This is a genomic window from Pedobacter polysacchareus (genome assembly GCF_019802255.1).
GTDB lineage: Bacteria > Bacteroidota > Bacteroidia > Sphingobacteriales > Sphingobacteriaceae > Pedobacter > Pedobacter polysacchareus.
In genome coordinates, this window is the sequence record NZ_JAHYSS010000001.1 from 519,333 (window position 1) to 634,675 (window position 115,343).

Below are 115,343 nucleotides of genomic sequence, written 5' to 3' on the forward strand. Positions count from 1 at the left end.
CACCATAACTCATACTGCTTAATAAAGAATAACCATAACAAGCCCGGCATTAACAATTGTCGGTTGCTCAAAAAAAGACCCCATATCCACCATAACTCATACTGCTTAATAAAGAATGACCATAACAAGCTCGGCATTAACAATTGTCGGTTGCTCAAAAAAAGGCTCCATATCCACCATAACTAATACTGCTTAATAAAGAATAACCATAACAAGCCCGGCATTAACAATTGTCGGTTGCTCAAAAAAAGGCTCCATATCCACCATAACTCATACTGCTTAATAAAGAATAACCATAACAAGCCCGGCATTAACAATTGTCGGTTGCTCAAAAAAAGACCCCATATCCACCATAACTCATACTGCTTAATAAAGAATGACCATAACAAGCTCGGCATTAACAATTGTCGGTTGCTCAAAAAAAGGCTCCATATCCACCATAACTAATACTGCTTAATAAAGAATAACCATAACAAGCCCGGCATTAACAATTGTCGGTTGCTCAAAAAAAGGCTCCATATCCACCATAACTCATACTGCTTAATAAAGAATAACCATAACAAGCCCGGCATTAACAATCGTCGGTTGCTCAAAAAAAGGCCCCATATCCACCATAACTAATGCTGCTTAATAAAGAATAACCATAACAAGCTCGGCATTAACAATCGTCGGTCGCTAAAAAAAAAGAGGATAGGCTAGGACAAGGCCTAGAAGGATTTCAATGCCTCCCCTCAAGGGAGCATTGGAATAATTCAGCCTTGGAGTAGTTCCTGCCTCTTTTTTCCCAATTCCTTCCCTTCCAAATACCTGTTTAAACACTCCAAACTTTCTTCAAAGCCCAACACATCCGTTTCTATGACCAACTCTGCTGCTCCTGGAACCTCAAACACATCATTCACACCGGTCAGGTTATAAATCTTATCCGGGTGTCCATCTGGTAAATGCGCTTTAAAGTACAGCCCTTTCGTATCCCTTTCTCTCAATGTCGATAGGCTACATTTAATCCACACCAGTTCCATCTCTTCTTTTGAAAACACCAGTTTCCTTCCTTCTTCAAATGGGTTGATAATGGAGAGCAGCACAAGGTCATACTCTGCGCTAATGCGCCTCGCTTCTTCCTTAATTCTGCGTACATTTTCCAGTCTGTCGGCTTTACTAAAACCCAGATCTTTACAGATCGACTGTCGGTAATCGTCGCCATCCATCACCATCACCTTCCGACCCTTATCACGCCATTTTTCTGCCAGCGCATTTGCCAATGTTGTTTTTCCGGCACCGGAGAGCCCACAAAACTGAATGAGGATTGCCATGTTACAACTTATTATAGCTGATATACTGTACAAATCTAGGGAGCTCAGAAAGGTTTGGACTTGCCGCATGCGGACAAGTATTACGCCACAGGATCAGATCACCTTTACCACCTGGCACTGTTACTGATTTTTCGGTAATTCGCAGAAAATCATGTGCTCTATCCAGGCTCGAAAAATCCTTGATCCATTCTTCGAAGCGTAGGTGAAATCCTGGAACTACCTGCAGCGGACCACGGTTTTCAGGCACCTCATTCAGATAAATCATGCCTTGAATATGAAATTCTATTGGGCGGTCGATATTCAGGTCCCAGTGTAATTTTGTCTGCGGCGGTGCCCAATTTTCATTTTGCGGCGGATTGTAACCCAATTTTTCCGGGATGGCTACCAGCTGATTGGTCTGGTAAAGCTCCGCAAAAATCTGTTTTATTGCTGGAGATTGTCTGGCGGCCTCAATATCTTCATTTTGATACATCTGCAGCATAATCCCTTGCCAGTCTGGATGTGCAATGTACCAGGTTTCCGGATAATCCATGTGCAGGTTGAGGTGTTTACAGATCCGTTGTTTCAGCTTGTCGCAATGTTCCGCTTCGAGTGCCTGAGGAATTCTGAGGTAGCCATTTTCCTCCCAGAAGCGGAGTTGTTCTGCTGTTAATACCTTCGGATGGTTTTCGGCTGGGCGATCAGTATCCTTATTTTCCTGCCATTGCTGAAAATCCTGACTGGCGCGATTTATAAAATCAGCGCCTTTCAATGCTGTTGCCCATTCGATAAAATGGTCATAATCCCGGCAATCACGGTATAGGAATGCATAAGTTTCATATTTACCAAGGCCATACATATTCATCCAGATCTCTTCTGTATGTTGATATACTGCATCACGGGGAATCCCCTTTCCTCTTTTTATTAGCTCATGGTTTTCGTAAAATTGGCTGCTGAAACTACAATCTTTCATTTGATTTTTTTAGTTGTTGATAAGCTTCCATACAGTCCGGATAATGGTATTTGGCTTCCGGTACACGGTCTTTCTGGAAAGCTGTTTTGGTTGATTTACTATGGTATTTTAAGCGATTGTTGATACGTTCGCGATCTTTAATCTGGATATTGGCGAAGTTGGAAAACCGATCAATCATTTCGGGGATACCATCTCCATAATCGGCGAAAGCATTTTTTGGATGCTGCAGCTGTTGAATCCGATAGGCCTGTTCATAAAAACCTTTTAAAACATCGGCTGTAAATTGTCTGAAATCGCCGCGATAATCCTTCATTGGATCTATTTTAAGGAGTTGTTTACTGACCATTCCCGGAACCGTATGTATCCCTGGCTGTTTTCCATGAGAGGCGAGTACTTCATCTGGTCTGCGCAGTAAAAAGAAAAAAGGCGTGTCTGGATACCAGCTGCGTAAGGTGTCATAAAAATGCAGGTGCCAGCTGTCGAGCTTAATGATCTGAGCGGTAGCAACACTATTTCTCTGTTGCCCTAACACCTTTACTGCGGCCATGAACCACTGCTTTCTTTCCGCCTCAGTGAGGTCTGTGGCGCTCAGGATCTGATCTAATAGCGGCGCTTCTGCGATGATGATATTTTCATCATCTTCGCCAAAAGCCTGACTCAGCAAAGTAGATCCGCAGCGCGAAACATGAAATACAAAAGCACTGAGGGAGGCATGTGTAATTCCTGCTGCGGCTTCCAGCAGAAATTCCGGAGAACTGACACTGGGCAATCGTTTTTTTTCTCTTCTTCTAAAGCGGCAGATTCCAATGGTATCATCAAAAAAAGGCTCCATCATCTTGCGATCTTCCAGGTCCATCCAATTCAATATCCATTGATCTTCTTCTTCAGAACGAAACAGCTGGTAGGGTACCCAATTTGTTAAAAATAAATCAGGCTTCATGTGCTCCACTATCTCTTAGTTTTTGGATCACACTTCTTGCGGTATCGGTATCAAGGCGCTCCAGTTCGGCGATGATCAGCAGTTTAGTCGCTTCATCATAAGAAGGGCCTTTAGAAACCTCATGGATAGGAAAACCATGATCTCTGAACAGCTCATCGGTCCAGGCATTCCTGATCCCATCCATAATCAGGTGAACCCTTGTTTCCTCCCCTTCATTGACAATGCTGTGCGACTCATTAAAATCCAGGTACCAGCATTCCCCTGCTTTCAATTGCAAGCGCTGGTCGTTGATCATAAAATGAACGCCGGGGTTGGTCACTACAGGAATATGAATCCTGAAACTCCCTTCCATATAACTGCAGCCAGGATCTTTGTGTGGTTTAATGATGCTTCCAGGGGCGAGGGCCAGCAATCGGATGGATTCCTTTTCACAGCGCCAGGAGTTCACAATGCTGTTGATGTAAGGCAATGCCTGCAGCAATGGAGTATCCTGATAACTGCCGCCATGGGCATAAATATCCTGACTTTTACCGGAAGCCGAACGGAGTGAAATACTTCGCCAGTCTCCATTAAAATCGTTCGTATTGAAATGCATTGGCCATTCCTGTTCCAAACAATAGTTCAATTCCTGCTGGAGCTGCAGCCGGTTGTAGTCGATGTTAAATTTGAGGTGCGTTAGCGGCATAGCTTCAAGATTAGTGGACGCAAAACAGGAGATTAAAAAATCTCCTGTTTGATTAAGTTTAAATGTACGTTTAATTCATGCTGAACAGCACAATATAGGCTTATTTACCAAGGTTCAGTCTGAGGTTGAGCTCAAAACTACCATTGGTATACTTGCTCAATGCCGAAGTCTGCGTGGTATAGTTCCCGGAGATCAGGTATTTCTTTCTAAAGTCCATTCCTAAGCCAAAAGTTGCATTTTCTGTGCTGTGGTAAAGTGCGGTCAGGAATACCTGTTTGTTCGCAATTTCCAGCTGTGCACCGGCATCCCAGATGTTATCATAACCTTGAACCCCTCTATAGGCTACTTTTGGCTCCAGGTCGAAACCATTTTCTCCTTCAGATAAATTCAGGCGGTAACTTGCAGCAGCATAAAAAGTAGAGACATCGGCCAGCTTAATCACATCCTTTTTTAACACACTTTTCAGATTGGGAATGGAAGCCTGAACCGTCAGTTTCTTGGTGGTGTAAGCCGCTCCAAAATCACCGTCCAGGTAAGTTTTTCGGTCGTTATACTGACCAACTCCTGGATCATTTGGATTGCCATAAATATCACTGTTTTCTAATCGCTGACTCATAAAACCGATCGACACCCCGAAATGAAGCTGATTGTCCTCGTTGTTCATTTTCAGGTGATAGGCATAAGTACCTACTACCCGCGTTTGTCTTTGCAGCCCCGCGCTTTCATTGTACACATTCAAGCCCAGACCCACTTTATTAAAACCGTAGTCGGCAGTAATATTCTGAGTCAGTGGAGATCCTGGTACATTGCTCCATAATTTACGATAAGCGGCATTAAATCTCAACCCTTGGTCAGCTCCGGCCATGGCTGGATTGATCAGGTACTGATTGGTATAATATTGTGCGGCTAAAGGATTCAGCTGTGCTTTGGCAGTGTTGCCGATGGTGAAAACCATCAGCAGACCTAAGCCATATTTATAAATTTTGTTCATCTTGAGGATGTTTGAGTCGGTGAAATTGAAAGTTAAAGCGTTCATTAGTTCTCTCTTACAATGGTGATAAATCCTTTGAATTTCGGTCTGTCTTTACCGAAGTCGATGACATAGTAATAGGTACCTTCAGCCAGCGGCATGCCATTCAGCATTCCGTCCCAGCTGTTGTCATAGCTCCGCTTACCATAGACCATTCTACCTGCTTTATCGAAGATTTTCACTTCATTATTAGGGTAGAAGTCAATGTTTTCAATGATCCATTTGTCGTTGTAACCATCACCGTTAGGCGTTAAAATATTGGTGGCTTTGATCTTCACCAAGTCGTCCAATACATTCACGGTAAAGCTTTTCTGCTCAGAACAGCCACTGGCATTGGTTACGGTAACCGTATAAGTAGTCGTTTCTCTAGGTCTAACCATAAGGTTAGCACTGGTCTGACCGCTAATAATGCTGTTGTGAACTGCCCAAACATAAGTGCTGCCTCCGCTGGCAGTCAAGACTACCGTTTCGCCTTTGCTCACATCTGTGCTGCTGTTATTGTTGTTGCTGCCAATGTTCGCGTTAATCGCAATTACAGGAAGCGGATTTACGGTCAATACAAACGTTCTGCTATAGGTATCTACACCACCATTGTCGGTTCCGCCATCGTCTTTTACGGTAACGGTGATCGTACTGGTGCCTGAAGCACCGGCTTTAACACGGTAGCTGAGGATAGCTTTGCCGCCAGAGCCAGGTGTTATTGTTAAGCTTTGTAACAATGCAGCGTTGCTGCCGGATGCGGTAACGGTAGTGTTTTGTCCGGATTCCGGACCAGCACTGATACCTGTCAAATCAATAGTCTGACCAGTTGTTGTATAGCAAATAGTTTTGCTGGCAATCGCATCCAATGTCGGGATTTCATTGACATCGCTCAGGTTAATGCTGAATGTTTTGTCAAGAGAGAAACCATGTTGGGTAGTACTTCTAACTTTTACACTGTATACTTTTTTGTTTTCATAATCCAGGCTTGCTGCGGTTAACAGCTGATCACCGGCAATGCGGAATACAGCATTATCAGTATCGCCGGTTCCGCTCACTAAACTATAAGTAAAGGTGGCATTTGGATCATCAGCAGTACTGCTTAAAGTACCGGCTTTAGCTCCTGCGGCTTGGTTTTCATAAAGCGTGGTTGCTGCCAGCAATACATTTGTTGGTGCTCCTGCTTTTACAGTCAGTACACCATTTACATTTGTAATCACGTAGTTCGAGCCTACTGCACCTGAAGGCACAATCGGGTAAGTTCCAATCGGACTGTTGATCGTAGCCACTGAAGTAAATGTTCCTTTGTTTGTCAGCGCCGACACATCATCTCCATTTACAAAACCAGTATAGGTTCCAGTAAACGTTGGATTTGCAGTACCCACAAATTTCGTTTGTGCATCTGCGGTAATGGTTAATGGAGCTGGGTTAATGGAGAAAACACCTTCATTATAAGTCGGAATATAATCTGTACTTAAAGCAAGGCTGCCTTTAGAAATCACATAATTTCCTTTGTTTTCCCCTGGAGCTCTGGTAGGTGTACCGGTAACTACATCACCACTTTCCAATGGCGGAGCAGTATAACTGAGCTGCGGATCTGAGGCGCCATAAGTTTTGCTATTCGAATTAATCTGAATGGCTATTGGTTTAGCTGTAATCGACAGATTTGCCGGGGTATAAGCAAGCGTGTAATTTGCATTAAGGCTCAGGTTTCCTTGTCCGATTTCATAGTTACCCACATGCGTTCCCGCGGTTCTGGATAATGCACCGCTGATGAGATCGCCAGTTTGCAATGCAGGAACTACATCGTAGTCGAATGCAGGATCTGCCTGACCATAAACTTTAGTTTTCGCCTGCGCGGTTACATTAATGGTTTTTTTGCCGATCGTTAAATTGGCAGGTGTATAATTCAGGATATAGTTTGAATTTAAAGCCAGGTTTCCTTTTCCGATGACGTAAGTGTTTACTGCTTCACCAGCTGCGCGGGATAGTGCGCCAGTGAAGGTATCACCAAGTCTTAACGCCGGACTAAAGTCGTAATCCAGTGCCGGATCTGATTCACCATAAACTTTGTTTTTCGCCTTCGCGGTAACATTAATAGTTTTCAGGCCAATGGTTAAATTAGCAGGGGTATAATTCAAGGTATAGTTTGCATTTAAAGCAAGATCTCCTTTTCCAATGACATAGGTATTTACATTTTCACCTGGGGCACGTGACAATGCGCCTGTAAAGGTATCACCAGATTTTAATGCCGGACTAAAGTCGTAATCCAAAGCTGGGTCTGCTTCGCCATACACTTTGCTTTTAGCTTTCGCCGTTACTTCGATGGTTTTCAAACCGATCGTTAAATTGGCAGGTGTATAGTTCAGGGTATAGTTTGAACTTAAAGCAAGATCTCCTTTTCCAATGACATAGGTGTTTACATTTTCACCTGGGGCACGGGATAGGGCGCCAGTAAAAGCATCACCAGATTCTAATGCCGGAGTAAATGAATATTCTAATGCTGGGTCAGCTTCGCCATACACTTTGTTTTTAGCAATAGCGGTTACATTGATGGTTTGCAAGCCAATATTGAAATTTGCAGGGGTATAATTCAGGTTATAGTTTGAACTTAAAGCAAGATTTCCTTTTCCAATCACATAGGTGTTTACATTTTCACCTGGGGCACGGGAAAGTGCACCCGTAAAAGTATCACCGCTAACCAATGCTGGATTGGAAGTATAAGTCAGCTCTGGATCGGTACCACCGTAAATCTTAGATTTCGCATCGGCAAGCACGTCGATGTCTTTTTTGTTGATCTGAAGCGTCGCACCAGGATTTAAGGTCAAGGTGTAATTGTTATTTACTGTCAGATCTCCCAGCGACAAAGCATAGCTGCCAACATTTTCTCCGGCAGCTCTGCCGAGTTTACCGCTATACGAGTTTCCGCTAACTAATGCCGAACTGCCAGTATATCCAAATATAGGATCAGCGTCACCATAAGTTTTAGTTCCGCTTACCGCAGTAATCGTAATTTCTTTCGGCGTAATGCTCAGGTTTGCCGGGACAAATGACAAGTCGTAATTAACAGTACTTAATGCCAGGTTTCCTAAATTAATCGGATAAGTTCCAACATCAGTTCCCGCTGTTCTATCCAATTTTCCGCTAAACACATCACCATTTGGTAGTGGAGCAGATAACGTATAAGGTAAAGACACTGGATCTGCATCACCGTAAACCTGGCTTACTGCTGTAGCAGTTACCTGGATCGCTTTCTTGGTAATGGCATAATTTTCAGTACCTAGCTGCAGGTTATAATTTTGTGGATTGCTGGTGGTCAGCGTTCCAAGTCCAATGAGATAATTGTTCACCGCTGTACCTGGAGCTCTGTTTAAAGCACCGCTAAAAGTATCACCATTTAATAAAGCCGGACTTGCCGTATAATTGATTGTGCCATCTGCATCTCCATATATTTTGCTCTGACCAGCAGTAGGGGTAATGCTGATGTCTTTCTTCAGTACCACAAAGTTTACTGGAGTCGGACTGAAATTCAGGGTGTAATTGTTACTTAGCGCCAGGGTACCTTGAGTGATCAGGTAATTGTTTGGCGTATTTCCAGCTACTCTGGCTAAGGCTCCAGTGAAAACATCCCCGGTTTTAAGTGCAGGGGTATGGTTGTAATTAATCACAGGTTCCGCATCGCCATATTGGATACTCGCGGTGATTGGTGTAACGGTAATCACCGACTTATTGATCGTAAATTGGGGAAGTGGACTTAATACCAGATTGTAATTGGCACCTGCACTAAGCGTTCCTAAATCGAAATTATAAGTACCCACATTTTCACCTGCTACTCTTGCCAAATCTCCTGTGATGACATCTGGGGATACCAATGGTGTAAAGTTGTAGGCAAATGATGGATCAGCCTGTCCATAGGTCTTAGCATAAGCAAGCTGCGGTGTGATGGTTACTGGTTTCTTGCTGATGGTAAAATCGGCAGGAGCATAGGTAATCGCATATTTATACTGATCTAAACTGAAGGTGTTTTGCTGGATTTCATAGTTTCCTGCATTCTCGCCAACTACTCTTTTTAGGGTTCCTGTACTGACATCAGTGCCTACAAGCGCTGGACTAATGATTGGGGCAGCTATGGCTGGGTCTAGATCGCCAAACACTTTTGTCTGTGCTGTAGCTGTTACCGTAACCGGTTTTGGTTTGATCTGCAATAATCGGATGACCGGTGGAGCATAAGAATAAGTCCCATTACCAGCTTGAGTGGCAATAATAGAAACCGATTGCAGGTTGTTTACACCTACAACGGTAACTGTATTGCCTGAAATTGTAGCAAGAGCAGGCTCATTGGAGGTAAAAGTAACAGGTAAACCTGAACTGCTGGTGGCATTGATGGTAAATGAACTGCCATATTCTGCGGCTGCCGGCTGATCAAAAGTAATGGTTTGTGCATTTAGTGGTGTTCCAGTCGCCGTATAACTGGTGTTTACATTCCCTGCAGCATCAGTTACCCGAAGCGCATAGTAATAAGTAGTTAAATTCGTCAGCCCAGTATGTGTGAAGCTCATTGGATTCGTGGCATTCGCCGCAAGAACGGTAGTCAGGACATTATTACCCAAAGCTAAAGGAGTTCCGCCAATCAATTCATACTTCGCATAGTCAGCATTTAAAAACCACAACACGTTGTTTTCTTTATCTCCAGGTGTTACCCCCAGAAAATTCGGCGCAACTGGAAGTGTTTTATCAAATGTAACCGTAGAAGCATCATTGGTTGTGCTCAAGCTAACACCTGCATTTCCAGCTAAATCTGTAAATCCGATACTAAAGCTCACTAACCCTTCTGTGTTCGCAGTGGTCAGGATTTTTGTGGCAGTATATACGTTCCCGACGTTTGATAGGCTGGTTGCGGCCAAACCATCAATCAGAACTCCAGCCTGAATGGCTTCGGAGGCGGTAAAAGTTAAAGTCACCTGGTCATTAGGTTTCGCCAATGCTGGATTTGGGTTGTTACTGCTGATGCTCACATTGCTAATGGTAGGAACAGTTTTATCCAGCGTCACCATTGATCCAGTGGTTACGGTAGTCACTGTGGTTCCCATATTTCCTACCTGATCTCTGAAATTGATGGTAAAAGGAATTTCTCCTTCCGGCAGACTGGAATCGATGGTATAAAAGGCCATGTAGCTGTTAGGCGACGCAGTTGGCAGCACTGTTAAAGTAGCGCCTGCTATAACTACAACTGGCGTTAAAACGGTCTCTGAAGCAGTAAATCTCAAGGTAACTACATCGCCAGGTTTTGCAATTGCAGGATTGGTAATATTATCGGATACAATAGTTACTGCGCTTAATGTTGGTGGAGTTTTGTCGTAAGTTACCGCAGAAGCATTGCTTGTTGTCGTTCTGGCTGTACCCGCATTTCCGGCAATATCAGAATAACTGATGTTGAAAGGAATTACACCATCATTGTCTGTAGATAGCATGGTATAAGTAGCTACCCAAGTATTTCCGGTTGTATTTTGAACCGTAGCAGAATTTCCACTGATGGTAACTACAGGAGTATTAATCACTTCAGAAGCGGTAAAGTTGAGCGTAATGATATCCCCAGGTTTGGCGAGAGCTCCACTGCCTGCATGATTGGACTGTATCGTTGCCGTATTAATAGTTGGTGATGTTCTGTCAATGGTATAGATTTGACTTGGTCCAAATCCTGTTAGAATGGGATTTGAAACCAAGTTGGCAATTCCAGTACCAGAATTTCTTAAATTAATAGCAAATGGACCATTATTTACGCCTGTGGTTAATGTAATGGTATAGGTTGCTCCTGATCCGACAACTGAGCTAATGGCAGTTCCTGCGGCGGAGCCGGGAACCATTTGAAAATCTGAGACATCTACTCCGGTTACGGACTCAGAAAAGGTGATCTCGTATTCTACTGAACTGGCATTGGTTGATTGCGTTGTTGGCGTTTTTCTATTGATGCTTAGTGCAGTTGGCGTTCGACCGTTGACAACAATGCTTCTGCCATTTGCCAAAGAGCCTACTCCTCCTGGAGCAGGAAGGGTAAGTGGAGCGGCAATGGCATTCTGATCACTAATTGTACCTCCATTTAAAGTTAATGCAGCGCTGCTGGAATAATCCAGCTGTGTACTGTTTTGACCGGAAGACACGGTATAACTGAAGCCTAGGGTAGTTGATCCGGTACCACCTATATAATTTGCAGAGCCACCTGAATTTAAGGCAAGAATTGGTGTACCTGTTACAGTTACAGGCTCTGAGAAAGTAACCGAGATGGGAAGGATTGCGCCAAGACCATGAGGTCCATCAGTTGCTGAACTACTTACTGAGGTAATCGTGGTTGGAATATTATCCACCACAACCTTACTGGAGTTAGTGGTTGTAGTAACTTGTGTACCTATATTTCCAGCCAGATCGCTAAAATTAACTGTAAATGTCATCTGGCCTTCCGGATCAGTAGCAGTTACGGTGTAGGTTGCGTTATAAATAGAACCAGATGGGTTAGTGACTGTCGCAGGGTTTCCGTTGATGGTCACTACTGGAAGGTTGAGTACTTCGGATGCAGTCAGGGAAAGTGTCACCACATCTCCTGTTTTTGCGATTTGAGTATTGCTATTGTTCGAAGCAATGGTACGCGTCGAAATTGTAGGAGTGGTCCTATCCACATTATAGGTTTCACCACTGGTATATCCGACTAAAATGGTATTGCCTGAAGCTCCAGTGATTCCAGTACCTGAACTACTTAAGTCCAGGCGTAGGGTGCCAGTTCCATTTGTAATTCCTGTGGTAACGGTTACGGTATAAGTAGTTCCTGATCCAGTAAGGCCCGATAGGCCAGGAGCGACTAAACTGCCTGTAGAAATTATGCCGAAATCTCCTAAATCCACACCAGTTACTGCTTCAGAAAAGGTAACCGTAAAATTCACTGTATTAGCCTTAGTAAGTGCTGCGGCTCCGCCTGTTCTAACAATGCTAGCTACCGTTGGGCGAGTCCCATTCACTACCAGGTTTGAATTTGCAGCCAGGGAGCCAGCGCTGCCAGGACTTGCTAATGTTAAAGTGGCATCATTTCCTGCGGCATCTTTAAGGGTTCCTCCATTTAAAGAAAGTGCCGTTGTGCCAGTATAGTCGAGATCAGCAGTGCTTTGACCTTCAGCGACCAGGTAATTAAAGGTTAGTGTTGATGTTCCGCTTCCGCTGGCATAAGTGGCATTCCCAGCAGGGAGGCCAACATTTAAAGCCAGTTGTGGCGTACCAGTAACAATTATGTTTTCTGTAAAAGCAATTTGTATTGGGATCGTTGATCCTATATTATAAGTCCCATTTGTACTGCTTACGCCAGTAACCGTTGGGATGGTTGTGTCTATGATAATGTTGGAATTAGCACCTAAAGATCCTGCTGCCCCTGGTGTAGCGAGGCTGAGTGTTGCATTATTACCTGCAGCGTCTTTGAGCGTTCCTCCTGCTAAAGCAAGCGAGCTTGTTGCGGCATAGTCTAGGTCGGCGCTATTCTGATTTGCCCCAACCGTATATCGGAATGTTAAGCTGGAAGTGCCAGTTCCAGAAATGTAGCTGGCTGTTCCTGCTGTTATCGTGTTGAGGGTAAGTGTTGGCGTACCTGTTACTGTGATGGCTTCAGAGAAATTTACATTGATGTCAATGGTTTGTCCGGCGCGATAACTGCCATTTGATGTTACTCCTGTTACGGAGGAAACAGTTGGAACAATTCCATCCACAATAATATTGGAACTTCCACCAAGCGAATTCGGAGAGGAGGTTGCGGGTAAGGTTAGTATGGCGTCAAAATTGGTTGCACTTTTTATGGTTCCGGCTTGCAGGCTTAGAGCATTGGGAGCTGCATAATTGAGATCCGGACTTGTTTGTCCAGTTCCCACGGTATAGTTAAATGTTAAGCTGCTGGTTGAGCTTCCTGAAACATAGTTAGCATAAGAAGTAGGAGTGGTATTGAGTGTTAATTGTGGTATTCCTCCCGTGGTGTTCACCGTAACATTTTCACTGAAATTGATGACGATAGGAATAATGTCTCCGATTTTCTTAATGCCGCTTGCAGTTGAAGTTACGCTGGCTACTGTTGGTCCTTCAGTAATGGTGTAAATCGGTTGTGAACCAGAAAATGCACCGCCAGAGGTTCCTGGGATAAGATCTTTTGCATTAGTCTGAGTATTCGTACTGGCCCAGTTTGCAGGTGTTTTTATGTTATTCAGCAGGTCATCTTTTGATCCTGTAAAAGTAAAATTATAAGAATTGAAATGTCTGCTTAAATCAGGCCCACCTGAATAAGTGACCAATGTGTTATAGGCTTTTGTTCCGATCAATTGTGTTGGAAGCACAGAAGATTGGTTTGATGGGGTATTCCCAGGTAATGTCCAGCCGGTTGAAGTATCAACGCCGGGTATGGCAGGTGATGTATAATTCGTATTTAAAAATCCATAAATGAAATTAAAGCTGTTGTCTGGATTTGTGGTATAAACTAACCAGCTATCTCCGCTGATGTCACTAATAGGTCGAATACCTGCATTTGTCCAACCAATTTTAGTTACTGTTCCGTATGTGGAAGGTTGAATTACTGGGGTGGCTACGCTATTGGTAAAGGAAATCGAAAAAACTGTGCCCTTCGGAACCATCTGACTGACGGTCCAGGTGAGGAGTCCATCTGAGCTGCTTGCTCCAAAGACAGTTCCGTTGTAGGTGTAATCGGTAATTTTGATGATGGTTCCGGAAGGAATATCCACCAGAGCAACCAAAGCGATTGTTCCTGTGAAAGGTGTTACAGGAGCTGGTCGGGTATCGCCGTTCACACCAACAATGGCGATATCGCCAGGTGTCAATTGTGCATGACTTGTTTTTGCTGAAAGGCAGCAAAAACAAATGATCATAAATATGAGCGCGTTAAGGAAATTTATTTTTTTCATAAGATTGAGAGCGTTAATTCAAAAAATTAGAATTTAGTTTCTGCTTGGGAAGCCACCTTCAGTACATATAACATAGTTGATCGCAAGTGTTGGCTGTGCAATTGATATGGGTACACTACCTCCGGTTAGTCCAACAGTTGTGGCTACAGTACCTCCGCCAAGAGGAATAGTTGGTACATTAGTCGTGTACCCTAAGATTGGCGTTGCATTTCCATCAATAATTGCGGCTAAAGCGTTACCCGCAGTTGGTACAGGCACATCTGCTTCTTGATCACTCACTTTCAAAGTTAGTGTTGAAGCAGCAAGATGGTTGTGTGAAGGCATGTTGTTGATGGTAATCGTAGCAGTCTCTGAACCTATCTTCTCCCCAAGTATGTGGTTAGTAGGTAAACCTGTCCCTTGACCTGTTCCAATCATCGCTCGGCCTCTAAGGTCTGGAAGACCAAAAGTATTTTGTCCGTCTCCACCATAAGTAGTGCCTAACAGCGCATAAAGGGCTGAGTTTTGTTGAATAGAGATCAATTGGCCATTGCAGCCCAGGTAACCTCTTGGTACAAAAGTCCCAGCAAAAGCTTTGATCATTCCTAGATATTCATCCATAATAAATTGTGTTTTATGTTAATAATTGTTTGATTTGAGCAGCGAAATTGTCTTCGAGGTTTGAGCCATAGCGATAATGGACGCCTGCGAAAGCATAATCAATAAATTTTAAACGAAGGTGTTGGGTGTTGTTGAACTCAGAAAAAACGAAATTAAAAATTTCATCTTTTACTAAGATACCTTTAATAGAAAGGAAAATGTCCATTGAACAATTAGGGTTGAGGCGTTAATTATCAATACTTTAAACAAAGCTATATAAAAAAAATCATGCTACGTTTAATTTTTTAAATTTATACGATTAGTTGTTGTGTTATAGCTATTTGTGATAAAAGAAGGTTATTTTATGATTTATTTTATAAATTATATAAAATTTTGATCATAATAATTCAATTCGATCTTTTTGGGAAAAATCGGTTGGAGACTAAAAAACGGATTTTTAAACGAAATTGGCTTCAATTCGCTGGCTTTCCCAGCCTGCTCGCTACCGCTTCGTTTTTACAGGGTTTGTGGAACCATATATAAATTGATGTATTGAATTTGTAGTTGTTTTTAAGTCGGTGGTTAAATACCAAATGTTATCAATTCTTTTTCCAACGCTTTCTTTGTCCAGTGGAAATCTGGCCTGTTCTATCGTTTTATTTTTAGAATTTAAAATACTTCCGGCAAAGCTGAAAAGTGTGAAATTGTTCATGCTTGTTTCCAGGTTAGGGAGCACATCTGTGGCAAAAACGGGAAAAATTTCCTTACCTTTTAATTTCAATTGATTGAAAATTGCGATGAGTACGCTTCGCTGACGCTCCGTTCTCTGGGCGTCACCATGGCCAACGGCCCTGATCCGGGTATAGGCAACGGCTTGTTTTCCGCTCAGTAATTGTAAGCCCGCCTGGGTCAATGGTATTGCTGGGATCTTATCATAAATTGATAACTCATTCAAGTAGTTATTCAGGTAAGGAAGCTCTTCGGTTTTCACTGGAATCTGCACCCCGCCTAAAGCATCTACAATCTTTGCGGCACCATAAAAATCAACATTAATATAGTCCCTGATATTCAGGTTGAAATTCTGATTGAGTGTTTTTATCGCCAGCTGCGGTCCACCAATGGCGAAGGCCGCATTCAGCTTATTCATGCCTGTACCCTCGATATTCACATAAGTATCCCTCATAATGGACAACATTTTGAGCTTTCCGCTGAGCTGGTCAATGCTGATCACCATCACCACATCAGAGTTTCCAGCCTCGGCTTCCGTCCGCCGGTCTACCGCAAATAAGGCAATATTGATGGGCGGATTCTGCTGGCTTTTCTGCTTGGCGATGGCCTTCGCAGAAATTCCCAATGCAGCATCAGAACGGTTCAGCTGCACTACTTTTTTTGCAGCCGGAGGAACCATAAAGTCGACCCGATTGGCCGTACTGTCTTGTGCTTTCAGCTGGAAAAATCCGAAGCCGATACACAGGATCGATAAGACGAATGTTTTCATTTTTCCTTTGATTGTCTTCATTACCGGTTACTAATAATTCAATAACCGTACCTACGAACAATTAAAATTCTTTCTACCTTTAAAACGTTCTTGAAATTTCGGTTACAAGAGCGGGAACCGGAGCTAAAGGAAAAGAAAAATGAATATGGACAAAGCGTATAAAATTGCAATTATAGGTTTAGGGTATGTGGGATTGCCGCTCGCTATTGAATTCGCAAAAAAGTATAAAGTACTCGGTTTCGATATTGACGAAGTCAGGATTCAAGAACTTTCTGCTGGGGAAGACCGCACCAGAGAGGCAGACCTGGAAGCGCTGAAGACCGTTCTCCATACCGATGACCGCCCAACTGGATTACAGTTTTCTGCAGCAACAGCAGATTTAGAGCAATGCCAGATTTATATTGTAACTGTTCCTACGCCCATTAACCGTTTTAAAGCGCCGGATTTACAGCCCTTGCTGAAAGCCTCTGCCATGATCGGCTCAGTTTTAAAAAATGGAGACATTGTAATTTATGAGTCTACCGTTTATCCCGGATGTACGGAAGAAGATTGTGTCCCTGTGCTGGAGCAATACTCCGGACTGACGTTCAATGAAGGCTTTTTCTGCGGCTACTCTCCGGAAAGGATCAATCCCGGCGACCGCATCAATACTTTAACCAAGATAAAAAAGGTGACTTCTGGATCTACACCAGAAATTGCCGAGCAAATAGATCAGTTATATGGGCAGATCATCACTGCCGGTACGCATAAAGCACCAAGTATAAAAGTTGCTGAAGCGTCAAAAGCCATAGAAAATGCACAGCGGGATGTCAACATTTCTTTTGTCAATGAACTGGCCTTGATTTTTGACCGTATCGGCATCGATACCACAGATGTGATCGAGGCTGCGGGTACAAAATGGAACTTCCTGAAGTATAAACCCGGATTGGTAGGTGGCCATTGTATTGGGGTAGATCCCTATTACCTGGCCCATAAAGCAGAATCATTAGGCTACCATCCGCAAGTCATCCTGTCGGGAAGAAGGGTAAACGACAATATGGGCATGTTTGTGGCCAATAAAGTAGTCAAACTGATGATCGCCAAAGGCTATCCGGTAAAAGGAGAAAAGGTATTGATCCTCGGTTTTGCATTTAAAGAGAATTGTCCGGATGTCAGAAATACAAGAGTCATAGATATTTACCAGGAATTGCAGCAGTTTGGAATGGAGATAAATGTATATGATCCATGGGCAGATCCTGAGCTGGTGAAACAGGAATATGGTTTTCAGCTCGATAGAACCTTAATAGATAAAAACTATAAGGCAATTATTGTGGCGGTTTCGCATCAGGAATTTTTGACTTTCGACTACGGAAAATACCAGGATGAAGGGGCAATTATTTTTGATACTAAATCATTTATTGACCGCAAATTTACTGATGCGCGACTTTAACAAAAAACAAAAGAACAATTCTTATATTGTGGCACGTTTTTAGTTAACTAGTAAAAAAATATAATATTCTTAGATGTTTTACGATGCGCTCTGCCCGTTTTTCTTTTCGAAAAGCGTTTCTTCAAGTTCATTAATCAGGGGATCCTACTCAGGTACTCAGGATAAAGAAATCAATTTTTTTACTATTGCTTATACTAAATATTGCTGTATTTTTATGGCTCAATTAAAATCCGTGGGGGAAAATTAATGAAAAAACACTTACTTATTTTAGTATTGTTGTTATCTGGAGGAACAGCGTTTTCTCAGATGAATGCAGACTACAACTACTCAATAACCTTGAGAGGTTACGGGGCAATGCAAATGCCGAAGCTCTTTAATGAGACTGATCCGGTTCAATTTATCAACTCTTATTTCTCGGGGATCATGGTTAAATTTAATGATAACCAGATCAATTACCGATTGGGTGGAAGTTACCTAAAACAGGGAAAAACCTTTTATAACAACTGTAACACTTGTGAGGTTGTAACCGGTGATGTGACGGATTATACCTTTAAAGTAGGTTTTGAAAAGAACATGAACTTCTCCAGAGTGCAACCTTATATTGGTGCAGATTTGGGATACAGAGCCAATCGATTTGTTGGAACTTCAGCGAATGCGAATCCTTTAAAAGCACAGGCCATTGCCGATGCAACCCTTTATCCTAATAAAATGGAAACCTCGAAAAATGGATTCCTGTTATCTCCGCTAGTAGGGATTAAGTTTCATCCGGCTCCGCAACTGACCCTATTTGTAGAAAGCAGTCTGGACTTCTTCTATTCTTATGAAAGACAGGAAGCCGTAACAGAAGATGCGAACAATGTCCGCTCTTTTACCAGAACTAATAAATCAGAGTTTTTACTGAATCCAGTTTCCGTTGGCCTAAGCTTTCATTTAGGAAGTAATAAATAAAATTAATTTTATACTTTTGCGCTTTATTTAGATTAATTTCAAATAGGGTGCCGGGGATGATAAAAAAAGTTTTACTATTGAGCCTGTTGGTTTTTCCAATCGGTGTTTTTGCACAAAGCGTGATTAAAGGACAAGTGACGGACCAGAAAGGGACGCCTGTGTCAAACCTAATTATAACCCTGCAAGGGAAAAATAAAACCAGTCAGACAAACCTGACTGGTTTTTATGCGTTTAAGGATTTAGACAGTGGAAAGTATCAATTAACTGCATCCGGTGTCGGCTATCAGCCAGTCTCTAAATCTGTAGTACTCAGTGGTAAGGACGAGCAGACGGTTAATTTTTCCATCTTAAGTGATGCCGGCGACCTGAACGAGGTGATCGTAACCGCCTCCAGAAATGCAGAAACTTTAAAAGATGTACCCTCTTCGGTAAAAATCTTAAACTCAAAGCAGATCGAGATGCAAAGAGGAATCTCTACCGATCTGAACCAGATTTTAACGTACAACATTCCCGCATTAACCTTAGGAACCAATACCGTGGTCAACAAAGGACAAACCCTTAGAGGTAGAAATGCCTTAGTCATGATCGATGGGATTCCGCAATCCACGCCGCTAAGAAATGGAGAGCGTGATTTCAGAAGTATAGATCCTTTTGTGATCGATAAGATAGAGGTAATTGAAGGTTCTACCGCCATTTATGGCAATGGTGCCGACGGTGGGATCATTAATTACATCACCAAAAAGGCCGATACCAGTAAAAAATTCAGCTCCCTTTCGGAACTTTCTTCTATGGGCTCCCTAGTGAGTCCGAGACATTCTATAGGCACGCGTTTCTCGCAATTGTTTACCGGGAAAGTGAACCAGCTAGACTATGTGCTGAGCGGTACTTATGAGCATACCGGAGTCAATAAAGACGCGGATGGAAAAGTGGTTTCTCCTTTTCAGTCGCTAAGTGAAACCAATAGCAAGAATATTTATGCCAAATTGGGCTATAACTTCAACCCGAAGAACCGCATTGAGGTGATGTATAATTACTACCATACGCTGCAAAATAGCAGTTATGTGGATTCTGCCGGAATTTACGGGCTACGCCCGATTACCGGTAAACCAGGTACACCAATCGGCGATAAACAAGGTACGCCTTACAACCACAATGCCTATATTCAGTACACCAATTCCGAAATTTTTAAGGGTACTTCCCTGAATGTGAACCTGTACCTGCAGGATTTCTACTCTATTTTTGAGTACTCCGACTTTTATAAGCCAGCAGGAAATTCGGCAATCGCCTCCAAGAAAAAAGGGGCGCGATTTAATTTTAATACCCAATACCATATTATAGATCAGGTAAAAGGAGACCTGACCTATGGTTTAGATGTGCTGAACGACATCACCAAGCAAAACCTGACCGATGGGAGGGAGTTTGTGCCGGAAATGAACATGAAAAATTATGCGCCTTATGCGCAGCTTCGTACTTTCTTGTTCGAATACCTTGTGCTTAAAGCCGGAGCACGTTATGAAAATATTCAACTCGGCGTACCGGATTATACCACCATTCCATTTGGAAATTATGCGGGTGGGGTAGCGGTTAAAGGAGCCGATTTAAGTTATCATACTTTAGTGTATAACGCTGGATTGAGGTATAGTAAATGGAATTTGTTTAATCCTTTTGTGAGCTTCTCTCAAAGTTTTTCTCTGTACGACCTGGGCAGAACACTTCGCCTGAGTGCAGTGGATGATGTGAGCAAAATTGAAACAAAAGCGATCATCACCAATAATTATGAAGTCGGTTTTAGCAGCAGCTGGAAGCAGTTAAATGTAACTGGTGCTTATTATGTGAGCACTTCCGCTTTAGGCTCCAGCTTAAAAGATGTGAATGGGGTGGCAGTTCCTGAAAGAGCGCCAGAACGGGTAACGGGCTTTGAAGCCACTGCAAACTATGCGTTCTTGCCGAACCTTTCTATGTCTGTGGGCTACGCTCATTTACAGGGTACGAAAGAGGTGAATGGCAAAAAACTGCCTTTGCCAACCACCAGAATTGGTCCGGATAAATTCACCAGCAGTGTCAGCTATTCGCCATTGAAAGCATGGGATTTGAGTGTGTTCTGGATCTACTCCGGTTCAAGAAAAGAGTTTTTGCCAGATGCCAAAGGAAATTATGCACTTGGCGAAGGGCCAGTAAATTCATTCAATTTCTTCAACTTATATACCGCTTATCATTTTACACCTAAAGCGACGCTGAAATTGGGAATTGATAATGTGTTGAACGCAGATTATTACCCGGTATTGTCGCAAGGAAAGGTGCGTACAGAATCTTATATCAAAGCGAACGGCGCACGCTATAACCTGACAATGGCTTATGCTTTTTAAACGTTTCGCCGCTTTTATACACCTTTGGGGCGGTTTGCTAATCGGTTCCCTGATTGTGGTGATTTCGATCACCGGCTGTATCACGGTGTTTAGTGAGGAGTTGTTTGATGTTTTTCACAAAGACCTGGTATCCGCCAAATCAGAAGGTAAGCCAGCTTTAAGTCTTTCTGTACTTGCAGAAAAAGCAGCCTCGGCGTTACCGGAAGGGAATAAGATCAGTAAAATCGAAATTCCAGGAGGAGAGAAAAGTTATGTGTTCATCGCCCAGGAAACTGAAAAAAGGGCAAAAGGCCTGACGTATTTTGACCAGGTCAAATTCTTTAAAAAAGTATTCGTAAATCCTTATACCGGTGCTGTGCTCGGACAGCTGGACATGAAGTATGAGTTCTTTAATGTAGTATTACAGTTGCACAGGTATCTGCTGTTGAAGAAAGATATCGGCAGCCTGATTACTGGAATTACTGTGCTGATATTTTTGCTGATGCTGATCAGCGGCCTGGTCATCTGGCTCCCTAAAAAGTTTAAAAATGCAAGTAAGAAGCTGAAAATTAACTTTAAGAGCAAGTTCAAAAAGCTGAACCATCAGCTGCATACAGTTTTAGGGATGTATGTACTGCCTGTGGCATTGGTCATTGTTTTTACCGGACTCAGCTGGTCATTTAAATGGTGGGAGTCTGGGATGCTGAAAGCGATGGGTGGCAACAAACGGGTACTCCTGGCCAATGTACAGCCTACACCAGCTGCGGTACCATTACATGGCGCAGCATTAGATCAGGCTTTTTCTGCTTTGCAGCAGCGCGCAAATGGGAATTATGAAATGATTGGTTTCACTATTCCTGCGGAAACAAAAAAATCTGCCTCCGGATATATTACGATGAACGATAGCGGAGATGCCTGGCTGGGCATGAGCTATTTCTCTATCGACCACAATTCCGGAGCAATCTTTGACGAGATCATCCATAAAGATAAAGGTACGGCCATGAAATGGCGGAACTCTAATGAAGCAATTCATACCGGGAAAATATATGGCTGGCCAACGCAAGCGCTTGCGTTTTTTGCCAGCCTGATCTGTGCGACTTTGCCGGTTAGCGGGTTTTTAATCTGGCTTCGGAAAAGGAAAAAACAAAAGGTTCGGTTAGCTTAAAGGGGTGTCTTATTCTTTCAGAGTTTGATGTTAAGGATTTCCTCGCGACTTAAGTCGGTTATTTTAGCTATTAAGGGAATTGTTAAACCTTCTTTCTTCATTTTACGAGCTATTGATAATTTGCTCCTTGTCCTTTCCTTCTCCAATTTACGGGCTATTGATAATTTGCTCCTTGTCCTTTCCTCCTCCAATTTACGAGCTATTGATAATTTGCTCCTTGTCCTTTCTAAGGTTACCCCTTCGTCTCTTCCAATAATGTAATAAGGGTCTCTCTCTTTTACATACCAACTTGATACTTCTTCCATAACTTCTTTTAATGTTTGTTCTAAATCCCTTAATTGGGCAAAGATTTTTAATTGGTTCATATACTTACCAAGCACAAGCTCTTCAGCTACGATTTCCGTAATTTCCAGGATCAGCTCCCTTAGTATCTCCTTTGGATCTACAGCCGATAAATCTGCCAGCACAGCCAGCAATTTCATCTCGATCACCTCATGGTATAAAAAGAGCCTGTAATCTATCGTACTGATCGCTCTAACTTCATATTTAAACTTAAAATTTGTACGCTCAATTTCTGTAGGCATATTTAACTTTTCCTGCCCGAGATAGATCATATACTGATTTACCGGAAGCCTATACTTCCTTTGCAGCATAATACTATACTCTGCCATACGGTAGGCCATGTTCTGGTCATTACTGCGCTGATATTCAATGTGTAAAATAAATACCTGACCATCTTCATCCCGCACCTTTTTCAGCAGATCCGGCTTTCGTTCCTTCGTATGCTGTAAATCATCAGGCAGTTCTTCGGTAATGAAAATCTTCATGCTCAATACCTGTTCAACAATTCCCTCCAGGTTGGCCTCCATATTTTCTTTAAATATCTTATCATACTCACTCCCTTGCCTTGGGTTTTTGAACTCCATATATTTTACAGCTTACCTATCGAATATCACTCAATAAATTAACTAAAACAATACTTGTTCGATTAAATATTTCTTTTAATGAATTTTACATTGAATTTATAGCATTTACGTAATTCCTTCAATTTGATCTTTTTTCTAGGATTGAATCATTTTTACCAAGTCTAACTACTGTAATTTAATCCAGAATAACCAATGCTCTTCCCGGAATTATTTTACCACTAATTAATAAATGATCCGCGTTCCATGCCCAATAGCAGCTTCTTTAGTATTTAACAAACAGTTGAATAGATTTTCAGACAGATGTGACGTATTTCTATAGACAGATATTTTTATTAGGAATTTGATAATTATAAGCGATTATTTGTATTGGCAATAATTTATTCATTAAGTTACTTAAATCATCATTATGATAAAGAATAATTTTCCGGACAGCTGGTCCTTGAGTTTGAAGTTGGGTCTTCATCCAATTGAGGAAAGCAGTTATGAGCAGCTGATCGACCTGATTGCTCAGGAACACGACAGGGAAAACTATCCGGATGATTTCATGATGCCCTCTGTGAGGAATTTATCTGTGTTTTTGGGCGTGAAGCGGAATTTTGTAGTGCAAGCCTATCGCCATTTGGTGGAAAAGAAGGAGATCCTTTATACCCAGCATCGGGTGGGCACGTTTATGTTTGAACCTTCGATCAGCTTTCATATTGCCGAGGTGGCTCGCCGTGCTCAGTTTTCCTTCAACACGAGGTCCGCTATTTCTGCAAAATCCGGGCAGCCTCAACTGATGAACATCCTTAGTCTGGGTAATACTTATCCTGTACAGCTGGTAGATGTGCTGGATTTAAGAGACAAAAATAGAGCTGGAAATGCGCTGGCAGCAGCACATACTGAGCATTGGAAGGCTAAAGATGTTTTAGGGGTGCTCAGGGCGAAAAAGCTGATCAACAATAAACAGCAGTTCTGCATGATTCCAGATGGGAAAGCCGTGTATAAAGTGTTGAAAACGATGACTTGTCCGAGGGATGTGCTGATCATCAGCTCCAGAAATGATACCGCCTTATTGGAAGCGGCTGCACAGCTTCGGCTAAACGTTGATTTCAGCGGAGCGGATAAACAGGGGATGTCGGCGGGAAAGCTGGAAGAAATCTGTATGCAGAAAAAGGTAAAGGTGGTATTTGTACGCTTGGAGCCAGATTTCCCCGTCCCACACCGCATGGAGGAAAAACGATGGACTCAACTGGTTCGTCTGTCAGAACGTTTTGGATTTTGCCTTATGGTATTGGATGATGACTATGAATTTTGCGGCAAAAAAAACGCCGGACCAGGGCTTTCGTTGAGTACAGGAAACGTGATCTACATCGCCCCATACAGCAAGGTATATTCTATTTTTCATAAAACCAGCATGGTGGCCGGCCCGGAAAATTTCATTGCAGCGCTGAAGAAACAGGTAAAAAAGATCGTCGTCCGCTGGAACCACTCGCCTGAAAAAGCATTAATGGCTGGTGTATCCGCCTCTGAATTGAGAAACCAGTTGAAAAGAAGCAATCAGTCCTGTAAGAAGGCCGCCTTTAATCTAAAGATGATGTTCAATAATTATCTGGTAGACCATGCTTATTTGATCTTACCAGCTACCGGGACTTTTGGTTTCCTGAAGTTTAAAAGTCCGCTTACTGGCTTGCCGATGGCTACATTTCTCCGTCATTCTTTATACCAGGAGCAAGAAAATTTCTCTTTTGATCCCAAAAAGCCGGTTGATGGTTTCAGAATCAGCCTCTTTATCACAGACTGGGCCTCCCTTGAAAATACCATGAAAATGATTTCAGAAATATTGAATCGAAAAAACTAGTATTTGGTCGGATACTGTTCGGACAGAGAAGGGCATTGGTATAGGGTCTGGAAGGGGCTCGTATAGGGTTGCCGTAGGGTTGATATAGTCTCTGCTATCCGAACCCTATGGCAACCCTAGGGTAACCCTATAGGAAAGCAGGTCTTTTCCCGAGCAGTTCCAGTAGCTTATCTTAAAAATTTCATTTACAAACAATTAATATTCAATTATGGCAACTTTTAAAGACGGCTTCAACTTCGGTAGGTTTAGAAGATCTACCACTTATTGGTTAAACGGAGTATTGGTCACAAGATCAATTGGGAAATCCGATAAGCCCTTCACTGAATCGCAGAAAGCAGTTCATCAAAGGACAAAATTAGTTTCAGCATTGCTGTTTCCTCTTAAGGAATTTATTGCGGTGGGTTATGAATGGGAAGCTCGGCGAAGAAAATTACAACCCCAAAATCCTGCCTTTTCCTATAACTGGCGACATGCGCTTACCGGAGAATATCCGAAGTTGAAAATAAATTTTGCGAAGGTGCTCCTTAGCTATGGCGATATGCCTCCACCGGTAAACCTGCAGGTCAGCTCATCAGACGCAGGATTTATCTTTAGCTGGGGCCCGCAGGAAGGAGTAGCCGGTACGCATTGGTCTGATCAGGTGATGCTAGTGGCCTATTTTCCGAAATTGAAAAAAGCCATTTTTATGACTGCTGGTGCTACTCGCTATCAAGGGAAAGATCTTCTGACGGTATTTGATATTGAACATGGTCATTTTGCAGAAACCTATATCGCCTTTGTTGCTAATGATAGAAAAAGTATCTCCAATAGTGTTTACGCTGGTAAAGTCCGCTGGTAATGAAAGAGGAGCTATTGATTTTAAAAATTCTGCGCCAGCTTTTGAAAGTGCAGACCGATCAATTGATTGCTTTATTGAAAATGATGCCTGTTGATCTTCCAGTAAAAGAAGAAGAAGACATATGGCTGCATACCAATGAGGTGATGCAGATCTTCCAGAAAACCCGGAAAACAATATACAACTGGCGGAAATCAGGACACCTGAGGTTTAGGGTCAATGGGGGAACCTGTTATTATTTGAAGAAGGATGTCTATTCGATACTTGGAAAGGGCCCTTGAGCAGGAATGTAATCCTGGGTAATCTGATCGTAAAGTTAGGTAAAGGTGGGTATGATCTGGCTGTTAATTAGTTGATTAGGTTTTGTGAGGTTACATTCGTTCAACAAATCCAAAGTACCGGTATACAGTTGATTTGAACTAACAGAATAATTAACCTTTTAAATTTTAAAATTATGGGAACGTATAAACCTGGTGTTTTTGGACCATTCAATGGAAGAGTTGGAGATGTGGTGGCTGCGAGATGGAAAGACATTAATGTCGTAAGAAATCGTCCGGCAAAATCGAGCAAACCAGCAACATTAGGACAGCTGGATCATCGTTCAAGATTTGGTCTGGTCACTGCTTTCGCAGGGAAAGTAGCCGACCAGATCGCCGTCGGATTTAGACAGATGACTGGAAATTACACGCCAACTAATATCATGACAAAGGCGATGATGAAAAATGCCATCACTGGAATCTATCCTGATTATAAGTTGGATTACGCCAATATCAGCATGAGTAAAGATGGGAGTCTTGACCTGGGTAAAAATTTGAGTGTTCAGTTACTTGCCGGACAAACCGTACAGGTGAGCTGGGTACTGGATACCATGCCAGGCAAAGTTCCGGGACTAACTGATAAAGTGTATATCATGCTTTACAATTCGGACAAACATAAGGTCATCAGATCCGCGGATGGCTTAGTGAGGGGGGATACTCCGATTACCATGTATGTGCCAAGTTCATTTGTTGGCGATGAGGTGCATTGCTGGGTGTTTTTTGCTTCGGTAGAAAACAAGGATGTCTCTCCTACGGCCTACCTGGGTGTAGGGACGGTTCTGGCCTAATATCAAATTCCCCGGCAGTGTTTATGAGGCCCTGCCGGGTTTGTTTCATCAATAAATCCAAAAACATAATGAATGCAAATAGAATAAAGCTGTCGGTATTCCGATGGGAAGAGCCTCTGCGGATTTTTGTGCTGCTATTGCTCTTATGGACTTTCGGTCCGATTGCGATCCGCTGGATGGATGATACTGCTGGAAGTGTGGATCAAAGCATTTGGTTACTGATTTTACTCAGTCTGATTAGTTTTCTCCTGGTCACTGCCTTGAGCTGGTGGATCTTAAAGCTGGCCTGGGCGAATATAGGGCTGCCTCCAATTTTAATCATGGTTTCACGATTTAACAACTTAGAAATATGGCATCAAGCACTCTTTTTTCTAGTCTCCTTTGGCTTGCTTTTATTGGCAGCTACTGGTTGCCTGATCGCGCTGTGTTAAAACCCCTTGGAAAGCAAGGGCTTAGTACAGCGCAAAATGACCGAAAATCCCGCCTCTTGCTGGTAAAAATTGCCCAAGGGGAATTGGGCTTAAGGGAAAAAACCGGTCGAAATGACGGGAAAAGAATTGGGGAGTTTCTAACTGTTGCAGGCTTGAGGAGGCCGGAGCCCTGGTGTGCGGCCTTTGTCAGCTGGGTGTTTGCCGAGGCAGGTTTTGAAAAACCAAGATCGGGATGGTCGCCGGATTTGTTCCCGGTTTCGCGATTGGCAAGGTCCGCATTGCCGGGGAATGTAATTGGGATTTATTTTCCGGAGAAAAAGCGGATCGCTCATGTCGGGCTGATCGAAAAGGAAGATGGAGACTGGCTGATTTCCTTGGAAGGCAATACCAATATCACAGGAAGCAGGGAGGGAGATGGTGTTTATCGGAAACGGAGACATCGGAAATCAATTTATAAGATTTCTGATTGGGTCAGTCAGGGGAGGAGGACGCTATGAGGAAATTTGGGTTCTTGTTTTTATTGACTTTCATCTGCTTGATCACTAGCTGCGCGCTTTTTAAAGACACCAAGAAAAGCTCAAATGAGGTGTATGCAGCTTCAAAAGTGATTCGCTTTTATAGTGATTCCAGCGGTTATGAAAAGGAAGTCCTGATCTGGCCGAAAGGGAATTTTAGTTATTCGCCAGGAACGGGTTTTTTTGGAGCGGCAGAAAAATTGGAGCTCAAAGAAAAAGGAGGGGCTAGCATTGGAAGCTTAGAAATGAAATCTAAACAGTATTCAGCGGAAGAGAAAACGGTAGTTAGAGAATCAACGCTGGATGGGCTGCTATGGATTTTGGTTGCTGGAGCAGGTGTTTATTTATCTTTTAAAATTTATAAAAAATGGCAATTCTGAAAAAAGGAATTTATAGCGAGATATCCGGAAAGCTTGGAGATTTTGTGTATTCTTCTCGAAATGGGAAGACAGTGGTTAGCGCTAAACCTGACCCTATGGCTCCAAAAAAGCCTGCTACAATAGCTCAGCAGGCTCAGCGGGAGAAATTTAAATTGATCACTAAGTTATTGAAACCTTTTGGACCTGTTCTGGACGTAGGATTCAAGCAGTATAAAGCTAAAATTGGCACAAAAGCCAAAGCATTTAAGCTGAACTACCCTACCGTACTCAGTGGTGTTTATCCAAACTTAAATATCAATTACAAGGATTTACGGTTAAGTGCAGGAAATGCTTCCAGTTTACATCATTTGAAAATGGAAGATCAGGGTGGAGGACTGTACGCGCTCAGCTGGAAGTGCTGCGCTTATGTAAAAGGTCTGGATGATCAGCTGGTACTGGTGCTTTATGAAGAAGGGCAGAATAGGGTTGCGTTTACGCTGAATCTGGCAAATGTTGGTCGGCAGCAGGCAGAATTTGAAGTCTGCGGGAGCCCTGGCTGTAGGGTTCATGTCTATGTTTTTACACTTGGACAAAGCAAAGGAGGTAATTCTGAAAGTCAGTATCTGGGGCTGGTAGCCTAAATTTTAATTTTTAAATCGTATAAAAATGATAGCATCAAAAAATACATTGGTCGGGAATAAGTTCATTTCTTATCCGCCGAAGAAAACGATGACAGCAAGGCAGATTGCACATAGGAATAAGTTGAGGGCCGCAACCGCATCATTAATAATTATTAAGCCAGGTCAGAAGAAAAAAATGGCGATTCAAGCGGAGGCTGTTGAAATTAATCCTCCCAGGTTCTTTTCTGACCTGGATCCGAATCGGAAGATAAATTTTGGGGATGTTCAGCTGGTGGATGGATGTTCAGCCAAACTGGAAAATCTGCGATTGGAAGACAAAGGAGCGGGGCTTTATGGTTTGAGCTGGGATGGATATAATGATCCATTGGGTAGGTGTCATAGTGTAGCACTGGTTTTGTTTGAGGAAGTCAGGCAGCAGTTCTTTTATGAACTTCATTTTTCTAACGTTTGGGATCGAAAGGCGGAGTTCAGATTAGATATGTTACCGGGTTCCAAGGTACATGTACATGTTTTTGCGATCAGATTAAAGTGGGGGCGCAAAACTTCGAATTCGCCAAGTCAGTATTTGGGGGTAATTGTTTGCTTGTAAAGGAGTGTTGCTTTGAATAGCAATAAGAGATGCGCTGGCAAATTCAGTTTAAAAAGAAACGCCTATCGGAATACTGAAATCCGATAGGCGTTTTAAATTTTCGAGGTTAATAGCCTGGATTTTGTACAATCAGATAATTATATTTTAATTCATCGAAGGGAAAAGGAAGTAACGTTTTATAGGCAGGGATGCCTAAAATTGTTTCTGCTTTTCCAAGGCGCTTCAATGCCGAAAAGTATACACCTTCCATGCCCAGGTCTTCTTTATATTCTTCTAACAAGAATTTGATCAGTTCTTCTTTGGTACTTTGGGCGATAGCAGATTTGCTGTTCCTTGCCCTCACTTTGTTCAGGTAGCTGGCTGCAGCTGTCAAATTACCCAATTGCATTTCTGCTTCTGCTTGCAGCAGTACGATTTCGGTGGCGCGCATAATGGATGGATATGTTCCTTTTTTTGCAATGGCTAGAAAGGCAGGGCTAGCGAAAGCAGGTCCTAAATTGGTGCCATAACCGGCAAGCGTTTCATTATCAGCAGAATTGACGAATTTATTTCCTGGCAGCGCTAGTTTAAAAAAGCCTGCATTCTCCAATTTGGCTAAATGCTGTTTGGCGGAAGCATACTGGCCAGTCAGCATTTCATACTTGACTAGCAGGCCGTATCCTAATGCAGTCATATTTCCTAAGGTATTGTTCAGCGGGGTAGAGAGATTTTCCGATGCCAGCAGCGTGTTCAGCTCAGCAATATTTTGAGTACGAGTCTCTTCTTTAGCTTGTGGTTTTGCGAGCGGCTCTAATATAAAGTCAAATTTTGGGACCGGTACGTTGCCCCAGGTATCAGTTAGTAAGTAATAAACATGCGCGCGCAAAATGACCATACTTTTTCTCAGCTCATTGATTTTAGCACTGCTGGGATTTTTGGTTTTCTTCATTACTTCGTTTACGGAAGCAAGTGTTTGATAAGCTTGTGCCCAAAGGTTGTATACCTCAAGGTTTTGCAGGCTAACACTGTGGTTATAGAATTGAGTAAAACTAGAGCTTAGGCTTGTATGGACTTTATTGGGCGCATATAAGGCGTCATAAATATCATATTTCTCTATAAACTGAGCATATCTGTTCAGGATTGCAGTTCCAAAAGTGATAATTTCTGTGTCACTTAGTTCTGGTACAATTATAATGTCTGGAACTTCAATTGCGCCAATAATGCTTTTCAGGTCGTCTAATACATTCACTTCCTTTCCTAAGGTTTTATAGCGCGCAATCAGGTTGGCCTTGATTCTTTCTGGATCAATGCGGGAAGCATAGGATTTGAAGGTGGTTTTGATGCTTTCGTCTAAAGTACCTGTGTTTTCCAGCTGTGTGCTGATTTTGCTCAGGAATTCTGAAAGACTCGCATCAGTATGAACTGGATTATTGAGCATCACTGCTGAGATAGTCATTAGTACTGCTGCATCTTTAGTTCCATCGGTCAGGCTCAGTTCGTCTGTTTCCTTAGTCAGGTTTTGCTTGATGTCTAATCCGGCCAATAATTCAGTACTTGCTTGTTTTTTCGCTGCAGCGAAATCTAACTTGTCAGTTTTAACAAGTTTCACAATCCTGTTGCTTTCCAGGTGTGTCAAGAGGTTGACGTTTACCTTTGCAATTTCGCCGATTTTGGCGATGGAAGTCAGGATAATTCTTGAAGTCGAAAGTGTATTTCTTACTTCATCAAAATAGAAACCGTCAATTGAAAACTTCGCATAAGCTGAACTGAGTACGATGTCTTTGAATTCGAAAGCCCCCATGTCGTTGGTAGTGGTGGTTTCGTAGGTTTTTCCGGTTGGAGCAAGGTTATTGTCTAATTCTATCAAAGTTACTTTTGAACCTTGTAGAAATGGTCCTTTTTCTACAAAACCAGTCACCTGATGTTTTTTTTGAGGAGTTGGCTCTGGGATGAGTTCTGTTTTGCTTTTGCTGCATCCTAAAATGAGGAGGGAGAGGATAATCAGTAAATATTTATTCATAATTTTAAAAATATTTGGCGTTTTTTCAAATTTGTACATTTTTTTTACGAGAACAAAATTCTGATAGCTAATGTACTGTACAGTAACCTGTGAGTTTCTCGCTTTCCAATGTCACGAAAGTCTAACAATTCAAATATATTCCTATATATTTGCTACTTACACCAAGACTATACGAATACTAAATGAAAGTTGCATTAATCACAGGCGTCACAGGACAAGATGGAGCATATCTTGCCGAGTTTTTATTGAAAAAAGGATACTTTGTCCATGGATTGAAAAGACGCTCTTCTTCTTTTAATACGGAACGTATAGACCATTTGTACCAGGATCAGCATGAGAAAAACCTGCACTTTAAATTGCATTACGGCGATTTAACGGATTCTACCAATTTGATCAGAATCATTCAGGAAGTTCAGCCAGACGAAATTTATAATCTTGCGGCAATGAGCCATGTGAAAGTGAGTTTTGAAACACCTGAATACACAGCTAATGCCGATGGTATTGGTCCACTAAGATTACTGGAAGCCATCAGAATCCTGGGGCTTGTGGAGAAAACTAAGATTTACCAGGCTTCGACCTCGGAATTATATGGGTTGGTACAGGCCGTTCCACAAAGTGAAACTACGCCTTTCTATCCTCGTTCGCCTTATGCAGTCGCAAAAATGTATGGTTATTGGATCACTGTAAATTACAGAGAAGCTTATAGCATGTTTGCTTGTAACGGAATTTTGTTTAACCATGAAAGTCCGGTAAGGGGGGAGACTTTTGTCACTCGGAAGATTACACGTGCCGCTTGTAAGATTGCTTTAGGTCTGCAGAATTGTTTATACCTGGGAAATTTGTCTGCTCAGAGAGATTGGGGACATGCGAAAGATTACGTTGAGGCCATGTGGTTGATCCTTCAGCAGGAAAAACCGGAGGATTATGTGATCGCAACTGGGGTAACGACTACCGTTCGTGATTTTGTGAAAATGAGTTTTGCAGAGTTGGGAATAGAGGTCGAATTTAGCGGAAAAGATCAGTATGAACGAGGAGTGATCATCGATGTTGATCAGGATGTTATAAAAAAATTAGGATTAAATGACGAATTTTTAAAACCGGGTACGGTTGTTGTTCAGGTGGACGAAAAGTACTTCAGACCAACAGAGGTTGACTTGTTGTTGGGAGATCCAACAAAGGCAAATACGCAGTTGGGTTGGACACCAAAGTATGATTTACCTGCATTGGTTCAGGATATGGTTCATTCAGATCTTCATTTGATGAAGAAAGATGAATACTTGAAACAAGGAGGTTATAAGACTTTGAATTATTTTGAATAGAATATAAAATTTACAATACATGTTAAAAGGGGCGGCTTCCGCTCCTTAGTAAAAGTTCTGAGATGATCGGAACGGGGGCCACAAATTTTACTATATGAACGTTAGAAATATCTTTACCGCTGTTCTTTTTTTTGTTACGGTGTTAGTTGCACAAAGTGCGTTTTCGCAAACTAATTATGCTGATGTTAAGGTCGATGATCTTACTGATGCTCAAATCAGACAATTAATTCAACGCGCGGAATCGGTTGGATATGGTGATGCGCAATTGGAACAAATGGCTGCTGCCCAGGGCATGAAGCCTTCGGAAATTGAGAAATTAAAATCGAGAGTACAAAAAATAAAAGGCGTTTCAGGTAGCATGGATGCTAAGGTTTTCTCTGAAAAGGGGGGGATTGAAGAGTCAACAGGCCGTACAGTTGATACTAATATTAATAGGGGTATTCAAGAGAAAAAAAAGGCGCCTAATTCACAAACAGACATTTTTTCGGATTTAAAACCAAAAATATTTGGGGCAGAGTTATTTGCAAATAGTGAGATCACTTTTGAACCTAATTTAAGAATGGCTACGCCTAAAGGTTATGTGATTGGTCCTGATGATGAATTGTTAATTGATTTAAGTGGTGATAATGAAGCTAATTATAAATTAAAGGTTAATCCTGAGGGAATCATTCGATTGCAATTTGTTGGCCCTATAAGTGTTGGTGGACTTTCGATTGAACAAGCTACGACTAAAATTAGAGCTAAAATGTCTGGTACCTATCCTGCATTAAAAAATGGTAAAACTAATGTTTCTGTTAATCTTGGAAATATAAGAAGTATAAAAATAACTCTGTTAGGAGAAGTTGTAAAACCAGGATCCTATACGCTTTCTTCACTATCTACCGTTTTCAATGCCTTGAATGCATCTGGAGGGCCAAATGTGAATGGATCTTTTCGTAAAATCCAGGTAATTCGCGGAAATAAAGTAATTTCTACAATTGATGTCTATGATTTTTTATTAAATGGAATCCAGAAAAGTAATATCAGATTACAAGATCAGGATATAATTAATATCCCAGTTTACCAAAGCCGTGTGGAAGTAGCAGGAGAAGTAAAGCGTCCTGCCCTTTTTGAAGTATTAAGTAATGAAAGCCTTCAAGATGTGATCAGGTTTGCAGGTGGTTTCTCTAATAAAGCTTATACAGCCCAAATTAAAGTATTGCAAAACACGAATAAAGAGCGCAAACTTTCCGATGTTACTGCTGAAAAATTTGATTCCTATGGTCCATTAAATGGTGATAAATATATTGTTGAAAGTATACTCGATCGATTTGAGAATAGAGTAGAAATATCAGGCGCTGTATTTCGTCCGGGACAATTTGAGTTAGATAAAGGTTTAACATTGAAAGGATTGATTGCTAAAGCCGATGGTATTAGGGAAGATGCATTTTTGAACAGAGGGTATATTTCGAGATTAAATCCAGATAATAGCCTATCCTTAATGTCTTTTGATTTAGACAAAGTAATTAAAGGCACTGAAGCAGATATTCCATTATTCCGTGAAGATAAAGTCACTATTTCATCAATTTTTGATCTTCGAGATGAATATAAAGTGAGTATTCAAGGCGAAGTAAGATCTCCAGGCATATTTGAATACGCAGATAATATGAAATTGGAGGATGTGATCCAAATGGCTGGGGGCTTTAAAGAAGGAGCTACTCCAAATCGTATTGAGATTTCCAGGAGAATAAAAAATAGTGATGCAATGTCTGCGTCTGCGTTGACGGCTGAAGTATTTAATGTAAGTGTTGATCCAAATCTTAAGATTGTAGAAAGAGATTTTGTCTTGAAACCTTTTGATGTTGTTTCTATTCGTAGTGCAGAAGGATATCAGATCCAGAAACAAGTGAAATTGGAAGGAGAAGTCTTATATCCAGGTACCTATACAATTATGCAAAAAAACGAGAGAATTTCTGATCTACTGAAGCGAGCTGGTGGTTTAACTCAAACTGCTTATGCAGATGGAGCTTCATTAAAAAGACCCGGTGCAGAGAAAGTAAATCCTAATGATAAAAATGCGATCAATTATAGTGATGAGGACGATAAGAAACTTCTAGTTTTGAAACGTGCTCAAGAAGCAGGTGTAAAAGATACTGTTAAGGCTGATGTTGAAAAAAAATTAATTCAGTCTGATTTGGTTGGTATTGATTTGATCCAAATTTTGAAAAAACCTCAATCAAGGTATGATTTAATTGTAGAAGATGGAGATGTGATTCGTGTTCCTAGACAGCTTCAGATTGTTAAAGTTACTGGGGAGGTACTTAACCCTAATGGGATTGTCTATTTGCCAAGCAAAAATTTTAAGCAATATATAAACGGAGCTGGAGGTTTTACCCCAAATGCATTGAAAAACGGAGTATATATTAAATATGCAAATGGATCAGTTGAGGCAGTTAGGAAGTTCCTATTCTTTAATAATTATCCGAAAGTTAAGCCAGGTGCAGAAATTTTAGTGCCTAAAAAAGCGGAAAGAGAAAGAATGACTGCTCAAGGATGGATTGGTCTTGGAACTGCAATAGCTTCAATGGGTGCAATTATTGTATCCCTTCTTAGGTAAGTTAAGTGCGATTTACGGTTATTAAAAAATAAAATGAAATCAGAGAATATAAATAATACTTCTAATACTTCTGGTGAGATATCGTTGAAAGATCTTGTTCTCAAAATGAAAGAATGGTATAACTATCTTTTATCCAAATGGTTTATTATTGTTTTTGTTGCGATTATTGGAGGAGTTCTAGGTTTTACATATGGATATTTAGAAAAACCGATTTATACCGCTACAACAACTTTTGTATTAGAAGAAGATAAAGGTGGAGGTGGAATAAGTTCTTTAGCTGGCTTGGCATCAATGGCAGGAGTTGATCTTGGTGGTGGTGGAAGTATCTTCCAAGGAGACAATATAATTGAAGTCTATAAATCCCGTACAATGATCCAAAGGGCTTTGTTAAGTACGTTCATATTCGATGGAAAAAGGCAGACATTAGTTGATCGTTTTGTTAGTTTTAACGAAATGAATAAGAACTGGGAAAAGAACCCCAGGCTTAAAAATATTGATTTTTCAGATACGACGCATTTTAAAATATTACGAGATAGCTTGCTTGGTGAGATAGTAAAGAAAATTAGCAAAGAACAGTTGAGCATAGCTAAACCCGATAAAAAGCTAAGCATAATAAAAGTAGATGTTAAAACAAAAGATGAGCAATTTGCAAAGGCATTTAATAATGCTATTGTTAAAAATGTTAATGATTTTTATATCCAAACGAAAACAAAAAAATCTTTGCAAAACGTGCTTATTTTGCAGCAAAAAACCGATTCAGTTCGTAGTGTAATGAATGGGGCTATTTATACCGCTGCTGCCATTGGTGATGCTACTCCCAACTTAAATCCTACTAAACAAGTTCAACGTGTAGCTCCAATACAACGTTCTCAATTTTCAGCAGAGACTAATAAAACTATATTGGGTGAGTTGGTGAAAAATTTGGAACTATCTAAAATTTCGCTAAGAAAAGAAACACCATTAATACAAGTTATTGATGAGCCAATATTTCCACTGGAAAAACAAAAAACAGGCAAGGCTAAAGGGATGATGTTAGGAGTGATCATATCAGGACTATTGGTTGTTTTTGGTTTGATTATAAGAAAAATGATAAAAAATTTATTGAATTAAATATGGTTATATCTAATAAAAGAGTTTTAGTTACAGGTTCTGATGGTTTTATTGGAAGTCATTTAGTTGAACAGTTAGTTCGTGAAGGGTGTAAAGTTAAAGCTTTCGTATATTATAACTCCTTTAATAGTTGGGGATGGCTAGATGCCTTACCTAAGGATATATTAAATGAAGTAGAGATCTTTGCTGGGGATGTAAGAGATCCTAATGGAGTAAGAACAGCAATGAAAGACATTGACGTTGTGTTTCACTTAGCTGCATTAATAGCTATTCCATTTAGCTATCACTCTCCAGATTCTTATATAGATACGAATGTTAAAGGAACTCTGAATATTGTTCAAGCCGCAAAAGATCTAGGTATAGAACGTGTATTAGTTACGTCAACTTCAGAAGTATATGGAACGGCTCAATATATACCTATTGATGAAAAACACCCTCGTCAACCTCAATCACCATACTCTGCTTCAAAAATTGGAGCAGACTGTATTGCGGATTCTTTTTATAGAAGTTTTGATTTACCATTGACTATCGTAAGGCCATTTAATACATATGGACCTAGGCAGTCAGCAAGAGCTGTAATTCCAACAATAATTACTCAACTTCTTAATGGAATGGAGGAAATTAAGTTGGGTGATATTGTGCCAACTAGAGATTTACTATTCGTAAAAGATACAGTAATGGGATTCATAGAAATTGCTAAATCTGATGGATTAATAGGACATGATTGTAATATTGCAACGCAATCCGAGGTATCTGTTGGAGATCTGGCTAATGAAATTATATCACAAATTAATCCTAATGCAAAAATTGTTGTGGATAATGAACGGCTAAGACCTGAAAAATCAGAGGTTTTTAGGTTATACGGATCAAATGAGAAAATTCAGCAACACACGAATTGGAAACAATCATATAGTTTGCAAGCTGGATTGTCTGAAACAATTGAATGGTTCCGTAATCCAGATAATTTGAAACAGTATAAAGCAAATATTTACAATATTTAATATGAGCAACTTATTTAAGGAAGTTGCAGATTTTATTAAAACACAATTTCCTAATCAAGATTTTATTCCATTACATTCTCCACTTTTTATTGGTAATGAGAGAAAATATGTGTTAGAGACATTAGATTCGACATTTGTATCATCTGTCGGTGCTTTTGTGAATCGTTTTGAATTAATGATGAGCGACATAACGGGCACTTCTTATGCTATAGCTATAGTTAATGGCACAAATGCCCTGCACATGGGATTATTATTAGCTGATGTAGAAAGGGGAGATGAAGTATTAACTCAGAGTTTGACGTTTGTTGCAACTTGTAATGCAATTAGCTATGCAGGTGCGCATCCAGTATTTATAGATATAGATGTAGATACATTAGGCTTATCACCAGCATCACTTAGAGACTTTTTGGAAAAGAATTCTGAGCTAAGGGAAGATGGTTTTACTTATAATAAATCTACAGGTAAACGAATAAAGGCTTGTATTCCAATGCATACATTTGGATTACCTTGTCGGATTGATGAAATTGCTGCTATTTGTGATGTTTGGAATATTACTCTTATTGAGGATTCAGCTGAATCATTAGGAAGTTATTACAAGGGGCGACATACTGGGGGCTTCGGAAAAATAGGAGTTTTTAGTTTTAATGGAAATAAAACAGTCACCTGTGGAGGTGGCGGTGCACTAGTTACAAATGATGCTGAATTAGCAAAGAGAGCTAAACATTTAACCACACAAGCCAAAGTACCCCATGCGTGGGCTTTTGTACATGATGAAATTGGTTATAATTTTAGAATGCCAAATTTAAATGCGGCATTAGCTTGTGCCCAATTGGAACAATTGTCCTTGTTTGTACAGAATAAAAGAGAACTTGCTGAACTTTATAATAAGAGGTTTAGTGATTTAAATTTGGAATTTTGTTCTGAAATAGAGGGAGCGAAGTCAAACTATTGGTTAAATACCCTTCTTCTTGAAAATAAAGTTGAGCGAGACGCATTTTTGGAATATATGAATAGTAACGGAGTAATGGCCCGTCCAGTTTGGGAGCCAATGCATCGTTTACCAATGTTTGAAAAGTCAGTAAAAGGCGATTTAGCCAATACTGAATCTGTTGCTGATAGATTAGTAAATATTCCTAGTAGTGTAAGATTGTGATGAGCAGCGCCGTAATTATAGGTTTTTCGGGACATGCTTATGTCGTATTAGATACTTTAATGTCTCGGAATTTTCCAATTCTCGGGTACTGCGAATATGAATCGAAAGCATATAATCCTTATTCTTTGAAATATTTAGGATATGAAAAGGATGTGGAGGTATTGAAAATTTTAAAAGAGAATAGTGTTTTTATCTGTTTAGGGGAAAATACAGTTCGAGGAAGAATCTTTAATTATTTGTTGCAAAATCAAATTTCTTGTCCTTCGATTATTGATATCTCGGCCAAGGTTTCTCCCTTAGCCGTAATTGGTGATGCTACGGTTGTTTTGCCCGGAGCTATTGTTAATTCCTGTGCTGAAATAGGGAAAGCAGTTATTTGTAATTCATCTTCAATAATTGAACATGAATGTAAGATCTATGATTATAGCCATATTGCGCCTGGTGCAGTACTGGCAGGAAATGTTACTGTTGGATCTTTTTCATTTATAGGTGCAAATTCAGTTATTAAACAAGGTATAACTATAGGTTCTAATGTTATAGTTGGAGCAGGATCGGTGGTTACGAAAGATATTCCAGATAATGTAATTGTTTATGGAAATCCAGCAAAAATTAAAAGATGAATAAAACATTAATTATAGCAGAAGCAGGAGTTAACCATAATGGTGATATTATGGTTGCAAAGCAGCTAGTGGATGCAGCAGCAGCAGCAGGAGCTGATTATGTAAAATTCCAAACATTTAAGGCCGATAGATTAGTTAGTAATAAGGCCAAAAAAGCCGATTATCAAAATCAAAATACGGGTAATAGTGCCGAAAGCCAGTTAGAAATGCTTCAAAGATTAGAATTGTCTGAAGAGGACCATTTTACTTTGATATCGTATGCCAAGTCGAAGAATATAAAATTTTTTTCTACTGCTTTTGATTTAGTTAGTTTGGATTTTTTAAAAAAGTTAGACTTGTCCTTATTTAAAATTCCCTCAGGTGAAATTACTAATTTACCTTATTTGGAAAAGGTCGCAGAGTTAGCAGATGAGATTATCATTTCTACAGGAATGTGTACGATGGAAGAAATTGGAGATGCTGTATCCGTTCTAAAAAAGTTAACTTCAGCTAAAATTTCAGTACTTCATTGTAATACAGAATATCCCACACCTTATGGGGATGTGAATCTTTTAGCAATGAATGAAATTAAAAGAGTTTTTAATGTTGATGTGGGTTATTCAGATCATACTTTAGGAATTGAAGTTCCTATTGCGGCAGTTGCATTGGGAGCAAAAATTATAGAAAAACATTTTACATTGGACAGAAGTCTTCCTGGACCTGACCACGCTGCTTCCCTAGAGCCAATAGAACTTAAGGCAATGGTATCGGCAATTCGAAATATTGAGATGGCATTGGGTTCTGATATAAAAAAACCAAGCCCCTCTGAAACTAAAAATATAACAATTGCCAGAAAAAGTATACACTTAAAAGTAAGTAAAAAACAAGGTGATTCAATTGAATTGTCTGATTTAGAGATGCTAAGGCCAGGAGATGGAATCTCACCTATGGATATGAGATCTATACTTGGAAAACGCGTTCTAAATGACTTAAACGAAGGTCATAAAATTGATATTAAAGATTTAGCTGAATGAGAATAGGTATATTAACCAGTTCAAGGGCTGATTTTGGAATCTACTTACCCTTATTAAAGGCCTTAAAAGAAGATGGCTTTTTTAAGGTAGAGATTATTGCATTTGGGACACATTTGTCTAATTTTCATGGTTATTCTTTAAATCAGATCCAGGATGCGGGCTTTAATGTTAAATATACTATAGATTCAATGCCGCTTTCCGATAGTCCCGACGCTATCGCATCAGCTATAGGATTGACTACTATCAAATTTTCATCTTTTTGGAAGATGAATCATCATAATTTTGATGTTGTATTTTGCTTAGGAGATAGGTATGAAATGTTTGCTGCTGTTATGGCGGGAGTTCCGTTCCAAGTACAATTTGCTCATTTACATGGAGGGGAAAAAACATTAGGAGCTATTGATAATGTTTTTAGACACTGTATATCTCATGCATCTACAATACATTTTGCTTCTACTCAGACTTATGCTGATCGTTTAAAAGCTATGTTGGATGAACCTAAGCAGGTTTATAATGTTGGGGCAATAGGTCTGGAAAATATAGGGCAGGTAAAATTATTGACTTGTGAGGAATTTAGGGATAAATGGGGTGTAGACTTAAAAAAAACTACAATTTTAACGACTTTCCATCCAGAAACGGTAAATGCAGATAAAAATGAATATTATGCAGATGAGTTAGTTAAAGTTATTAAAGCCAATGAGAAGTTTCAGTATTTAGTAACAATGCCAAATGCTGACACGGCTGGAAGTATAATTAGAAAGGTTTTTATTCAAGAACTCGATTCTTTACCTAATGTTTTCTTAATTGAAAATTTGGGGACACAAAGTTATTTTACGGCAATGAAGTTTTGCGCATTTTTATTGGGGAATACTTCTAGTGGTATAATTGAGGCCGCTAGTTTCGGTAAGTATGTAATTAACCTTGGCGCAAGGCAAGAAGGGCGGGCTATTGGACCGAATATTTTACAAGCATCCTTAACTCAGGAGTCAATTCAGTCAGCTCTGTCCAGCCTAGAAGGTATTAACGAGTTCTCTGGAGGTAATATTTACTTCAAGACAGGCTCTGTAAATCAAGTTATCAAAATTTTAAAAGAATTAGTATAGATAATATGAGACAACACATAGTAAACCTAGGTGCCGAAGCAAGGATCGCACTACGTGCTTTAGATGTGCTAAAAGACTTTGTAAGTAGAACACTTTTTGTTGTTAATGATGACAACAAATTGGTTGGTTCACTAACTGATGGGGATATTAGAAGAGGCTTGTTAAATGGATTGGAAATTTCTCATTCAATAGCTGATTTTATGAACAATAATTTCAAATATTTAAAGAGTTCTGAAGATAATATAACCTTAATAAAAGAGTACAAAAATAATGGAATAAGTTTAATCCCATTAATTGATGATAATTTTCAGTTATTAGAAATTTTGGATTTAACAATTACCAAAACAATACTTCCTGTAGCTGCACTTATAATGGCAGGTGGGAAGGGGGAGCGATTAAAACCGCTAACAGAACAAACCCCAAAACCAATGCTTAAAATTGGAAATAAACCGATAATAGAGTACAATATAGACCGTTTAATTGCTTATGGTATTAAGGATATCTTTATCAGTGTAAAATACCTAAAAGAGCAAGTAATTAACCATTTTGGCAATGGTTCCTCAAAAGGCGTAAATATCTATTATATAGAGGAGGATGAGCCTCTCGGGACACTTGGAGCGCTTTCCTTGATTGAAAACCTTCATTATGAAGATATTTTAGTGATGAATTCAGATCTATTGACAAATATAGATTTTGAAGATTTTTATCAGTTCTACATGCAAGAAAATGCGAGTATGGCATTGGCTAGCATCCCTTATAAGGTTAATATTCCGTACGCTGTATTGGAAACTTTTGAACATAAAGTTGCTTCATTTACTGAAAAACCAGATTATATCTATTATTCAAATGGTGGAATATACTTGATGAAGGTAGCTTTAAGAGATATGTTTGTGAAAGGATCATACTTTAATGCAACAGATTTAATGGATAAGGTGATTGCAGATGAAAGACATAGTCTAGTTCATTTTCCATTGTTGGGCTATTGGTTAGACATAGGTAAGCATCAAGATTATTTAAAAGCTCAGGAAGATGTTAAACATATAAATTTTTAATTATTAAAAATGAAGACTTTATATATAATCCCTGCTCGTGGAGGCTCAAAAGGTATACCTGGGAAGAATATAAAATATTTATCTGGGAAACCTCTTATTTATTACACGCTGGATATAGCAAGAAAATTGGCTGCAGACGAGGATATTTGTGTAACTACTGATTGTGATGAAATTATTTCAGTTGTTAAAGCTTATGGACTTCATGTGCCTTTTAAAAGACCTGAGGTATTAGCAACTGACACTGCAGGTACGTATGATGTTTTATTACATGCTATAGAATATTATGAGCAACAGGGGATAAAATATGATAATATTATGTTATTGCAACCGACGTCTCCATTTAGAACTAAAGAGAACTTAGTTGACATAAAGAATCTTTATCATAAAGAGCTTGATATGGTGGTTTCCGTGTGCGAATCACATCAGAGTCCTTATTTTACTCTTTTTGAAGACAATAAAGATGGATTTTTAATGAAGTCAAAAGATGGGTATTTTCAGACACGTCAAGAAGCTCCGCCGGTTTATTTTTATAATGGGTCTCTTTATTTAATTAATGTAGCGTCCTTGAAAAAGACACCAATTCACTCCTTTTCAAGAATAAAAAAATATGTAATGGATGATATTCATTCGGTGGATATTGATTCTCCATTAGATTGGATGATTTGTGAAACAATAATAAGTGAAGGGTATATAGTAGATGAAAACAGTTAGAATTATACCAAGATTAGATATTAAAGGTCCAAATCTTGTGAAAGGAATTCATTTAGAAGGACTAAGGGTCTTAGGTAGACCTGCTGATTTTGCTAAATATTATTATGAACAGGGTGCAGATGAATTACTTTTCATGGATGTTGTAGCATCTTTGTATGAGCGCAATAGTTTGCATAATATAATATCTGAAACGGCAAAAAGCATTTTTATTCCAATTACTGTCGGTGGTGGGTTAAGATCAATTTCTGATATTAGAGAAGTTTTACGAGCAGGGGCAGATAAGGTATGTATTAATACTGCTGCGATTAAAAATCCTGATTTTATAAAAAAAGCATCTTTAGAGTTTGGTTCGTCTACAATTGTTGTTGCAATAGAAGCAATTAAACAGTCTGATGGCCAATATATGGCCTTTGTAGATAATGGAAGAGAACATACAGGAATTGAAGTTGGTGGTTGGGCCGAAAGGGTAGAAGAACTAGGTGCAGGGGAGTTAATTATAACTTCTGTAGATCGAGAAGGCACAGGTAAAGGATTTGATATGGACTTATTGAACTTAATAGCTTCAAAACTATCAATACCTGTAATCGCTCACGGTGGTGCTGGGAATGCTAATCATGTTATGGAAGTCTTACATAATGAAGATATTGAAGCAGTTTCTTTAGCATCAATATTGCACTATGAGGTACTTAGTAATTTTACAGTAGATTATGACAGTAAGGAAGGAAATTTTGATTTTTTAAAAAGTGGAAGAACATTTCAGAAATTTCTCCCTCTCCAGTTAAAAAAATTGAAGGAAAGTCTTTTAGTAAATGGTTTTGATTGTCGTTAATATTTAGCAAAGTGAAAAAGATAGTAATTGTTGATTATGGCTTAGGAAATCTCTACAGTATAGAGCAAGCATGCATACATGTTGGTTTCCCTCCAATAATTTCAGGTAAAACTGAGGATATTCTTAGTGCTGATTATTTAATACTACCGGGTGTTGGCGCATTTGGTGTTGCAATGCAGTCTTTGAAAGATACTGGTTTAATTGAAACCATTAAGGAATATGCTAAGTTAGGTCGACCTTTAATGGGTGTATGTCTTGGCATGCAGTTGTTATTTGAAGAAAGTGAAGAGTTTGGAAATAATGTGGGATTGGGCTTAATCAAAGGAAATATTGTTAAGTTTCCAAAGTATATTGAGGATCAAAAAATTAGAATTCCTAATGTTGGTTGGCGTAAAATATATGCACCAGCAAATATAAGTTGGAATGAAACCCCATTAAGAGATATTGAACAGGAACGGGATCATGTCTATTATATTCATTCCTATTATGCTAAGCCAAAAAATATAGAGGATATTTTGTGTTTATCTGAATATAATGGATTAGAATATGTATCAGGTGTTCACTGTAATAATATTTGGGGATTTCAGTTTCATCCAGAAAAGAGTGGGGAAGAAGGGCTTACAATCTATAAAAGATTTTTAGAAATTTAAATAAATGGAAAATAAAAACACGCAACAAAGGTATAATTTACCTTCGGAAGTTAAATTTTGTGTAAAGTGCACGATTTCAAATCAAAGGCCAAGGATATCTTTTGATGAGAACGGAGTTTGTTCAGCTTGTAACTTTGCTGAGTTTAAGAAGAATAAAATTGATTGGACTGAGAGGGAAAAGGAACTGGTTGAAGTTTTGGACAGATTTAGAAGAAATGATGGCGGATATGATGTCATCGTTCCTTGTAGTGGAGGTAAAGATGCTGCCTACATTGCGCATGAACTAAAACATAAATATGGAATGAATCCACTAACTGTTACGTGGGCTCCACATCTCTACACAGATATAGGTTTTAAAAATTTACATGAGATGATTAGAGTTGGGGATTTAGCTAATATTTTAGGTACTCCAGCGGGGAAAACTCATAAAAAATTAACTAAATTATCTTTTGAAATATTAGGAGATCCATTTCAACCTTTTATTTATGGTCAAACTAATTTTCCATTACAGGTAGCTGTACAACACAAGGTTCCTTTGATTATGTATGGAGAAAATGGGGAAGTTGAGTATGGTGGAGATATGAAAAATGCCTTTAAAGCTACAAGAGATTATAAATCAGATCATAAAAAGCACTATTTCTCAGGCTTAGGTCCGGATGACTTGGTAAAGTATGGTGTGAGTGAAAATGATCTTGTTCCTTATATGGCACCTTCAAATGATAGTTTAGATGAAATAGGAGCTGAAATTCATTTTTATGGGTATTATAAAAAATGGGTACCTCAAGAAAACTACTATTACTGTGTTGAAAATACAGGTTTTGAGGCTAATCCAGTAAGAAATGAAGGAACTTACTCTAAATATGCTTCTTTAGATGATAAAATAGATGGATTTCATTATTATTTAGCATTTATCAAATTTGGATTAGGTAGATGTACTTCAGATACGGCTCATGAAATTAGAGATGGACACATTACCCGTGAAGAAGGAGTAGCTTTAGTACGTAAGTTTGATAATGAATTTCCAAAAAAATATTTCCAAACATTTTTAGAATACTGTGATATTTCAGAAGATTATTTTTGGGAAATAGTAGATAGCTGGCGTTCTGCTCACCTATGGGATAAAGTAGATGGTGAATGGGAGTTAAAAACTAAAGTACATTAAGGATGAATATATTATTTGTTGGTTTTGGAGGTATGGGGTGCCGTCATGCACAATCCTTCCTTGATGAGAAAAATAAGTATAACTTATTCGTAATTGAACCCAATAAGGAATTGTTCTTAGCTAACTTAGCGCGTATCGGGGCAACTGAAAGTGATTTTTGTTGGTGTGAATCCTTAAATGACATTAAGGAACAAATTGATTTTGCAGTGGTGGCTACTTCTTCTGGACCTCGCTATAATATTGTCCAGAATTTGTTAGATAAAAATATTCGTTATTTATTATTAGAAAAGGTAGTTTTTCAGTCAGAGGAACAGTTTGCACAAATAATTGACAAATTGGAACTAAAAGGAGCTACTGCCTATTGTAATTTTGTAAATCGTTATTTCCCTCAATATTTAAATATTAAAAAAGAGTTAGTGGGAACTAATCGTCCTTTAAATATGCACGTTAGAGGTGGTGATTTTGGTTTAGGCTGTAATGGACTACATTATTTAGATCTATTTGAATATTTAACTGGTAGTCAGTCGGGCAATTATCTTTCTGATTTGAAAGAAAGTCTGTTAGTTAACAAAAGAGGGTCTCAATATAAGGAGGTAAACGGTACACTTGTATGTAAGACCGAAAATAATGATTGTTTTACGATCAGTTCACACCCTACGAAGAAGATTGGCGTGGAAATTACAATTACTTCATTAGAAGGAATTCACTTTTTTGATGAAGAAGATCAGACGTATCATTTTTATGATTTTGAGAATAATTTAATCAAAATGGAAAGTTTTATTACGCTGCCTTCGAGTAAATTGACATACGCTATTTTTCAAGACATACTTGAAAGTAAGTGCATGTTACCCACAGTTAGTCAGACCTATAATGCACATGTGAACTTCTTTCATGAATTGAATAACGTATTTGCAGGACAGTCAGCAAGAGACATAATTTGTCCAATAACCTAAAAATTCACCTGATAGAGATTTTACAAAATAATTCTAAAATGAGTTTAAAAAACACGAACGTATTACTTATAGGCAGTGGCTATATGGCAAGAGAATACCTTTTGGTATTAGTTGGCTTGCAATGTAATGTTACAATTGTAGGTAGAGGGGAAGAAAAAATAGCGCTTTTAAAAGCGGAGTTCCCACAATTTACCTATTATTCTGGGGGGTTAGAAAACTATTTAATTAGTAATGACTCTTTTCCAAGCTTTGCTATAAATGCCGTAAATGTAAACCATCTAAGAAATACTTCACTGCAACTCCTTAATAAAGGAATTAAATATATACTTATTGAAAAGCCTGGAGATATATCTACAGAAGGTCTCGAAGAAATCAGGTCCTCTGCTATTAAGAATGAGGCTCAGGTTTCTATAGCTTACAATAGGAGATATTATAGTTCCGTAATTGCTTTAAAAGAGCACATCATGATGGATGGGGGTGTAAGGAGTGTTCACTTTGAATTTACTGAGTGGGTACACACTATAGATCCATCTATTTATGATAGTTATACTCTTGGAAAGTGGATTACAGCAAACTCATCACACGTTATTGACACAGTGGTATCTATAATTGGATTACCTGAACAATTAAATGCAAACGTTCAAGGTTTAAATGAAATTTCTTGGCATCCAAGCGGGAGCGTTTTTACAGGTAACGGTGTAAGTAGAAACAAAGTGCCATTTACATATCATTCAGATTGGTTGAGTGCAGGACGTTGGTCCATTGAAATAATGACCAAAAAAAGGAGATTCTATCTAAAACCTATGGAAAAGCTGCAAGTCCAAAATCGAGGATCGGTTGCCATTGAGGAGGTAAATGTAGATGACACAATTGATAAGGAATTTAAACCTGGATTATACCTGTTAACTGAATCTTTTTTAAGCCGTAACACAGATAATCTGGTAAACCTTGATGATCAAATTGTCATGAATTCTTTTTATGATAAGATTGGCAATTATTAAATAAGGCTGGCTGTATAAAATAATTAAGAATGATGCTTATATGTATCGATTAAATGATGTTTGCGGGATGGAAAGAATAAAGCTCTACTTAGTTTCGATTATATTTATTTTTCTGTTCCTCGCACCAAACACTCTTTATGTTTTTTTATCGGATACTGCAACGAAGGTTTTATTCTTGTTTTTATTCACTTGTTATATTCTCTTTTTTTTAATCAATTTTAAGGGAATAACATCCAAAATATACATTTATCCCTTTTCACTAACGATGGTGTTTGTGGTCTTTGGTACTCTTAACTTAATCGTTAAGGGTACCACTGAAACATTTAATATACTTGGACCAATAATAACTTATCTTGCCTTCTACTATGCATATAATTATCAAATAAAATCTAGTGTAATAGGTATTTACCTACTAGGCTTGTACATATACTATTTTATTGTTTATTATAGTACATTACCTAGTTTATTGATTCATCCTGAACTTGAAGATTTTTTTGGTAAGGCTTCTTCTAATGCGATACCTATTACTATAAACATTACGCTATATGCTTATATGATTATGAATAAGTTTTTAGATCAGAATAATAAAAGAAAAATAATCCTCTTTGCATTCACTAATCTAGTACTTATCATTATTCAACAAAGTCGTGCAGGTATAATTATTGCCATTTTAATTTTATTAGTGGCATGTTTTGATTATTCTAAAAGAATAGCCTATAACATCATAGGCTTTATTGGGATTGTGATTATGTATGTATTAATTTTCCATTTTCAGGTGGTTAGTGAATATTTTGATCTAGTTGGCGCTATTGATACCAATAGTATTAAGGATGACATTAGGGGTGATGCACAGGCACAATTTTTTAATGGACTGAATTTAAATACAACTATATTTGGTTATGACAAAGGGAATTTTTCCGGACTAATGTATACATACAATGTCTTTCTTGATGTCTGGAATAGATATGGAATCGTATCATTAATTATTCTAGGCCTTACTTTTATATATCGTATTATTTTCTACAAAAAGTTTAAATTTCCGCTGTATTTTTTCATCCCTTTTTTGGTTTATAGTTTAGTAGAGTCACAATTTTTCCCCAATTTTTGGGATATAATTATCTATTTGATGCTATTCTCACTGAAAAAGGACAGCAATTCTGCTCTTATCTCATCAAAAAATAATGTTCAAAAAGATTCAATCATCAATGCTGTTTAAAAACACTGCAATCTATCTTATTGCCAATATGGTAAATGCAGCTATTCCTTTTGCATTGATCCCAGTATTAACGAGTTATTTAACTCCTACTGAATATGGGATTATCTCTTTGTATACTCTTTTTGTTAGTTTCGTTACCCCTTTCATTGGTTTAAGTGTTCATGGTGCAATCACAAGGAAATATTTCACCGTTTCTGAATCAGAATTTAGAGAGTATGTAGGTAATTGCATAATAATTACGTTTTCAAGTTTATTACTGTTTTCCATCATAGTAGCAGGTTTTAAAAAATATATTGCCACATTCTCTGGACTTCCAGAAGATATTTTATATGCTGTAATTCTAATTTCTTTTTTTCAATTTTTGATCCTTATTCAATTAACAATTTTGCAGGTTAAAGAAAGATCCATATTATATGGACTCCTTCAAATTGGTGTCTCTTTATTAAATTTTGGACTTAGTTATTTATTTCTAGTGAAATATTTAGAAGGATGGCACGGAAGACTAAGAGCTTGGCAATTATCTACAGCAATTTTTGCTTTAATTACACTTTTTATTCTTGTTTTTTATGAAAAAGTGAGATTTAAATTTAACCCCTTATTTATTAAAGATATTTTAAGATTTAGCCTTCCATTGATACCGCATACTATTGGTGGCTTAATTATTGCCCTGAGTGATAGAATAATAATAAGTAAGGTACTTGGCTTAACCGAGACAGGTATTTACACGATTAGTTTTCAAATAAGTAGCATATTATTAATTGTTTTAACTTCTTTCAATAGTGCCTATGTTCCTTGGTTATTCGATAAACTAAAAAAGGATGATAATTCAGTAAAGTTGAAAATTGTAATAATGACCTATTATTTAATGTTCTTAATTTTGTTAATGGTAATCATTGGAGCTCTAATCGCCCCTTTATTTTATAATGTTTTTGTTGGGAAGAACTTCCAGGAAGGAAGTAAATATTTATTTTGGATGTTATTATGCTTTGGTTTAAATGGGATGTATTTTTTGGTCTCTAACTATATATTTTATGCAAGTAAAACAAAGTTCTTGGCTATAACCACATTCTTTATTGCTATTATTAATTTACCAGTTTGTTATTTTTTCACAAAAAGATGGGGTTTAATGGGCTCAGTTCAATCGAGTGTACTTTCCTGGTTCCTACTCTTTTTAATAACTTGGTTCTTAAGTAATAGGGTCTACCAGATGCCTTGGAAAAAGGGCTTTCTTAGAGCCCTTAAATTTGATATGGATTTTAAATTTTAATATGATGGGATTATTACAGAAAATGTTGAAATTAAGACATACGTTAATAAGAGGCATTAGACAATTTATAGTTTTGAGACAAGTTGGATCTCATAAAGGAGAGATATTTGTTGGGGGGAAAACGCGTTTGTCTAAACAAACGCACTTAGGCCTTAATCCAAATTTTAACGGAATGACTATTAATGGAGTGGGAAAAGTCATTATTGGAGATAATTTTCATTCTGGAACAAATTGTCTGATTTTAACTAGCAATCATAATTACGATCATGGACTTAAAATCCCTTATGATGAAACGCATGTAATTAAGAATGTCTCAATAGGTGATAATGTTTGGCTTGGTGATCGTGTGATTATTTTGGGTGGAGTGGATATCGGGGAGGGAGCTATTGTTCAAGCTGGAGCTGTTGTAACTAAAAGTGTTAGTATCGGAGCTATAGTTGGTGGAAATCCAGCTCAGGTATTTAAGCATCGCAACATGGAACACTACTATGATTTAAAGTCTAAAAAACTATTTCACTAATGGATCATTTTATTTTTTTGATAGCAGCTGAACACCAATTATTTCAAGTCATAGAGGCAATAGATAAATACAATATCGAAGCAGATAGAATGACGCTTATTATAGAGGATATGGGTGATGATGAATTGGTTAGAAAAATCACGGAGAATACAAAGATTGGCAAAGTTTTAGTCTTTAAAAACTGGGTTTTTAAAGACATTTTTATTAATCCTTCTAAACACCGAAATTTCATTAGTTACTGTAAAAAAGTACGTAATGAAAATAATCAAATTTTATTTTTTGCAAGTCATTATAACAGTGATAATACACTGATATTTTTGTCCCTAGTCAAACCTACTTCTTTTTATATTATGGATGAGGGAACTGCTAGTTTTACAGTCTCTTATTTAAGATCAAAAGCTAATAGTGATGCATTTAAACTAATTATGAAATCTTTGCTGTATGGATTTGTACTTCGAATTCCAAAAAGCTTAATTTATTTTACGAAGTATAATTTTCAGATTCTAAGCACTGATCGGATTGAAAACTATGCGCCTGTTAAAGTGCTAAACCCATTGTCTACTTTTAATGATAAAGCTGCAATTTTTCTTGGAACAAGTGTAGTGGAGGTCGGAATAATGAAAGAAGACATGTATTTAAAATATTTGAATTCTGTATTCCATTCATTTTCTGGCGATAATCATTACTATTATCCTCATAGAAAAGAAGCAGAATCTAAATTAAATTCAATAAGGGAAATTGGCTTTACAGTAATGAAATCACAAGGGCCATTTGAAAACCTGTTTGCTGAACTAAAAGTCAGTCCAATTAGAATTGGTTCTTTTATTTGTACTACGGTACTGGATAATATTTCAAGGACAAATGTTAAAGTTCCAGATTTAATTATATATGAATTTGATCTGGATTATCTATTAAAGGATAAGTATGTTTATGGGCAGATTGCTGCCATGATGAAATCCAATAGTAGATTGACATTTGTTGAAATATAACTACGACATTTTTATGCGATATTTGTATCGTAAATATAATTTGAGGAAAAGTTGATTTTTTTTATTAATACACTGGTTGTATCAATAAAAAACGATCTTTACGATATGTTTAATTTGTTCCTGATAAAATAATAAATTAATAGCCTAAGAGTAAAATGAAAAAATACCAAATCTGTACTAAGACAATAATGGATACATCTGATCCTAATATTGTTTTCGATGAAAATGGAATCAGTGATTACTATCATAACTTTCATAATAACATTCTTCCAAACTGGAATCCTAATGAAAAAGGAATGGAAGAATTAATGAAAATATCAGAAAAGATAAAAGCAGAAGGAAAAGGTAAAGACTTTGATTGCATTATTGGAATGAGTGGTGGATTGGATAGTTCCTACGTTACCTATATTGCAAAAGAAGTAATGGGATTAAATCCTTTAATCTTTCATGTTGATGCGGGCTGGAATACTCAACAGGCAGTAAGTAACATTGAGAAACTTGTAGATGGTCTTGGCTTGGATTTATATACTGAGGTTATTAATTGGGAAGAGATGAAAGATCTGCAAGTTGCGTATTTTAAAGCTCAAATAGCAAATGTTGACGATCCTCAGGATACAGCATTCTTTTCTTCTTTGTATAAATTTGCAAAAAAGCACAAAATAAAGTATGTATTAACCGGTGCCAATTTCTCGACGGAATGTTGTAGGGAGCCAGAGGAATGGGGCGCTTATCCTGGAATTGATAAAATTTTAGTTCAAGATATACATCGTCGATTTGGCAGTACTCCACTAAAGACATTTCCGATAGTTGATATTTTAGAATACAAGATTTACTATAAATATGTACTAGGAATGGAAATAGTTAAGCCTTTAAATCTAGTTCCTTACATAAAAAAAGATGCAGAAAAACTATTGGCAGATCGTTTTGGTTGGGAAAAATTTCAACACAAGCATCATGAATCTCGTTTTACAAGGTTTTATGAGGATTATTGGATGCCAAGAAAATTTGGTTATGAAAAGCGACGTGCCCATTTTTCAAGTTTAATTCTGACAAATCAGATGACCAGAGAAGAAGCACTTGAGCGTATTTCAAAGCCAGAGTTAGATGAGCAATTTTTACTTCAAGAGTTTGAATATGTAGCTAATAAGTTTGATTTAAAGGTTCAGGAGTTACAGGATATTTTTAATGGAGCGAATAAGACGTTCCATGACTATAAAAATAAGAGAGCTTTAATCGGGCTTGGTGCAAAAGTTATGAAGATTTTGGGTTTAGAAAAACGTTTGTTTAGATGATAGCACTTATAGATTATGGGGTTGGTAACATAAGGGCATTTACCAATATTTACAAACAGCTAAACCTTCCGATAAAAATTGCTAAGTCCGAGGATGATTTAATCGACGTTACAAAAATAATTCTACCAGGAGTTGGTGCATTTGACCATGCAATGGATCAGCTTAATCATTCTGGTATGCGCCAAAGATTAGATGATTTGGTTCTTAAACAAGCGGTACCTGTTGTCGGTATTTGTGTAGGAATGCAGATGTTAGCTAATTCGAGCGATGAAGGAAAGTCAGCTGGTTTAGGTTGGATAAATGCTTCAGTTAAGAAATTTGACGAAAGTAAAATCAGTTATTCAACCCATTTACCACATATGGGATGGAATGATATTAAATCAGTAAAAAGAAGTCCAATTTTGGAGGGACTTGAAAAGGATGCTAAATTTTATTTTTTACATTCATATTATTTTCATTGTAATGATTTAGAAAATACAATTGCAACAACTGATTATGGAATTGAGTTTTGTTGTGCAGTTAATAAAGATAATATTTATGGGGTACAGTTTCACCCAGAGAAAAGTCATCAATTTGGAATTCAACTCTTGAACAATTTTGCTAAATTATAGATGTTACGTCCTAGAATAATCCCGTGTTTATTAGTAAAAGACAAAGGTCTTGTTAAAACAGTCCATTTTAAAAACCCAAAGTATGTTGGTGACCCAATAAACGCGGTTAGAATTTTCAATGAAAAGCAAGTTGATGAGTTAACTGTTTTAGATATTGACGCTTCAGTTGAGGGTAGAGAGCCTGACTATAGAATGATTGAAAACTTAGCTGCGGAATGTCGAATGCCACTCTGTTATGGTGGAGGTGTTAAAACTGCAGAACAAGCTCAGCGAATTTTCAGTCTAGGAGTTGAGAAAATCGCAATTAGTTCTGCGGCTGTAGAAAATCCGAATTTAATTGCTGAAATAGCATCAAGGGTTGGCAGCCAAAGCGTAGTAGTGATCATGGATGTTAAGAAGAAGTTGCTTGGCGGATATGAAGTTTATATCAATAATGGCAAGAAAGGTACGGGTAAGAATCCATTTGATTTGGCTAAGAAATTAGAAGAGTTGGGTGCTGGTGAGGTGGTTGTCAATTCAATTGATAATGACGGAGCTATGAAAGGTTATGATCTTCAATTAGCTGAAAAGATAAGAACAGTTACAACATTACCGTTAACTATCTTGGGCGGTGCAGGCTCTTTAGAAGATATAGGTAAGCTCATTAGTAAGTTTGGTATTATTGGTGCCTCAGCTGGTAGCTTATTTGTATTTAAAGGGGTATACAAAGCAGTATTGATAAATTATCCTAATCCCGAACAAAAGGACGAACTTATAAATGAATATTTTAAATTCAATTAATTAATTAGGTTTAATATAACTAAATGAATCGGAGATTACTTTTTAGTGTGAAATTCCTTATGAATAAACTATGGATAAGTTAAAAATACTAGTATTACTTGATTATTATTTGCCTGGATACAAGGGAGGAGGTCCATCAAGATCAATTAAAAATATGGTTGATCAACTTGGAGACGAGTTTGAGTTCATGATAATTACTACTGATAGAGATTTGGGCAATGATTATCCCTACCCTAATATAATAATTGACAAATGGACATCAATTGGTGATGTACGGGTTTATTATGTGTCTCCTGAGAATTTGGGAATGCTAAAACTAGCACGACTGTTATCTGTGACTGAATATGATATCCTATATTTAAATAGTTTTTTTCAGCCTAGATTTGCAATTGGCCCCCTTTTCGCTAGATTTCTTGGTAAACTCCCAAATCGCCCAATAGTAATTGCACCTCGAGGTGAACTTTTGGCAGGATGCCTTAATATTAAACCAGTTAAAAAGAAAGTGTATTTGTTTTTAGCTAAGATGTTGGGGATGTATAAAGGCTTGACTTGGCAAGCCTCTAGTATTTTTGAAGTGGAAAGCTTTACAACTGTAATGGGGAAAACCATCCAAAATACTTTTATAGCTCCTAATTTGCCTCCTAGACCAGAATTGGTTGAGGCTTCGCATTATCAAAAAGCGAGGGATTTAAGTCAGCCATTTAGAATCTGTTTTATTTCAAGATTAACCCAGGAAAAGAATTTGGACTATGCACTAAATATCATTATACAGTTAAATATACCTCTAGTATTCGATATATATGGACCACAAGAAGATGAAGAATATTGGCGCCTTTGTGAAGGAATAATAAAAAGACAAAAGTATCCAGTTACAATTAACTACTGTGGGAATCTTATGCATGATCAGGTCAACAATACATTTAGGTCGTATGATTTATTTTTCTTTCCCACACATGCTGAAAACTTCGGGCATGTTATTATTGAATCTATGTTAGTTGGTACGCCTGTTCTGATATCTGATAATACACCCTGGAAAAATTTAATGGAGAAAGGGGTTGGATGGGATTTATCGCTTGGGATGCCAAATGGATTTATTAACGCTATTAAACAAGCTGCAGGGAAAAATGCTGAAGAATATTATGCATTCAGAGAAAATGTTAGAAAATATGCCGTAGAAGTTAGTTTGGATGCTAAAGTACTTGAAGCGAATAGAGAGTTGTTTAAAAGTGCATTACAAATCTCATAATTTATATAAATACTAATAATTATGTTGTTGAATAAAATTTTATTGATTACCGGAGGTACGGGTTCTTTTGGAAATGCTGTATTAAATAGGTTCCTGGATACTGATCATTTTAAAGAAATCCGCATCTTTAGTAGGGATGAAAAGAAGCAGGATGATATGAGAAATCAACTTAAGAATGAAAAGCTGAAATTTTATATCGGGGATGTCCGTGATTATAATAGTGTTGAGAGAGCCATGCGTGGAGTTGATTATGTCTTTCATGCTGCAGCTTTAAAGCAAGTTCCTTCATGTGAGTTTTTTCCGTTAGAAGCAACTAAAACAAATGTATTTGGTACACAAAATGTAATCGATGCTGCTGTTGCAAATAACGTTGCAAAAGTTATTTGTTTGAGTACTGACAAAGCTGCTTATCCAATTAATGCAATGGGTATATCTAAGGCGCTAATGGAAAAAGTCGCAATAGCTGCATCTCGTAATATTATAAACAATTCAACTACGGTATGTTTGACTCGTTATGGAAATGTAATGGCTTCTAGGGGATCTGTAATTCCATTGTTTTTAAAACAAATACAGGAAGGTAAGACACTAACTATTACTGACCCAAAAATGACTCGTTTTCTAATGTCATTGGAAGAGGCTGTCGAATTGGTGCTATTTGCATTTGAAAATGGAAATCAGGGAGATTTGTTTGTAAATAAAGCACCTGCGGGGACAATTGGAGATCTCGCTCAAGCTTTAAAAGAGCTCTGTAATGCAGATAATAAAATTGATATTATTGGTACAAGACATGGTGAGAAGCTCTATGAAACACTATGTACCAGAGAAGAAATGATCAAAGCCCAGGATATGGGAGAGTTTTATAGAATTCCTGCTGATAATCGTAATTTGAATTACAACCAGTATTTTACGGAAGGAGAAATTGATGTGTCCGCAATAGAAGACTATCATTCTCATAATACTGAACAACTTGGAGTTGAAGGTATGAAACAGCTATTGGTACAACTGCCACTGATTAAGAAAGAAGTCTTTGGTGACCTGGCTGTTAATCAATATCCTGGATAATTAGTTATGAGTATTGAACCAAAATTTATTTCTGGTGGAAGTCATATAGACAATCGAGGTACTATATCTTTTGTTAACGGTTTTAATTTAAATGAGGCTAAAAGATTATATGCAATTGAGCATAATAATAAAGCTGTTGTAAGAGCGTGGCAAGGCCATAAAGATGAGCAAAAATGGTTTTATGTAGTTGCTGGAAGTTTTAAAGTAGTTGTAGTGAAGCCAGATAACTGGGAAAACCCCTCTAAGTATCTACCAACGAAGGAATTCTTGTTAACAACAGTCTTTCCAGGTGTATTGCATATTCCTGCTGGATATGCTAATGGCTTTAAAGCTCTCGAGACAGGATCTAAAATCATTGTTTTCTCTGATTTTACTGTAGAGCAATCTTCTAATGATAATTATCGATTTGATCAGGATCTCTGGTTTGATTGGAATAAAATATAATTTATGATAAAAATAGGTATAACTGGTCAAAATGGTTTCTTAGGCCAGCATTTGTACAATACGATAGGGCTTTTTCCAGAAGAGTTCGAAAGTATAGAGTGGAAAAGGGAATTCTTTGAAGATCAGACCTTGCTAAATGATTTTGTTTCTAAATGTGATATTATTGTTCATTTGGCCGCAATGAATAGACATGACGATTTAAATGTTATTTATAATGTAAATACGAACCTAGTAAGAAAGTTGTATGATGCCTTAATTACAACAAAGAGTAAGGCTCATGTTTTGTTTTCTTCTTCCTCTCAAGAAGAAAGGGATAATTTATACGGTAGAAGTAAGAAGGAGGGGCGAGAACTTTTAGCAAGTTGGGCAAAAAAATTTGGTGGGAAGTTCACAGGACTAGTTATCCCTAATGTGTTTGGTCCATTTGGACAACCATTTTATAACTCTTTTATAGCAACCTTCAGTTATCAGCTGACTCATAATGAAGTTCCTACTTTAGAAGTAGATGGGGATGTTAAACTTATATATGTGAATGATCTCGTTAAAATAATTATTTCTAAGATTAGAATTGGAACGGGAGATGACATATTCCTTGTACCTCATACTGATCAAAGGAAAGTTTCTGAAATATTAGAATTTTTAAAAGTATATAAAAATCAATATTTTGATTTGGGCATTATACCGGAATTGAAGTGCCCGTTTGAATTAAACTTGTTTAACACATTTCGATGTTATATTGACATTAAGATGCACTTTCCTGTAAAATTCACAAAGCATACAGATTCACGGGGGGCATTTGTTGAAGTGATTAGACTAAACGTTGGAGGTCAGGTGTCTTTTTCTACAACTTTTCCGGGTATTACAAGAGGGAATCATTATCATACTCGTAAAATCGAACGTTTTGCCGTTATCAAAGGAAAAGCGTTAATTCAGCTCCGTAAGATAGGATCATCTGAAGTATTAAATTTTTATTTGGATGGCACCGAACCTTCATATGTAGATATGCCAATCTGGTATACGCATAATATCAAAAATATTGGAAATGAAGAGTTGTATACGAATTTTTGGATTAATGAATTCTTTGATCAAAATGATTCTGACACCTATTTCGAAGCCGTTTAATTTTATTAAATAATAGTAATTCATAAAGATGAAATCAAAACTTAAAGTGATGACCGTGGTTGGTACCAGGCCAGAAATTATAAGACTGGCTAGAGTTATGGCAGCACTTGATGCTTCTGAAGCGATTGACCATATTATCGTTCATACTGGTCAAAACTATGACTACGAATTGAACCAGATTTTTTTCGATGACTTGGCAATCCGTAAACCTGATTATTTTTTGAACGCGGCAGGAGCTAGTCCAATTGAAACTGTTGGACAAATTTTAATTAAAATAGACCCGCTATTAGTTGAGGAAAATCCTGATGCTTTCTTGGTTCTAGGTGATACCAATAGTTGCCTATGTGCTATCCCAGCTAAAAAGCGCCACATCCCTATTTTTCATATGGAAGCTGGAAATCGCTGTTTTGATCAGCGTGTTCCTGAAGAGACCAATAGAAAGATAGTTGATCATATATCTGATATAAATTTAACCTATAGTGATATTGCGAGGGAGTATCTTTTAAGGGAAGGACTTCCTGCAGATAGAGTTATAAAAACTGGATCTCCGATGTTTGAGGTATTGAATCATTACTTGCCTCAAATAAAGGCTTCTGATATTCTAACAAAATTAAATTTGGAAGCGAACAAATATTTTGTTGTTTCATCACATAGGGAGGAGAATATAAATAGTGAGAAAAATTTCACTAATTTAATGGTAAGTCTAAACCTGATTGCTGAGAAATATGGTTATCCAATTATTGTCAGTACGCATCCAAGAACAAGAAATATGATAGATGCAAAAAAAATAGCAATGAGGCCTGAAATTCAGTTTCTTAAGCCTATGGGTTTTAACGATTATAATGCCTTGCAACTGAATTCTTATGCTGTGCTATCTGATAGCGGAACAATATCTGAGGAATCGTCTACATTGAATTTTCCTGCTTTAAATCTTCGTGATGCCCATGAGCGTCCAGAAGCCATGGAGGAAGCTTCTGTTATGATGGTTGGATTAAATCCTGAGCGTATAATGCAAGCTTTACTTCAATTGAGTTATCAAAAAAGGGGAGAAGAAAGAAACTTTAGAAGAGTTGCTGATTACTCAATGCCAAATGTTTCAGATAAAATGGTTAGAATAATAATTAGTTATGTGGATTATATTAAACGGGTAGTTTGGAGTGAAAATAATTAAATGAATATTCTTTTTTTAACTCTTGTAAGAATTACTGATGTTTCTGAAAGGGGAATATACACTGATTTAGTTAGGTATTTCCGTGATGAAGGACATAATGTTTGTATAGCATGTCCATCAGAAAGAAGGTATAATGAGAAAACCAGTCTTAAAAATTCTAAGGGAATTAATATTTTAAATATTGCAACCTTAAATATTCAGAAAACCAATTTCATTGAAAAAGGTATTGCGACTGTTTTGTTAGAGCGACAATTTTTAAAAGCGATTAAGAATTATTATTCCGATGTAGAATTTGATTTGCTTGTGTACTCAACACCTCCCATCACATTTTCCAAAATTGTAAGTTATTTTAAGCAGCGGTGCAATGCTCGTTCATATTTATTGTTGAAGGATATTTTTCCGCAAAACGCTGTTGATCTGGGGTTTATTAAAAGAAGTGGATTGCTCCATAGATATTTTAGTGCTAAGGAAAAAAGACTATATCAGATATCGGATCATATTGGTTGTATGTCACCAGCAAATGTAGAATATATAATTAAAAATAATAAATATTTGGAGCCTTCTAAAGTAGAACTTAATCCGAATAGTTTAACCCCATTAGTTTTTGATGAATATATTGAAAAAAAACATCTAACGAGAGAATCATATGGTATCCCTCAGCATTCTACTGTATTTATTTATGGTGGCAATTTGGGAAAACCTCAAGGAATAGACTTTCTATTAACTGTATTGAATTCAAATGTTGGGAACGAACAGGCTTTTTTTGTTATTGTAGGTTCAGGCACTGAGTTTCCGTTATTGCTAAAATGGCATGAAAAATTTGCTCCAAAGAATGTTTTACTATTGTCTGGATTGGAAAAGTCTAAGTATGATGTTTTATTAAGTTCTTGTGATGTTGGACTAATATTTTTGGATAGAAGATTTACTATCCCTAATTTTCCATCTCGCTTACTTTCTTATTTGGAATATAAAATGCCAATTGTTGCCGCAACGGACAGGAATACAGATATTGGGAAAATTGCGGTCACTAACCACTTTGGTAGGTGGTGCGAAAGTGGAGATTTGGAGTCATTTAATGAAATTATCCGCGAGCTATCTTTTAATGATGAATTGCGTACTAGAATGGGGATAAATGGATATGATTTTATGATGAATAACTATTTAGTTAAAAACTCTTACGAGGTAATAATGAAACATTTTAATAATGTATAGAGTTTTTTTCAAAAGATTTCTAGATTTAGTATTGGCTTTAATTGGAATAGTTTTATTGTCTCCAATACTATTACTGGCTACTATTTTTCTTTTTTTTGCAAATAGAGGAAAAGTATTCTTTTTTCAGAGGCGACCCGGTAAAAATGGGAAAATCTTTATGATTATAAAATTTAAGACCATGAATGATTTGTGTGATAAGAACGGTGTTTTATTACCCGATTCAAAACGTTTAACAAAAGTTGGAAAGTTTGTACGCAGAACATCAATTGATGAGATTCCTCAGCTGTTAAATGTTATTTGGGGTCATATGTCTTTAATAGGGCCAAGACCACTTTTGGTAGAATATTTACCCTTGTACAATGAAGTTCAAAAAACTAGACATAATATTCGGCCAGGAATAACTGGTTGGGCACAGGTGAATGGTAGAAATGCAATTTCCTGGGATCAGAAATTTAGCCTTGATATATGGTATGTGAATAATTTTGGCCTGATTTTAGATCTTAAAATTATCTATCTCACGATTAAAAAAGTTTTTTTTAAAGAAGGAATATCTTCTAACACATCTATGACGATGGAAAAATTTACTGGTAAATAAGATGCATATTATAGGAGCGAGTGGACACAGTAAGGTTGTTCTCGATATTTTGCAAGAAAATGGAAGTATTATCTCAGGGGTGTGGGATGATAATCCAGCAGTCTTAGATGTTTTAGGTTTTGAAATTAGCGGAAATATTGCTGCGTTTAAGAAATATAATTATAACGATGTGATCGTAGCAATAGGTAATAATGCCATAAGGAAAAAGGTCATAGATTCTTTTAATACAATTAGCTTTGCCAAAGCAATACATTCTAGATCTTTTGTTTCAAAAAATGCTGATATTGGAGATGGAACAGTTATTATGGCAGGTGTTTCCATTAATGCAGGTGTTTTTATTGGGAAACACGTAATAGTTAACACTAATTCTTCAATAGATCATGACTGCAAAATTCATGATTTCGCTCATATCTCACCAAATGCAGCTCTTGCTGGTAATGTAACTATAGGTGAAGGGACTCATATTGGCATAGGTTCTGCTGTTATACAGGGATTGACCATCGGCAAATGGGCCGTTATAGGTGCAGGAAGTGTAATAATTTCTAATGTTCCCGATTATTGTGTAGTAGTCGGTAACCCTGGAAAAATAATTAAATATAATATCCCTAATACTAAATAATTATGAATAGTAAAATATGGCTTTCATCTCCCCACATGGGTGGAGCAGAAAAAAAGTATGTAGATGAAGCTTTTGAAACAAACTGGATAGCACCATTAGGGCCGAATGTTTGTGGTTTTGAGAGTGATTTAGCGAAGTATACAGAAGTAAAACATGCATCTGCATTAAGTTCTGGAACGGCTGCAATTCATCTTGCATTAATAATGCTAGGGGTTGAACCTGGGGATGAGGTAATTTGTCAAACTATGACCTTTTCTGCTACAGCCAATCCAATAGCTTATTTAGGAGCAATACCAATTTTTGTTGATAGTGAAAAAGAAACATGGAACATGTGTCCTAACGCTTTATTGGAAGCAATAAAAGATAGAATTTCTAAAGGAAAGAAGCCTAAAGCAATTATCCCAGTTCATCTTTATGGAATGCCAGCTCAAATGGCTGAGATTATGAATATTTCCAAAGAATATGATATTCCTGTCGTTGAAGATGCGGCAGAGGCATTAGGTTCTAAGCTGAATGGTCAACCAATGGGGAGTTTTGGAATGATGGGAGTTTTATCATTTAATGGAAATAAAATTATTACGACTTCAGGTGGAGGTGCTCTTATATCAAATAATGAAGATATTATCAGTAAGTCGAGGTTTTTGGCTACTCAAGCAAGAGATGAGGCACCACATTATGAACACAGTGAAATTGGATATAACTATAGAATGAGTAATGTCGCAGCTGGTATAGGTCGAGGCCAAATGGAGGTGCTGAATGATCGTGTAGCAAAAAGAAGAGAACATTTTGAAACATATAAGAAAGCATTCTCTGATCTTGAATCTGTTTGTTTTGTGGATGAACCACCTGGATATTTTTCTAATCGGTGGTTAACAGCAATTCTAATAGATTCCAAGTTTTCAAAAGGAATTGATAGGGAAACAATTAGGGTTGCTTTAAACCATGAGAACATAGAAAGCAGACCCCTCTGGAAACCAATGCATTTGCAGCCGGTGTTTGCTCGTTATCCATATTACGGCGGAAGTGTCTCTGAGGATTTATTTAATAATGGACTATGCCTTCCATCAGGTTCAAACTTGACTGATAATGATTTGGAAAGAATATTTAATGGGGTTATATCTGTCTATTCTAAGACTCTGGTATAACTGCAATTTCATTCTTGTTAACTAGGCAATACCTGTATTCTAGCGTTTTAGAAAATGGGATTGAATGAAATATTATTTAGTAACCTAGTTTGTGATAAAAAAAAGTTTTCTAGTAAAAAAAGATTATGAAAATAGCTGTTATTGGAACAGGATATGTGGGTTTGGTAACTGGTACCTGCTTAGCAGAAACAGGAAACAAAGTAATTTGTGTAGATATAGATGCTGCTAAAGTTAAAAAGATGCAAGATGGTCAGGTACCCATCTATGAACCAGGACTTGACGTGTTATTTCATAGGAATATTGCTCAAGGTAGGTTAACTTTTACGACTGATCTGGCACATGGTATTCAGGATGCACAGATTATATTTATGGCTTTACCGACTCCTCCTGGAGGTGATGGTGCTGCCGATCTTTCCTATATCCTTGGCGCAGCAAAAGATATTTCTAAATTGGTTACAGAATACAAAGTGATTGTCAACAAATCTACCGTACCAGTAGGAACAGCGGATAAAGTACGCGCGGTTTTTGAAGCTAATACGAACATAGAAATTGATGTGGTTTCTAACCCTGAATTTCTTCGTGAAGGGGTCGCTGTGGAAGACTTCATGAAACCAGACCGTGTAGTGATTGGTACAAGAAGTGAAAGAGCACAGAAATTAATGGCGGAATTGTACGGCCCTTATGTGAGACAGGGAAATCCGATCCTGTTTATGGATGAGCGTTCTTCTGAGCTGACAAAATATGCCGCCAATTCTTTCCTGGCTACGAAGATTACATTCATGAATGAAATTGCAAATCTTTGTGAGATTGTGGATGCAGATGTAGATGCAGTACGTAAAGGAATTGGTTCTGATGCCAGAATTGGCAAGCGTTTCCTTTTCCCTGGAATTGGTTATGGAGGAAGTTGTTTTCCTAAAGATGTTCAAGCTTTGGCTAAATCTGCTGATGAACATCGATATGATTTCCAGATTCTGAAAGCGGTGATGGAAGTAAACGAGAAACAAAAGACAGTTTTGGTAGACAAGCTGTTGAATTATTATAAAGGTGACCTGAAAGGTAGGCATTTTGCTCTGTGGGGCTTGGCTTTCAAACCAGAAACTGACGATATCCGCGAAGCTCCGGCATTGTATATTATCGATGAACTGCTGAAACATGGCGCTACTGTTGCTGCCTTTGATCCGGAAGGAATGGAGAATGTGAAACGTCTTTTGGGCGATAAAATCAGCTTTGTTGCTGATCAATATGAAGCTTTGCAAAATGCAGATGCGCTATTGATCGCTACTGAATGGTCTGTTTTTAGAAATCCTGACTTTGAAAGAATGGAGGAGATCCTGAGTAATAAAGTGATTTTTGATGGACGTAATTTATACGATATGGAGAAGATGATCGATCTGGGCTATTATTATAACAGTATTGGGCGTAGGCTAATAAATGGATAATCCTAGTATTCTTTTATTGGGCACTGTTTTTGAATAAGGAATATTTCTGGTATTTAAAATATGCATTCATTGCCAATACACTCATAAAAAATCGTTGCAGAATAGTCTTATTATGAGTGTAAAATGACTATAACAAATATTGGGTATTGTTTTGGAGTAATAATTGTTAAATTTGGGATAACGTTTTAATTAAGCTCTATGTTTACTAAGTTAGAAATTGTATCGCGTTGGATTATTTTTACGATAGATATCTGCTTGAGCCTCCTTGCTTTGTTGTTTGCTGTGATTTTACAGCATAACTTTATTCTTGATAAGATTAATTTTATAGGATTCTACAAATCAATATTGTTGGTTATTGCAGTGAATACATTGGTATTCTATAGTGTGAAAACTTTTGCAGGAATCGTAAGATATACTTCAGCGCAGGATTCTTTCCGAATTTTATTTTCAGTTATTTTAAGTTCATTGGTTATTTTCTTTACAAATGCAGTAATTATTGTTGGTACAGGCTCTTCTGTGATAAGTAATGTTGCCATTGTAATATATACTCTGTTTAGCTTTTTAATGCTAATAACCTATAGGATTATAGTGAAATACTTCTTTATGTATCTTAAAAATGCAAAACTGGATAAAATAAGGATAATTATTTATGGTGCTGGTGAGGCTGGAGTAGCAACTAAAAGAACTTTTGATCATGATGCAAAAGTAAACAAGACAATTATTGCATTTGTAGATGATGATTTAAGGAAAGTAGGGAAAACAATTGATGGGGTTAAAATTTTGGATGCATCGCAATTGGAACATCTGATTGTAAAGCATGAAGTTGACGAAATTATCTTTGCTTCGTACACTATTCCTTCGGATAGGAAAAATCAAGTGGTAGATGTGTGTTTAGAACATAATGTTAAAATACTAAACATTCCTTCTCCTGATGTATGGGCAAAAGGACAGGTGACTACGGCTCAAATTCAAAACTTAAACATTGAGGATCTTCTAAATAGGAAAACCATTGAGATTGATATTGATGGAATTCAAAATCAATTGAAAGATAAAAGGATTCTAATTACCGGTGCCGCTGGCTCTATAGGTAGCGAGGTGGTTAGGCAATTACTGAAATTTGAAACAGGGCTAATTATTCTTTGTGATCAGAGTGAAACCGCGCTACATAATATTTATTTAGAATTGGAGGAAACTCATGCCAATACTAATTTTCATGCCTTTATTGGTGATGTAAGGGATGAAAAGCGAATGGAGTTTCTTTTTGAGACCTATAAGCCACATTACGTATACCATGCTGCAGCTTACAAACACGTTCCTTTAATGGAAGACAATCCTGCAGAGGCGATTAAAACAAATGTAGTGGGGACCAAAATGATTGCTGATAAATCCGTGAAACATGGTGTCCAGAAATTTGTAATGATTTCTACAGATAAAGCGGTAAATCCTACCAATGTAATGGGCGCTTCTAAAAGAATTGCCGAGATCTATGTACAATCTTTAAACAATTCATTGCACCACACGAATCATATTTTTAGTAATGGTCTAAGTTATATCAATGATTTAAATGTAAAACCAATCACCAAATTTATTACCACACGTTTTGGGAATGTTCTAGGCTCTAATGGATCAGTAATTCCTCGTTTTAAGCAACAGATCGAAAAGGGAGGGCCGGTTACTGTAACTCACCCGGAGATTACCCGCTATTTTATGACCATCCCTGAGGCTTGTCGTTTGGTATTAGAAGCAGGTTGTATGGGGAAAGGTGGAGAAATCTTTGTTTTTGATATGGGGAAATCTGTTAAGATTGTTGAATTAGCAAAAAAGATGATCCGTTTAGCGGGCTTAGTACCTAATGAAGACATACAAATTACTTTTTCGGGATTACGACCTGGAGAGAAGTTATTTGAAGAATTATTGAATGATAATGAAAATACTATGCCTACCCATCATGAAAAAATCATGATCGGAAAAGTAAGAGAATATGATTTTAATGAAGTCCAAATGCAATTGGTTAAACTGACAGGTTATGCGTTAACCGACCACACCACTAAAGTAGTACAGCAAATGAAAATTATTGTTCCTGAATTTAAGAGTAAAAACTCCATCTTTGAAGAGTTAGATGTGGAACGCCAGGAAGTTCCTGGAATACCTCAGAATTAGAGCCCCTTACATGAATTTTAAAATAAAACACATCTCCTGGATAGGAGCCCTAATTTTTGGTAGTATTGGTGCTCAAGCGCAAACACCAAATGTAAATATCCCGTATTCTTATCAGTTCTATCAAAAACTGAATAAATCTGTTTATGATATAAACAATCGTTCTCATTCTGCGATTAAAGGTTATTATGCCGATGATTCTTTACTGGTCCATCGATACAATGAATTGATGAAAATGGGTACAGACTCTTTAAACCGCCGCTCATGGGTTAGAAGAAAAATCACAGAAGAGCATTTATTGAATTTTAAAGGTGAGGATTATGAGGTTTATGCTGATTTCCTGCCTGATTTTCAAATTGGAAGGGAATTTTCTGAAGGTAAAACAACATGGATTAACACAAGAGGTATTCAATTAGGTGGTACAGTAGGAAAGCAGTTTTCTTTCTATACGAATGTTTATGAGAATCAAGGTGTGTTTGCCAACTACCTGACAGATTTTATCAACACCAATCAAGTGGTTCCAAGTCAGATGTCTGGTAAATTATTTGGAACAACTAAAGATTGGTCCTATGCGACAGCTTTATTGTCTTACACACCTAATAGATACCTAAACCTTGCAGTGGGGTACGATAAAAACTTTATCGGAGATGGATACCGTTCGATGTTACTTTCTGATGTAGCAGCAAACTATTCTTTTGTGAGGTTGCGTGCGAGTTTAGGTAATGTACAATACCAAACTATTTTTGGTTATATGCTGGATCCTGGGGCACAAAAGCTGACAACCGATAGACGTTTAGGAGATCGTGGGAAATGGGCAGCAATGCATTATGTAGATTGGAATGCGACAAAGCGTTTCTCTATCGGATTCTTCCAGGCAGTAACCTGGGCTGATGCAGAGCCTGAAGGTAAAAGAGGTTTCGATTTTAATTACATCCATCCTTTCATCTTCCTTCGTTCTGTGGAAGGTGCCAATACCACTTCACCTGATAAAATGCGCTTAGGCATCAATACTAAATATGAGATCCTAGATAAAACCACGGTGTACGGTCAGTTTATGATCGATGAATTCACGGCTAAGGAGTTTTTTGGCAACAAAGGTTACTGGGCAAATAAATGGGCCTTACAAATTGGTTTCAGAGGATCTGACTTGTTCAAAATAGAAGGGTTGAACTATCTAGCTGAGTTCAATACTGCCAGACCTTATACTTATGCCCACTTCGACAGGGTATCTAACTACGCGGCAATGAATCAACCATTGGCGCATCCAATGGGGGCGAATTTCAGAGAAGTATTAGGATTAGTGAACTATACTTACAAGCGATTCGACTTTCAGGGGCAAATGATGTATGCAAGATATGGTCTGGATCCAGAAGGACAGAATTATGGAAAGGATATTTTTAAGCCCTATGATACTAGAGCAGCTGATTATGGTAATTATATTGGACAAGGCATTAAAACTAACTTATACTTCGCTGAAGGACGTGTAGCCTATCTTTTAAACCCAAAGTATAACCTTCGTTTGGAAGTAGGAGGAGTTTATAGAAAAGAGAGCAACAGCTTAGGTAATAAAAATACTGGCCTAATTACATTTGGGTTAAGAAGTACTTTCAGGAATTTATATCAAGATTTGTAATTGATTCACTAGGATAAAAAAATAAGAAGTCCGGGATTTTAATCCCGGGCTTCTTATTTTTTTATCCTAGTTGGAATAGTGAATCAAAGTGTTACTTTTGGCCATTAATGTTCTCAAATGCTAGAAAATAACAATTTAAGTCAAGCTTTTTCAAAAAGTTTCAAGGCTGTTGGCAAACGTAATTGTGCCATCTTTTTGCCTAAAGGTGATCCTTTAAGCGAGATTTCTGTTACTGGGATTGGACTCCATGAAAAGGCGGTTGAAATGGCTTATCGGATGCTGGAAAGAAGGGAGGAGCTAAAACATAGCACACGACCTGTCTTACTGGCGATGTCTCCAGGATTAGATTTCGTAATTGCATTCATCGCAGGCTTATACGCTGGGATTACCATCGTTCCCATTCCAATTTCTAGGAGTAAATTACAGGAAGAAAGAATTCGAAATATTATCAGTGATTGTAATGCAGGAGAAATATTCTGTGATAAAAGTGGTTATGAGGCTTTAAAAGGTTTTTTGGACTTGCCGGCATTTAAACTGCACTGCATTACGGATGACCGGGAAGTTCTTGCGAACAACAGATTTGAATTGCCTGGTTTCTCCTTTACAGCTGAAGATCCTGCGTATATACAGTATACATCCGGGTCATTCAAGAAGCCAAAAGGGATTCTGCTTTCTCATGCGAATGTGCTCCATAACCTGAACTTGGTAGGTGAAGTTTGTGGTTTTAATGAACAAACGATCTCAGGAAGTTGGCTTCCTCATTATCATGATATGGGCTTAGGTACTATTTTGGTGAGTTTGATACATGGATCTAAGATTGTCCTGATGTCACCTCTGGCATTTATTCAAAAGCCTGTGAGGTGGCTGAAAATGATTTCTGAGTATAAGGTAACACTTAGTGGCGCACCAGCTTTTGCCTATAACCTTTGCTGTAACAGGATCCCAGCAGATGAAATTCATGGATTGGATTTGTCCAGCTGGAAGCTGGCATTTCTTGGTTCCGAAATCGTGCGTAAAAAAGTAATTTCTTCTTTTTATGAGAAGTTTTCCGCTGCTGGACTTTCTTCAAATTCCCTATTTGCGTGTTATGGTATGGCAGAAGCAAACTTTTTCATTGCAGGAGAACGGGCATTTAGGCAGGATGAAAACTTGGACTCAAATGAAGCGGAGATGATAGCGCCCTGTTTCTTACGTGAAATCGTCAAAAAGTCTATCATAATCGTTGATTTCATCACTAAAAAACAATTGCCTGATTCCGAAAAAGGAGAGATCTGGATTCAGTCAGCCTCATTGGCAAAAGGATATATTTTGCCCTCAACGAATCAACCTATTCCTGTTGATTCAACAGAATTTGCGCAAACTTGTGAAGGACAAGCTGGGGAATGGTTTAAAACCGGAGATTTAGGCTATCTTGATGGCGATAAATTATATGTGCTTGGTCGACAAAAGGATACCATTAAAGTAAATGGTTTGAATATTTCCGCTGCTGATGTTGAATGGTTGGCCGGAGACGTTAACTCCAACCTGAATCCATTAGCTGCCGCTGCTTTTAGAACCAGCGAGGAAGACGATAGTAAAGCTTGTCTATTAATTGAAGTGTTTTCAACGGAGCCTATGAATATCGAAGATATCAAAGCACAAATACGATCAAAGATGCTGTCTTGTTTTTCATTGGAATTAGAACATATACTGATTTTGAAAAGCGGTACCTTGGATCGGACTTCCAGTGGAAAAATAAGGCGTTACTCCATAGGCCAGGATTTTGATATTCATGCTTACGAAAAAAGAGTCCTGATATAGGCAGGCTAGCCCTATACGTTCAATAATAAGTATACTAGTTTCTTGACCATACTGATTTAGCCTTTTAATTCAATAAACATGAACAGTAGCACCGAAAAAATAATAAGGCCAGAACTTTCTCATCCAGGTTTTACCTATATTAATGATATTGATATTGCCAATGAGGTCAACAAAAACAGTGATTTTGTACCACCTCCCATGGAAAAGTACCTCCTTGAGCTGCAAGCTGCAAGTGGGAGAGATTTTTCTAACCTCATCCTAGTTTCTGGAAATGCACTTTTCTTTATGTCTGGAAATAAGCATATTCAGCTTCGAAAGAAGGTAATGAATACACTTGGAAAAGGTAATATTAACAAATGGATTCCAATTTTTGATGAGGCGATTGACGCGGCCATCCTTAGTTTGAAAAATTCGGGAACTCCTGATATTGTTGCTGATTTTACTTATCCTTTATTTCTCGAAACTACTCAACGTGTTTTAGGAGTCCGACCGAATGATCCTGAAAGATTTGACTACTGGACGCAACAATTACAGACCCTGCTTCAGCCATTGTTACCCTTGAGGCAGTTGATCAAAATGGAAGCAGGTTTTGGTGACCTGTTGGACCAAATGCGGGAAAAGGAAATCGGGGAAAAGGAAGACAATCCAGCATCACTACTCAGCGAGTTGAGGGATTTTAGATTGGAAGGTTATTCAGAAGACGATGTTCTGGCTACAATATTAGTACTCTATGGTGCCTCTGTTAATATTTCTCAAACGATGGCCAATGTGGTTTGGCATTTACTTTCAGCTCCTGAAGCCATTAGCGCATGCGCAAAAGATCCAGCATGGGTGACCAATAACCTGGAATATCTTATAAAAATTAGCGCATCACCAAGATATATCCACTCCATCTCCATGACTAATAAGAAAATTGGTGGCCTGGATTTTAGTAAAGGTGATAATGTACTGATTGACTTGCTGGAAGTTCATAATGTGGGCTGTCCTTTTGCAAAGGAGAAAAGCTGGACTAAAGAAGAACTCTCCAATAACTCACATATCGCATTTGGTAAAGGGATCCACTTTTGCGTAGGCGCTTTTCACAGTAGGGTTCTCATTGAGCGTGCTATACCTAAACTATTTGCAAGTTTTCCTAAAATCACCAAGTTGACGGATGTGCCGGATGTAAGCGACCAAAAACAAACGGTGATCCTAAATTCTTTAAAAGTTAGTCTAAACGAAAAATAAAATGCCGGAATTAAACAAAATATACCTTGTTGAATTATTAATAACAAAAATAGCTGATCATGTGGAAATTGAAATTGATTCCATAGATCCAGCGAAAAACCTGGATGAAATAGGGTTGAGTTCCTTACATGCCGTAATTATTTCCGGAGAGCTGGAAGATGCTCTGGAAATTGAAATCGACCCGATGATCATGTTTGAAAATAAAACTATTAATGAGGTAGCTGATAAGATAATGCTGTTGAATAATGGATAAGTATTTTATCGGTTTATCCACTTCTGGACATGACCCTGCCTTTAGTGTGGTAAATGACAAAGGGGAGGTGATTTTTGCTGAAGCTACAGAAAGATTTGTACAGCAGAAAAGAGCCTGGGGCATAGATGCAGATCATCCTGAACACATTAGAAGTGTGCTGCCGGATTTGATCAGCCCTGCCGCTGAAATTGTTATCTCAAAAAGTTGGATTAAATCTAAAAAGGGTTTGCCAATTGATATTGCCGGAGGATTATTAGTGGATTCTACTACTGCAAAGTGGCTAGTGTCGTTGCAGGATAAAGTATTTGCAAATGCTGGCGAAAATTTAAGGGAATACCTCTTACTGGAGGAAGATAATTCCGTTGAATGCTTCGACCATCATCTTTGTCATGCAGTGAACGCCTGCTATACTGCCGATTTCAGCTCAGGTTTATGTCTGGTCATTGACGGGGAGGGAGAAGTCGGTGCAGTTAGTGTCTATCGATTAAAAGATCGGACATTGCAACGGATCTGGCGCTCCTGGGGACCAGGAAGTTTGGGAAGTTATTACGGATGGCTGACTAAAATCTGCGGTTTCGATACGCGTAGGGGAGAAGAGTGGAAAGTGATGGGGCTGGCGGCCTTTGGCAAGCCGGTTGAATTTATTGTAGAAGCCTTAAAAAAACTGATCGAAGTCAAAGAGGGCCGGTTATTATTCGCCTCCGAAGCGCAAATGCAAGAGGTGATCAACCATATAAAACCCTTTTATAGAAAACCAGAAGAAGAGCTCATGATGGTCGCCGATTTGGCTGCCAGTGGACAAGCCGCATACGCTTATTTTGCTGATCAGATTTTAATACATTGTGAAAGCTATGGGGAAGAAAATTTAATTCTCTCCGGAGGCTGTGCATTGAACTCTTCGTATAATGGCAGTATTATCGGACGATTCTCCTTTTTGAATGTCCATGTGCCCGCTGCTCCTGCTGATGATGGAAATGCGCTGGGTGCGGCCATCCTAAGCTGGATGAAAGCCCATCAAACTGTCAAAATCCCTTATGGGAAGGGCTCAGCATACCTTGGTAAGCAGGTGAAAACTGAGGCTAAAATTTTCAACAGTCTAAGTAAATATGGAGCTTCTTTAAGGGTCATGGACCTCAAAGAAGACAGCGGTAAAATTATTGCAAAGAAACTTTTTGAAGGGAAAATTATTGGGGTAATGCATGGAGGCGCAGAGTTTGGGCCACGGGCTTTAGGCAATAGATCTATTCTGGCAGACCCGAGAGGAGACAAAACGAAAGACTATATCAATAATGAGATTAAAGGAAGGGAGTCTTACCGACCTTTTGCACCAATAGTATTTGAACATGATGTAGAAAACTATTTTGAGAAAGCACATCGTTCTCCATATATGTCATTTACACTTCCATGGAAAGCTGAAATGAAAAAAATAGTTCCGGCTGTAGTTCATGAAGATGGAACGGGAAGGCTTCAAACTATAAATCAAAAGGATAATCCCTGGATGACTGAAGTGTTGACAGAATTCGGTGCATTAAGTGGTGTACCTGTACTGCTGAATACGAGCTTCAACGTAATGGGAAAGCCAATCGTAAATTCAATAGATGATGCGCTTGTGGTATTACTTACCTCTGGATTGGATGCAATTCTATATGATACTATTCTTGTCGAGAAATAAAGCTCATGTTATTCCAATCTATAAAATTCATATTCATTTTTTTTCCAATCACGCTGGTTACATTTCTATTACTCAATAGGCGGTATCCGAAATTGGCAGCCGGGGTACTTATAGTTGCATCATTATTTTTTTGCGGGTATAACGATTTTAGAGCGTTTATAGTCTTAATTGGATCAGGGCTCTTTAATTACTTCACTGCACTGATGATCGATAAATGTAAGGCTGGGTCACGGTATCAATCCTTATTCCTCGGTGTGGGTATTTTGCTGAATTTTTATGTCCTGTTTTGGTATAAGTTCTTTTCAGCAAGTACCCAGCATACCGTAGTTAGCAATGACCCTAATGCCAACCTGATTCTTGAATTTGGCATTCCTTTAGGGTTGTCCTTTTATACCTTGTATCAAATCTCATTATTAGTCGATATTTATAGAGGGAAGGCAAAACTTTGTGATTTTAAAAGTTACTTTTTATCCGTAACAATGTTTGCTCATCTACCTGCTGGGCCGATCCTGAGGTATAAAACTTCAATTAAGCAATTTGTAGAAGCAGGACGGACAAGAATAACTGAGGAGAGTATTGGCTTAGGGATAAGCTTATTTACTTTTGGTCTGTTCAAAAAGACAGTCTTTGCAGATACTTTGGCAATCTTTACGGGCCAGATGTTTGTTAGCATTAACTCAAATGCTCATTTTACATTTCTAGAATCTCTGGCTACGGTCTGGGCTTTCCTCCTTCAATTGTATTTTGATTTTTCTGCCTATTCCGATATGGCCATTGGGCTAGGATTGTGTTTTGGGTTCAAATTTCCAGTGAATTTCAATTCGCCGCTTAAAGCCATATCTTTTACTGACTATGTAGCTAGGTGGCATATTTCTCTGATTGCATTTAACCGCGAATATATCTTCATTCCAGTATCCAAGTTGATGTTAAAATTGTTAAAGGGGAATTCGCCCTTTAATAACTATTTGTCTGGAATTGTGGCAACGATGATCGTTTATATTTCTATTGGCTTTTGGCATTCACCTACCTTGCAGTTTTTATTTTCTGGCGTAGGGATTGGTTTGATTCTTACGATAAGTCAATTGATGGTACTAATCTTTAGAAGATGGTGGCCAATGAAACTAAAACTTGGTCAAATTGGTCGAGTATTGAATCAGGTAAAGGTACTGTTCATTGCTGCTATTGCAGGGAGTTTGCTAATGCTAAATGATCTTTCGTCTTTTAGATCCCTTTTGGCGGGTTTTGGAAGATTTGATTTTAGGACTGACGGTGCTTTCTGGCTAACTACTGGAACTTCGGATTTCTTTTCCATGATAAAAAAACCGATCTACCTTTTTGGTTATGAAAGTTATATGTTACCATTTCCTCTTTTTATTTTGATATGCTCTATGATTGCGGTAAAAGGTCCGAATAGCATGGAACTTTTTGGGCTGATGACTTTTAATCCCACTAAATGGAATAAATTTCTAGTTTGGAAGCCTAACTTGTTTTGGGGACTGGTTACAGGGTTTTTACTGGCATTGTATTTAATCATCAAATTGGATAATCGTATGTACCAAGACTTTCTTTATGGGCAGTTTTAAAAAAATGAATAGGAAATATCATACAGGGCCTTTTATTAATGGATTTATGATCGCTATGGGCTCGTTATTATTAATTATTGGTACTGTCAATTTTATAGTCGACCCTTTCTGGTATAGAGAAAAGAGAGTAAAATATTTTAACTATTTACCCATAAACGAGATCACTAACACGGCACCTTTAATGAATATAGCCACACTTTATTCAAAAGGTCCGAATGTTAAATATAGTGTGATAGGTACATCTCATGTACTGGCAGGAATAAAGAATTGTGAATACCCTGAGCTGGAAAAGGTGGGTGTTTCTGCAATGAGCATTCAAGAAAGTCAAAGAGTTTTGCAGAAGATATTATTAAAAGCAACAGTGTCAAAGACAGTTTTTATAGAGGTCTGCGGTATCAATGATATCCCCCAAATTCGCGATGTAAGCTTTTTAAATAGGATTTTCAGCTTACGAGCTTTTGTTTATTCTATTAGGACGATGAAACATAACTTCCTTAATGATCAGCAACTAAAAATTGAACTTTGCGCCCCTTACACTCCAAATATTGACACTATAAAATCCATAGATGAACTCAATTCAAAACAAATACCACTGCGTCCAGTTACCTCACAAGAGATTCTGGCTTTGAAGGAGATGTTTAAATTTAAAGATGGCCTGAAAAAAGATTTGCAACATCAGGTCGTTTTTTTTACTTCGCCACTTCCACAGGAAACTATGGAAAATGAAAAATATAGGCTGATAAATCAGAAGCTTTCAGAACAAATGCAACAAGTGGTGGATTCCATGCAATCAGCTAATCATCAAATCAAATTTAAATTCATCAATCTAGCAGATACTAAAATTGGGAACGAGTATAAGTTTAGTGAGGGTAATTTCTATGAAGGTTGGTATGATGGAACCCATTTTAAACCAGTGGTTGGTGATCAGGTTGTAAAGTATTTGATGGGACATTCAAATTAAACGAAGCTTTTTCAAATATTCCCGATTCTTCATTTATTTCAGAATAAATCCTACTTTTGCGTTTAATTAGATTTCTTCTAAATAACAACAACGCATACTGGCGATCATTTCCTGCGAAGAGATTGCGCTTTAAAATTTTATAATGAATAGAATATTTATCATCCTTTCTTTTCTTTTGATCTTCGTAGTCGGATCCGCTTTTTACGCAGAAAGTGAAGAGGATTCATTAAGAGCACAATATAGTAAACCGGTCAGTCAATGGCCAAAGCCCACAATTGATAGTGGTGTAAACTGGACGGAAATGAGTTCCTTGCCAGCTATCGACAGCAATTATTTTAAGCTAATGGCTGAACCAAAGGTGATGCTGGGACAACTCTTGTTTTTTGATCCATTGCTTTCTGGTTCCAACCAGGTTTCTTGCAGCAGCTGTCACGATCCGGAAATCTCCTGGGGGGATAAACGTGCGGTAGCACTTGGAAATGATCATTTGCAGGGAAATAGAAATACGCCTTCGCTGCTCAATGTAGCAGAACGCAAAAGCTTGTTCTGGGATGGCAGGGCGGCAACATTGGAGTCTCAGGTAGATGGCCCGATTACCGCACACCATGAGATGAACATGAAACCTGAGGCTTTGCCTAAGAAATTAGGAAAGATCAAAGGCTATAGAGAACTGTTTGTAAAAGCCTATGGAAAAGATAAGATCACTTACCCGCAAATTGTGGAATCCTTAGGTGCTTTTGAAAGAACGATAAGAAGCAGAAGAAGTAGGTTTGACCGTTTCCTGGATGGAGAAACCAAAGTTTTAGACGATCAGGAATTGCATGGACTACACCTTTTCCGTACTAAAGCGAGGTGTATGAACTGTCACAATGGAAAATACCTGACGGATGAAGCGTTTCATAATATCGGATTAACTTATTATAAACGTAAATACCAGGATTTGGGAAGACACCTGATCACCGGCAAAAAGGAAGATGTAGGCAAATTCAGAACACCTTCCTTAAGAGATGTGATGCATACCGGTCCATGGATGCACAATGGCATGTTTGATAGCATTACTGGTGTTGTTAATATCTACAATAGCGGTATGCATATGATCGATCCAACAGAAGCGCAAGCCAAAGCAGATCCTTTGTATCCCAAAACAGATCCACTGCTAAAGCCATTGAAGCTAACCAGTGCAGAGGTGAAGGCAGTAGTTGCTTTTATGAACGCAATTACCGCAACACAGTACCACATGAGAAGACCGGAATTGCCAAGATAATTTCTTTATCTCAGGCCTTTTCCTTCGAAAATATCAGCGGTGATCCTCCTGGATTTCTCGCAACCTGTCTGATAGACAGTTCTTTCTATTGTCCTAGTCCGGAGCTTTTATTAGCTCCGGAATGCCAGGAATTCTAATTGCTAATTCTAGAAAATATCAGCGCAAAATGGGCCTTTAGGAGGGATTTTGCGTACTTTTGCGGTCTTTTTAACTTATGCCGATGATAGACAGTGCCAGGATTCTTGAAGTACTCAATAGCTCAGCAAGTGTGAATTTGCTGAAGCTGAGGAACAGGGATATTGTGATAGAATTTCTAATCAATACTTTTATAAATGAGGAAGCGACCGTTTCCTCCGATCATGTTCATTCTTTATTGGCTGACTTCCTGGATCTTAAGCAGGTAGACAATGATGAGGAGTATGAAATTGAAAGCTTTGACTCCTATGAGGTAAAGGCGAGGAAATATGTGAGGAAGTGGACGGACAGCGGTTTTTTAACGAATTATCAGGACGACCAGGGAGAGATATTTTACGAGATTTCTGCACATTCCAGTAAAACCATCGACTGGTTAATGAGCCTTCAGAAAAAGGAATTTGTAGGTACAGAATCCCGCTTCAAAGATATTTTCAATCAACTGAAAGACTTGGTGGAGTTTACCAATGGTGATCGCGACAATCGTTTGGCCATTTTAGAAGAGAAACGACTGGAAATTGAACACCAGATCGAACAGCTGAAATCAGGTAAAAAGGTCAAGATCTACCAGGATTATGAGGTGATTCCACGTTATAATCAATTAACACAAGCGGCAAAAGAACTGTTGTCGGACTTTAAAGAAGTGGAAGATAACTTTAAAGACATCACCAGACAGATTTACCAGAAACATGCAGAAGGGAGCTTAACGAAAGACCATATCCTGGAGTTTACTTTCAATGCCCTGGATCAGATTAAAGACAGTCAGCAGGGCAAGAGTTTTTACGCCTTCTGGTCTTTCCTGCTGGATCCGGTGTTACAGGAAGAATGGACTACGCTCAGCAATACGCTATTCGAAAGATTAGACGAAAGAGAGATTGTAGTTGGCGATTTCTTCCTGAAAGGAATGAAGAAATACCTGCATGCCTCTGGTCAGAAGGTGTATAAGGCAAATGATAAGATGGCGGAGAAGTTGGGCCGCATCATTAGAGAGTCTGAAGGTTCTAAAATCCAGGTCACACATAACGTGATCCAGGAGATTAAAACGATGCTGATCGAAGTAGGGAAGCAGGAAAACCGCCCGGATATCGGGTTGGTACTGGAATCAAACCTGGAAATCTATCCGTTTTTTGAACAGCGCCTGATGCTGGAGCAGCCGGAAGAACTGCTTTATCATACCAGGCCTAAGTTAGCAGACAAAGACATCTTAAGTTCAAGGCAGCTCGGTAAGTTATTCGGTCAGACGAAGATCGATAAAGAAGTGCTGCGGAAAAAAATCAGAACGGTATTGTCAGGGAGAGCCCGCGTTTCCCTATTTGAAATCATTGAAGCCGACGGTGGTATCGCAGATGGCCTTCCAGAGCTGTTTGGGTATTTATCTGTGGCCAAAGAGTTCAAACATACCATCAACCCAGAAAACACACAGCGTATTTTATTTGATGCCCAAGGGCAGAAGTCAATCAACGTACCTGAAGTAATCCTATTAAAGAATGAGTAATTTTGAAGATAAAACAAAGCCTTATTCCAAGGCCATCATCAGGCTGCTGAAAGGCCCGGTGTACTCCCAATCCAGTGTTTGGGAAGATATTATTCATTACCAGCGAGAGATTCAACACTATTTAAATGTGATTGGTCTGGAGCTGATCTTGAAAAAAGAAGAAGGCCTGGCTTTCTTTAAACAGTTTGAAAACAATGAAGGCCATACGATGGGATTGATCTCCCGTCGCCAGATTGGTTTTGAAACTTCTATTGTCCTGGTGATTTTGCGCCAGATGCTCGAAGATTTTGACAACAATCCTACGCTGATCGATGGCAATGAGAAATTCATCAGCCATAAAGAGATCCGCGAAGAAATTGAATTGTTCCTGCCAGAAAAATATAACCGTGTGAAATTCCTGAAAGAACTGGACAGCTATATCCGCAAAGTTGTGGAGCTGGGCTATTTGAAAGAACAGCAGGAAACCGATGCAGAGCCGATTTATAAGATTCAACGCATCATCAAGGAAAAAGTAACCCTGGATGTTTTAAAAGATTTTAAACTGAAACTGGAGGAATATGTATAGTTTATTTAGCACGAGTTCCGACAAAGCAGGATACCGACTGCAATATATGGAGGTTTATAACTGGGGAACATTTGATGGAGAGATCTTCAAGATTTCGCCTAAAGGAAACAATTCCCTGCTTACAGGTGCAAATGCCTCCGGTAAAAGTACGTTTATTGATGCTTTGCTCACTTTGCTGGTTCCAGTGAAAGGAGATCGATTTTATAACCAGAGTTCTGGAGTAGAGAAAAAAGGAGATAGGACGGAAGAGACTTATGTATATGGTCATTATGGCAATATCCAGAACGAAGGGGAGCTAAAAGCAACCACTCAAAAACTGAGAGACCATACCGCTTATTCCGTATTATTAGCCTCATTTGAAAATACAGAAGGACAGGTGATCACGCTGTTCCAGGTGCGCTGGTTCAGCAATGGCGAGCTGAAAAGAAGCTTCGGAATTGCCCATGTGCCCCTGGAAATTGAAAAAGACTTTGGCCAGTTTGATGGTAAAGGGATTTGGAAAAGACGCCTGGAGAAAATATACAACTATGCCGTTTCTAAAAAGCGTGTAGAGTTTTTGGATGGTCCAACGAAGTATGCGGAAAGGTTAGCACACTTGTTTGGGATGCGTTCCGTAAATGCTTTAAGCCTGTTCAACCAGGTGGTAGGGGTGAAAGTGCTGGAAGATCTGGATGAGTTTATCCGTATGAATATGCTGGAATACCAGGATGCAGAAGCGGAATTTATCCAGCTGAAAGAGAGTTTCATTACCCTGATGGATGCGAAAACAAACATCGAAAAGGCGAAAGAGCAGATTGCCCAGCTGACACCAATCCATGACCTGGCCACTCAGCTTGCTGAAATTGAAGCTAAACTGGAGGTATTGCAGAAAGACAAGGATACTGCGGTATTCTGGTTCGCCGGAAAAGGAGTGGAGCTGATTACGGCCAAGCTGGACAAAAACAAAGAGGTACTCCAGCAATTAAAAGCAGACTTGATTCAGCTGAAGGAAAAAGATGAAGCCGCAAGGAAGCAGGAAAGAGCACTTTCGATGTCCATTGAAAATGAAGAGGTTTGGAAACAAATTGAAAAGATTGAAGAGGAGATCAAGCAGGCGGAGAAACTTAGGAACCACCGTCAGCATAAACTAGAAAGCTACAACCGTTTGGTGGCAGCGCTGGACCTTCCTCAAAATCCAGATGCCAATGTATTTGCCGATTCCAGGGCTTTAACGCAAGAAAAACGCTCTGAAGGAGATGTACAGCGCGAACTGGAAGAAGAAAAGAAAAGACAAATTAAGAATGAGATCGACCGGCTACAGGAAGAAGTAGATAACTTGCTGGCAGTAGTAGGGTCTCTTCAAAAAAATAAAAACAACATCTCCGGCAGAGAAGCCGACATCAGGGAGGATATCCTGGCTCATGTAGGTGCTACGAAAGATGAATTGCCATTTATCGGGGAGCTGATTCGCGTAAGGGAAGTAGACCTGGAATGGGAGCCGGCAATCGAAAAAGTGCTCCATAATTTCGCATTGAGGCTGATTGTTCCTGAAAAGTATTACAATGAGGTCAATGCGTATGTGAACCGCACCAACCTCAAAGGCCGCATTACTTACCAGCGCTACAAAGGATTTACTTCGATGGGCAGCCTGAAAAGAAGGTCTTATGAAGGGGATTTGTTGGTCAACAAGCTGGAATTTAAAGAAGGTTCTGTATATGCGGAATGGCTGGAAGATGCGATTGCCAGTCAATACAATTACAGCTGTGCCGAAAGTCTGGAAGAATTTAACCGCTATGAAGAGAAGGCGCTGACGAAAGAAGGGCTGATCAATGCGGTTAAAGGAAAACATGAAAAAGACGACCGTCCGCATATTGCCAGAAGAGAGAACTTTGTACTTGGATGGGACAATAAGGACAAAATCAACCTCCTGAAACAGGAATTGTCGGTTTTCCAGGAAAAGCAAAAAGAAAATCAGCAGCAGCTGGAATTCATCAATCAATCCATCAAAAAGATCGATGAGCTGAAAGAGAAATTCTACCAGCTGTATTCTGATTATGCGGTGTTTGAAGACCTGAACTGGGCGGTTTATGCCACAGAAATTGAAGAGAAAAAGACGGTAAAAGAAAGTCTGGAGAAAACTAATGATAAGGTTAGGGAGCTGCAGAAACAACTCGAAATCGTAAAGGGGCAGTTGGATGCCATTGATAAGGAAAAAGAGCGCAGCGTGAAGCTGAAGCACGATACCGAATGGATGAAGCAGAGCCTGGAGAAGGAATTGGCCGCAAACAAGGAAACATTGGCCTTGTTTGAAGGACACCATCCGGATGTGGCCGAGTTTGAAGCGACTCATGAACATTTATTGAACATTCAGCATGTCAACTTTAAGGCAGCACAGGATACTTTCAGGGAGCAGAATATGAACCTTGGAAATGACCTTCGCTCTGAAAAGCATAAGAAAGAAAATGCGGCGAGAATTAAGATCAATAACTTTAAACAGCCCAATGAACAGCTGACCCAGAAGTTTAAAGATTGGCGTTCTGATGTAAATGGATTGCCGGATTCTACGAACCTGGAGTTCATTGCAGAGTATCAAAAACGCCTGCAGCAGCTCAAAGAAGACAACCTGCCGAAATATGAGCAGAAGTTTGAAGCGTACCTGCAGGAAACCATCATCAATAAGATCGGTGATTTCAGGATGTTCTTTGAAAACTGGGCGGAATCCATCAAGGAAAACGTGAAAGTATTGAACGAAGCACTCTTTGAGATTGATTTTAAAAGTACACCGAAAACCTATATTCAGCTGGTCGCTCCAGATCGGATTTATGAGGATGTGAAAACTTTTAGAACGTTATTGAATAATGCGATTCCTAACGGACAAGAAGGAGAAGATTTGATTGAAGGCAAGAAACTGCATTTCGACAGACATATTGAGCCATTGATTGAAAAATTAGAAAAAGAAGAATGGCGCAAAAAAGTGATGGATGTGCGTTCCTGGTACAGCTATAAAGCAGAAGAGTTTTATAAAGAAACCGGGCAGAAGTACAAGACGTATGAGAACATGGGCCAGCTTTCCGGTGGAGAAAAGGCACAGCTGACCTATACGATTTTGGGTTCTGCAATTGCCTACCAATTCGGGTTGACAAAAGAAGGACTGCAAAACAATTCCTTCCGTTTTATTGCCATTGATGAGGCTTTTAAAGCTCAGGATGAGGATAAAGCACGTTACCTGATTACTTTATGCAGACAGCTTCATTTGCAGCTGCTGGTGGTAACGCCTAGTGATAACATCCATATCGTGGAAAATGACATCTCTTTTGTCCACTTTGTGGAGCGTAAAGATGAAAGGCATTCCTGGTTGTATGACATGCCAATTGAACAATTTAAAGCAGAAAGAGCACACTTTGTAAAAGACTAGCTCCAATGCATATTTGCAGTGTAATTTGTAATTGGCTAAATTAAAGCTGATTACAAATTGCTTGCTGCTCATGAAAATCGGCCTCCAAAAGGTTAACCCCAGCTCGATAAAAGATACTTTAAGAAAAGACTTGTATCGGTATGGAGGAAGATCCGGCTTTTGGGGATTCCTGTCCGGTTTAAAAATTCCTGGCTTCCGCTATACTTATTTTCTCAGAAAAGCAGGTCTTGCTTCCAGGTACTCCTGCGCTGGTCTATTTTACCGGTTTATGCTCCGCAGATATACTTATAAATACGGGATTCAGATTCCAATCGGTACGCAGATAGGCGATGGTTTTTATATTGGCCATTTCGGCAATATTGTAGTCAATAAAGCAGCAAGGATTGGTCGTAATTGTAACCTGGCTCAAGGCGTTACCATCGGACAGGTAAACAGAGGTGCACTATCCGGTTGCCCGGTCATTGGGGATAACGTGTGGATAGGAGCCAATGCCGTGATTGTTGGCGCCATTCATATCGGAAACGATGTCCTGATTGCCCCTAATTCTTTTGTGAATTTCAATGTGCCCGGAAATTCTTTAGTGATCAGCAATAAATGTGAATGTAAAAGTTATGAAAACCCAACTGCTGGTTATATCAATAATGTGATGGGGAAGGGAAAATAAAGAGCCTCCTATCGGGATCGAACCAATGACCTACTGATTACAAGTCAGTTGCTCTACCAGCTGAGCTAAGGAGGCTTTTATTATGGATCAAGAGTCAATAAATGCCCTTGATTTCCTGGTGAGGCCACAAAAGTAGGGTTTTCTTTCATTTTGCCAAATTATTTTATCCGGTTTTTATTTAAATCGCTAAAAATCAGGAATTTTAATTTCCACCTTTTTTAAATTGAAACTATTCAGGAGTTTGAAAATTAAAAAAGGTGGAAGAATTCGAATTAAGGAAGCTGATAAGTGGCCATGACAGGGAGGTGGTCCGAGGCATCGATATTTGGGAATACCTGATGCGAAATGACTTTTATCTTAGTTCCTTTTTTCAACAGGATAAAATCGATTTCTTCTTTAGGATCATCCTGTGGAATGGTTGGTGCACAATTTTCTGTGCAGCTGCGGGTAAAATATTGTTCCAATAGTTTCATTGCCGGGCTGCTGGAAGTCAGGTTTAAATCTCCTGCTAGGATGACATCAGCTTTCTTTCTACCAATGAGGTTATTGATTTCCTTGATCTGTAACATTCGGTGTTCATTATTCAGATCCAGGTGGGTACAGGCAAAATGTAAGCCTTCGCCATTTGGCAGCGTGACATGGATGACTGCCAGGCTGCGGGCTTCGGCTGCTATTCCTGCTTTAGAAGGTAAAGGATAACGGTTTGAGCTGTTGATCGGATATTTGGAAAGGATGCCCACTCCATATTCACCACCTTCAAAATCTATCCCTTTTGAAAAGAAATAAAACATTCCGGTAAGTTCTGCCAGTTGTTTCAATTGATCTATTTGTCCGGTTCTTTTGGTGATCTTATCTACTTCCTGTAAGGCCACCAGGTCTGGAGTGTGTTGTTTAATAACCGCCGCAATATCAGGAAGGTCAATGACCCCGGGACGCTCCGGCGGGTTTCCATGATGAATATTATAGGTCATCACTTTGATGGTTTTTGGTTTGGATTGCGCCATGCTGGTTATGCTCAGGAGATTGCAGAGGAGGAAGATAGTACTAAGGGCTGAGAGAAAATAAAAAGTTCTTTTATGCATACGATTCAGGGTTTGATTTGTGGTTGTTATCGAGTTTGACCTGTGTTTAAGGTTAGGCTTTAAATGTGTTACTTCATGTTGGATTTCAGTTTTATCACAGAATCACTCCTGGCATGAAGTATCAAACGTTTGCGCAGTACCCCCTTAAAATTAACATGGAATGTCTGTTATATTCGGACTAAGATATTTAATTAAATGACATGGAAAGAAGGAAATTTTTAGCTGCAGTATCACTGGTAGGCGTAGCTGGAACAATACAGCCCGGCAAGCTTCTAGCAACAGGAAAACAAGTGTTTGCTGCAGAAAATAAACCTAAAAATGACCGGGAATACTGGTGGAAACTTTTGTATAAAATTGCCAGCCCGGTAACGGAAAATCTTGCCAATGGTACCTTAAAACAAAACATGCTGGTGGAGAAATCTCCTAAATTCGACAATAGATCTATCCATGTGACTTACCTGGAAGCGGTAGGCAGAACTTTTGCCGGTATCGCCCCCTGGCTATCCCTGCCTGATGATGCGACGGAAGAAAGTACGTTTAGAAAAAAGATGAGAAATGAGGTGCTGCAAGGATTGACGCGTTGTTTTGATCCTTCCAGTCCGGATTTACTGAACTTTACAACCGATCACCAGCCGATTGTAGATGCTGCTTATCTTGCACAAACCTTTATCAGGGCACCAAAAGCACTTTGGGAGCCACTGGATGCCACAACGAAAACACGGATCATTGCCTCATTTAAATCTTTAAGAAACCGTAAGCCTTTCAACAGCAATTGGCTGTTATTTGGTGCGATCACCGAAGCATTCTTATTATCTGTAGGAGAGGAGCCCGACAGCGAGAGACTAAATAAAGGGCCTAAGAAACTAAATGAATGGTATAAAGGCGATGGCTGCTATGGTGATGGACCGAACTTCGCTTTTGATTACTATAATTCTTTTGTCATCCATCCGATGATGGTAGACACCATGAAAATCATGATGGATAAAGGTTTGGTGACGCAAAAAGAATATGAATTGGCTTTGTCGAGGATGGTTAGGTATGCGGTTGGACAGGAGCGGATGATTTCCCCGGAAGGAACATTTCCGCCGATTGGCCGATCGATCACCTATCGTACCGGTGCTTTTCAAGCCTTGGCTCAGGTGGCCTTAGTAGGAAAATTACCTGAAACAATTGAGCCGTCACAGGTGCGTGCTGCACTTACACTAGTTAAAAAGAACATGTATGAGGCCCCTGGAACCTTCGATAAAAACGGCTGGTTGTTACTGGGTTTCGTGGGTCATGATCCTGATATCGCTGATTATTATACTTCTACCGGAAGTTTATACATGGCCACGCTTTCTTTCCTGCCATTGGGTTTACCTGCGGAAAACGAGTTCTGGTCGGCACCAGCAGCAGATTGGACGGCTAAAAAGGCCTGGAGCAGTCAGAAATTCCCTAAAGATTATCATGTAGATTATTAAGATTATCAATACTCGCTATTTTCATTATTAAAATTCTGATATTTAGAATTCTCTAATGAAAAGCTTATGTTCAAGAGTGTTATCTGCTGCTTATCGTTGTTATTTTACTTGTGCTGCGCCAATAGCAGCCAGGTAGCTGCTCAAGAGAAAAGTAAAGATGGCGGTCGGCCGAAAATCGGTTTGGCGCTAAGTGGAGGAGGCGCAAAGGGAATGGCGCATATCGGTTTATTGAAATTGATTGACTCCTTAGGAATAAAGATTGACTACATTTCGGGAACCAGTGCCGGGGGGATTTTCGGTGGTTTATATGCGATCGGCTACCACCCGGATACCTTAAAAAAGATCGCTTTGAGGATCAATTGGCGCCGCGTATTGAGTAATAAAGTGCCTTTACGACAAATCAATATTGAGGAAAAAGACGAGTACGACAATTATATGATCGAATTTCCGGTGTTGGGCGGCAGGCCCAGGTTACCGGGAGCTTTAATAGAAGGACAATATATATCAGAAATCCTCAATACTTTAACGTATTCTGCTAAACACATCAATGATTTTAATAAACTCCCGATTCCGATCACCATTACCTCTTCAGACATTGTAAACGGTGGGCTTGTTTTGCAGCATAAAGGATCTTTGCCTTTAGCAATTCGGGCTACATTGGCTATTCCCGCAGCTTTTGCACCCGTTTACATCGATGGACATTTATTGGTAGATGGTGGTTTGGACCGCAATTTCCCGGTACAGGAAGTCAAGGATATGGGCGCTGATATCGTGATCGGAGGGTATACAGGCTTTCGTTTGTTCAGTGAGAAAGAAATTGAAAACCCAATGAAACTCATCTATCAGACTCATGCCTTCCGTTCTGTGGAAGATTCGAAAAAACAGGAGGCATTGGCGGATGTGGTCGTAGATTTCACCCAGGCACTCAGTGATTTTTCTGCGGCTGATTTTTATAGAAATAAGCGGATCATAGAGATTGGAGAGCAGGAAGCTCGAAAATACCTGCCTCAGCTGATCAAAATAGCGGAAGACCAGAAGAAATATAAACTGGACACGACCTCCAGAAAGGTGAAAGACCCTCATCTGCCTGTGACTAAAATCGCCTTTCAAAATGATAAAGGCCTTCCTTTAGACTTGCCGGTTATGGAACAGTTTGCCAATTCTCGCCTCGGACTGAAAACTGGAGGCCCAATAGAGGCAAAAGCCTTAAATGAAGGTGTGGCAGATCTTTTCGGCACCCAATTTTTTGATAAGGTATATTATACATTTGAAAACAATGCAGATACCGGATTGACACTCAATGTGCGGCTGAAACAAGGAAAACCTGGTGTTTTTAAAGCTGCAGTTCATTATGATACGGAACAGAGTGCTGGTTTGATCATCAATTATACCTATCGGAATATTTTCTTACGAAAGTCGAGGTTATTGGCCACTGTAGATCTTTCAGAGCGATTTAAAGCGCGTTTTGATTATTATAAATTCATCAATAGCAGTAATAGACTGTGGATGAAAGCATCCTTCAACTACCAGGCATTACAAAACAATTCCATCCTCTATCGCTTGATTTCCGATGAAAACTATTTCAATAACATGCTGAACTCAGAACTTGCATTGGGCTATAGTCTTGGCCGCTCAAGTTCGATCGCCTTGAGCCTTAGTAATGAAAATGAAACAATCAAAAGAGGACCAAACCTTTTCAAAAGGCTATTTGGAGAAGGAAATGATATTCGTACGCTCTACCGACATAGCAATGAAGCGATTGCACTATTGTTTAGGCAGAATACCTTAGATAATTTATATTTCCCTAAACGAGGAAATGCCCTTACTATCCAGACAAAGTACTTAGTCAACAATCGCATCAGCACGAAGGCGCCGGATTCAACAGATTTAAAGGGGCAGTTGATTTATGATTTCCTCAATCCGCCTCCAGGTGGCCTGCCAGGAAATGTTTTCCGTTTTTACTTGAATGAAAACTATGTGGCGCAGTTGAGCAGACGGATTTCCCTGAATGCAACAGCGACCTGGGGTTTTAATTATTCAGATAAATACGGCTTTGATTCCACTTACATGTATGAAAATGCCAATTTCTCTATGGGTGGCATTGATCCGCGTCAGGACATTGGACAAGGTAATTTTATCGGATTGAAAAGAGGAGAATTCGGCATCGCCAATGTAACCAGTTTTGGCCTTGCCCTGCAATATAACCTGCGGGGGAACCTTTATCTGACACCACAGCTCAACCTGGCTTGGGAAAATGAGGGCTTAAATCCATTTAAAGTGGCTTTCAACAACGACTATCTTCTGGGATACGGTGCAAAACTGGGCTATATGTCCTTCATCGGGCCGATTAATTTTGCGATTGCCAAAACGAATGGCTTTGATCACAATCCCTGGAGAATGTACCTCTCTATTGGCTTTAAATTTTAATTAATGGGAGGAACGTTTGGTTAACCATCGTTTTATTTTGCTAAAACTATTTATATATTCGTTTACGGGCTATTATTAGAGATTCTGATTTAGAATCTTTATGCTATATTGCCTTTTTAAAATAGCATCATTACACCAAATATTTTCGAAATGAGAAGAAGATCATTTATTCAAAAAGCAGGCCTCCTTGGGGCAGGATTAGTAGCCAGCGACCTGGTATCCTTTGCAGCACCTGCTTTTTCTGGACCATCATCAACGTTTCCGACGGTAAGAACTCCCCTTGCTTCGCGCCATTTCAGCAGTAAAGCTGTAGAAAGTGCGATTACGGAATTCTCTGCCAAAGTGAAAAACAAAGAAATGGCCTGGTTATTCAATAACTGTTTCCCGAATACTTTAGATACTACCGTAACTTATACGGAAAATGGCGGTAAACCTGATACCTATGTCATTACCGGAGATATCGATGCCATGTGGCTTCGCGACAGTACTGCGCAGGTTTGGCCATACTTGCCTTTTCTTAAAAAAGATAAACCTTTGAAAAACCTGGTGAATGGCGTAATCAACCATCAGGTAAAATGTATCCTTAAAGATCCGTATGCGAACGCATTTTATAACGATCCAAATAAAGTTGGAGAGTGGAAAAATGATGTGACGGATATGAAACCAGGCTTACATGAGCGCAAATGGGAAATCGATTCCCTGTGTTACCCCATTCGTTTAGCCTACCGCTACTGGAAAGAAACCAATGATACTACTCCATTTGATGCGGATTGGCAATCTTCCGTAAAGCTGACTTTAAAAACCTTCAAAGAGCAGCAGCGTAAAGAAAATGACGGCCCCTATACTTTTCAGCGACACACTTCCTGGGCTACAGATGGCGTTCCTATGATGGGATATGGCTATCCTGTGAAGCCAGTAGGACTAATTTGTTCTACTTTCCGTCCAAGTGATGATGCTACTGTTTACTCTTTCCTGGTACCTTCAAATTTTTTCGCTGTAGTGAGTTTAAAACAAGCTGCGGAGATTTTTAGAGCAATCAAAGCAGACGAGCAAACAGCGAAAGACCTGGATGCACTGGCGATTGAGGTACAGGATGCTTTGCAGAAATATGCCGTATTTAATCATGAAAAATATGGTAAAGTATATGCGTTTGAAGTGAATGGTATGGGCAGTTACAACATGATGGACGATGCGAATATTCCAAGTTTATTGGCATTGCCTTACCTGGGTGCAGTTGCTGCGGATGATCCGATCTACCAGAATACCCGTAAAATGATCCATTCATTGGATGATAACCCGTTTTTCTTTAAAGGAACGGCTGCTGAAGGAATCGGTGGTCCGCATATCGGTAAAGACATGATCTGGCCAATGAGTATCATTGCCAGAGGACTGACCAGTTCTGACGATAAAGAGATTAAACTTTGTCTGGATATGCTGCAGAAATGCCATGGTGATACTGGTTTTATGCATGAATCTTTCCATAAAAACGATCCTAAGAAATTTACCAGAGCATGGTTTGCCTGGACAAATACCATTTTCGGAGAGTTCCTTTGGAAAACATATAAAGAAAGACCGCATTTATTGGCTTAAAGCCTGGTCTTTTAGACAAAACGCCTCCCGAAATCAAATTCAGGAGGCGTTTTTTGTTTTAAAGTATCGATGCATTTTAAGGATTAGGCCTTAATGTATTTTAAAGCGTTTTAGCCTTGCCAAAATTGCTGAATATTTTGCAACTATCACTCAACAAAGCCGCTCCTTAATTCCTTTTCTTAAGGAAATGAAAGCTTTGTTAAAAACTACCTTTTTTCTTTCTCTTTTCTGCTTCAGTTTCAATGGATATGCCCAACAGGAACTAGAAAAACCTAGTATCATTCCACAGCCGGTCAGCCTGCGCTTACTGAATGATCATTTCCTGATCAATAATGAAACTGTGCTGGAGCTGGCAGGAGATCAAAAAGAACTGAAACCTGCTGCTGATTTTTTCATCAGTTATATCAAAGGAATTTCTGACTATACTTTAGCCATTAAAAAGGCAAAGACCAACGTCATCACCTTAAAAAAGGTTAATAATCCATTACTTGGTGAAGAGGGTTATACCCTGCTGGTCAACAAAGATGGGATTCAGATTGCTGCTAATGGACGGGCGGGAATCGTTTATGGGATGCAAAGCATCTTTCAGACTCTGCCACAAATACAAACGAATGCGGCACTGCAAATTCCAGGAATGGAAATCACCGATTATCCACGTTTTAAATGGCGCGGAATGCACCTGGACGTGGCCCGTCATTTTTTCTCGCCAGATATGGTCAAGGAATACATCGATTTGATGGCTTCCTATAAAATCAATACTTTTCACTGGCACCTGGTAGACGATCAGGGCTGGCGGATTGAAATCAAGAAATACCCGGCATTAACTGATGTTGGGGCCTGGCGTGTAGACCAGAATAAGCGTGTTTGGAGCAGCAGGCCATTGGCAAAACCAGGCGAACCTGCTACTTACGGTGGCTATTATACCCAGAAACAGATCAAAGAGATCATTGAATATGCGGCCATCAGAAATGTAACCATTGTGCCGGAAATAGAGATGCCAGGGCATGTAGCCTCTGCAATTGCCGCTTATCCGCAGTTGAGCTGCAGTCAGCATCCGCAATTGCCTTTAACCGGGGGCGATTACGGCCCTGTTGCCGCCAACTATTGTGCAGGTAACGAAGAGGTATACACCTTTTTAGAAGATGTGCTGACCGAAGTTTTGGCGCTATTTCCTTCAAAATACATCCATATCGGTGGAGATGAAGTCAACAAAACAGCCTGGAAAAATTGCCCTAAATGTCAGGCAAGAATGAAAACTTCAGGATTAAAAGATGAGCATGAGTTGCAGAGCTATTTCATCACCAGAATGGAGAAATTCCTGATCAGTAAACAGCGTCGCATGATCGGTTGGGATGAAATCCTGGAAGGTGGATTGGCACCGGAAGCCACGGTAATGAGCTGGAGGGGGGAAGCTGGTGGAATTGAAGCAGCAAAAATGAAACACCAGGTGATCATGACGCCAAGTAATCCTGTTTATTTCGACCAATATCAGGCAGGTCCTGAAGGGGAACCGATGGCAATAGGCGGGTTTAATTCACTGAAGGAAGTTTATCATTATGAGCCTGTTCCGGAAGAAATGACTGCGGAAGATGCCAAATACTTATTGGGTGCACAGGCCAATGTATGGACAGAATATATTGTGACCAAATCACACCTGGAATATATGGTATTGCCAAGAATGCTGGCATTGGGAGAAGTATTATGGTCGCCGGCAGCCAGGAAAAACTGGGTCGATTTCTCTGATCGATTGAAGTATCATTTTAACGGCTTTGATCAGAAAGGATATCATTATTCACCAGGGAACTATACCGTAGCGATTAAACCGTTGATTAATCAGGGTAAATTGTCTGCAGAGTTGCTAGTGGAAGCCACAAAAGGTGATATTTTCTATACCCTGAATGGCGATCAGCCGAGTACTGCAAGCTTGAAATATACCGGGCCAATCAGCATTGACAGTACTGCTACATTAAAAGCGATATATGCTTTGGATGGCGCATTAATGGGTTTGGTACCTGCAAAACAGTCTTTCGTCTTCGATCTGGCGACAGCAAAAAAGGTAAATTATGTTAACCCACAGGCTAAAATATACAGTGCGGACGGGCCAAATTCCCTGACGGATGGCATCCGTGGAACCACCAGCTTACAGCAGTACTGGCATGGTTTCAATGGCAAAGATTTAATCGCTACCATAGATCTTGGCCAGCAAAGCACTATTGGAACCGCCACATTGGGCTGCTTACAGAATTATGATGAATGGGTGATTTTGCCGCAATGGGTCAAATTTGAAGCTTCTGCGGATGGTGTAAATTTCAAAGAACTGAAAACGGTAAATCATACGGTTCCCGTAGATGAGAAATATACTTTACTCCATGATTTTAAGGCGGTTTTTAAGCCAGTAACCGCCCGTTATGTAAGGGTAACGGCCAAAGTCTTGGATGCACTTCCGAAAGGGCATAGTGGCGCCGGGCTCCCTGCATGGATATTTGCTGATGAAATTATACTGACTAAATAACCACATTTTTGAGTGTTTTTGCCATATGCATCTTTAGTTGTAAATGTTATATTTGTTTTAGTGCCATAGCACTGCTTGAATTTTCGCTTATAGATTGATCATCCCCATGAAAAAACCCAGTCTACCAATTGATGAAAAGGAACGATTGCTGGCCTTAAAACGCTACCAGATCCTGGATTCTCCTGCAGAAACAGCGTTTGACAGAATTACAGAGCTGGCCTCTTTAATTTGTGATGCTCCGGTTTCGCTCATTGCGTTACTGGATGAGGATCGGCAATGGTTTAAGTCTAAAAAGGGGATTTCTGAATCAGAAACAACTAAGGAGATCGCTTTTTGCCAATATACTATTCTTTCCGAAGCCATCTTTGAGATAGAAGATGCAAGAAAAGATGATCGCTTTAAAGACAGCATACTGGTGACTGGGGCGCCAAATATCAGATTTTATGCCGGGCACCCGCTGGTAGATCCGAATGGGTATGCGATCGGCTCCCTGTGTGTATTGGGGCCTGAGCCAAAGGTGCTCAATGATGCACAAAGGAAAGCCTTAACGCTGCTGTCTAAACAAGCGATGGAGCTGATTGTAAACCGCAGGGAAAAAGCAGAACATCAGTATTTTGACCAGTTATATGAATTGTCAAATGACCTGATTTGTATTGCCGGTCTGGATGGTTATTTTAAAAAGATCAATCCGGCTTTTGAAAGAATGCTAGGTTGGACACCTTCACAATTAATGGCACATAGCTTTTTAAGCCTCGTTCATCCGGACGACTTGATCAGTAGCTTTGGACAAATGGAGCAGCTCAGTGCCGGATTCAATACCACCAATTTCGTCTGTCGTTTCTTAACGGCTGGCGGAGATTATAAAGTGCTGCAATGGACGGCAACGCCGGAACCCGGAACAGATCACGTATTTGCGATTGCCAGAGACATCAGTGTCGAAAATGAACGTGATGAGAAGATCCGGCTGAGTGAAAATAACATGCGTTCTTTCTTTGAGAATTCTCAGGGATTGATGTGTACACACGATATGAAGGGTGTTTTAATGTCTGTCAATATCGCTGGGGCATCACTCTTGGGTTATAAGCCATCTGCACTTTATGGGAAGACTTTATTCGAACTTGCCCCTCCAAAACATCGGGCTTATATTGAGCAATACCTGCTGGAGATGACAGCGCATGGGAAATCATCGGGATTGATGACCATCCTGCACAAAAATAGTTCTTCAAGGGTCTTGTTTTATAACAATGTGGTGGAACATGACCTTTCCGGACAAAAATATGTAATTGTGAATGCGATTGATGTGACAGAAAAACACCTGCTGGAAAGAGAGTTGGAGAGGACCACGAAAATGCTGGAACAAACCAATGAAGTGGCGCAGATTGGCGGATGGGATTTTGACCTGATTCATCAGAAATTAAGCTGGACAGCCATTACCAGGCAGATTCATGAGGTGTCAATAAATTATGAGCCTACTTTAAAAAAAGCACTGCTGTTTTATAAAGCTGGTGAAAATCGACATAAAATGGCGCTGGCTGTACAAACCGCTATAGAAACAGGGGAGGCCTGGGACTTGGAATTGCTGCTTCAGACTAAAAAAGGAAGGGAAATCTGGGTTCGCGTATTGGGTCATACCGATTTTGAAGGTGGGCTTTGTAAGCGGCTTTATGGAACATTCCAGAATATTGATGAAAAGAAACGCGCGGAGATTGCCTTGTCTGAGGAAAAGGCGAGGCTTTCCGCTTTTGTGACCCATGCTCCCGCTGCGGTAGCGATGTTAGATAGCAAACTTTGTTATATCGCCGCGAGTAACCGGTGGCTGGAAGAGTATCAATTGCAGGGAACGGACTTGTATGGGCAATCTCATTATCGAGTGCTGCCAGGGATGAGCCAGCATTGGAAAGACATTCACCAGCGTTGTCTGCAGGGAGAAGTCATTAAGAAAGAAGTCGATATCTGGCGGCCGGAAGGCTGGGATCATGACCAGTATCTCCGTTGGGAGCTTCGGCCATGGTATCAGTTTGATGGGAAGATTGGCGGTATTATGATTTTTAGTCAGGACATTACCGAAAGCAGCAGACAAGGACTGGAGCTCAACAAGGCTAAGGAACAGGCAGAACATGCCAGTCTGGCGAAGTCTGAGTTTTTAGCAAATATGAGCCATGAAATCCGTACGCCACTCAATGGGGTCATTGGATTTACAGACCTGGTCTTAAAAACGGAACTCAGCCCAAGTCAGGAGCAATACCTGAATATTATCAATGAATCGGCCAATGCCTTATTGGGTATCATCAATGACATTCTCGACTTCTCGAAGATTGAATCGGGAAAACTGGAACTGGAAATTGAAAAGTGCGACCTATATGAACTAGGGAATCAGGCTTTAGATATTAATTCTTATCAGGCACAGCGTAAGGCTTTAGAAATTAAACTGAACATTGCTGAAACACTGCCCAGGTTTATATGGACAGATTCCGTACGGCTCCGACAAGTATTGATCAACCTCCTCAGTAATGCGGTTAAATTCACGGAAACGGGGGAAATAGAACTTCTGATCTTACCGCTCTCCCCAATTGTAAACCATAGAATGGACATCCGTTTCCAGGTAAAAGATACCGGAATTGGCATCAAATCGGATAAACAGGGAAAAGTATTTGAGGCCTTCTCACAGGAAGATGGTTCTACCACCAAAAGGTATGGAGGAACCGGCCTGGGACTCAGTATTTCAAATCAGCTTTTAGGCCTGATGAACAGTAAACTGGAGTTGATCAGCAGTCCAGGGTTGGGCAGTACTTTCTTTTTTGATATCCAGCTTCAGGTAGAACATGGCGGCACAGAAGACTGGAATACTGTTGATGCCCTGACGAAGAAATCAGTGCAGAAAGATCATTTAAGGACAGGTATGGCGAGGAGCTTGCGCCCTGTAAAAGTATTAATTGCAGAAGATAACCTGATCAATATGCTGCTGGCCAAGACCATTGTGAAAAGGATTGCACCCATGGCACAGATTCAGGAAGCAGCAAACGGATTAGAGTGTTTAGCGCATTGTAAAGCAGAATTACCTGATTTGATTTTGATGGATGTACAGATGCCGGAAATGAATGGTTATGAGGCTACACAGCACATCAGGAATGAAATGGAGTTGGTTCATGTACCAATTATTGCCTTAACTGCTGGAAATGTGAAAGGAGAAAAGGAAAAGTGTATCCTTTCCGGAATGAACGACTTTCTCTCCAAACCGGTTCTGGAAGATGAAATTGCCCAGGTATTCAAAAAATGGCTGAAATAAGGAAGGCGGTTTAAGCAAGATGAATACACCTTGTTTAAACCGCCTCCGGTATAAAAACTGATCAGATCAGCGTTTTATTTAGAATGCAAAACCTACACGTAGACCAGTGATTACACTTGGGCTGATCGTGTTAGTGCTTCCAGCTGAATCAAATTTAGTAGTAGTGGTAGTGTTACCAATTCTAGTTGTAGTTTCTGATTTACCTTGTTTTTCGTAAGCGAAACCTAGACCTGCTTCAACACCTAAGAATAAGCGTTTTGCGATGTAGTAATCCGCACCAATCACACCACGAAGGCCGATAGAAGTATAGCTAGGCGCTTTAGCGTCGATGAAAGTATCGTTAGCGTAAACACCAGATGCTGGGTTACCAGCAAGGATAGCGTTTTCAGTTTTAATTTTTGAAGTTCCTGTACCGAAAAGAAGGTCAGCACCTACATAAGGAGATAAACGTGCAGTACCTGCAAAGTGTTTCTCCACACCTAAGTTGATCAATACTTTAGTAGCAGATTCAGTGATGGTACCTTTGCTGCTGTTTGGACCGAAAACATTGGTTTTATCGTTTGTAGACTCTACGTTGAAACCTAAACGGAAAGCGATATCTTCTTTCTGGAAATAACGGAAACGTAACATTCCAGCGCCATCGTTCAGTTTGAAGTTAGTTCTGTTTACACCACCAGTTAAACCAAACTCAGTAGTAACGTCACCTGCAACAGGTTTAAGATCTTGTGCTTGTGCTGCAGCTCCGAAAAGTGCAATGCCTGCGATAAGTAATCCTTTTTTCATAATGTGTCTTTGTTGTTAAATAGATGTTAATTAACTAAAAAATTAAGGGGGCAAAAGTAGGCTTAATAGAATAATTATTGTCAATTTAGTGTCATTAGAGCGCGCCAGGCAGGTAACTGTCTGAAAGTCTGCTTGCTATTTTTACAAAAAACATCCATGATGTAGCTTTGAACATCTGACCAATTAATTTAATACGTCAGTATTTAATAGGGGAATAACTTTCAGGGACATAGGAATTTATTTCTTGCAAATTAGGTGTTCAAACGTAGTTTTTTAATTTTCAAGCCGCACAATAATCCTTGGGTGATGAGCGTTGTCGGAATATTTTATTAAGAAAATGAAAAAGAAATGCAACGTTTTCAAAACACTCCCAAATCCCATTTCAAGGGTGACACAACCGTTTGCGCGGAAGGAGCTAATTGGTTTTAACTGATTATCGTTTAGGTAAAATGATTATATCGGTATTCTAATCGGCAGGTTATTTCTTAGTGTACGCTAAGTGCTAGTAACTAAATAGTTAGCTATATAAGCTGGAAACGCAGTTTTTATGATTATAGGAATAAGTGGTGCTAATTTCTTTATACGGGATCATTCAACACAACCGTTTGCGTAGACCAAAGGCCTTTAAAGTACTTTAAATCGTGATTACTATACGTAACATTGAGTTAATTTTTCTTTAACAACCAAATTCTACAATGAACAAATACCAAATCTTTAAATCCACAGGGATTTGGGTTTTAATGGCAGTGATGCTCCTGTGTGTGCAGGATGTACTAGCTGTGGTTAATCCCCAGTCTCAGAAAAACAACCTCCGGACTAACCTTGCCGATATTGTTGTGAAAGGAACCGTGAAAGACAGTCAAGGCCCCTTACCAGGCGTAACGGTAAGTCTAAAATCGGCACCTGGTCGTGGTACCAGTACTGATGCAAATGGAAATTATTCGATCAGCGTACCCGAAGATGGGGTGTTGGTTTTCAAGATGCTTAGCTATGCGGCGCAAGAAATTCCAGTAAATAAACAAACTCAAATCAATGTTACTTTGGCTACGGAGTCAAATAACCTCGATGAGGTAGTGGTGGTAGCTTACGGTACACAGAAGAAAACCAGCTTAACTGGTGCTGTAGCTACTATCAGCCCAAAAACATTAGCCAACAGACCGGTCACATCGGTTCAGAATGCTTTACAAGGAGTGACTCCTGGTTTGACGATTATACAGCGTCCCGGCGATGTAACCCGTGGTACTGATGGAACGGCAAAAAGTACGGGTACGGTGAGTATTCGTGGTAGAAGCAGTTTAGCCGGTGCGACTAATCCTTTATATATCATTGACGGTATTCCTGCTTCTGCACAAGAATTTGCAACGCTGAACCCGAACGATATTTCTAGTATGTCTGTGTTAAAAGATGCGGCATCAGCTTCTCTTTACGGTTCAAGAGCCGCAAATGGGGTGATCTTGGTGATGACAAAAAGAGGTTCAGGAGAAAGAACAACGGTAAACCTGAATGCAAGTTATGGATGGCAGACTGCTGCTTATCTTCCGAAATTTGTAAACTCTGAAACCTATGCGAACCTATATAATGAGGCCTTGGTAAATGGTGGTGGTTCAGCAATGTTTACACCTGCCCAAATTGAGCTGTATAAAAACGGTTCTCAGCCAGACCTATATCCGAATACAGACTGGTTTGACCTTGCGCTTAAAAAGTCTTCACCTCAAAGAGATATCAGTTTAAATGTCAATTCTCCTGGAAAAGTGACGAGCTCTTATTTAGGGGTAACTTATTTGGATCAGGAATCACTGATTCCAGGCAAGAAGCAGGACCGTATGGTGGCTAAATTGAACACCGACAGTAAAATTGTTCCTGACCTGTTAACTGTTGGAACCAATATCTCTTTGATCAATCAAAACTATTCTCGTCAGGGAGCGGATTTATCTTTTACAGAGCTGAGCCGTGCTTTACCGATTACCGTAGCACGCCAGTCTGATGGGCAATGGGGATCGATTAGCAATGGTATTGCTTCTCCAAACATCGCTAAAAATAACCAGCTGCGTAAACTAGCAGAAGGCGGCCGTTCATGGGATAAGGACAATTACCTGCAAACTGCTGTAAATGCAACTTTAACCCCGTTAAAGGGACTTTCGATTAATGGATTGGCTTCCTTGAAATACTATAATTCCAATTCATTGAGCTTTGATAATACCATGGCGCCAGTGAATGATTTTCTAACCGGTCTGCCAATGGCAAGCACTGAGGTAAAAATCAATGAAATGAAAGAGTACTGGCGTAAGCGTCAGGAAGTATTACTTCAGGGAACAGTAGATTACCAGCGTACTTTCGGTGATCATTTTGGTAAAATTACTGCTGGTGCGAGTCAGGAAAGTAACGTGACCAGAAATGCCTTCCTGGGAAGAAAAAATTTCCCTAACAATGACATGACTACGGTAGGTAGTGGTTCCACAAATCCGGAAGACATCAGTTCTGATGACGATGGACAGGCAAACCGTAGTTTGCAGGAGGAATGGGCTTTGCGCTCCATTTTTGGCCGTTTCAACTATGTTTATAAAGACAAATATCTTTTTGAAGCCAACATCAGATTTGATTACTCTTCAAGATTCGCTGAAAACAAACGTAAGGCTGTTTTCCCTTCCTTCTCTGCAGGATGGAACGTGAATAAAGAAGATTTCATGAAAAACATCAGCTGGATCAATAACCTGAAACTTCGTGGTTCTTATGGTTCATTAGGAAATCAGGAAGTAGCTGGTTTTGGAAACTATTACAATAAACTGCAAACAGGCTACGCTTATAGTTTTGAAGGCAATCCTCAAACGGGTGTTTATCAAAATAAACTGCCAGATCCAAAGACGTCATGGGAGAGAGTGTACATGACCGATTTCGGAATTGATGCAACCTTCTTTGGAGGTAAACTAGACCTGGTTACAGATTATTACATCAAAGATACCAAGGAACTGTTGATGAGAATTCCTCGTCTGGCTACAATTGGTGTTGAGCTGAGCGGAAAGAACACTGGTCTGCCATTGTCGAACGGTGCTTCTACCAGAAACAAAGGTTTTGAGATTGGCCTGACTTACAATGATAAGATTGGTGATGATTTCAGGTTCAGTATTGGTGGTAACTTCTCTGTGATTAAAAACAGAATTACCACATTAGGAAACGGAGAAGAATTTATTGAAGGTAGATACATCCAAAAGATAGGTAGTGCGATCGGTTCATTCTATGGTTACGAAGCGGAAGGTTTATTTGTGGATCAGGCGGATATTGACAATCATCCTTTCCAGACTGCAAACACCAAACCTGGTGACATCAAGTATAAAGATGTGAATGGTGATGGTTTATGGACTCCAGCAGATCGTACCATCATTGGTAACGACGTACCATGGTTGAATTATGGTTTTAACCTAAGCGCAAACTACAAAAGTTTTGATTTTAATGTGATGACTTATGGCGTAGGTAATGTACAAACCTATTTCTCTGAAGAAGCAGCATATCCTTTCTTCAATGGTGCTGGTGTAAAAACAGCATGGGAAAATAGATGGACTGCGGAAAATCCTGATGCAAATGCAGATTTCCCTCGCATCTTAACTTCTGGTGACGGTAAACACAATTACAATGAAACTTCTTCATTCTGGTTGTTTAATGCTTCTTATTTCAGAATCAGAGCCATCACATTAGGCTATACATTCCCTCAGTTAGCGGTTAAAAAACTAGGAATGACTAACCTTAGAATTTATGCTAGTGCAAACAATCCATTCACATTCATGGCGGATAAACGTCTGAAGGATTTTGATCCTGAATCGGCTTCACAAAGAGCGACTTACCCTGGTCTTAAAACCTGGTCGGTTGGTTTAAGTGCAGCGTTTTAATGGACCTATTAATATTAAGAAAAATGAAGAACAGATCATCAATATATTTACTTACAGGTTTACTGACATTGACGTCGATTACCGCCTGTCAAAAAGATTTCTTGGAGAGACCTCCATTGAACGAATTGTCGGAAACTACCTTTTGGAAGAGCGAGAATGATGTTTATAAAGCAGTAATGGGTGTTTATGCAAAACTGCCAGGCGATATGATCATTTATGATGATGGCGCTGCAGATAATGCACATGTACAGAATGCATGGGAGAGTACGGCCAGCAGTGTTTCTGCAGGAACGATGTCTTCTACTGAAAATGCAGGATGGAATTTTGAAGACATCCGCCGTCAGAATTATTTCCTTGAAAATGCAGATAAAGTAACGGTGATTCCTACTGTTCTGCTGGAGAGATACAAAGCAGAAGTTCGTTTCCTGCGCGCTTTTTCTTATTTCAGAATAATGAGCAATTTTGGTGACGTGCCATTGTTTACTAAAGTTTTGGCTTTAGGAGAAGAGAATCTTCCAAGAACACCAAAGAAAGAGGTATTGGCTTTCATCCTTTCGGAGTTGGATGCGGTGTCAAAAATACTTCCTCAGCAGTATGTAGGGGGTAAACCAAATGAAAAAGGCAGGATTACTAAAGGAGCTGCTTTGGCCTTAAAAGCCCGCGCTTACCTATATGACGGACAATATCAGCAGGCGGCTGACGCTTCATCAGAAGTAATGGGCCTGGGATATAACTTATTTACGACCACAGAGGTTGAAAAGAACGATTATCTGGATGATTACAGCAAATGGGTAGATTTCGCTGATGAGCAGGATAAAACCAATTTCCTTAAAGGACTGCGTAATTATGAGCGTCTTTTCTATCAGAAGAGCGAAGGTAATAACGAAGTGATTTTAGACCGTCAATACATTCCACAAATTGATCCTAATGCTTTAAATACTTATTTACTTCCTGCAACATTAGGTGGCTGGAGTTCTGTAACGCCAACACAGTCGATGGTGGATGCCTACGGTAACTACAAAACCGGAGAAGCAATTGTTCCTGTAGACCCAGCTCAACGTGCAGCCTGGTATAAGAATGACAAAACTGCATTTGCCCAGGAATATAAAAACCGTGACCCACGCTTTTATGCAAGTATCTTGTTTGATGGTGCGCAATGGAATGGGGTAGAAGCCAAATATACTTTTATCTGGAAAGCTGGAAATAACTTTTCCAGAACAGGCTATAACTTCCGAAAAATGGTAGATCCTTCTGTTTATGAGGCACAGATTGACAACCATGCAAACGTGATCTTAATCCGCTATGCAGAGATTTTATTGACTTATGCAGAGGCTAAGAACGAGGTTTCTGGTCCTGACAACAGCATTTATGAAGCCTTAGATAAAATCAGAACCCGTGCAGGAATGCCATTGGTAAACCGTACTAAATATGCGTCGAAAGAAACATTAAGAGCGTTCATTAGAGCAGAGCGTAGAGTAGAACTGGCTTTAGAAGGTCAGCGTTATATGGACATCAGAAGGTGGAAAATTGCACCTGAGGTGATGAAAAGTATAACTGATGTTCAAAATGGCCAGGTTCAGCAGCGTACATGGTCTGACAAATTAAACCTGATGCCGGTTCCTCAAGCCGAAATCGACAAGTCAAAAGGGGTATTGGTACAAACCCCTGGATACTAATCCAAACTGTTGTTCCGAAAAATAAATCAGCTGAAGGCCGTTTCCTCGAAAGAGGTAAACGGCCTTCTAAATTATAGGCAAAAACTTTTCTATTTGCTTATAGGGTGATGTTCCTTTTAAATGCACAGCCCAGTTCAATGATGGAATCTGTTTTGGCGATCCCTGGGATGTTGTCAATCTTTTCATAAAGCACGCGCCTCATGTGCTCATGGTTTTTGGCCATAATCTTGATATACAAGGTGTATACGCCAGTGATGTAATAACATTCTGTGACCTCCGGGATTTTCTTTAACTCCTCAATGATCCGGTCTGAATCATGGTCTTTCTCCAGCGCAATGCCGGTGAAAGCACCCCAGTCGTAGCCGATCTTTTTCTCATCCAGTACCGGTTTAATTCCTGTGAGGATGCCCTGCTCTGTGAGCCGGGAGATGCGTTGATGTACCATCGTATTCGATACGCCTAAGGCAGTGGCGATAGCCGAATAGGCCATACGGCCATCCTTCTCCAATTGTTTTAAAATCTGAACATCAAATTCATCAATAGCATCCATTAACTGTTTTTTTAGATTTCGTTTATGCTTCGAATATCGAAGTTTTAATTTAAATAGACTTTTTTCTGGCGGATAATAAGTCAAATTATCCTTTTTTTAGGGTTAAATAATAAATATTATTACCTTAGTCGCCTACCCAATAAGATAGTAAATAATGAGTATTGCAGCAAATTTAAGTAAAGCCGAAGCGCTAATCGAAAAAGAAAACAAGTACGGTGCCCATAACTACCATCCTCTGCCAGTGGTACTGGAAAGAGGGGAAGGCGTTTTCCTTTGGGATGTAGCAGGTAAGAAATATTACGATTTTCTTTCGGCCTACTCGGCTGTAAACCAAGGTCATTGTCACCCAAGGATTATTGAAGCATTAAAACGTCAGGCAGAAAAATTAACGCTGACTTCCCGTGCTTTTTACAATGATAAACTAGGTGATTTTGAAGAATTTCTGAGCCAGCTATTTGGTTATGATAAAGCCTTGATCATGAATTCTGGCGTGGAAGCGGTAGAAAGTGCCATGAAGCTGTGCAGAAAATGGGCTTATCAGGTGAAAGGCATTCCTGCCGATCAGGCAACGATCGTTTTCGCCAATGGGAACTTCCATGGCCGTACAATTTCTGTGATTTCCGCTTCTGATGACGAAAGCGCAAGAAACAATTTTGGCCCCTTTGTGGGCGGAATTGCCCGCGTTCCTTATAACGATGCAGATGCTTTCGAAGCACTTTTGAAACAAAATAAAAATATTGCAGGGTTTATTGTGGAACCGATCCAGGGGGAAGCAGGGGTAGTAGTACCCGATGCGGATTACTTACCACGGATCAAAGCACTGTGTAAAGCATATAATGTGCTTTTTATTGTGGATGAAATACAGACAGGCATTGCCCGTACGGGAAGTATGCTGGCCTCTTATGAGGTGAATCCAATAGATAAAAGCAGTCAGCCGGATATGATCATTTTAGGCAAAGCCATTTCTGGGGGTGTATTGCCAGTTTCAGCAGTTTTAGCAAATGATGAAGTGATGCTGACTATTAAACCAGGCGAACATGGTTCTACTTATGGTGGGAACCCATTGGCCTGTGCAGTAGCGCGTGAAGCCATGCAGGTGGTGATAGATGAGAAACTGGCTGAAAATGCAGCTAAATTAGGCCAGGTACTGAGAGATGGCCTGGAAGCTATTGCCAAAAGAATCGGCATCATTGAACTGGTTCGAGGAAAAGGGCTGCTGAATGCGATTGTGATCTATTGTCCGGAAGATTCTAATATGGCATGGGACATCTGTGTTAAATTCCAGGAACATGGATTGCTGGCAAAACCGACTCAAGGTAATAAGATCCGTTTGGCACCTCCATTGGTGATCACCGAAGCGCAGATCAAAGAATGCCTGGTCATCATTGAAAAATCATTAATGGAATTTGCTCATCAAGCCAATTAAGCAGCCGAGAAAAAACGGTTAAAGCAATATTGGTCAATATAAATCTTGATCATTAATCAAGTGATAAAGAAAAGGCCTGTTCATTTTTAGATGAGCAGGCCTTTTTTGTATCTGGTTGATCCCGAAACAGGAAAAAATATTATTCTTTTAAGAGGCGATCGTTGCTGTTGTTCTCCTCACAGCGTTTTTTTTTACCACGGTAATGATGCCTGCGGTATCGAAGCCACAAAGCGCCCACAATTCATGCTGCTCACCATGGTCAATAAACTCATCAGGGATGCCTAAGCGAGTTACGTTGGCATTGTACTGGTGATCGGCCATAAATTCCAACACAGCGCTTCCAAGGCCGCCTTGCAGACAACCATCTTCTACGGTGATGACGTTTTTATAGCGTTTAAATACATCATGCAATAATGCCTCATCTATAGGTTTCACAAAACGCATGTCGTAATGTGCCGGATGGATGCCTTCACTGTTGAGCTCTTTACAAGCTTCCACAGCAAAATTACCTACATGACCAATAGTCAGTATCGCCACATCTTCTCCATCACATATTTTGCGGCCTTTACCGATTTCTAATGCTTTGAAAGGACGTTTCCAATCTGTCAGCACCCCATTTCCTCTCGGATAACGGATAGAAAATGGACCTTGGTTCTCCAATTGTGCGGTATACATCAGATTTCTGAGTTCTTCCTCATTCATTGGGGCTGCAACGGTCATATTTGGAATGCAGCGCATGTAAGCTAAATCATAGGCACCATGGTGTGTAGCGCCGTCTGAACCTGCAAATCCTGCACGGTCTAAACAGAACACCACATTCAGGTTTTGAATGGCCACATCGTGGATGACCTGATCGTAGGCTCTTTGCATAAAGCTGGAATAGATGTTACAGAAAGGTACAAGTCCTTGTGTAGCCAGTCCGGCAGAGAAAGTCACCGCATGTTGTTCTGCAATACCCACATCAAAAGCGCGGTTAGGCATGGCTTTCATCATGATGTTCATCGAAGAACCAGATGGCATTGCAGGCGTAATGCCGACAATTTTTTTATTCTCTTCCGCAAGTTCTACCAGGGTATGTCCGAAAACATCCTGGTATTTTGGCGGTTGAGGTTTATCTACTGCCGCTTTCTTGATTTCACCGGTGATCTTATCGAATAATCCTGGTGCATGCCATTTGGTCTGGTCTTTTTCCGCAAGGGCGAAACCTTTTCCTTTAACCGTTACACAATGCAACAGTTTAGGGCCCGGAATGTCTTTTAAATCGCGGATCACCTGTGCCAGACGCACCACATCATGGCCATCTACCGGACCAAAATACCTGAAGTTTAAGGATTCAAACAGATTGCTCTGGTTCAATAAGGTGCCTTTAATGCTTTTCTCAATTTTCTTCACAAACTTGTGGGCATTTGGCCCCAGTTCAGAAAGTTTAATTAAAACATTGGAAATGTCATCGCGGAAGCGATTGTATGATTTGGAAGTGGTAATACTCGTTAAATATTCCTTTAGCGCGCCAACATTGGGATCGATCGACATACAGTTGTCGTTCAGGATCACCAACAGGTTAGAGCTCTCAATGCCCGCATGGTTTAAGCCTTCAAAAGCCAGACCGGCAGTCATCGCGCCATCGCCGATAACGGCAACGTGCTGACGGTCAGTTTCTCCCTTATAATGAGAGGCAACTGCCATACCCAATGCTGCGGAAATAGAAGTAGAAGAGTGGCCAACACCAAAGGTATCGTACTCACTTTCACTGATTTTAGGGAATCCGCTGATCCCGTTAAGGAGGCGGTTGGTATGAAATACTGATTTTCTTCCGGTCAGGATTTTATGTCCGTAAGCCTGGTGGCCAACGTCCCAGACCAGCTTGTCATAAGGCGTATTTAAAACGTAATGTAAGGCTACAGTGAGTTCCACTACACCCAGACTTGCGCCAAAATGCCCCCCGTTTACACTCACTACATCAATGATGTACTGACGCAATTCCTGACAAATTTGTTCGAGATCTTCTTCTTTATACTGCTTTAAATCAGCAGGATAATTTATGTTTGGTAATAATGGACGGGTGATATCTTCCATGCAGTGTTTTATAGAATACAACTACAAAGTAAGGTATTTTGTTACCAAACTAAGAAGGAAAATCGTTAATTTTACAAATTAATACTTCAATAAATGACTAGAGATACTTTAATTTTTGATTTGATTGACAGGGAATTGGACCGTCAGGAAAATGGGCTGGAGCTGATTGCTTCTGAAAACTTTGTGAGCAAACAAGTAATGGAAGCCGCAGGATCATGTTTAACAAATAAATATGCTGAAGGCCTTCCGGGAAAGAGATACTATGGCGGTTGCCAGGTAGTAGATGAGGTTGAAACCATCGCTATTGAGCGCGCAAAGCAACTTTTTGGAGCAGAATGGGTGAACGTACAACCGCACTCAGGCGCACAGGCAAATGCAGCAGTAATGCTTGCAGTGATCCAGCCAGGAGATAAAATCTTAGGATTTGACCTTTCTCATGGCGGGCACTTAACACACGGTTCTCCGGTTAACTTTTCAGGAAAATTGTATCAGCCCTTGTTTTATGGAGTAAAGAAAGAAGATGGTTTGATCGACTATGCTAAATTGGAAGAAATCGCGCTTGCGGAACGTCCTAAGTTGATCATTTGTGGTGCTTCTGCTTATTCAAGAGAGTGGGACTATGCTTTTATCCGTAGTGTAGCTGATAAAATCGGTGCATTGGTATTGGCAGACATCTCTCACCCAGCAGGGATGATTGCCCGCGGTTTATTGGCCAATCCACTTCCTCATTGCCATATCGTAACCACAACTACCCACAAAACCCTTCGTGGTCCTCGTGGTGGTATGATCATGATGGGCAAAGATTTCGAAAACCCTTTCGGAATTAAAACACCTAAAGGTGAAACCAGAATGATGTCCTCTGTGTTAGATATGGCAGTATTCCCAGGAACACAGGGTGGACCATTGGAGCATATCATTGCAGCTAAAGCAATTGCTTTTGGTGAAGCATTGAGCGATGAATATTTGACTTATATCACACAAGTGAAAGCCAATGCTCAGGCGATGGCTAAAGCCTTTGTGTCAAGAGGTTACGGAATTATTTCTGGCGGTACAGACAATCATTTAATGCTGATTGACTTGCGCAATAAAAATATAACTGGTAAAGCAGCGGAGAATGCGCTTGAAAAAGCGGATATTACCGTGAATAAGAATATGGTTCCTTTTGACGATAAGTCTCCTTTTGTAACTTCAGGTATCCGTGTAGGCACTGCAGCCATCACTACCAGAGGTTTTAAAGAAAAAGATATGGAAACCATTGTCGATCTGATTGATCAGGTGATTACTAATTCTGAGGATGAGAACAATTTAAGCGAGGTAAAAGAAAAAGTAATTCAGCTGGTAAGTCAGTTCCCCTTGTACAAATAACAGGAAGAACTTGCTTAAATGCTAACGAATAACCATACTTCATCAACTTATGAAATGGAGCGCTTACGGGCGTTGCAGGATTGCGATATATTGGATACTCCTCCAGAACAGGAATTCGATAATATTACCAAGCTGGCCAGCTTGATCTGCAATACCCCTATAGCCGTCATTGCATTGGTTGATGAAGATCGGTTATGGTTTAAATCTGTGATTGGGCTGGACTGCCAGCAGCTGCCCCGCAGTTATTCATTTGCAGAGCAGGCCATTCAATCTGATCATATTTTAGAAGTTTGTGACGCAACAGCGGATGAACGCTTTAGTTTGCATCCTTCAGTGATCGACGACCATCACCTGAGGTATTATGCTGCGGCACCCTTAATTGATGAAGATGGCTACCGTTTAGGCACCATCTGTGTATTCGATCGTGAGCCTAGAGCAATGACTCCCGCACAAAAAGAAGGGCTGGAGATCCTCGCCAAAGAAGTCATTACCCATATTTCCCTTCGGAAAAAAGCCAAAGAACTGAGCCTTAAAGCCCAGCGCTTTGAAGAACTCCTCAACATCTCTACCGTATCCCCTGAAATTCATTGCATCCTGGACGATAAAGGCGAATTGCTGTTTGTCAACAATGCCGTGACTACTGTGCTCGAGTATGAAGTGGAGGAAGCAATTGGTTTAACGGCCTGGACATTCTGCTACCGCGATGATATAGATCGGGTAGTCGAAGCTTTAGAAGCTGGTCTTGCCAATGGGACAAAACAGTTCAATATCGATTTCAGAATTGTCACCAAAAGTGGCTTAATACGTTGGCTAAGCTGGAATATGGTGAGTAAAAACAAACGCTGGTACGCTTACGGAAGAGACATTACGGAGAACAAAAGAGTAGAAAATGAACTGATGAAACTCTCCTTCGTGGCGAGTAAAGTGAACAATGCCGTGGTGATCAATGATTCCGATAACCACGTGACCTGGGTAAATGCAGCATTTGAGAAAATTACCGGCTTTACGCTGGAAGATATGAAGGGGAAACGCCTTGGCGATTTAATCCAGGGCCCGGGAACGGATCTGGAACTGATTGAACAGGCAAGGGAGCTCACCAACAGACATCAGTCTTTTACGGTCGACCTCCTGGCGTACCGTAAAGATAAACAGCCTATCTGGCTGTCCATCTATAATACCGTAGTCTTCAACGACGAAGGAAAGGTGGAAATAGAAGTGGAAATTATCCTCGACATTACAGAAAAAAAGAAAGCGGAAGAAGAATTGCAATTGCTTTCCCTGGTGGCCAGTAAAACGGATACCGGTGTGAATATTTCTGATGGCGAAGGCTTTACCACCTGGATCAACCATTCCATGGAAAAGCTGACCGGTTATACCTTGAACGAATTACAAGGACGCCGTTTAGGAGATATCCTCTCTAAAGATGAAGCACAAAGAGAACTCATTGTAGCTTCCAGAAAAAAGGCCAACAACAGAGAGTCTTATTCTATAGAAGTACAGGCGAAAAAGAAATCCGGTGAACCCATCTGGCTTTCCGTTTCCAATACGCCAATCGTAAATGAGAAAGGAAAAGTAGAACGCCAGATCGACCTGATCACTGATATTTCTCAAAGGAAACAGGTAGAAAAGGAAATGGTAGAAGCCAAAGAACAAGCCTTGCAGCTGAGTGCCGCAAAAGAAATGTTCCTGTCGGTGATGAGCCATGAAATCAGAACACCCTTAAATGCGGTGATCGGAATGGCGCACCTGTTGCTGGACAATGATCCTAAAGAATCACAATTACCCGATTTAAACCTGCTGCGCTTCTCAGCAGAGAACCTGCTGAATATCATCAATGATATCCTGGACCTCACCAAAATGGAAACCGGAAATGTACAGCTGGAAACCATTCCTTTTAGCATAAAGACGCTCGTTTCTGATGTGATCAATTCTTTACAGATGAGTGTGGTTGCCAGAAATAATAAGCTGGAGCTTAGTTGTGATGAAAGTATCCCACAATATGTTAAAGGGGATAAAACGCGGTTATATCAGGTCCTGATGAACCTATTGGGAAATGCCATTAAATTTACACAGGATGGGAAGATCATTCTGGAGGTAAAAATGCTTTCCGAAGAAAAAGACCGCGTATTGCTTCATTTTGAAGTGAAAGATACCGGGATTGGTATTGCAGAGGAAAAGCTGGCGTATATCTTTCAGCCTTTTATTCAGGCCAGAACGGATATTTCCAGAAAATATGGAGGTACTGGATTGGGCTTAACTATTACCAAAAAAATGCTGGAACTATATGGTTCAGACATACAGGTAAAAAGTGTAGAAGGAAAGGGAACGGTTTTTCAGTTCAACATTTCTTTTGAAAAAGCGAATGATTATGTGCCTCAGGTGAAAGTATTCACTGAACCGGATATGTTTACAAACAAATGGATTCTTGTGGTAGACGACAATGAGATCAATGCCCTAATTGCCAAACGTATTTTTGGTAAATGGGGACTCAACCTGGATTTTGCCATTACTGGTGAAGAAGCGCTGGAGAAAGTCCGCGATAACGTATACGACCTGATCTTTATGGACATAAAAATGCCGGGGATTGATGGTTTCGAAGCCACCACACTCATCAGGGCCATGGATGGCGATTATTTTAAAAAGGTGCCTATCCTTGCTTTAACCGCTTCGACCTTACACGATGAGCACAATAAGTTCTCCGAGTCTGGAATGAACGGACATATTTTAAAGCCATTCAAGCCGGAAGACATGAGGAATATACTTTCCGAATACCTGAGCTAAACTGCTCATTCTTCAAAATACAGTATTAGATTTCAAGAAAATTTTAAGGATTAAAAGCGGATTTATTAGAAATGATAAAGGGCCGATATTTCACGAGTGTGAAGCTATCGACCCTTAAATTAACGCTCTCAAGGTCAAAGTAACGGAATGTATTTCATTATTCAAAATATTTATTGATTTATTTCTAAATAAAAGTAAAAGGCCGGCAATCCTATTCGGAAATGCCGGCCTTTACCATCTAAATTAACGCTCTCAGTTATAATAACGTGTGCGGAAGAAGAATGTTTTAGGGCGAATCTGTTTTCTATGTCACAAAAGCCAAAGTGGCGATGCTGATCTTTTCAGGCTGGGCCTGAAGCAAGGCAATGCCGCAGGCTTCCAATGTGGCTCCGGTAGTGAGCACATCATCAATCAACAATAAATGCTGGTTTGTTAATTCTTCCGGGTGCTGGACTTCGAAGGCGGCCGACATATTTTCAAAGCGCAGCAGTCTGCCTTTATTGGTCTGGCTATCCGTAGCCATTTTGCGTAAAAGATGCTGTGTACTGATCGGGACTTTTAATACCTGAGAAATGCCTTGTGCAATGCTATAGCTTTGGTTGTATCCGCGCTTTTTCAATCTTTTCTTGTGAAGAGGTACAGGAATCAGGAAGTCTATGCCCTGATAAAGGGGAGCGCTGAGCAGTCTTTCTCCAAGCAGGATTCCCATTCTAATGCCCAGATCCTGTTGGTCGCTGTATTTTAAATGATGGATGAGCTGCTGTACGGTTCCGGCTTTTTTGAAAAACAGCATTGCCATAGCCGCATGACAAGGGATCCGTCCCCAAAATTGCCTGGCCACCAGGTTGTCGGGGTCCAGATGGTGATCGGTATAGGGTAAGCCATGCAGGCAGGCGCTGCAGATCAGGATTTCGCCGGAAACTAAAGGCTGTATACAGCCCATACATGTTGCCGGAAAAAGCAAATGTAATAAGTCTAAGAAACTGTTTTTTAGGAAGGGCATGGGCTAATCTATGAGAATTAGCCATTGCCTGGTTGAAATCCGGTGTTTAGTTTTGCTCCTTTACGGCCAGCTGACCACAAGCGGCATCAATATCCTTACCTCTGCTTCTTCTGATATTGGTATTTACACCCTGGCTTTTCAGGTAAGCAGAGAAAGCATCGATCTTATCGCCTTCCGCGTTCAGGAAAGCCGCAAACTGAATCGGGTTGTACTCGATTAAGTTTACTTTACAAGGAACGTGTTTACAGAATTTGGCGAGTTCCATTGCATCTTCAATCTCATCATTAAAATTATTGAAGACGATGTATTCGTAAGTAATCGGGTTCTTTGTTTTAGAGAAATAGTATTTTAAAGCTTCTTCCAATGCTTTCAATGAGTTCTGCTCATTAATCGGCATGATTTCATTTCTTTTCTTATCATTTGCCGCATGCAAGGAGATCGCCAGGTTAAATTTAACCCCATCATCACCCAGTTTTTTGATCATCTTGGCAATACCGGCAGTAGATACCGTGATGCGCTTGTACGACATATTCAGTCCGTCTGGAGCAGTAATACGGTCGATAGATTTCAATACATTGGCATAGTTCAGCAAAGGTTCGCCCATCCCCATATAAACGATATTCGTTAGCGGGGCATTGTAGTTTTTCTTCGCCTGCTGATCAATCAAAACCACCTGGTCATAGATTTCATCCGCATTCAGGTTACGTTTACGGTCCATATATCCTGTAGCACAGAATTTACAGGTTAAACTGCAACCTACCTGTGAACTCACACAGGCGGTCATACGTTCTTCCATAGGAATCAGTACGCCTTCTACAATATTACCGTCGTACAGTCGGAATGAACTTTTAATGGTTTGGTCATTACTAAATTGGGAGTTACTTACTTCAACTACATTGATCGCATAGTTTTCATCCAGTTTCTTTCTCAGGTCTTTAGAAAGGTTACTCATTTCCTCAAAGGAACGCGCAGATTTCTCCCAAAGCCATTGGTAAACCTGTTTGGCACGGTAAGAAGGTTCCTGCATGTTTATAAAGTGTTGTTGCAGCTGAGGAAGGTCCAGTGAACGTATGTCTGTTTTTTTTGTAGTAAGCATTTGATGCAAAGTTACCTAAAAAAAGAATAAGCGAGCAAAAATTGATTTTGCCCGCTTAAAATGTATGGGTTTACTGCCGGATTATGACAGTCAAATTATGTTTAACGCTTTGGTCCTCTGCTTTTTCCAGGTGCACCAGAGTTTCCTCTTGAAGGTCTGACTGGTCTTTTGCTTGGGCCGTTGGTTTTGTTCCAATCGGTTGTACTTGAAGCACCGCGGTAAGGAGTACCGGATTTTTTATCTGCTCTTGGTTTACCGGAAGCTGCTCTTGGTCGGCCTTCAGCTTCAGATCTTGGATCTGCTGATCTCGCTCCAGCTGATCTCGGACCGCCCGATCTTGGGCCACCTGGTCTGCCGGAAGAGTTTTTTCTTGGCGCAACTAATTCTTCAAAATCTGGATTTACTGGTTTCTTACTTGCTTTTTTAGCTGCTGATGCGGCTTCTAAAGAACTTGATTTCGCCACAAGATTAAAGATCTCCGTTTGCTCTGCTGGAGTAAGCTCTCTCCATTCACCTACAGGAATGCCTTTAAGCGTGATGTTCATGATTCTGGTACGCTCCAGTTTAGTCACCTCAAATCCGAAATGCTCACACATTCTTCTGATCTGACGGTTCAATCCCTGAACAAGCACAATTTTGAAAGTAAATGTACTTTCTTTAGTCACTTTACACTTTTTGGTCATCATGCCCAATACAGGAACACCTTTGCCCATTCCAGCGATAAACTGCTCGGTAACCGGTTTATTAACGGTTACTACATATTCTTTCTCATGGTTATTTCCGGCACGAAGGATTTTGTTGACGATGTCTCCGTTATTGGTTAGGAAAATTAGTCCTTGTGAATCTTTGTCCAAACGACCAATCGGGAAAACCCGCTCGCTATGGTTTACATGATCCACCATATTGCTTTTTACGCCGGCTTCAGTAGTACTGGTAATGCCTACAGGTTTATTGTAAGCGATTAAGATAGAATTTTCAACTTCTTTTGGTTCAATGGTCTGGCCATTGACCGTAACGATATCCCCGAAAAATACTTGGTCGCCTACCTTGGCTTTCCGGCCATTGATAAATACATTTCCTTGTTCTATGTATCTGTCTGCGGCTCTTCTGGAGCACAGACCGCTCTCACTAATGTATTTATTTAATCGGGTGGTAGAATCAGACATGGGTATGGGTATAAATTGTTTCAGTTTACAAAGAAATCAAAATATACCCACATAAACTATCAAAATATTGTAAAGCTGTGGCTTTTAAAAATTAGTGTCGTCCGCACTAGGGCCGTAACTGCCCGGAATTGGGATGTCTAATAACCTTAGAAATACGCCTAGCTGTGCCCTGTGGTGGATAATTTGTGATAAGGTGTGTCTGATCAGGCTTCCCTTTGTGAACGTAGAATAAATTTGCTCCCCATTTCGCAAAACCCAGGGTTCCGACAAGATTTCTTCTTTTGCTGCTGCTAAGTGTGAACGTCCGTCTTCCAGAGAGGTTTCAAAAAATTCCATCAGCTCGGTATTGGTTTTTAATTGTTTTGGCGTGTAAGGTTCAGTGCCAAAGTCCAGTTCGTCTGTCGTTACGGCATAGGTAATCCAGGTTGGCAATTCTGCAATATGACTGGCCAGTGCTTTAACAGTCATACTTTTTGGGTGTGGCTGCCAGTCGAATTTTTCGGTAGGTACAATCGTTAGCATTTTACGAGTAGTTTGAGCCTCCTGCTCGAATTCTTCCAGAAACATTTTAATGATATCCATGTCGTTTTGTTTTTAAGGTTTTAAATTATAAAACAAAGAAAAGAGGGGAAAGTGACAGCCCTATGTCAGCATGTAAATGAGGATCATAAAAATATAATTATTTGGTAGGGATTAAGCGGGGGTTGGGGAGGAAGCTGTAATTCTCAGCAAGAAACCTTTTCTTTGTACCTATGATTTCCCACATCTCTGCCTCTTATATATACCCTGTAAATTCGGAACCTTTGAAAGAAGGGGTCATTTCATTGGATGATCATGGCCTGATTCTGGAAGTCCTAACGGCTGCGGAAGCGAAATCGAAAGGAATTCAAGACCTTAAGTTCTATGAAGGTATTTTGGTTCCCGGATTTGTCAACACGCATTGCCATCTGGAGCTTTCCCACCTGAAAGGAAAAATTGCGAAACATACCGGACTTCCGGGATTTGTAGAACAGGTGATCCGACAAAGACAGGCGAGTGATGAGGAGGTCATTGATGCCATGGAAATCGCAGATAGAGACATGTATGCCCAGGGAATTGTTGCCGTAGGCGATATTTCAAACAAGTTGATTTCTAAAGAAGTCAAGGAAATCAGTGGGATCTACTACCATACTTTTATAGAAGCAATGGGTTTTAACCCGGAAAAAGCGGTCGATATTATGGAGGCGGCAAAAGTCATGAAAAAAACTTATCAGCCTTTAAACGCTTCGATCGTTCCCCATGCCCCTTATTCGGTATCCGATAATTTATTTGCTGAGATCAGGAAGGAAGCCGAAGAAAATCAGGACCTGATTAGTATTCATAATCAGGAAACCCTCGAAGAAAATGAATTCTTTGAACATAAATCTGGCAGTTTTTTAAAGCTGTATGAGTTCCTGGGATTAAATATTGACTTTTTCAAAGCTACTGGGAAAACCTCGCTGCAGTCTTATTTGCCAAAGCTTTCTCCAGCTTTAAAAACACTATTGGTACACAATACCATGAGCAACCGGGCTGATCTGGACTTTGCAAAGGCGAATCACCCTGCTTTGTATTGGTGCTTATGCCCGAATGCCAACCTATATATAGAAGATAAACTGCCGGAGCTGCCGCTATTTTTGGAAGCCGGATTAAAGATTACACTGGGTACAGACAGTCTGGCGAGTAACGATCAGTTGAGTATCGTAGAAGAAATGAAAACTTTACAGCAGCATTTCCAAATTCCTTTATCAACTTTGCTGAGTTGGGCTACAATAAACGGCGCTGAATTTTTAGGAGTTGAGGATCGTTTTGGTAGTTTAGCCATTGGAAAAAGTCCGGGGATTAATCTACTTGAATTTGTGGATAAAGATGGGGAAATGTGGATTACTGGCAAGATTAAAAGACTAGCATAGATGGAAAACAGGATCAGCAGCTTATTTAAAATTAGATATCCGATTATTCAGGCAGGAATGGTTTGGTGCAGTGGATGGCGATTGGCTGCTGCAGTTTCCAATGCAGGAGGGCTAGGGATCATCGGCGCCGGTTCCATGTATCCGGAAGTACTAAAAGAACATATTCAAAAATGTAAGCTGGCCACCGCACATCCTTTTGCAGTGAATGTACCTTTGCTTTATCCCAATGTGCAAGAGATCATGCAGATCATTGTGGATGAAGGTGTGAAAATTGTATTTACCTCGGCAGGAAATCCAGCTACCTGGACCAGTTTTCTGAAAGAAAAAGGAATCATCGTAGTACATGTGAT

General features: G+C 39.6%; 88 protein-coding genes and 1 tRNA gene (1 of these 89 only partly in view). 70 read left to right on the forward strand and 19 right to left on the reverse strand.

All coding sequences use genetic code 11. From position 1 onward, the window contains the following. Positions 1-752: 752 nt before the first annotated feature. The 8 genes from K7X70_RS02210 to K7X70_RS02245 all read right to left on the reverse strand — a co-directional run bounded on the left by K7X70_RS02210 (position 753) and on the right by K7X70_RS02245 (position 15,933). Positions 753-1,310 carry an adenylyl-sulfate kinase gene (locus tag K7X70_RS02210; protein WP_222535520.1) on the reverse strand — a complete coding sequence of 186 codons (558 nt, stop codon included), beginning with the start codon at positions 1,308-1,310 and terminating at the stop codon, positions 753-755. A 1-nt stretch (position 1,311) separates the two neighbouring features. After that, a complete protein-coding gene (locus K7X70_RS02215; RefSeq protein WP_222535521.1) occupies positions 1,312-2,262 on the reverse strand; it encodes a phytanoyl-CoA dioxygenase family protein in 951 nt (316 codons plus the stop codon). Continuing rightward, positions 2,249-3,211 carry a hypothetical protein gene (locus tag K7X70_RS02220; protein WP_222535522.1) on the reverse strand — a complete coding sequence of 321 codons (963 nt, stop codon included), beginning with the start codon at positions 3,209-3,211 and terminating at the stop codon, positions 2,249-2,251. The genes K7X70_RS02215 and K7X70_RS02220 overlap by 14 nt, the downstream gene beginning before the upstream one ends. Beyond that, a complete protein-coding gene (locus K7X70_RS02225; RefSeq protein WP_222535523.1) occupies positions 3,192-3,887 on the reverse strand; it encodes an aspartyl/asparaginyl beta-hydroxylase domain-containing protein in 696 nt (231 codons plus the stop codon). The genes K7X70_RS02220 and K7X70_RS02225 overlap by 20 nt, the downstream gene beginning before the upstream one ends. A 100-nt stretch (positions 3,888-3,987) precedes the next feature. Next, positions 3,988-4,878: a PorP/SprF family type IX secretion system membrane protein gene (locus K7X70_RS02230; protein WP_222535524.1), complete on the reverse strand. Its 891-nt coding sequence runs from the start codon at positions 4,876-4,878 to the stop codon at positions 3,988-3,990. A 44-nt stretch (positions 4,879-4,922) separates the two neighbouring features. Then, positions 4,923-13,835, reverse strand: a complete 8,913-nt coding sequence (locus K7X70_RS02235) for an MBG domain-containing protein (protein ID WP_222535525.1) — start codon at positions 13,833-13,835, stop codon at positions 4,923-4,925. Between the two features lie 33 nt (positions 13,836-13,868). Then, the gene (locus K7X70_RS02240) at positions 13,869-14,435 is read right to left on the reverse strand and encodes a phage tail protein (protein WP_222535526.1); all 567 of its coding nucleotides are present in this window, start codon (positions 14,433-14,435) and stop codon (positions 13,869-13,871) included. 481 nt (positions 14,436-14,916) lie between these two features. Then, complete coding sequence (locus tag K7X70_RS02245; RefSeq protein ID WP_255606868.1) at positions 14,917-15,933, reverse strand: LCP family protein; 1,017 nt, start codon at positions 15,931-15,933, stop codon at positions 14,917-14,919. A gap of 118 nt (positions 15,934-16,051) precedes the next feature. On the opposite strand from K7X70_RS02245, the gene K7X70_RS02250 reads away from it, so the two are divergent. The 4 genes from K7X70_RS02250 to K7X70_RS02265 all read left to right on the forward strand — a co-directional run bounded on the left by K7X70_RS02250 (position 16,052) and on the right by K7X70_RS02265 (position 21,799). Beyond that, positions 16,052-17,341: a nucleotide sugar dehydrogenase gene (locus tag K7X70_RS02250; RefSeq protein WP_222535527.1), complete on the forward strand. Its 1,290-nt coding sequence runs from the start codon at positions 16,052-16,054 to the stop codon at positions 17,339-17,341. A gap of 246 nt (positions 17,342-17,587) precedes the next feature. Then, positions 17,588-18,289: a hypothetical protein gene (locus K7X70_RS02255; protein ID WP_222535528.1), complete on the forward strand. Its 702-nt coding sequence runs from the start codon at positions 17,588-17,590 to the stop codon at positions 18,287-18,289. A gap of 56 nt (positions 18,290-18,345) precedes the next feature. Continuing rightward, on the forward strand, positions 18,346-20,655 hold the full coding sequence (locus K7X70_RS02260) for a TonB-dependent receptor (RefSeq protein ID WP_222535529.1): 2,310 nt from the start codon (positions 18,346-18,348) through the stop codon (positions 20,653-20,655). Further along, entirely contained in the window at positions 20,645-21,799 is a 1,155-nt protein-coding gene (locus K7X70_RS02265) for a PepSY-associated TM helix domain-containing protein (RefSeq protein WP_222535530.1), read from the forward strand. The genes K7X70_RS02260 and K7X70_RS02265 overlap by 11 nt, the downstream gene beginning before the upstream one ends. A gap of 17 nt (positions 21,800-21,816) precedes the next feature. On the opposite strand, the gene K7X70_RS02270 is transcribed toward K7X70_RS02265, so the two are convergent. Beyond that, positions 21,817-22,725 carry an RpnC/YadD family protein gene (locus tag K7X70_RS02270; RefSeq protein WP_222535531.1) on the reverse strand — a complete coding sequence of 303 codons (909 nt, stop codon included), beginning with the start codon at positions 22,723-22,725 and terminating at the stop codon, positions 21,817-21,819. Positions 22,726-23,131: 406 nt separating this feature from the next. Between K7X70_RS02270 and K7X70_RS02275 the strand changes: the two genes are divergently transcribed. From K7X70_RS02275 to K7X70_RS02315, 9 genes are all read left to right on the forward strand, one after another. Continuing rightward, on the forward strand, positions 23,132-24,565 hold the full coding sequence (locus K7X70_RS02275; protein ID WP_222535532.1) for an aminotransferase-like domain-containing protein: 1,434 nt from the start codon (positions 23,132-23,134) through the stop codon (positions 24,563-24,565). Between the two features lie 208 nt (positions 24,566-24,773). Continuing rightward, the gene (locus K7X70_RS02280) at positions 24,774-25,403 is read left to right on the forward strand and encodes a DUF6266 family protein (RefSeq protein ID WP_222535533.1); all 630 of its coding nucleotides are present in this window, start codon (positions 24,774-24,776) and stop codon (positions 25,401-25,403) included. Continuing rightward, entirely contained in the window at positions 25,403-25,681 is a 279-nt protein-coding gene (locus K7X70_RS02285; RefSeq protein ID WP_222535534.1) for a helix-turn-helix domain-containing protein, read from the forward strand. Before K7X70_RS02280 ends, K7X70_RS02285 begins: the two co-directional genes overlap by 1 nt. A 173-nt stretch (positions 25,682-25,854) precedes the next feature. Continuing rightward, positions 25,855-26,505 (forward strand): DUF6266 family protein, encoded by a 651-nt coding sequence (locus tag K7X70_RS02290; protein ID WP_222535535.1) that lies wholly within the window; start codon positions 25,855-25,857, stop codon positions 26,503-26,505. A gap of 68 nt (positions 26,506-26,573) precedes the next feature. Continuing rightward, positions 26,574-26,936, forward strand: a complete 363-nt coding sequence (locus K7X70_RS02295; RefSeq protein ID WP_222535536.1) for a hypothetical protein — start codon at positions 26,574-26,576, stop codon at positions 26,934-26,936. 56 nt (positions 26,937-26,992) lie between these two features. Beyond that, entirely contained in the window at positions 26,993-27,433 is a 441-nt protein-coding gene (locus tag K7X70_RS02300; protein ID WP_222535537.1) for a C40 family peptidase, read from the forward strand. 38 nt (positions 27,434-27,471) lie between these two features. Further along, a complete protein-coding gene (locus K7X70_RS02305) occupies positions 27,472-27,831 on the forward strand; it encodes a hypothetical protein (protein ID WP_222535538.1) in 360 nt (119 codons plus the stop codon). Then, on the forward strand, positions 27,819-28,451 hold the full coding sequence (locus tag K7X70_RS02310) for a DUF6266 family protein (RefSeq protein WP_222535539.1): 633 nt from the start codon (positions 27,819-27,821) through the stop codon (positions 28,449-28,451). Before K7X70_RS02305 ends, K7X70_RS02310 begins: the two co-directional genes overlap by 13 nt. A gap of 25 nt (positions 28,452-28,476) precedes the next feature. Next, a complete protein-coding gene (locus K7X70_RS02315; RefSeq protein ID WP_222535540.1) occupies positions 28,477-29,040 on the forward strand; it encodes a hypothetical protein in 564 nt (187 codons plus the stop codon). A gap of 106 nt (positions 29,041-29,146) precedes the next feature. Here K7X70_RS02315 and K7X70_RS02320 read toward each other — a convergent pair whose 3' ends face one another. Beyond that, positions 29,147-31,039, reverse strand: coding sequence for a RagB/SusD family nutrient uptake outer membrane protein (locus K7X70_RS02320; RefSeq protein WP_222535541.1), 1,893 nt, complete (start codon positions 31,037-31,039; stop codon positions 29,147-29,149). Between the two features lie 182 nt (positions 31,040-31,221). On the opposite strand from K7X70_RS02320, the gene gmd reads away from it, so the two are divergent. The 45 genes from gmd (at position 31,222) to K7X70_RS02545 (ending at position 82,902) form a co-directional block, all read left to right on the forward strand. Further along, positions 31,222-32,358, forward strand: coding sequence for a GDP-mannose 4,6-dehydratase (gmd, locus tag K7X70_RS02325; protein WP_222535542.1), 1,137 nt, complete (start codon positions 31,222-31,224; stop codon positions 32,356-32,358). 94 nt (positions 32,359-32,452) lie between these two features. Then, positions 32,453-34,954 carry an SLBB domain-containing protein gene (locus K7X70_RS02330; RefSeq protein ID WP_222535543.1) on the forward strand — a complete coding sequence of 834 codons (2,502 nt, stop codon included), beginning with the start codon at positions 32,453-32,455 and terminating at the stop codon, positions 34,952-34,954. Positions 34,955-34,987: 33 nt separating this feature from the next. After that, positions 34,988-36,064, forward strand: coding sequence for a Wzz/FepE/Etk N-terminal domain-containing protein (locus K7X70_RS02335; protein WP_222535544.1), 1,077 nt, complete (start codon positions 34,988-34,990; stop codon positions 36,062-36,064). Positions 36,065-36,066: 2 nt separating this feature from the next. Continuing rightward, complete coding sequence (locus tag K7X70_RS02340; RefSeq protein WP_222535545.1) at positions 36,067-37,065, forward strand: NAD-dependent 4,6-dehydratase LegB; 999 nt, start codon at positions 36,067-36,069, stop codon at positions 37,063-37,065. A gap of 1 nt (position 37,066) precedes the next feature. Then, positions 37,067-38,218, forward strand: coding sequence for a LegC family aminotransferase (locus K7X70_RS02345; protein WP_222535546.1), 1,152 nt, complete (start codon positions 37,067-37,069; stop codon positions 38,216-38,218). Then, positions 38,218-38,838, forward strand: a complete 621-nt coding sequence (locus K7X70_RS02350; RefSeq protein WP_222535547.1) for an acetyltransferase — start codon at positions 38,218-38,220, stop codon at positions 38,836-38,838. Before K7X70_RS02345 ends, K7X70_RS02350 begins: the two co-directional genes overlap by 1 nt. Continuing rightward, positions 38,835-39,851 carry an N-acetylneuraminate synthase gene (neuB, locus tag K7X70_RS02355; RefSeq protein ID WP_222535548.1) on the forward strand — a complete coding sequence of 339 codons (1,017 nt, stop codon included), beginning with the start codon at positions 38,835-38,837 and terminating at the stop codon, positions 39,849-39,851. The genes K7X70_RS02350 and neuB overlap by 4 nt, the downstream gene beginning before the upstream one ends. Continuing rightward, the gene (neuC, locus tag K7X70_RS02360; RefSeq protein ID WP_222535549.1) at positions 39,848-40,954 is read left to right on the forward strand and encodes a UDP-N-acetylglucosamine 2-epimerase; all 1,107 of its coding nucleotides are present in this window, start codon (positions 39,848-39,850) and stop codon (positions 40,952-40,954) included. Before neuB ends, neuC begins: the two co-directional genes overlap by 4 nt. Positions 40,955-40,959: 5 nt before the next feature. Beyond that, the gene (locus tag K7X70_RS02365; protein ID WP_222535550.1) at positions 40,960-42,006 is read left to right on the forward strand and encodes a nucleotidyltransferase family protein; all 1,047 of its coding nucleotides are present in this window, start codon (positions 40,960-40,962) and stop codon (positions 42,004-42,006) included. A 9-nt stretch (positions 42,007-42,015) separates the two neighbouring features. Further along, a complete protein-coding gene (locus tag K7X70_RS02370; protein ID WP_222535551.1) occupies positions 42,016-42,717 on the forward strand; it encodes an acylneuraminate cytidylyltransferase family protein in 702 nt (233 codons plus the stop codon). Continuing rightward, positions 42,704-43,546: an imidazole glycerol phosphate synthase subunit HisF gene (gene hisF / locus K7X70_RS02375; RefSeq protein WP_222535552.1), complete on the forward strand. Its 843-nt coding sequence runs from the start codon at positions 42,704-42,706 to the stop codon at positions 43,544-43,546. The genes K7X70_RS02370 and hisF overlap by 14 nt, the downstream gene beginning before the upstream one ends. A gap of 11 nt (positions 43,547-43,557) precedes the next feature. Continuing rightward, positions 43,558-44,196, forward strand: coding sequence for an imidazole glycerol phosphate synthase subunit HisH (gene hisH, locus K7X70_RS02380; protein WP_222535553.1), 639 nt, complete (start codon positions 43,558-43,560; stop codon positions 44,194-44,196). A gap of 4 nt (positions 44,197-44,200) precedes the next feature. Next, entirely contained in the window at positions 44,201-45,358 is a 1,158-nt protein-coding gene (locus tag K7X70_RS02385) for an N-acetyl sugar amidotransferase (protein ID WP_222535554.1), read from the forward strand. Positions 45,359-45,360: 2 nt separating this feature from the next. Then, entirely contained in the window at positions 45,361-46,311 is a 951-nt protein-coding gene (locus K7X70_RS02390; protein WP_222535555.1) for a Gfo/Idh/MocA family oxidoreductase, read from the forward strand. A 38-nt stretch (positions 46,312-46,349) separates the two neighbouring features. Continuing rightward, positions 46,350-47,312, forward strand: coding sequence for a Gfo/Idh/MocA family oxidoreductase (locus K7X70_RS02395; protein ID WP_222535556.1), 963 nt, complete (start codon positions 46,350-46,352; stop codon positions 47,310-47,312). Positions 47,313-47,379: 67 nt separating this feature from the next. Then, on the forward strand, positions 47,380-48,528 hold the full coding sequence (locus K7X70_RS02400; protein WP_222535557.1) for a hypothetical protein: 1,149 nt from the start codon (positions 47,380-47,382) through the stop codon (positions 48,526-48,528). Further along, positions 48,494-49,795, forward strand: coding sequence for a lipopolysaccharide biosynthesis protein (locus tag K7X70_RS02405; RefSeq protein ID WP_222535558.1), 1,302 nt, complete (start codon positions 48,494-48,496; stop codon positions 49,793-49,795). Before K7X70_RS02400 ends, K7X70_RS02405 begins: the two co-directional genes overlap by 35 nt. Before the next feature lies 1 nt (position 49,796). Continuing rightward, complete coding sequence (locus tag K7X70_RS02410; protein WP_222535559.1) at positions 49,797-50,315, forward strand: acyltransferase; 519 nt, start codon at positions 49,797-49,799, stop codon at positions 50,313-50,315. Further along, positions 50,315-51,304 carry a hypothetical protein gene (locus K7X70_RS02415; RefSeq protein WP_222535560.1) on the forward strand — a complete coding sequence of 330 codons (990 nt, stop codon included), beginning with the start codon at positions 50,315-50,317 and terminating at the stop codon, positions 51,302-51,304. Before K7X70_RS02410 ends, K7X70_RS02415 begins: the two co-directional genes overlap by 1 nt. A gap of 155 nt (positions 51,305-51,459) precedes the next feature. Then, positions 51,460-52,596 carry an N-acetyl sugar amidotransferase gene (locus K7X70_RS02420; RefSeq protein WP_222535561.1) on the forward strand — a complete coding sequence of 379 codons (1,137 nt, stop codon included), beginning with the start codon at positions 51,460-51,462 and terminating at the stop codon, positions 52,594-52,596. Continuing rightward, on the forward strand, positions 52,593-53,207 hold the full coding sequence (gene hisH, locus K7X70_RS02425; protein ID WP_222535562.1) for an imidazole glycerol phosphate synthase subunit HisH: 615 nt from the start codon (positions 52,593-52,595) through the stop codon (positions 53,205-53,207). The genes K7X70_RS02420 and hisH (K7X70_RS02425) overlap by 4 nt, the downstream gene beginning before the upstream one ends. After that, the gene (locus tag K7X70_RS02430) at positions 53,208-53,987 is read left to right on the forward strand and encodes an AglZ/HisF2 family acetamidino modification protein (protein WP_222535563.1); all 780 of its coding nucleotides are present in this window, start codon (positions 53,208-53,210) and stop codon (positions 53,985-53,987) included. 70 nt (positions 53,988-54,057) lie between these two features. Further along, entirely contained in the window at positions 54,058-55,233 is a 1,176-nt protein-coding gene (locus K7X70_RS02435) for a glycosyltransferase family 4 protein (protein ID WP_222535564.1), read from the forward strand. A gap of 21 nt (positions 55,234-55,254) precedes the next feature. Then, positions 55,255-56,295 (forward strand): polysaccharide biosynthesis protein, encoded by a 1,041-nt coding sequence (locus tag K7X70_RS02440; protein WP_222535565.1) that lies wholly within the window; start codon positions 55,255-55,257, stop codon positions 56,293-56,295. Between the two features lie 6 nt (positions 56,296-56,301). Further along, positions 56,302-56,739 (forward strand): WxcM-like domain-containing protein, encoded by a 438-nt coding sequence (locus tag K7X70_RS02445; RefSeq protein WP_222535566.1) that lies wholly within the window; start codon positions 56,302-56,304, stop codon positions 56,737-56,739. A 3-nt stretch (positions 56,740-56,742) separates the two neighbouring features. Beyond that, positions 56,743-57,861 (forward strand): polysaccharide biosynthesis C-terminal domain-containing protein, encoded by a 1,119-nt coding sequence (locus K7X70_RS02450; RefSeq protein WP_222535567.1) that lies wholly within the window; start codon positions 56,743-56,745, stop codon positions 57,859-57,861. Positions 57,862-57,889: 28 nt separating this feature from the next. Then, positions 57,890-59,032: a non-hydrolyzing UDP-N-acetylglucosamine 2-epimerase gene (wecB, locus tag K7X70_RS02455; protein ID WP_222535568.1), complete on the forward strand. Its 1,143-nt coding sequence runs from the start codon at positions 57,890-57,892 to the stop codon at positions 59,030-59,032. Further along, a complete protein-coding gene (locus K7X70_RS02460) occupies positions 59,033-60,244 on the forward strand; it encodes a glycosyltransferase family 4 protein (RefSeq protein WP_222535569.1) in 1,212 nt (403 codons plus the stop codon). Beyond that, on the forward strand, positions 60,237-60,839 hold the full coding sequence (locus tag K7X70_RS02465; protein WP_222535570.1) for a sugar transferase: 603 nt from the start codon (positions 60,237-60,239) through the stop codon (positions 60,837-60,839). The genes K7X70_RS02460 and K7X70_RS02465 overlap by 8 nt, the downstream gene beginning before the upstream one ends. Position 60,840: 1 nt before the next feature. Beyond that, on the forward strand, positions 60,841-61,458 hold the full coding sequence (locus tag K7X70_RS02470; protein ID WP_222535571.1) for an acetyltransferase: 618 nt from the start codon (positions 60,841-60,843) through the stop codon (positions 61,456-61,458). A gap of 2 nt (positions 61,459-61,460) precedes the next feature. After that, the gene (locus K7X70_RS02475) at positions 61,461-62,603 is read left to right on the forward strand and encodes a DegT/DnrJ/EryC1/StrS family aminotransferase (RefSeq protein WP_222535572.1); all 1,143 of its coding nucleotides are present in this window, start codon (positions 61,461-61,463) and stop codon (positions 62,601-62,603) included. Between the two features lie 125 nt (positions 62,604-62,728). Then, entirely contained in the window at positions 62,729-64,042 is a 1,314-nt protein-coding gene (locus K7X70_RS02480) for a UDP-glucose dehydrogenase family protein (RefSeq protein ID WP_222535573.1), read from the forward strand. A 198-nt stretch (positions 64,043-64,240) separates the two neighbouring features. Next, the gene (locus K7X70_RS02485) at positions 64,241-66,202 is read left to right on the forward strand and encodes a nucleoside-diphosphate sugar epimerase/dehydratase (RefSeq protein WP_222535574.1); all 1,962 of its coding nucleotides are present in this window, start codon (positions 64,241-64,243) and stop codon (positions 66,200-66,202) included. Positions 66,203-66,212: 10 nt separating this feature from the next. Beyond that, a complete protein-coding gene (locus K7X70_RS02490; protein WP_222535575.1) occupies positions 66,213-67,832 on the forward strand; it encodes a gliding motility protein RemB in 1,620 nt (539 codons plus the stop codon). A 117-nt stretch (positions 67,833-67,949) separates the two neighbouring features. Next, positions 67,950-69,632: an AMP-binding protein gene (locus K7X70_RS02495; protein ID WP_222535576.1), complete on the forward strand. Its 1,683-nt coding sequence runs from the start codon at positions 67,950-67,952 to the stop codon at positions 69,630-69,632. A 78-nt stretch (positions 69,633-69,710) separates the two neighbouring features. After that, positions 69,711-70,859, forward strand: coding sequence for a cytochrome P450 (locus K7X70_RS02500; protein ID WP_222535577.1), 1,149 nt, complete (start codon positions 69,711-69,713; stop codon positions 70,857-70,859). 1 nt (position 70,860) lies between these two features. Then, positions 70,861-71,112, forward strand: coding sequence for an acyl carrier protein (locus K7X70_RS02505; protein ID WP_222535578.1), 252 nt, complete (start codon positions 70,861-70,863; stop codon positions 71,110-71,112). Next, positions 71,105-72,784, forward strand: a complete 1,680-nt coding sequence (locus K7X70_RS02510) for a carbamoyltransferase family protein (RefSeq protein WP_222535579.1) — start codon at positions 71,105-71,107, stop codon at positions 72,782-72,784. Before K7X70_RS02505 ends, K7X70_RS02510 begins: the two co-directional genes overlap by 8 nt. Before the next feature lie 5 nt (positions 72,785-72,789). Then, the gene (locus K7X70_RS02515) at positions 72,790-74,367 is read left to right on the forward strand and encodes an MBOAT family O-acyltransferase (RefSeq protein WP_222535580.1); all 1,578 of its coding nucleotides are present in this window, start codon (positions 72,790-72,792) and stop codon (positions 74,365-74,367) included. After that, positions 74,354-75,328 (forward strand): hypothetical protein, encoded by a 975-nt coding sequence (locus tag K7X70_RS02520; protein ID WP_222535581.1) that lies wholly within the window; start codon positions 74,354-74,356, stop codon positions 75,326-75,328. Before K7X70_RS02515 ends, K7X70_RS02520 begins: the two co-directional genes overlap by 14 nt. A gap of 142 nt (positions 75,329-75,470) precedes the next feature. Continuing rightward, positions 75,471-76,592, forward strand: a complete 1,122-nt coding sequence (locus K7X70_RS02525) for a cytochrome-c peroxidase (RefSeq protein ID WP_222535582.1) — start codon at positions 75,471-75,473, stop codon at positions 76,590-76,592. Between the two features lie 214 nt (positions 76,593-76,806). Next, complete coding sequence (locus K7X70_RS02530; RefSeq protein WP_222535583.1) at positions 76,807-78,279, forward strand: DUF3375 domain-containing protein; 1,473 nt, start codon at positions 76,807-76,809, stop codon at positions 78,277-78,279. After that, positions 78,272-78,844, forward strand: a complete 573-nt coding sequence (locus K7X70_RS02535) for a DUF4194 domain-containing protein (RefSeq protein ID WP_062546673.1) — start codon at positions 78,272-78,274, stop codon at positions 78,842-78,844. The genes K7X70_RS02530 and K7X70_RS02535 overlap by 8 nt, the downstream gene beginning before the upstream one ends. Further along, entirely contained in the window at positions 78,837-82,238 is a 3,402-nt protein-coding gene (locus tag K7X70_RS02540) for an ATP-binding protein (protein WP_222535584.1), read from the forward strand. The genes K7X70_RS02535 and K7X70_RS02540 overlap by 8 nt, the downstream gene beginning before the upstream one ends. A 70-nt stretch (positions 82,239-82,308) precedes the next feature. Then, positions 82,309-82,902: a serine acetyltransferase gene (locus tag K7X70_RS02545; protein ID WP_222535585.1), complete on the forward strand. Its 594-nt coding sequence runs from the start codon at positions 82,309-82,311 to the stop codon at positions 82,900-82,902. Between the two features lie 2 nt (positions 82,903-82,904). Here the strand turns inward: K7X70_RS02545 and K7X70_RS02550 are convergent. Together K7X70_RS02550 and K7X70_RS02555 are read right to left on the reverse strand one after the other, a co-directional pair. Then, a tRNA-Thr gene (locus K7X70_RS02550) sits at positions 82,905-82,977 on the reverse strand. A 197-nt stretch (positions 82,978-83,174) separates the two neighbouring features. After that, positions 83,175-83,906: an endonuclease/exonuclease/phosphatase family protein gene (locus K7X70_RS02555; protein WP_222535586.1), complete on the reverse strand. Its 732-nt coding sequence runs from the start codon at positions 83,904-83,906 to the stop codon at positions 83,175-83,177. Positions 83,907-84,184: 278 nt separating this feature from the next. Here K7X70_RS02555 and K7X70_RS02560 point away from each other — a divergent pair, with 278 nt between their 5' ends. From K7X70_RS02560 to K7X70_RS02580, 5 genes are all read left to right on the forward strand, one after another. Continuing rightward, a complete protein-coding gene (locus tag K7X70_RS02560; RefSeq protein ID WP_222535587.1) occupies positions 84,185-85,444 on the forward strand; it encodes a DUF2264 domain-containing protein in 1,260 nt (419 codons plus the stop codon). A 66-nt stretch (positions 85,445-85,510) separates the two neighbouring features. Further along, on the forward strand, positions 85,511-87,871 hold the full coding sequence (locus tag K7X70_RS02565; RefSeq protein ID WP_222535588.1) for a patatin-like phospholipase family protein: 2,361 nt from the start codon (positions 85,511-85,513) through the stop codon (positions 87,869-87,871). Positions 87,872-88,021: 150 nt separating this feature from the next. Then, positions 88,022-89,461: a glycoside hydrolase family 125 protein gene (locus tag K7X70_RS02570; RefSeq protein ID WP_222535589.1), complete on the forward strand. Its 1,440-nt coding sequence runs from the start codon at positions 88,022-88,024 to the stop codon at positions 89,459-89,461. A 187-nt stretch (positions 89,462-89,648) separates the two neighbouring features. Continuing rightward, entirely contained in the window at positions 89,649-91,973 is a 2,325-nt protein-coding gene (locus K7X70_RS02575; RefSeq protein ID WP_222535590.1) for a glycoside hydrolase family 20 protein, read from the forward strand. 106 nt (positions 91,974-92,079) lie between these two features. Beyond that, positions 92,080-95,259: a PAS domain S-box protein gene (locus K7X70_RS02580; RefSeq protein WP_222535591.1), complete on the forward strand. Its 3,180-nt coding sequence runs from the start codon at positions 92,080-92,082 to the stop codon at positions 95,257-95,259. 78 nt (positions 95,260-95,337) lie between these two features. On the opposite strand, the gene K7X70_RS02585 is transcribed toward K7X70_RS02580, so the two are convergent. Continuing rightward, the gene (locus tag K7X70_RS02585; protein ID WP_222535592.1) at positions 95,338-96,042 is read right to left on the reverse strand and encodes a BT1926 family outer membrane beta-barrel protein; all 705 of its coding nucleotides are present in this window, start codon (positions 96,040-96,042) and stop codon (positions 95,338-95,340) included. Positions 96,043-96,737: 695 nt separating this feature from the next. Between K7X70_RS02585 and K7X70_RS02590 the strand changes: the two genes are divergently transcribed. Both K7X70_RS02590 and K7X70_RS02595 read left to right on the forward strand, forming a co-directional pair. Next, the gene (locus K7X70_RS02590) at positions 96,738-99,923 is read left to right on the forward strand and encodes a SusC/RagA family TonB-linked outer membrane protein (RefSeq protein ID WP_222535593.1); all 3,186 of its coding nucleotides are present in this window, start codon (positions 96,738-96,740) and stop codon (positions 99,921-99,923) included. A 23-nt stretch (positions 99,924-99,946) separates the two neighbouring features. Next, on the forward strand, positions 99,947-101,599 hold the full coding sequence (locus tag K7X70_RS02595; protein WP_222535594.1) for a RagB/SusD family nutrient uptake outer membrane protein: 1,653 nt from the start codon (positions 99,947-99,949) through the stop codon (positions 101,597-101,599). 97 nt (positions 101,600-101,696) lie between these two features. Here the strand turns inward: K7X70_RS02595 and K7X70_RS02600 are convergent, their stop codons facing one another. Then, complete coding sequence (locus tag K7X70_RS02600; RefSeq protein WP_222535595.1) at positions 101,697-102,149, reverse strand: Lrp/AsnC family transcriptional regulator; 453 nt, start codon at positions 102,147-102,149, stop codon at positions 101,697-101,699. A gap of 154 nt (positions 102,150-102,303) precedes the next feature. Here K7X70_RS02600 and rocD point away from each other — a divergent pair, with 154 nt between their 5' ends. Beyond that, a complete protein-coding gene (gene rocD / locus K7X70_RS02605; protein WP_222535596.1) occupies positions 102,304-103,575 on the forward strand; it encodes an ornithine--oxo-acid transaminase in 1,272 nt (423 codons plus the stop codon). A 147-nt stretch (positions 103,576-103,722) separates the two neighbouring features. On the opposite strand, the gene dxs is transcribed toward rocD, so the two are convergent. Then, a complete protein-coding gene (gene dxs, locus K7X70_RS02610; protein WP_222535597.1) occupies positions 103,723-105,651 on the reverse strand; it encodes a 1-deoxy-D-xylulose-5-phosphate synthase in 1,929 nt (642 codons plus the stop codon). 93 nt (positions 105,652-105,744) lie between these two features. On the opposite strand from dxs, the gene glyA reads away from it, so the two are divergent. Beyond that, positions 105,745-107,016 carry a serine hydroxymethyltransferase gene (glyA, locus tag K7X70_RS02615; protein WP_222535598.1) on the forward strand — a complete coding sequence of 424 codons (1,272 nt, stop codon included), beginning with the start codon at positions 105,745-105,747 and terminating at the stop codon, positions 107,014-107,016. A gap of 18 nt (positions 107,017-107,034) precedes the next feature. Further along, a complete protein-coding gene (locus K7X70_RS02620) occupies positions 107,035-109,797 on the forward strand; it encodes a PAS domain S-box protein (RefSeq protein ID WP_222535599.1) in 2,763 nt (920 codons plus the stop codon). 304 nt (positions 109,798-110,101) lie between these two features. Here the strand turns inward: K7X70_RS02620 and K7X70_RS02625 are convergent, their stop codons facing one another. The 4 genes from K7X70_RS02625 to K7X70_RS02640 form a co-directional block, all read right to left on the reverse strand. Further along, positions 110,102-110,740, reverse strand: coding sequence for a ComF family protein (locus tag K7X70_RS02625; protein WP_255606878.1), 639 nt, complete (start codon positions 110,738-110,740; stop codon positions 110,102-110,104). A 106-nt stretch (positions 110,741-110,846) separates the two neighbouring features. Then, positions 110,847-111,896 carry a dual-specificity RNA methyltransferase RlmN gene (gene rlmN, locus K7X70_RS02630; RefSeq protein WP_222535601.1) on the reverse strand — a complete coding sequence of 350 codons (1,050 nt, stop codon included), beginning with the start codon at positions 111,894-111,896 and terminating at the stop codon, positions 110,847-110,849. Between the two features lie 101 nt (positions 111,897-111,997). Continuing rightward, on the reverse strand, positions 111,998-113,062 hold the full coding sequence (gene rluF, locus K7X70_RS02635; protein WP_222535602.1) for a 23S rRNA pseudouridine(2604) synthase RluF: 1,065 nt from the start codon (positions 113,060-113,062) through the stop codon (positions 111,998-112,000). Between the two features lie 84 nt (positions 113,063-113,146). Then, entirely contained in the window at positions 113,147-113,644 is a 498-nt protein-coding gene (locus K7X70_RS02640) for a DinB family protein (RefSeq protein ID WP_222535603.1), read from the reverse strand. 170 nt (positions 113,645-113,814) lie between these two features. On the opposite strand from K7X70_RS02640, the gene K7X70_RS02645 reads away from it, so the two are divergent. Continuing rightward, positions 113,815-114,993: an amidohydrolase family protein gene (locus K7X70_RS02645; RefSeq protein ID WP_222535604.1), complete on the forward strand. Its 1,179-nt coding sequence runs from the start codon at positions 113,815-113,817 to the stop codon at positions 114,991-114,993. Next, positions 114,994-115,343 carry the 5' portion of an NAD(P)H-dependent flavin oxidoreductase gene (locus tag K7X70_RS02650; protein WP_222535605.1) on the forward strand. Its footprint extends 607 nt past the window's final position, so 350 of the gene's 957 nt are visible here — the first part of the coding sequence; it begins with the start codon at positions 114,994-114,996; its stop codon lies off the right edge, out of view. It begins immediately after the preceding gene.

What these genes read in the sequence shown, in the direction of transcription:
- K7X70_RS02210 (WP_222535520.1), bottom strand. Translation starts at nt 1,310, where the DNA reads ATGGCAATCCTCATTCAGTTTTGTGGGCTCTCCGGTGCCGGAAAAACA.
- K7X70_RS02215 (WP_222535521.1), bottom strand. Translation starts at nt 2,262, where the DNA reads ATGAAAGATTGTAGTTTCAGCAGCCAATTTTACGAAAACCATGAGCTA.
- K7X70_RS02225 (WP_222535523.1), bottom strand. Translation starts at nt 3,887, where the DNA reads ATGCCGCTAACGCACCTCAAATTTAACATCGACTACAACCGGCTGCAG.
- K7X70_RS02230 (WP_222535524.1), bottom strand. Translation starts at nt 4,878, where the DNA reads ATGAACAAAATTTATAAATATGGCTTAGGTCTGCTGATGGTTTTCACC.
- K7X70_RS02235 (WP_222535525.1), bottom strand. Translation starts at nt 13,835, where the DNA reads ATGAAAAAAATAAATTTCCTTAACGCGCTCATATTTATGATCATTTGT.
- K7X70_RS02240 (WP_222535526.1), bottom strand. Translation starts at nt 14,435, where the DNA reads ATGGATGAATATCTAGGAATGATCAAAGCTTTTGCTGGGACTTTTGTA.
- K7X70_RS02245 (WP_255606868.1), bottom strand. Translation starts at nt 15,933, where the DNA reads ATGAAGACAATCAAAGGAAAAATGAAAACATTCGTCTTATCGATCCTG.
- K7X70_RS02250 (WP_222535527.1), top strand. Translation starts at nt 16,052, where the DNA reads ATGAATATGGACAAAGCGTATAAAATTGCAATTATAGGTTTAGGGTAT.
- K7X70_RS02255 (WP_222535528.1), top strand. Translation starts at nt 17,588, where the DNA reads ATGAAAAAACACTTACTTATTTTAGTATTGTTGTTATCTGGAGGAACA.
- K7X70_RS02260 (WP_222535529.1), top strand. Translation starts at nt 18,346, where the DNA reads ATGATAAAAAAAGTTTTACTATTGAGCCTGTTGGTTTTTCCAATCGGT.
- K7X70_RS02265 (WP_222535530.1), top strand. Translation starts at nt 20,645, where the DNA reads ATGCTTTTTAAACGTTTCGCCGCTTTTATACACCTTTGGGGCGGTTTG.
- K7X70_RS02270 (WP_222535531.1), bottom strand. Translation starts at nt 22,725, where the DNA reads ATGGAGTTCAAAAACCCAAGGCAAGGGAGTGAGTATGATAAGATATTT.
- K7X70_RS02275 (WP_222535532.1), top strand. Translation starts at nt 23,132, where the DNA reads ATGATAAAGAATAATTTTCCGGACAGCTGGTCCTTGAGTTTGAAGTTG.
- K7X70_RS02280 (WP_222535533.1), top strand. Translation starts at nt 24,774, where the DNA reads ATGGCAACTTTTAAAGACGGCTTCAACTTCGGTAGGTTTAGAAGATCT.
- K7X70_RS02285 (WP_222535534.1), top strand. Translation starts at nt 25,403, where the DNA reads ATGAAAGAGGAGCTATTGATTTTAAAAATTCTGCGCCAGCTTTTGAAA.
- K7X70_RS02290 (WP_222535535.1), top strand. Translation starts at nt 25,855, where the DNA reads ATGGGAACGTATAAACCTGGTGTTTTTGGACCATTCAATGGAAGAGTT.
- K7X70_RS02295 (WP_222535536.1), top strand. Translation starts at nt 26,574, where the DNA reads ATGAATGCAAATAGAATAAAGCTGTCGGTATTCCGATGGGAAGAGCCT.
- K7X70_RS02310 (WP_222535539.1), top strand. Translation starts at nt 27,819, where the DNA reads ATGGCAATTCTGAAAAAAGGAATTTATAGCGAGATATCCGGAAAGCTT.
- K7X70_RS02315 (WP_222535540.1), top strand. Translation starts at nt 28,477, where the DNA reads ATGATAGCATCAAAAAATACATTGGTCGGGAATAAGTTCATTTCTTAT.
- K7X70_RS02320 (WP_222535541.1), bottom strand. Translation starts at nt 31,039, where the DNA reads ATGAATAAATATTTACTGATTATCCTCTCCCTCCTCATTTTAGGATGC.
- gmd (WP_222535542.1), top strand. Translation starts at nt 31,222, where the DNA reads ATGAAAGTTGCATTAATCACAGGCGTCACAGGACAAGATGGAGCATAT.
- K7X70_RS02330 (WP_222535543.1), top strand. Translation starts at nt 32,453, where the DNA reads ATGAACGTTAGAAATATCTTTACCGCTGTTCTTTTTTTTGTTACGGTG.
- K7X70_RS02335 (WP_222535544.1), top strand. Translation starts at nt 34,988, where the DNA reads ATGAAATCAGAGAATATAAATAATACTTCTAATACTTCTGGTGAGATA.
- K7X70_RS02340 (WP_222535545.1), top strand. Translation starts at nt 36,067, where the DNA reads ATGGTTATATCTAATAAAAGAGTTTTAGTTACAGGTTCTGATGGTTTT.
- K7X70_RS02345 (WP_222535546.1), top strand. Translation starts at nt 37,067, where the DNA reads ATGAGCAACTTATTTAAGGAAGTTGCAGATTTTATTAAAACACAATTT.
- K7X70_RS02350 (WP_222535547.1), top strand. Translation starts at nt 38,218, where the DNA reads ATGAGCAGCGCCGTAATTATAGGTTTTTCGGGACATGCTTATGTCGTA.
- neuB (WP_222535548.1), top strand. Translation starts at nt 38,835, where the DNA reads ATGAATAAAACATTAATTATAGCAGAAGCAGGAGTTAACCATAATGGT.
- neuC (WP_222535549.1), top strand. Translation starts at nt 39,848, where the DNA reads ATGAGAATAGGTATATTAACCAGTTCAAGGGCTGATTTTGGAATCTAC.
- K7X70_RS02365 (WP_222535550.1), top strand. Translation starts at nt 40,960, where the DNA reads ATGAGACAACACATAGTAAACCTAGGTGCCGAAGCAAGGATCGCACTA.
- K7X70_RS02370 (WP_222535551.1), top strand. Translation starts at nt 42,016, where the DNA reads ATGAAGACTTTATATATAATCCCTGCTCGTGGAGGCTCAAAAGGTATA.
- hisF (WP_222535552.1), top strand. Translation starts at nt 42,704, where the DNA reads ATGAAAACAGTTAGAATTATACCAAGATTAGATATTAAAGGTCCAAAT.
- K7X70_RS02385 (WP_222535554.1), top strand. Translation starts at nt 44,201, where the DNA reads ATGGAAAATAAAAACACGCAACAAAGGTATAATTTACCTTCGGAAGTT.
- K7X70_RS02390 (WP_222535555.1), top strand. Translation starts at nt 45,361, where the DNA reads ATGAATATATTATTTGTTGGTTTTGGAGGTATGGGGTGCCGTCATGCA.
- K7X70_RS02395 (WP_222535556.1), top strand. Translation starts at nt 46,350, where the DNA reads ATGAGTTTAAAAAACACGAACGTATTACTTATAGGCAGTGGCTATATG.
- K7X70_RS02400 (WP_222535557.1), top strand. Translation starts at nt 47,380, where the DNA reads ATGGAAAGAATAAAGCTCTACTTAGTTTCGATTATATTTATTTTTCTG.
- K7X70_RS02405 (WP_222535558.1), top strand. Translation starts at nt 48,494, where the DNA reads ATGTTCAAAAAGATTCAATCATCAATGCTGTTTAAAAACACTGCAATC.
- K7X70_RS02410 (WP_222535559.1), top strand. Translation starts at nt 49,797, where the DNA reads ATGATGGGATTATTACAGAAAATGTTGAAATTAAGACATACGTTAATA.
- K7X70_RS02415 (WP_222535560.1), top strand. Translation starts at nt 50,315, where the DNA reads ATGGATCATTTTATTTTTTTGATAGCAGCTGAACACCAATTATTTCAA.
- K7X70_RS02420 (WP_222535561.1), top strand. Translation starts at nt 51,460, where the DNA reads ATGAAAAAATACCAAATCTGTACTAAGACAATAATGGATACATCTGAT.
- hisH (WP_222535562.1), top strand. Translation starts at nt 52,593, where the DNA reads ATGATAGCACTTATAGATTATGGGGTTGGTAACATAAGGGCATTTACC.
- K7X70_RS02430 (WP_222535563.1), top strand. Translation starts at nt 53,208, where the DNA reads ATGTTACGTCCTAGAATAATCCCGTGTTTATTAGTAAAAGACAAAGGT.
- K7X70_RS02435 (WP_222535564.1), top strand. Translation starts at nt 54,058, where the DNA reads ATGGATAAGTTAAAAATACTAGTATTACTTGATTATTATTTGCCTGGA.
- K7X70_RS02440 (WP_222535565.1), top strand. Translation starts at nt 55,255, where the DNA reads ATGTTGTTGAATAAAATTTTATTGATTACCGGAGGTACGGGTTCTTTT.
- K7X70_RS02445 (WP_222535566.1), top strand. Translation starts at nt 56,302, where the DNA reads ATGAGTATTGAACCAAAATTTATTTCTGGTGGAAGTCATATAGACAAT.
- K7X70_RS02450 (WP_222535567.1), top strand. Translation starts at nt 56,743, where the DNA reads ATGATAAAAATAGGTATAACTGGTCAAAATGGTTTCTTAGGCCAGCAT.
- wecB (WP_222535568.1), top strand. Translation starts at nt 57,890, where the DNA reads ATGAAATCAAAACTTAAAGTGATGACCGTGGTTGGTACCAGGCCAGAA.
- K7X70_RS02460 (WP_222535569.1), top strand. Translation starts at nt 59,033, where the DNA reads ATGAATATTCTTTTTTTAACTCTTGTAAGAATTACTGATGTTTCTGAA.
- K7X70_RS02465 (WP_222535570.1), top strand. Translation starts at nt 60,237, where the DNA reads ATGTATAGAGTTTTTTTCAAAAGATTTCTAGATTTAGTATTGGCTTTA.
- K7X70_RS02470 (WP_222535571.1), top strand. Translation starts at nt 60,841, where the DNA reads ATGCATATTATAGGAGCGAGTGGACACAGTAAGGTTGTTCTCGATATT.
- K7X70_RS02475 (WP_222535572.1), top strand. Translation starts at nt 61,461, where the DNA reads ATGAATAGTAAAATATGGCTTTCATCTCCCCACATGGGTGGAGCAGAA.
- K7X70_RS02480 (WP_222535573.1), top strand. Translation starts at nt 62,729, where the DNA reads ATGAAAATAGCTGTTATTGGAACAGGATATGTGGGTTTGGTAACTGGT.
- K7X70_RS02485 (WP_222535574.1), top strand. Translation starts at nt 64,241, where the DNA reads ATGTTTACTAAGTTAGAAATTGTATCGCGTTGGATTATTTTTACGATA.
- K7X70_RS02490 (WP_222535575.1), top strand. Translation starts at nt 66,213, where the DNA reads ATGAATTTTAAAATAAAACACATCTCCTGGATAGGAGCCCTAATTTTT.
- K7X70_RS02495 (WP_222535576.1), top strand. Translation starts at nt 67,950, where the DNA reads ATGCTAGAAAATAACAATTTAAGTCAAGCTTTTTCAAAAAGTTTCAAG.
- K7X70_RS02500 (WP_222535577.1), top strand. Translation starts at nt 69,711, where the DNA reads ATGAACAGTAGCACCGAAAAAATAATAAGGCCAGAACTTTCTCATCCA.
- K7X70_RS02505 (WP_222535578.1), top strand. Translation starts at nt 70,861, where the DNA reads ATGCCGGAATTAAACAAAATATACCTTGTTGAATTATTAATAACAAAA.
- K7X70_RS02510 (WP_222535579.1), top strand. Translation starts at nt 71,105, where the DNA reads ATGGATAAGTATTTTATCGGTTTATCCACTTCTGGACATGACCCTGCC.
- K7X70_RS02515 (WP_222535580.1), top strand. Translation starts at nt 72,790, where the DNA reads ATGTTATTCCAATCTATAAAATTCATATTCATTTTTTTTCCAATCACG.
- K7X70_RS02520 (WP_222535581.1), top strand. Translation starts at nt 74,354, where the DNA reads ATGGGCAGTTTTAAAAAAATGAATAGGAAATATCATACAGGGCCTTTT.
- K7X70_RS02525 (WP_222535582.1), top strand. Translation starts at nt 75,471, where the DNA reads ATGAATAGAATATTTATCATCCTTTCTTTTCTTTTGATCTTCGTAGTC.
- K7X70_RS02530 (WP_222535583.1), top strand. Translation starts at nt 76,807, where the DNA reads ATGCCGATGATAGACAGTGCCAGGATTCTTGAAGTACTCAATAGCTCA.
- K7X70_RS02535 (WP_062546673.1), top strand. Translation starts at nt 78,272, where the DNA reads ATGAGTAATTTTGAAGATAAAACAAAGCCTTATTCCAAGGCCATCATC.
- K7X70_RS02540 (WP_222535584.1), top strand. Translation starts at nt 78,837, where the DNA reads ATGTATAGTTTATTTAGCACGAGTTCCGACAAAGCAGGATACCGACTG.
- K7X70_RS02545 (WP_222535585.1), top strand. Translation starts at nt 82,309, where the DNA reads ATGAAAATCGGCCTCCAAAAGGTTAACCCCAGCTCGATAAAAGATACT.
- K7X70_RS02555 (WP_222535586.1), bottom strand. Translation starts at nt 83,906, where the DNA reads ATGGCGCAATCCAAACCAAAAACCATCAAAGTGATGACCTATAATATT.
- K7X70_RS02560 (WP_222535587.1), top strand. Translation starts at nt 84,185, where the DNA reads ATGGAAAGAAGGAAATTTTTAGCTGCAGTATCACTGGTAGGCGTAGCT.
- K7X70_RS02565 (WP_222535588.1), top strand. Translation starts at nt 85,511, where the DNA reads ATGTTCAAGAGTGTTATCTGCTGCTTATCGTTGTTATTTTACTTGTGC.
- K7X70_RS02570 (WP_222535589.1), top strand. Translation starts at nt 88,022, where the DNA reads ATGAGAAGAAGATCATTTATTCAAAAAGCAGGCCTCCTTGGGGCAGGA.
- K7X70_RS02575 (WP_222535590.1), top strand. Translation starts at nt 89,649, where the DNA reads ATGAAAGCTTTGTTAAAAACTACCTTTTTTCTTTCTCTTTTCTGCTTC.
- K7X70_RS02580 (WP_222535591.1), top strand. Translation starts at nt 92,080, where the DNA reads ATGAAAAAACCCAGTCTACCAATTGATGAAAAGGAACGATTGCTGGCC.
- K7X70_RS02585 (WP_222535592.1), bottom strand. Translation starts at nt 96,042, where the DNA reads ATGAAAAAAGGATTACTTATCGCAGGCATTGCACTTTTCGGAGCTGCA.
- K7X70_RS02590 (WP_222535593.1), top strand. Translation starts at nt 96,738, where the DNA reads ATGAACAAATACCAAATCTTTAAATCCACAGGGATTTGGGTTTTAATG.
- K7X70_RS02595 (WP_222535594.1), top strand. Translation starts at nt 99,947, where the DNA reads ATGAAGAACAGATCATCAATATATTTACTTACAGGTTTACTGACATTG.
- K7X70_RS02600 (WP_222535595.1), bottom strand. Translation starts at nt 102,149, where the DNA reads ATGGATGCTATTGATGAATTTGATGTTCAGATTTTAAAACAATTGGAG.
- rocD (WP_222535596.1), top strand. Translation starts at nt 102,304, where the DNA reads ATGAGTATTGCAGCAAATTTAAGTAAAGCCGAAGCGCTAATCGAAAAA.
- dxs (WP_222535597.1), bottom strand. Translation starts at nt 105,651, where the DNA reads ATGGAAGATATCACCCGTCCATTATTACCAAACATAAATTATCCTGCT.
- glyA (WP_222535598.1), top strand. Translation starts at nt 105,745, where the DNA reads ATGACTAGAGATACTTTAATTTTTGATTTGATTGACAGGGAATTGGAC.
- K7X70_RS02620 (WP_222535599.1), top strand. Translation starts at nt 107,035, where the DNA reads ATGCTAACGAATAACCATACTTCATCAACTTATGAAATGGAGCGCTTA.
- K7X70_RS02625 (WP_255606878.1), bottom strand. Translation starts at nt 110,740, where the DNA reads ATGGGCTGTATACAGCCTTTAGTTTCCGGCGAAATCCTGATCTGCAGC.
- rlmN (WP_222535601.1), bottom strand. Translation starts at nt 111,896, where the DNA reads ATGCTTACTACAAAAAAAACAGACATACGTTCACTGGACCTTCCTCAG.
- rluF (WP_222535602.1), bottom strand. Translation starts at nt 113,062, where the DNA reads ATGTCTGATTCTACCACCCGATTAAATAAATACATTAGTGAGAGCGGT.
- K7X70_RS02640 (WP_222535603.1), bottom strand. Translation starts at nt 113,644, where the DNA reads ATGGATATCATTAAAATGTTTCTGGAAGAATTCGAGCAGGAGGCTCAA.
- K7X70_RS02645 (WP_222535604.1), top strand. Translation starts at nt 113,815, where the DNA reads ATGATTTCCCACATCTCTGCCTCTTATATATACCCTGTAAATTCGGAA.